Here is a 114,722-nt window from a genome sequence, read left to right as displayed (position 1 = left end):
GAGGGGCGCAGCTCCTCATAGATGACAACCGGCTGTGCCAGAGCCAGCGCGTTTCTTATGACCGCTTGCAGCTTGAGCTTCGAGTCAATCCCATCCTGATCCTTGAAACCGGAGACATTGTGGCAGCGATGGAATACGTACGTTCCAAGGGAATAAAGGTGGATGATCTCGAGATGCGGGCGGGGACACTTTATTTTACTTTCTACGATCCGGATGGCAACGGGCTGATGGTGTGCGAGAAACCCGCCATGTGAGGTTCTCCTGTAAGTCTGACCGACACAGAAAAAGAACGACTCCGAGGGAGTCGTTCTTTTCGGTGATGGAACAGACGGCTTAGCGGTTGAAACCAGCTTGTCCAGCCAGTTGCTGCTCAGCGATTTGTACCAGACGGCGAGTGATGTGACCACCGATCGCGCCAGTATCGCGAGTAGCCATGTAGCCGTAGTAACCGTCTTGCGGGATTTGAATCCCCAGCTCTTGAGCAACTTCATATTTCAGTTGGTCGAGAGCTTGATTAGCTTGAGGTACTACGAGCACGTTTCTGCTGCGGCTTTGTCCTTGACCCATGTTTATCACCTCCAGTGATAGGTAGTATGGGCCAAAACGAGAATAATACACGCGATTCTTTTGGAAATTGAAACCAGTCGTTCGGGCTGCCTCTCCCCGGCCGGACGGCACTCTGGTAAACTCAAATCAGGCAGGAGGAGAAGGAGAAGCATTCCTTGCGGACAAGAGGTGGTTGGAAGGCTGCCGGCCGACCAAGAACAGGATGAAGGAGGACAATACATGGCAAGCGACAACAAAACAAGATTCTCAAGCCGGGTGGACCATTACGTGAAATACCGCCCGAGCTACCCCGAGGCGGCAATCGACTACCTGTATGGCGAAGTGGGCTTCCGGTCCGGAGAGACGGTTGCGGACGTCGGGGCGGGGACGGGGATTTTTACGAGCCTGCTGCTCGAACGGGGAAGCGTGGTTTACGCCGTGGAGCCGAACCAGGACATGCGAGAGGCTGCCGTAGCGGAGCTCGGCGCAAGCGACCGGTTCCGCCCGATCGACGGCTCGGCCGAGGAAACCGGTCTCCCCGATGGTTCGGTGAGCGGGGTCGTCTGCGCCCAGGCGTTCCACTGGTTCGACCGCGAAGGAACGAAGCGGGAGTTCCAACGCATCTTGAAGCCGGAGGGGGTGGTCGCTCTCGTCTGGAACGAACGAGTGACGACAGGGACACCCTTTCTGGAGGAATACGAAGAGCTTCTCCACCGGTACGGCATCGACTATGCGAAAGTGAATCACCGGAATGTTACGCCTGACGTGCTGCGGGATTTTTTCCGGGATGGCGCAGTAACAGTCGGAGAATTCCCGAACCGCTATCAGCTTAGCTACGAGGGACTCGAAGGCCGGCTGCGGTCGTCCTCGTATTCCCCGCAAGCGGGGCATCCGAATCACGAGCCGATGCTGGAAGCGTTGCGGCAGCTGTTTGCGAGGCACGAGCGGGACGGGCGGGTTCCGTTCGATTACGAGACCCGGATCTATTGGGGGCGCGTGTAAGGTTGGTCTGCTACCCGGCCCGGTACTTTGTAAGACTGGGGTAAAAAGCCCTACGGGGATGTTAATAATAAAAAAGCCCCACGGAGCTTTTTGCTGAGTTAACTAGCAAAGAGGCTCCAAAGAGGCTTTTTTGGTTGATTCGATTAGCTTAGACCGATCGTGGCAGAACGGACACCGAACGAACGGAGGAAGCCGTTCTCCGACCCCCTGAGGCAGGCTCAAGAGAGCTAGGAGCGGCGAATGTCCAGCTCCAGATCGAACGAGAGCGACTGGCCGGGCGCAATGGTGCGGAAGCCGGTGACCTCGGACGGAAGCTCGACGTTCGGTGCGTTGGTAACCCAAGTATATGGCTCCAGGCAGATGAACTCGCTAGCCGTACCCATCGTGTAAATGACCCACTGCTTGTACAGGTCCGAGCCCTTGTAGACGATCTCATACCCGTCCTTGGCGAGAACAGCGAGTGCCGGATTGGCGCCGTTCTGGAAGACGTTGTCGAGGTTGACGCCCTCAAGCGGGAGGCCTTCCTTCAGCCCGGCCAGGTCGCCCAGCGGAAGCAGCCGGCCGGTCGGCATCAGATCTTCGCCGAGCTCCCAGATATCGTCCACCGGGAGCTTCAGCGTCCACTTCCCGGGCTCGCCGTCCAGCCGGAACCACGTGTGCACGCCATACCCGAACGGGGCGGGTGCTTTGCTTTCGTTCGTTACGGTTACCTTCTGCAGCAGCCGGGAGCCTTGAAGCACGTACGTCATCTCAATGATCATCTCGTGCGGCAGCTGCTTGAATACATCCGGGTGGTCCGTCGTCTTGAAGACCGACGTTATGTACTGGGTGCCCTCGGTCTCGCCATGGTCGATCACGGTCCAGGGGCGGCCGACAACGAGGCCGTGGATATGGTTACCGGTGTTGTTCTTTTCGTTGCGGTCAAACTGGTACTCCCGCTCGCCGACCATGAAGTAGCCGCTGCGAATCCGGTTCGGCGGGATGAGGACCGGCGTGCCGTAGTGGACGGGGCTTTTGCGCAGCACGTCGGGGCTGTCCGGGACGCGCAGCACTTCCCGCTCCGCCTCCTTGTCCCATATGCGGTAGACGTTGTTGCCGATCGAAGGGCATAGCGTGACGGCAAGCGATTCGTTCTCCAGCGTATAGACGGGAACGTCCTGCCAGGTATCCTGCTTGATCATCTTGTTCATCCGCTCCTTTGCTCGCTACAGAATCTCTCCGTGGAGGAGAGCGTATCCATCATTCGCCTCTATTGTAGCAGAGCCGGGAGAAACCGCCAATGGCGGGGGATTTTGGTGCCTGAGCCGTACACGTGCAAGTTTTCCATTGCAATTGCGCCAAAGAGCGGTATAATGAATGACAAACTTTCCAACCTTGGATTCCGACCACGGTCCGAATCCCGTCACACGCGATGACAGGAGCAAGTAAGCACAGGAATGCCTCTCCCAGAGAGCCGGCGGCCGCTGAGAGCCGGCGGGGCGTCCTGCAGCCGAATGGGTCCTGTAGCGGAACGCCGAACCGGCTTCCCCCTTCCGTACCGGAAGGAGGCGCCCCAGTAGGCCGAACGGAGCTCCCCGTTACCGGAGACGAAGGCTTGTTTGTGCCTGGACCTATGCGTCCCGGCCGAACGGCGAATCAGGGTGGCACCACGGTCTCTCGTCCCTAGCGGCGGGAGGCTTTTTTGCGTTGGTGGAGGATGACGGGTCTGGCGAGGGGGAAACACTATGTCTGGAGGGGTTATCATGAAACGGGTATTATCGGGCATTCAGCCGAGCGGGACGCTCACGCTGGGTAACTACATCGGGGCGATCAAAAACTTCGTCGAGCTGCAGGAGACGCATCAATGCTTCTTCATGGTCGTCGACCTGCACGCCATCACGGTACCGCAGGAGCCGGCCGCGCTGCGTGAAAATTCCGAGGCAGTCGCCGCTCTCTATCTGGCGGCGGGCATCGATCCGGCGAAGGCGAGTATCTTCCTGCAGTCGCACGTGCCAGCGCACGCAGAGCTCGGCTGGCTGATGACGACGCTCGCGTACATGGGCGAGCTGGAACGGATGACGCAGTTCAAGGACAAAGCGGAGGGCAAGGATTCGGTAGGTGCGGGTCTGTTCGTCTATCCGACGCTGATGGCCGCGGATATTCTACTGTACAACGCCGATCTCGTGCCGGTCGGAGATGACCAGAAGCAGCATCTGGAGCTGACGCGCGATCTGGCACACCGGTTCAACCAGCGGTACGGCGAGATGTTCCGGGTGCCGGAGGTTTACCTGCCGGAGGTGGGCGCGCGGATCATGTCGCTTGACGATGCGTCCAAGAAGATGAGCAAGAGCAGCCCGACGCCGGGCAGCTATATCGCGCTGCTCGACGAGCCGGACGTCATCCGCAAGAAAATCAGCCGCGCGGTCACCGACTCAGGCCGGGAAGTCAAATACGACGAGGCGAACAAGCGCGAGGTCAGCAACCTGATGAGCATCTATTCCCAATGCTCGGGCCTCAGCCTCCAGGAAATCGAGGCGAAGTACGAGGGCCAGGGCTACGGACCGTTCAAGAAGGATCTGGCGGAGCAGGTGGTGGCCACACTCGAGCCGCTGCAAGCCCGCTACCGTGAGATTCGGGCGTCCGGCGAAGTGGCCGACGTGCTGCGCAAAGGCGCCTCGGAAGCCGAGGAGGTCGCGTCGGGTATCGTCCGTCAGGCGAAGGAAAAGATGGGCTTCCTGCTGCCGAAGCTGGGCCGCTAGAGGGAATCAGGCCGTTCGGTCTGCGCCGCAACAGTGACTACGGTGTCAAGTCCGGGCCGCACGCTCTAGATCCGCTGCACGCCGAAAAAAGAAAAAGGATCCCTGCGCCCGCAGGGATCCTTTCTTGCATGCCGACCTCCGCCACGTCAAAGAGACGGGAAAGGAAGTCTATATCTTTTGCAGCCGCCTGCTCACATGCCGTTCTTGCGCCGAAGCCGGGCCTTCACGATGAAGCCGGCTCCAATGAAGAACAGCGACACGATGGTGAACAACAGCGCAAGCCACGGCTGATGAAAGCTGATCGAGGCGCTGATGGCCAGCAGGAGCAGCACGCCGACGACGGCGAACAGCAGAGCCAAGCTTTTGGGCATGGAAGACACACTCCTTGCATCGTTGGTGCGAAGTATCCGCTCGGTGCTGGACCGGCGGAGAAGTCTACTTATGCCAGCATACCGAAAACGGGCGGACTTGGCAAAAGAAAATCGCTCCAATCCGAGCTGGTGCCCGGCATGGACGGAAGCGGAACGAATCGGCCGGGAACCGTAAAAGCGGCCCGTCTTCCGCGACGGACCGCTCAAGGCGATGCTAATAGTCGACCCGCAGCTTCTTCTCGATAGCGGATTCGCTCTTCCAGCCGACGTAGGAATCGATGGGAGCGAAGTTCAGGTTCATCCGCAAGACGGCGACGAACGGGTACTGCTTCCGGTGCCGGTAGCGGACATCCGCCCAGCGTACCTCGTAGCCCCAGTCGAACTCCCGCACCTCGGCGCATGCGAAGGAGGAAAAGTAGAGGAACGAGGCGATGCTTGTATGGCTCCGCGAGGCGTCGACGGCCGGATGGGAGGAGCAGGAGACCTCATCCAGCCACCGCAGCTGCCGGTTCTTCAGTTCACCCAGCCGGTAAGACCCGTCCTGCTTGCGCTTGACGACGTTCCATTGGGTGAGCTGGACGGTCGGGATCAGATAATACCGGTCTCCCTCAGCATGCTCGGCGTCCTGGCCGGCGAGCCCCTGCTCCAGACGGTGATGCGTCACCGTTCTCCATATATAATAGAAGGCAATGAGCGTATAGAGGATCGGGAAGATGATCTGCGGGCTGCCCAGCCGGACGACCCATAGGAAGATTGCGATCAGATGCGTCACAAATATAAACGGGTCGAAAATATGGATAATGTTCCACGAGACCCACTTCTCCGACAAAGGACGGAGCGCTTGCGTTCCATACGTATTAAACAGATCGGTGAAGACGTGGAAGCAGACCGCTCCAAACACCCATAGGCCGGCGTGCAGCAGAGCTGTGCCTGACAGGAAAAGCGAGAGCAGGCCGGTGATCAGGAGCGTCCAGATGACAAGAGCGGGGAGCGAATGGGACAGTCCCCGGTGATTTTTGATATAGACGGCGTTGCCGCGCAGTCTGAGCAAAGTGTCGGTATCCGGGGCTTGCGAGCCGAGCACGGTGCCGACCATGACGGCGGTCGCCACGCCGGTATCCGCGGCTACGACCGGATCCACATGTGCGAGACCGGCGAGGCCAAGCCCGATGACGAGATGTGTGCCAGTATCCAACAGACGGTCCCCCCTGTTAAGTTGCGAATGTACGTATTGTATACTTAAGACAATTTTTTATTATTGTATCACTCTCCGGCTGAAATTACCGAAATAGGGGTTGAAGAGATGAAGACGGTGCTTGTGGAATACCAGATTGAAGAGAATGCGAAGGAGGAGTATATGCGCTGGATCCGGGAGCGCGCGGAGGCGGACGGGTTCGCCGTATTCGAGGGAGACGGCCAGCCGGGCCTCTTCCTGGAAAGCTGGACGATGGCGGCGGAGAAGTGCCTCCCGTTTCGCGAGGAGCGCACCGGGACGGCGCCATCCCCATGGCGAAAGCTCGATGCCTACCTGGCCAAGGACCGCCCGCGGGTCCATGTGTGGATCTTTTCGCCGATAAAGTAAGATAGTCCATATTTTTCGGTCATATTTGACATGGCTTCCCCTTCTCCCAAGGTGTACCCTAACCATTAGAGAAAGATTGGGGGGGAAGGGACGGTTTGGAACGGAAATCAATATTTCGCGAATATATTGCAGCTAATCGTTGGTATTACCTGTTCGGGTTCGTACTCGTTGCCGTATCCAGTGTCCTGCAGCTCTTCATTCCTATGCTGCTCGGCTGGTTTACCGACAAATTGGAGTCGTTCACTCTGACAGGCGGGCAAGCGATCCGGTATGGCCTGTGGATGATAGCCGCGGGAATCGGTATCGCTTTTTTTCGTTCGGTGGGCCGCATCTACCTGTTCCGGATGGGACGGCAGCTCGAGATGAAGGTACGGGGAGAGCTGTTCGCCCATTGGGAGCGGCTGTCGGCCCATTATTTTAACAACACGCGGGTCGGCGATCTAATGTCGCACGCCATCAGCGATGTCGGCGTCATCCGTGAGGTGACGATGGGTGGCCTGTTCAACACGATGGAGGCGCTCGTCCTGATTACGATTACCGTGGTGGCGATGGTATCCTCGGTGAACGCGTGGCTCACGCTGCTTACGATGATCCCGCTGCCGCTGCTTAGTTTCCTGGCCTACAAGTTCAACAAGCGGATCCTCAAGCAGTCGGCGGACGTGCAGGATGCCGTCGGCCAGCTGACGAGCCGGGTGCAGGAATTCACGTCGGGCATCCGCGTCGTCAAGGCGTTCGTGCAGGAGAAGCAAGAGCAGAAGCGCTTCACCGGTGACAACCAGCATGCGGTCGAGATGAACCGCCGGTTCGTCCGCTCGAACTCCCTGTTCAATTCGCTCAGCGCCGGCGTGGTGGGGCTGAGCTTCCTGATCGCCGTCGTGCTGGGAGGACTGCTCGTCATGCGCGGCACGATCACGCTGGGCGAATTCGTAGCCTTCAACAGCTACCTGGCGCTTCTCATGGGCCCGATCGAGAACTTGGGCAAGGTCGTCAATCAGCTTCAGCGCGGTATCGCGTCGGAGCGCCGGCTGCTGGCTATCCTGAACACGAAGCCGGAGGTTGCCGACGATAACGAGGCGGATCTCTCGATCACAGAGCTCGAAGGAAGCATCGAGATCCGAAATTTATCGTTCCGCTATCCGGGAGCGAAGGAGCCGTCGCTGAGAGACATCAGCCTGAGCGTACCCAAAGGGACCAGTCTGGCCATCGTAGGCCGGGTCGGCAGCGGCAAGAGTACGCTGGTCAATCTGCTGGTGCGGCTACACAACCCGCCCCGGGACACGATCTTCCTGGGCGGAAGGGAGATTCACCGCATCCCGCTCAAGGTGCTGAGAGGGCAGGTAGGCATCGTGCCGCAGGACCAATTCCTCTTTTCCTCGACGATCAAGGAGAACATCGGCTTCGATCCGTATCCGTATTCCGACCTGGAGATCGAGGACGCGGCCAAGGTCGCGCAGGTGTACGACAACATCGTCGAATTCCCGAACCGGTTCGAGACTGCGCTCGGCGAGAGGGGCATCTCCCTCTCGGGCGGCCAGCGGCAGCGCGTCAGCATCGCCCGTGCGATCATCAAGAGGCCGGCGATCCTCATCTTTGACGATAGCCTGTCGGCAGTCGATACGATTACCGAGGACCGGATTTTGGAAGGCCTCCAGGAGGTCATGGAAGGACGGACGACGATCATCATCGGCCACCGGATCTCCTCCGTGCAGGCGGCAGATCAAATTGTCGTGCTGGAGGAAGGCCGCATCGTCGAGCGGGGCAACCACGAACAGCTGCTTGCCCGCGGAGGACAGTACGCCGATCTGTATCACAAGCAGCTGCTGGACCGTGAAGCGGAGGAGGCGGCGGAAGACTGGGACGATGAAGAAGGCTGGACCGCCAAGAGCGGTCCGTCCGGACAGGCGGCCGGCGCAGCGATCGAACGATGGGGAGGGACCGGACGATGAACATCCACCAGGAACGCATGCGCGTCCCGATCAAGGATTCCCAGCTGCTGTCCCGGCTGCTGGCCTATGCCAAGCCTTACTGGAAGATGGTGCTGCTCGGGATCGTGCTCGCTTTTCTGATCGTGCTGACCGATCTGGCGCGCCCCTACCTGCTTAAAGTCGCCATCGACGACCATATCGGCGCCTTGCATAAGCCGATGCTTGCGGTCGATGCAGGCCGGGAGGACCTGCTTGCCGGCCGCGGCTCCATCCTCGAAGTGGACGGCAAGGCTTATGTCCGCCTGCCGGCTGACGCGGCGCCGCCTCCTGAGAAGGAGGGCGTGGCGCAGAGGCAGATCGTCGAGATCGGAGACGACGCGTATCTGATCGAAGGCTGGCTCAAGGGGAAGGAGACGCCGGCTGTCACCGAGAATCCCGCCGGCGGCGTAACACTGGCCTCGGGCGGGCAGTCCTACGCCGGCACGTTGCTCAGCCCCGAACAGACGGAAGCGTTCCGCAAGGAGGACCGCGGCAGCTTCGTCACGATCGGCCTTGCGTTCCTCGCCGTCGTTGCGGCCGGCTCGCTTCTGACCTACGTGCAGGGCAACCTGCTGCAATATACGGGACAGTCGATCATCTTCAATATCCGGCAGCAGCTGTTCAACCATCTGACGAAGCTGTCGATGTCGTATTACGACCGTAATCCGGCCGGCCGGATCGTTGTGCGGGTAACGCAGGACACCGAGGCGCTCAACCAGCTCTATTCGCAGGTCGTCGTCAATCTCGTGAAGGACGTGATCGTGCTAATCGGCATTCTCGTTATCATGCTGCAGATGAGCGTGAAGCTGTCGCTGCTCGCCTTCGCGGTGCTGCCGGTGCTGGCGTTCATGACCTTCTGGTACCGCTCGATCATACGGGAGGGCCAGCGCAAGGCGCGGCTAATCCTCTCGCGGCTGAATTCATTCCTCGCCGAGAACCTGTCCGGCATCCGCATCACCCAGCTGTTTATCCGGGAGCAGCGGCAGGTGGAGCAGTTCGACGAGCTGAACCATTCCTACTACCGGGCCGGCATGTTCACATCGACGGTCAATTCGATCTTCCAACCGGCAATCGGCTTTCTGGGGAACCTGGCGATCGCCCTCTTGATCTGGTACGGAGGCATTCACGTCATCGACGGCACGATCACCTTCGGGATCGTGTTCGCGTTCACTCAATATATTCGGCAGTTCTTCCAGCCGCTCCTGAGTCTCGCCGAAAAATACAACCAGATTCAGACGGCGATGGTCGGGGCCGAGCGGATCTTCGAGATGCTGGACGAGAAGCCGGGAATCGTCGATTCCCCGATGGCTCGTCCGCTGCAGGGGGAGACGAGGGGCGAGATCGAGTTCGACCACGTCTGGTTCGCTTATAATGAAGGAGAATGGGTGCTGAAGGATGTCAGCTTCAAGATCGAGCCGGGCCAAACGATCGCCTTCGTCGGGGCGACAGGGGCGGGCAAGAGCTCGATCATTCAGCTCATCAACCGGTTCTACGACATCCAGCAGGGTAGCATCCGGCTCGACGGCGTCGACATCCGCGAAATCCCGCTCGACGATTTGCGCAGGCGAATCAGCGTCGTGCAGCAGGACGTCTTCTTGTTCACGGGCGATATCGCCTCGAATATCCGGCTGAACAATGAGGACATTTCGGACCGGGAGCTTCAGGAAGCGGCGCGCATGGTTCATCTTGACGAATTCATCCGCAGCCAGCCGGACGGCTTCGCCACCCGGCTCGGGGAGAGGGGCATTACGCTGTCTCTCGGGCAGCGGCAGCTGCTCTCGTTCGCCCGGGCGATCGCGTTCAAGCCGCAGATCCTCATACTCGACGAAGCGACCTCGAACATCGACACGGAGACGGAGCTCGTCGTGCAGGATGCGCTTCAATCGATTTCCAAGGGCCGGACGACGGTCATCGTCGCGCATCGGCTGTCGACCATTCAGCATGCCGACCAGATTATCGTCATGCACAAGGGCAAGGTGCGGGAGATGGGCAACCATTACCAGCTGCTGGCCCGCAAAGGCTATTACCACCGGCTGTTTGAGCTGCAGTACAAGGAGCAGGCCCGCGCACAGTCGACCGCTCCTCACGCACAGTCGACCGCCCGCTGACGGAGGATTCTCCTCGCCATACCCGGATCGCCCGGGCGGTGCAGCTCGTCCCGCAAGCGAAGAGGCGTCCTGCTCTGTCAGTGAGTTGACTGGCGGGAGAACAACGGTAGGCCGGAAGAGCGCGCAGGCGGCTCTTCCGGCCTTCTTTGCTGCAGGGCTGCGCCCCGCCATCCATTCAACGGCCGGGCGTTCCGACAGCACCGCCGAACGGCAGGGTATAGGTGAGCGGCTCCTCGAAGGTAATGTAATCGAGGTTGATCATCAGCAGCAGATAGCGGAGACCTGTTGACGGGTCGATCAGGATTATATGGTCGCGCCCAGCTGCCTCGATCCGCCCTTTGAAGATTTTGGCGTTCCACTGGGAGTTGTTCTCGAAGGTCATGTAGACGGTGGCGACCTTGCCGAGATTCATCCGAAGAATATTCTCGACGTATGACTCCTCCACGGGAGGCAGCGGAATACCGCCCGGGGTAATGGCGGTGCCGGACGGAACCTGAGGCGGCATCATGCCTGCCGACGTTCCGCCCATGGACGGCATCATGCCTGCCGGCGTTCCGCCCATGGACGGCATCGTCCCCATCGGAAAGCCCTGCGTTCCGGCTGTCCCCGGGTAGACGGGAACCGCCGGTCTTGCCTGGTAGTAAGTGTTGTACATAGAAAAACCCTCCTTAATATGTGGTATGCGCTTCAAAAGACGCGCGGACAATTCGCGCTGGTCGGGGAGAAAAAGCAGTGGTTCTTGTATCGGCCCGAATTCGGCTGGTTGTACCATTCAGCGGGGCAGGCGCCGGTCGGCCGGAAAAACCAGAGAGAGTTGGTAGCCGGATGCTGGCGCTCTCCGCCAATGGTCCGCTTGGCAAGGCGGATGTCCTTCTCGCGGGCCCTCTGATAGAAGTAGCCCTTTATGGTCGCCTCAAATCCGCCCGGCCGCTGAAAGACCATCTGCTGCAGATTGCGGATGCCCTTGAAATCCAGGCAGTTGGCCAGCACACGATTGACGCCTACATTGCCGACCATCAGCATGCCGAGCTGGCCCTCGCCCTCGGCCTCGGCTCTCATCAGCCGCGCCAGAAGCTTCGTATGCTCGGAGTTCGTCTTTATGACCGCCAAGTTCTCACTTCCTTCGTTTCGCGTATGGGCAATCGTCTCATATGCAGTCTATTGCGGAGCTTCCGGTTTGGTGCATCCGCCCGCCCGTTTTTTTGCATGCAGCGACAATTCGGCCGGCGAAAACGACAACTTTTTGACAACCAGGAGAGTTTGTTGTCAAACAGGGGGCGGGTTGCTATGATTAGGTTAGTTTGTAAAGGAGGGAACATGGCTTGGATAATCAGATGTCGTATGCCCGCTCCGTGGAATCCGCAGAAGCCGCGGCCGAGCAGACGAAGCCTCGTCCCGCGACCATAAAGGACTTTATTCATATAGCAAAACCAGGAATTCTATTTTCCAATTCGATAACGACCTTCGCCGGCTTCTGGCTGGCCTCTCAAGGAACGATCGATTGGATGCTGATGCTGTTCACGCTGCTCGGCACCGTGCTGGTCATGGCGTCCGGCTGCGTCCTCAACAATTATCTCGACCGTGACATGGACATCAAGATGTCGCGCACCCGCGAACGCGCCCTGCCGACCGGCGTGCTGTCGCCGTCTACGGTTCTTATCTACGGCATCCTGCTAGGTGTAGCGGGACTGGCTCTGCTCGGGCTTGGCGTCCACACGCTCGCCGCACTGCTCGGCTTGCTCGGCCTGTTCTTCTACGTCTGGGTTTACACCGCCTGGCTGAAGCGGACCTCCGTCTGGAGCACCGCGATCGGCGGCGTATCGGGAGCTATTCCTCCGGTGATCGGTTACTGTGCCGTTCACGGCTCGATTGACGTGAACGCCTGGATTCTGTTCGCCATTATGTACCTTTGGCAGCCGCCCCACTTCTGGGCGCTCGGCATTCGCCGCCTCGACGATTACCGCAACGCGGGCTATCCGCTGCTTCCGGTCGTGCAGGGCGTTCCGACGACCAAGATCAGCATGATGCGGTACGTCGTTCCGCTCGTGCCCGTCTCGATGCTGCTGTACTTTACGGGCAGCGTCGGTCCGGTCTATCTGTTCGTCTCAGCCGTCCTTGGCCTGTACTGGATCTATTTGACGATTCAGGGCTTCCGCGTAGAGACCGGATCCGAAGCGGAGGAGAGGTGGGCGAAGAAGAACTTTCTCTTCTCCGTCAACTATCTGACGATTCTGTTCCTCGTCATGGTGCTGACGACCATCACCAAGTAAGGAGAGCAGCCGGTGATCGGCCGGCTTTTCCATAGAACGGATCCCATGGCAACATGGGATCTTTTTGCAGAATGGATTCAGGGAAGCCTTCCGAGGAAGGCGGAGAGGGGAGCTCATCGAAGTGGACACATTTGTTTCGAAGCATTGGTTTAAGCTGGTGACCGTGGTGGTCCTGCTGGCAATTGTCGGGGGAATCGCGTACCAGACGCTCGGCAAGGAAAAGTCGCCTTACAAGGTCGAGAATTCTGATCCGGCGCCCGACTTTACACTGCAAGACGCCGACGGCAAGCAGGTTTCGTTCTCCGAATCGGACGGCAAGGTCCGCCTGGTATACTTCTATTTCTCTTATTGCCCGGACGTCTGCCCGCCGACTACTCATTTCTTGTCGACCGTCCAGGACGCGCTTAAGGAGAAAGGGGTCTTCGGAAGCAAGACGATGCTGTATTCGCTCACGTTCGACCCGGTACGTGACACGCGGGAGCGGATCGAGCAGTTCGCCGATCAATTCCATGCCGACCCGTCCGGGTGGAAGTTTCTGAGGGACGATTCCGAGCAGGCGATGAAGCAGCTGGCCGAGAAGTACGGCCTGCTGGTCGAGAAGGACAACAAGGGGAATTTCATCCATACGAATGCGATCTTCCTCGTGGACAAGGAGAACCGCATCCGCAACTATTACAGCGTCGATACGGACCTGACCACCCAGAAGGTCGTGAACGACATGCTCGTGCTGAGCAAAGAGTAATGGAGCGGGGAGCGGACAACCATGACCTACTTTCTGCATATTCTTCTTCATAATATTATTCCGCTCAGCGTCCTGATTGCGATCGGGGCGCTGCTCTACGGCTTTTTCAAGCTGGACTTGAGGACGCTTTCCAAGCTGAACTTTTATCTGTTCTCGCCGGCGATCATCTTCAAGATGCTTTACGAATCCGAAATTTCCCTGGCCGTCCTCGGCCAGGCTCTGTTGTTTTTCGCCCTCTTCATGGCGCTGCTTTACCTGCTGGTGGAGGTCGTGCTGCGGATTCGGCGGTATTCCCGCGGCATGAAGGGCGCGATGCGCAACAGCGTGCTCTTCTACAACAGCGCCAATTACGCGATCCCGCTCAACCAGCTCGTCTTCGTCGGCGATCCGTTCACCATGTCGGTACAGATCGTCATCATGATGATGCAGAGCCTGCTGCCCAATACGTACGGCATCTACAGCGTGAACGCGCACAAAGCCGACCGGAAGGACACGATGAAGCGCATTCTGTCGCTTCCCGTCATCTATGTCATTCCGCTCGGCTTCCTTCTGAGGGGCTTTCACGTGCCGATTCCCGAGCCGATCTACCAGCCGATCAGCTACGTGGCCGATGCGTTCATCGCTACCGCGCTGCTGACGCTCGGCGTGCAGCTGGGCAGCATGAAGTGGCAACTGAAGCTGTCGGACGTCGCCATCTCGAACGTGCTCCGGCTGCTCGCCGGTCCGGCGCTCGGGTTCGCGGTCGTCTGGATGCTCGGGTTCCACGGGCCGCTCGCGCAGGCGCTCGTGCTCTCCTGTTCGGTGCCGACCTCGCTCAGCAGCGTGCTGCTAGCGGTGGAGTTCGACAGCGAGCCGGAGTTCGCCTCGCAGGCCGTCTTTTCGTCGACCGTGTTCAGCACATTCACGGTGACGCTGGTCATCTATTTGCTTCAATATCTTCCTTAAACGTTCGTCAAGGCAGTGCCGGAGGCGGGTACACGATGTACTCCTCAAGGCCTGCCTTTTCCAATTGCTGGATCAGATATTCCTCGGGCGTTCCCTCCACACCCGCATAGCCTCTGCGGGTATAGATCTGCTCGGCGTCGGGAAAGGTGTCGGACAGCAGCGCCCGGATTTTTTTGCCCGAAGCGTCGTTGTCGGTGAAGATGAAGACAGGCAGATCGCCGACGGTCTTGGCGAGCCGGAAGAGGGAGGCTGTTCCCGGCGTTCCATAGGTGCAGAACACGAAGACATCGTCGGTCAGCACCCGGCGCAGCCGGCTGCGGTCGTTTTTGCCTTCGACGATAATGGCCACGGACATGGGGCGCACACCTCCGAACCGCTAAGCGGCTGTTTCGACCCGTTGTATCATATTTTGAGCCGGCCTGCAACTTTGGCCCCGGCTCGTTCGCTTGCGGCTGCGGATCGGCTGGGGAGGGGCGCACCGCATGCTCCCGCCGATTCAGAAGAAGGGCGGAGCGGTCCGGTTCCGGTATAGGCCGGAAGAAGGAGCCAAAGCGGCAAGGCGCTCGCTGTCGACCGGTTAATGGGATTTAGAGGTATTCCCCGGGAAATGTCGAGGAAGACCAGAAACGAAAAAAAAGGCCTGCTGAGGCAGGCCGAAACCGGGAGAAAGCATAGAAAGCGACGTTGCTTAAAAAAAGGTTGCCAGAATGACGACGAGCAAAACATACAAAACCAGAACGGCGGTGGTGAACCCGTAGCCGAACCCTGCCGTAGCACTCATCGGGGAGCCCCCTTTCCTGGACGATTCTTCGTCGCAGCTCCCTACATTGTATGGGGGAAGGCGTCTGCGGATTGTGCATTCACCTATCGCGCACGGGCAAATCTCCGGGGTCAGAGGACCGAGCCGCCCGGTTCGGACGCTGCAACAGGGGTTCGGAAGCGGACGCGGTCAAGCGGCCGGAACGGCACGGAAGCGGCCGAGCGGCAGCAGGGTGAGGCCGGCCATCAGAATGAGGAAGGCGAGAAAATAAGGCGACACGACCAGCCGATAATGTCCGGCGAGGATGGGACCCGCGAAGGAGCCGATCGAGAAGGCAATCGACAGGATCGAGAACGCCCGCCCGTAGCGGCGGCTGCTCGTCATGTCGGCGAGCAGGGTGGCGATGGCGGGGAAGATGACGCCCTTGGCCATACCGATCAGGAAGAGTGAGGCCTCGAGCGGGACCGGCCAATGGATGGCCATGCCGAAAAACACGAAGGCGAGCCCGAGACTGCCGAAGAAGGTCCGGTAGTAGGCCGGGACCCGGTTCAGAAAGAGGAGGCTGAGCGTCGTCAGGGCACCGAGACTCACCAGCGAGAACAGGATGCCGGACGAGAGAATGGAGCTTTGTGCCGAATGCAGCAGCGGAAGCTCAAAGAACAGGATCCCCTGGGAGCAGGACACGCCTGCCGGGACAAGAAAAAAAAGCCAGGGGAGTCCGCCTCCGTCCGCTTCCTGGCCGGTCCCGCCCCGAAGCCCGGCTTCAGAAACGGCGGGCGGCGCGCCTTCCGGCAGCGAAGCGGATGCGGTGCCGGAGGGCTGTCGATGCTCGCGCAGGCCGACGAGCGCCAGGACGGAGGTGGCGATCAGTCCCCAGCCGAGGATGGTGAACGAGAACGCAAAGCCAAGCTTCGCGACCAGGTAGGCGCCCGCCGCCGGAGAGACGACGGAAGCCAGCGTGTGGACAAGGCCGTTGCCGGCCATCAGCTTGCTGCGCTGGACTTGATCCTTGGCGAGCTTGGCAAGCATAGCAAGGCAGGCCGGAGACAGGAAGGCAAGGACGAACCCGCTGATGGAACGGATGGCGAGCAGCTGCCACGGATCCTTCACATGGGCCTGGAAGAGCAGGAGGACGCCGGCGCCCAGCAGGCTGCCGACCATAAACAGCTTGCTGCCGATCCGGTCGACTCCGTAGCCGGCCATCAGATTGCCCGGGAGATGGGTAATCGAGTAGACGCCGAGGATGAGACCGATGAACGATGGCGTCGCCCCGAGCGAGATGGCGAAAGGTGACAGAATGGGAAACTGGGCGTGAAGATCGAACAATGCGACGAACATGAACAGATACAGCCAGATAGCTGTTTTCATTCCGGCACCTCCGATTTCGTTGTAAACTAAAGCCATGGGAAAAGCCGGCCGGCGGCCGGATGGAATTAGCGGACGAGAGCCCCGCTTCGCCGATAGGCGCCCGCCGGCTTGTATTACTAATACGCGGCCTGTCTGCCGCATATGACTGGCAGGGAAAGGGGGAGAACCGTTTGACCATCTGGCTTGCCGCCATCCTCGGCATTTTGCTGGTCCGTCTGGTCTGGCATGCCAAGAAGACGTACGACCGGTCCGGCACCGACCGGGAGGAGCAAATCCGTTCAAAGCTGGAGGAGCTGCGCAAAAAAAGGGATGAATGAGCCCAAACGGATATAGTATGATAGGGAAAACTTAGTGGCAGCACAGGGTGGGGGGAAAGAAAATGGACCAATGGTCCGTATTTTTGCAGGAACGCTGGTTTATTCTCGCGATTGGCGTCGTCGTGTTGTTATTGATTGTCAAATTGGTCAAAACTGTCATCAAGTGGGTGCTTGTACTGGCCTTGCTGGCGGGCTTATTCTTTTATGGGGCGAGCTACAAGGACAAGCTGGCCGAGATGACGGGCACGCTGGGCGAGGCCGTGGCGAGCGGCGTCAAGGACCAGGCGATGAGTGCGATCGCCTCGGAGGCGAAGGAGGCCAAGTACAAGGCCAATGCGGACGGCACCTTCACCGTGACGACCAAGAACATTCAAGTGGACGCCGCGCCGGGCGCGAACGAAGCGAAGATCACCTTCCTCGGCCAATCGTTCACGATGAAGATGGACGACGCCCTTCGCGCTTTCATCGAACAAGCCAAATCGAAATAAGCCGCCGGCGGGGCTCCCCGCGATCCGGCCGCCGGCGCGCTCGCAACGGGGGGATACTTAGGTGAATGAATTCAATATGCTGAGGTCGGTCAACTGGATGTCCGTCCTCTTGCTGGCGGTAGTGGCGCTGTCCGTCGTGCAGGGCGCAGGCAGAGGGGCAGGGGGATCGGCCCGTTCTCTGTTCTCCCTGCTGCTGGACGGGGTGTTTACGATCGTCAGCCTCCTGACCGCCTGGAGACTGCAGCAGTGGCTGTCCCCGCTCGTCCGGGACAAGCTGCTCGCGGCCGATATTCGCATTCCGGGCGGCCAGCTGGGCTGGGGCCAGCAGATGTACTATACCTTTCTGACGGGGCTGCGGGACTTCCCGCTGATGCGGTCCGGGCTGCTCCTCTTGGCCGGGTACCTCGCGGTCAAGCTGCTGCTGCGCGCGGCCGCTGCCGCGGTGGCCGGCATTCTGGCCGTCGGAGGAGCCCCGCGCGCGGAGCTCCGCCAGCCGACCTGGCTCAGCAGCCTGGCCGGCGGCGGCATCGGGGTCCTGACGGGAAGCGCCCGGGCGCTTCTCCTGATCGCCGTCCTGTTCGTCTATTCCGTCCTCTACCCGGATACCGCGTTCACTGCATACGTGCAGCAGTCGTCTCTCTACCAGAAGGGAGCGACCGGGATCATCCAGCCGGTAACCGGGGATTATCTGAAGGACAAGCTGCCTGTGTTCACGCGGGCAGTGGAGTCGGAATTCCACAGCATTCTTCAGCGCAAATACGAGGTACTGGACGCGAACGTGCCGGACGATATTGCTCTCGCGGCGAAGGAAGTAACGGCCGGAGCCAAGACGGACGAAGAGAAGGCGAAGGCGCTGTACCAATGGGTAGGGACCCGCGTCCGCTACGACTGGGACAAGGTGAACCTGTACGAGCAGCAGCGCATCTGGAAGGAACAGACGCCGGACGATACGTTCCGGACGAAAGAGGGCGTCTGTATCGATTATTCGCGGCTGTACGCGGTCATGGCGCGCTCGGTCGGCCTCGACGTCAAGGTCGTAACCGGTCTCGGCTACGACGGCAAGGGCAGCTATGGGCCGCATGCATGGAACGAAGTCTACCTGTCCGAAGCCGGCAAGTGGGTGCCGCTTGATTCTACGTGGGTGTCGAGCGGCGGCAATTGGTTCAATCCGCCCGGCTTCGACGATACGCATATCCGGGATGCCTGACGGCTCGAATGCCGGGCGGCCTCTCGCTTTAGCGGATACCGAGCCGTCTCCTGCACGGGAAAAACCCGAGATTAGCGCGAAGCCTGTCGACCATAGGTCGACGGGCTTCGTTTTTTGTCGGCAACTATGCTAAACTGGTAAGGACGAAGGTCTGTCCTTCCGAGCCGGACTCTCCGCCGGGGAGCCGCCGGGGATTCCCTCCGCCCTTTGCAGGGGCAGATTATGCGAAGAAAGGAACTGGGCATGGAGCATTCCCATCTGGAGGATCCGCAAAAGAAAGAGACGCAGAAGCGGCGTCAATTTTCGATTCGGATCAACGTGTTTTTCTTTTGTATCTTTTCGCTCTTCTCTATCTTAATTATCCGATTGGCGTTCCTGCAGTTCGTAGAAGGAAAAGAACTCGCCGCGCTCGAGAAGCAGTATTCGAAACGCGACATTACCATATCCCCGATCCGGGGCAATATCTTCGACCGGAACAGCTCGCCGATCGCCTCGACGACCTCGACGATGTCGGTGTCCTACCGCATCGAGCCGGGGCAGACAAAGGACCAGAAGATCGCGCTTGCGAGGAAGCTGGCTGATATCTTCGCGCAGTACGGGGATAACGCGAAGGCGCCGATAACGGCCGAGGAAATCATCAAGAAGATGGACGTCGGCTTCGATCTCGAGGGCAAAGAGACCAAGTCGCCGACCTACACGTTTTGGCCGCGCCGGATCAAATCGGGGCTGTCGAAGAAGGAAATTGCGTACATGTCGGAACACCGCGACGAGCTGCTTGGGCTCGAGGTGTCCGAGGAGAGCACACGAGTGTACGACAGCCGCAACATTGCCGTGCATCTGGTGGGCTACCTGAGGCCCTATTCGACGGCGAGCAACCAGAAGGCGACCTGGCTGCAGCGCTACAAAACGGACGAGACGTCGTATTTGAACGACGAATATGTCGGCTTCGACGGGCTGGAGCTGATGTACCAGGACGAGCTGAGGGGCAAGAACGGCAGCCGCACCTACCCGATCAACAACAAGGAGCAGATTGTCGGCCAGGTGGAGGTGACGCCTCCGGTGAAGGGGAATAACCTGTTCCTGACGATCCAGAAGGACGTGCAGCTGGCCGCCCAGCAGGCCATTACCGACCACCTGTCGATGCTGCGCAACAACCCGCCGAACAACTTCTACGCGCTCGGCGGCCGGGCGGTCGCCGGCTACGCGGTCGCAATGGAGGTCGACACCGGCAAGGTCGTCGCGATGGCGAGCATGCCGGATTACGATCCGAACGTCTGGACAGGAGGCATCCAGCCGGACGAGTACGCCAAGATCGAGAACCGGTACACGAACGGGACGATCCGGGAGCGGGTGCCGGACCTGCCCAAGGACCAGATTCCGAAGCACCCGTCCTCGCTCGTGCCTCCGGGCTCGACGCTCAAGCCGCTGACCGTCATGGTCGGGATGGCCGAAGGCATTCTCGGGCCGTATGAGCCATACCAGGACAACGGGATCTATTATTACGGCAAGGACAACAGCGGGCGTGTCCGCAACTCGGACAACAAGGCGTACGGCCGGCTGACCGTCTCTTCGGCGCTAGAGCATTCGTCGAACACCTTCATGGCGGCGATGGTCGGCAACCGGCTGTTCTCGATGGTCAAGAACCCGGTCGACGTCTGGGACAGCTACATGAAAAAGTTCGGGCTCGGCGTCACGACGGGCAGCGGCTTGCCGGGCGAGAGCGCGGGCGTCTCGTACTACTACGAGAACACGCAGAAGTATAAGGCCCAGTTCCCGCTTATCAACGCCTCGTTCGGCCAGGAAGCGCGGTACACCGTTCTTCAGCTCGCCCAGTACACAACGATGCTGGCCAACAAGGGCAAGCGGTACAAGCCTCAGTTCGTGAACGAAATCCGTACGTACGAGGGTGAGCTCGTCAAGACCTTCGAGCCGGAGATTCTGAGTGAGGAGAAGTTCTCGGATACGTACTGGAACGTCATCAAGGAAGGGATGAAAAGCCGGGTCGACGGCTTCGACGGCGTCCCTTACAGCTTCGTCCGCAAAACCGGTACGTCCGAGCAGGACGTCGGTGGCAAGCGGATCGACAACGCCGTCTTCGTCGGCTATGCGCCGGCGGAGAATCCGAAGCTTGCCATCGCCGTCGTCGTGCCGGAGGGGGGCTTCGGCGCTTACGGAGCGGCGCCGATCGCCCGCAAGATCTTCGACGCGTACGATCAGTACATTGGCTTTAACGGCGTGCCCAAGGGCACGCCGGAGATGACGCCGTAATCGCGGCGAACCTGTGAGAGACGCCTTTCGGTACCGGCATGGCCGGGCTCCGAAAGGCGTCTGTTTTTTGTGCCCGCGCGGGCCCGGATCGGTGCGTCCCGGGGGCCGAAATGCGGCCCGGAAGTTTTTTGGCGGCGATTTCCGCTCCGGCGATCAGGTATGCTATACTTAATAATCGTAAACTGGAGAACTATGAGCGGTGTGCAGCAAAAGGCACCGGATATGGAGAGGAAACAAACTTATGTGCGGAATAGCAGGATTGATGTATTTTTCGGATAGAGAACCTACTGTCGAATCGCTCAAGCGGATGACGGACGTCATCGTGCACCGAGGCCCCGACGACTCGGGCTTCTGGACCGATCGTGGCGTCGGTCTCGGCTTCCGCCGGCTTTCCATTATCGATCTGGCGGAGGGGCATCAGCCGCTCTGCAACGAGGATGAGCAGGTCTGGATCGTCTTTAACGGCGAGATCTATAACTATAAAGAGCTGCGCAAGCTGCTCGTGGACCGGGGCCACCAGTTCCGGACGAACAGCGACACCGAGGTCATCGTTCACCTCTATGAGGAATACGGCGAGGACTGTGTCAAGATGCTGCGCGGCATGTTCGGCTTCGTCATTTGGGACCGCAGGACGCGGACGCTGTTCGGCGCGCGCGACCATTTTGGCATTAAGCCTTTTTACTATGTGCATAACCAGCAGCAATTCGTGTTCGCCTCGGAGATCAAGAGCATTCTCGAGGCGGAGGGCGTCAAGCGGAGCGTGCAGACCGACTCGCTCTTGAACTACTTGACCTTCCAGTACGTACCGGAGCCGGCGACGATGTTCGAGGGCATCCGCAAGCTGCCGCCCGGCCATACCGTTACTGTCAAGCCGGACGGCTCGATGGCGATTCAGCGGTATTGGGACCCGATGCTCGAGCCGGTCAACCGGCCGTTCGAGGATTATGTCGAGGAAATCCGCGAGAAGCTCAAGGATTCCGTCATCCACCATATGGTGAGCGACGTCGAGCGGGGCTGCTTCCTGTCGAGCGGCATCGATTCGACGGCGATCGCCACCCATATGCGCATGTTCGAGCCGATCCGCACGTTCTCGGTCGGCTTCGAGGGAGCGAACAACGAGACGGTCATCGCCAAGGAGACGGCGGCCGCGCTCGGTACCGAGCATTATGCGAAGATCATCACGCAGAAGGACTTCTTCGACTCGGTGCCCAAAGCGATCTGGCATCAGGACGAGCCGGTCGCCGATCCGTCGGCGATCGCGCTGTACCATGTAGCGCAGCTGGCGCGCGAGCACGTCACCGTCGTCCTCTCCGGCGAAGGGGCGGACGAGCTGTTCGGCGGCTACCGCATCTACCGCGAGCCGCAGTCGCTCCGACCGCTGTCTTGGCTGCCGCTGCCGCTCATGCGGGCGCTCAACGGTTTTGCCAAGGGGCTGCCGGCGGGGCTGCCGGGGCGCAACTACCTGCTCCGCGGCACGACGCCGCTTGAGGAGCGGTTCCTCGGCAACGCCAAGATATTCACGGAGGACATGAAGGCGGAAGTCGTGCGCATGACCCGGAGCCAGCTGCAGGCGTACAAAAACCCGGTACGCATTGCGGCGGAATACTACGACAAGACGAAGCATCTGGATCCGGTCTCGCGCATGCAATATATAGATATGAATCTGTGGATGCCCGGCGACATTCTGATGAAGGCAGACAAAATGACGATGGCCCACTCGCTGGAGCTGCGCGTGCCGTTCCTCGACAAGGAGCTGTACGAGCTGACGCGCCGCATTCCGGTGCAGTACCGGCTCGCGGAAGGCACGACCAAGTATATCTTCCGCAAAGCGATGGAGGGCATCATCCCCGACTTCATTCTGAACCGGCCGAAGCTCGGCTTCCCGGTCCCGATGCGGGATTGGCTGCGCGGCGATCAGGGTGAGCTGATGGTCGAGCAGATCAAGGCGAGCGGCATCGACAGCTTCATCAACCTGGCGACCGTCGAGCAGATGGCCGCCAGACACCGCAAAGGAGAAGGCGATTATGCCCGCAGGCTGTGGGTCATCTACGTCTTCGCCCTGTGGCACGCGACGTATGTACAGGATCAGCCCGGCCGGCAGTTCGCCGCGGTCTGAGCCGGACACAGCACCCGGCCGAAAGACAGAGAGCCTCGGGCCGAAACCGGCCATCGAGGAGACAAAGGGAACAGAGGGAGAGGAAGAGCATCATTATGGGACCTTACAAAGTCATTGCACTTGACATGGATGGCACCGTGCTGAACAGCAGCCACGCCATCTCCCCCGAAAACCGCAAATGGATCGACAAGGCGATCGAAGCCGGCATCACGGTCATGTTCTCGACGGGACGGGGCGTTCAATCCGTCCAGAAGTATGTGGAGGAGCTGAATCTGCAGTCGCCCATGGTATCGGTCAACGGCAGCGAGGTATGGAAGGCTCCGGGAGTCCTCTTCAAGCGGCATCTTATGGAGACCGAATGGATCAAATGGCTGCACGGCATTGCGGCGACCCACGGCACCTGGTTCTGGGGCTATGCGGTGGAAGGACTGTTCAACAAAGACCACTGGACCGATAATCTGGACGACAAGCAGTGGCTCAAGTTCGGCTTCATGACCGACGATGCGGAGAAGCTGGCTCTCATCCGGGGTGTCCTAGAGGAGCGCGAGCTGTTCGAAATCACGAACTCCAACGTGAACAACCTGGAGATTAATCCGAGAGGGATCAGCAAGGCGAGCGGCATCATGGACGTCTGCAACCTGCTCGGCGTCAAGATGGAGGAGGTCATGGCGATGGGCGACAGCCTGAACGACCTGACCATGATCAAAGAATCCGGGCTCGGCATCGCGATGGGCAACGCCCAGGAAGAGCTCAAGCTGGCGGCGAACGCCGTGACGGCTACCAACAACGAGGACGGCGTCGCTCTTGCAATCCGCAAGTACGCCTTCGGCCTCGAGGAGTAGGAGAGGATAGAGATGGTCTGGATAGGCTGGATTCTCGTCATCGCATTGTTTGTGATCGGGATGCTGGGCGCCGTCCTGCCGGTGCTTCCGGGCGTCCTGGCCATCTTCGCCGCTTTCTTCGTATACGGGCTGTTCATCAGCTTTGAGCCGTTCGGCTTGTGGTTCTGGCTGATCCAGTCCGCGATCGTCCTGACCGTCCTCATTGCCGATTACCTGATCGGCGCGATGGGCGTCAAGCGGTTCGGCGGCACGCGCGCGTCGGTGATCGGCAGCACGATCGGCATCATCGCCGGTCCGTTCGTCATTCCGGCGTTCGGGCTCATCATCGGCCCCTTCCTTGGGGCCGTAATCGGCGAGCTGTTGACCGGCGCTTCGCCCGAGCGGGCCTTCAAGGCGGGGATCGGCGCCGTTGTGGGCTTTTTCTCCAGCTCCGCGGCCAAATTGCTATTGCAGGCTGTCATGATTGTTCTATTTTTCATATGGGTATGGTGAGGGGGAGCGTTGGACATGAAACCAGCGATTCGGGTAACGGTGTGGAACGAGTTTTTGCATGAAAAGGAAAATGAGGCGGTCCGGCGCGTCTATCCGCTGGGCCTGCATCAGGCGATCGCGGAAGGTATCCGGCAGGAGGGCGTTGAGGTGCGGACGGCTACGCTCGAGGAGCCGGAGCACGGCTTGACCGAGGAAGTGCTGAACGAAACCGACGTGCTGATCTGGTGGGGGCACAAGGCCCACGGCCGGGTGGAGGACGCCATCGTCGATCGCGTGCAGGAGCGGGTGCTGCAGGGGATGGGCTTGATCGTGCTGCACTCGGGGCATTACTCCAAAATCTTCAAGAAGCTGATGGGCACCTCCTGCAGCCTCAAGTGGCGCGAGGTAGGAGAGAAGGAGCGCATCTGGGTCGTCGATCCGGCGCATCCGATTGCTGAAGGAATCGGGCAGTATGTGGAGATTCCGCACGAGGAGATGTACGGCGAGCACTTCGACATCCCGAAGCCGGACGAGCTCGTCTTCGTCAGCTGGTTCGAGGGCGGAGAAGTGTTCCGCAGCGGCTGCACCTACCACCGCGGACTCGGCAAGGTGTTCTACTTCCGTCCGGGCCACGAGACGTATCCGACTTATTACAATCCCGACGTGCTCCGCGTCATCTCGAACGGCGTTCAGTGGGCGGCTCCCCGCCACGGCGCGACACCGGTCTATCACCATACGCTTCCGCTCGAAGAAATCCGGTCCACTAAGTAGGGAGTCGAGACACTTGGCAAAAGATTCGTTAGTCAAAGGCACGGTCATACTAGCCGCCGCCGCTCTCGTCGCCCGGGTACTCGGGGTCGTGCAGCGGATTCCGCTCGTCTACCTGATCGGACAGGGCGGGATGGCGACGTTCGGCATTGCCTTCAATATCTATACGCTGCTCCTGACGATCGCCACCGCAGGCATTCCGAGCGCGCTCAGCAAGCTCGTCTCCGAGCGGACGGAGCTCGGCCGCCATGCGGAGGCCGACCGCATCTTCCGCGCGTCGGTCCAGTTCGCGCTCGGCGCGGGCGTCGTCATGACGGTCTTTCTGCTTCTCTATGCACCGACGTATGCCAACGCATCCGGCGACGCCTCGGCGACGCTCGCGATCCGGGCGCTCGCGCCGGCGCTTCTCTTGTTTCCGCTGATCGCCATCGTGCGCGGCTACTTCCAGGGCCGCCGGATGATGATGCCGAACGGCCTGTCCCAGATCATCGAGCAGATTCTCCGGCTCGTCACCTCCATCGGCCTCGCGGCGCTGTTTCTCGCGGTCGGCTGGGGCCATGACTGGGCCGTCGCCGGCGCTTCGTTCGGCGGCGTGATGGGCAGCGTGGGCGCCGTCGCCGTGCTGGCCTGGTACTGGCGGTCGCTGCGCCGGCAGGACCGCAGGGAACGGGGCGAGACGGCCCCGGCCTCCCGCGGCGGCATCCCGGTCCGCATCCGCCAGACCCAGACGGCCGCGGCGTCCGCCCCGCAGGCGGATAACCCGCTCGCGCCCAAGGTTCTCGGCACATACGGGTCGATCTTCAAAGCGATGTTCACGATCTCGATTCCGATCGTTCTGTTCTCGCTCGCGGTCCCGCTCATCTACTTCATCGACTCGTCGATGGCGATTCCGCTGCTGCGCGGAACGATCGGCGAGACGGAGGCCAAGGTGGCGCTCGGCATTCTCACCGGACAAGCCCAGTCGCTGGCGGGCATTCCGATCATTCTGGCGATCGCGCTCAGCCAGTCGATCGTCCCGATCGTCTCCTCGGCCTACGCCCGCGGCGATTTGGTTGAGGTGAAGCGGCAGGCGGCCAAGGCGCTGCAGATCTCGGTGCTGACCGGCCTGCCGGTCGTGCTTGCGATCGTCACGGCGGCCCGTCCGATCAACGGCTTCCTGTTCCCGAACGAAGCCGGCTACGGCATCGTCGCGCTGCTGACGGCGAGCGCGCTGTTCCAGATCGTCATGCAGACGTCCGGCTCGATACTGATGGGCATCGGAGAGATGCGCCCGCTGATCGTGAACGTCTGCCTCGGCATCGTCGCGAAGCTGGTCGTCAGCCTGCTGCTGGCGCCGGTACTCGGCATGTACGGCATCGTGCTCGGCACCGCCGGCTGCTTCGTCGTCATGATGGCGTTCAACGCCCGCGTCATCCGCAAGAAGGTGCCGTTCCGCGTCATGAGCGGCCGGCGCTGGGGCGGCCTCGCCGGGGCGAGCGCGATTCTGCTCGCCGTCGGCTTCGCCGTCGAGCGGCTGTGCTACTCGCTGCTGAGCGGGCTGCCGGCCAAGCTGCTCTACCTGGTGGACGGCGCCATTACCGGCATCGTCGTGCTCTCGCTCTATCCCGTTCTCATGATGGCGCTCAAGGTCGTCACCAAGGACGACGTCGCCGGCTTCCCGGCTCCGCTCAAGAAGCTGATCGCCCGCGTCGGCCGTCTCGTCAAACGGTAAGCCGGCCCGCCTGTACGGCGAGCTCGAGCTTGCGGAGCCCGAGCGAAGCTTCGGTCGCCAGGTCCGCCTGCTCCGGTACCGCGATGGAGTCGAGGTGCCGGATCGCCTCCGGTCCGCGGCACCAGTCGTACACCGCCGGCTGCTCCAGCGGGCGATCCGGCCACGCCTCGGTCAGCGCCGGGCTGTAAAAGCGCGGGGCGCCCGCCCGCAGGGAGCCCGACCGGTCCAGCCTCTCCGTCCAGCCTTTGGACGGAGAGGCTTTTTGTGCTGGCGCGGGGGCCGCCGCGGTATACAGCTGCGGCCAGTAGTCCGCCCGCGAGCCGGTATGCGGCACCGTCCCGGCGAAGCGCTCGGCGCCCGTGAGCACGCCGGGCGCCGCGAACAGCAGCGCGTACAGCTGTCGGCCGAAGGCGATGCGCTCCTCGAGGTCGGTGAAATCCTCGAGGATGCGGCCGTAGAGCCGCAGGGCGCTGCGGGAGGACGGGGCGGGGGCTGCCGGCGGCTCCTCGGGCAGCCAGGGCAGCACGACCTGGTTCAGCTGCAGCAGCCGCTGGGCGGCCGCCGTGGGCGTCTCGAGCACCTGGCGGCGGAAGACCGGATCGTCCACGACGCGTCCCTGGATGTAGCTCTGCTCGTTGACGATGAGGGAGACGGTCAGGAGCGCGGAGGTTCCGTGCTGCCAGAAGTCCTCCCAGACCGGGCGCATGAACCGGGAGACGCCGAGCGCGGGGAGCAGGTGGAACAGAGGGCGGCCGCGTCTGCGGCTCTCCTCGTACAGCAGCAGCTGCGGATACGCGTCGCCGAAGATGAAGGCGTTGCTCCGCTCGAGCATCCGGAACGTCGTTTCGAGCCGCCCGGCATCGAGCAGGAGGGGAAGAAGCTCCCCCCGCAGATCCGTCATGCTGTAGCCGCCGCTGCGGGAGACGAGATGCGCGAGCAGCGCCCAATGGACCTCGGGGAACCGCCGGTAGAACGCCCCGTAGGCCGCCGTGCGCTCGACGTTGTTGCGGTTCGCCTGCCGGGTCTCCTCCCGCAGCCGGACGAGGAGCGCCGTCTCGTCGGGAGATGGCTGCGGCTCCACTTGCGCTTGTACCGGCCCCGCCCCCGTGTCGAGCGCTTGGCGGATCCGTTCCCGGACCCGGTCACGGTCTTCCCGGGCGATGGCGAGCCGGCGTCCGCTGCCTGAGCCGCCGCTTCCGGGCGGCCAGAGCGAAGCGGCCTTGATCCAGACGACCGATGCGGCGCCCTTGACCAGCCGCCAGAGTCCGGCCGCCTTGGACGCCGGGCCGGAGGAGGGGGAGTAGCCGCTCATGGCAGGCCTCCTTTTCAAGTGGATGGCTTTATTATTCCTAGAAACGACTTCCATAATGTACGGAAACCGTCAAAACTCTTGCTTTCTTTTCCTTTCAGCCAGTAACCTAGCATGGTATGATAGAGTTATGCCTAATATTGGCAATATGGATGAGAGAGAGAGGAGAAGGTAGATGAAACGCAAGTACATAATGTGGATCGGGGCGATGCTCGCGTCGCTCATGCTCCTGCTGACCGGCTGTCAGCCAGTGTCGGGCGTCGATCTGAACAAGGCTCTCGAGAACAACATGAACGTCGCTTCGTACGAAGGCAAGCAGGAGCTCAATCTCGAGATCGCCGGTGGGGAAGCCAACAAGGAAAAGGCTCTTGAGCTGCTGAGAAACGTATCCCTCAGCCTGACGGACATCAAGATGCAGTCTCCGGAAACAATGTCGGCAAGCGGCAGGCTGAACCTGAAATCCGCTTCCATTCCGTTCACCATGTATACGACGGACAAGGAAATGGCGTTCTTGGTGGATGGGGCCAGCAAGCCGGTTGTCATGAACCTGGAGGAGCTGGAGAAGCAGTCTGGAGAACCGATGCCGGGCATGGGCTCCGTGGTGGCCCAGCAGGAGTTGGTGCGCGCAGTCGCTCCGCTGATCATTCAGCAGCTGCCGAACCCGAATGTCGTACAGGTAGGGCAGGCGAACGAAATCATTAACGGCAAGAGACTCGCTCTCACCAAGGTTCATATCGAGATCAAGGGCAGCGAAGTGCCCGGTCTGATCGAGAAAGCGCTCGAGGCGCTGACCAAGGACGACGCTCTCTTGACCGAGATCATTACACTGGTGATGAGCCAGCAGACTGGCGTGGAGCCGGGCAAGGTCGATCCGGCCATGGTCAGCCTGATGACCCAGGCCGCCAAGTCGCAGCTGGACGAAGTGAAGGATCAGGTGATCAAGGAGCTGTACTCCGAGGACGCCAAGGAAATTCTGAACGACCGCAACTACATGAAGATGGACCTGTACGTGGACAGCAACCTGGCGGTCCACAAGTCCACCTTTGAGCTCGCAATCTTCAATCCGAATATCGACGCTGCAGCTGACGAGATCCAGAGTATCAAAGTATCGGGCGTATCCGAAATGTGGAATGCGAACCAGCCGGTTACCGCGTCCAAGGTTGACCGTTCCAAAGGCGTGCTCGAGGTAAACGAGAACTTGAAGCTGGCACATTTCCTCAAGACGCTGAACCCGAACTCCGACGCCTACAAGCTGCTGGTCAACGACCTGAAGGTGCTGAACAAGACCCTGCATATCTCCGTCGGCGAGTACACCGAGCAGCCGGACGATCTGTTCCCGGATGCGTACATCGATCCGGCCAGCGAGAAGGCAATGGTGCCGGTCCGCTTCGTAGTGGAAGGACTCGACGCGGATATCACCTGGAACCAGGAGAAGCAGCAAGTGACGATTACCGAAATTCTAACCGGCAAGACGGTCGTCCTGACAATCGGCAGCAACAAAGCTTCCGTCGACGGCCAGTCGGCTGAGCTGGAAGCGGCACCGCAATTGATCGCCGGCATCACGTTCGTACCGGTTCGCTTCCTCGCCGAGACTTTCGGCTACGAAGTCGATTGGGACAACGAGGCAAGAAGCGTGCTGATCGAGCGCAAGTAATAGCTGATGAGAGCAAGCAAAAAAGCATGAACAAGCAAGAAGCATGAACAAATGGAAGAACCCCTCGAGTGTCCCGCAAGGACGCCGAGGGGTTCTTTCTTGTGCCCACCAGAGGGCCGAGCAAGCAGCCAGCCCGGCGTCCCATAGGACGACCGGGCTGGGCGAGATCGGCATGCGATTGATTAGGATTCCGCTTCTCCGGCGGTGCCGCCGGGCTCGTCCGGAGCCGAAGGCTTCGGCTTGCCCGGAAGGCGGCCCGCCTTGCGGACCGCTTCGCGGAGGAGAAATTCGAGATGGCCGTTGACGCTGCGGAATTCATCGGCGGCCCATTGCTCCAGCGCTTGATACAGGAGCGGATCGATTCGCAGCGGGAAATTCTTCTTCGGTGCCATAGGCGAGACCGGCTCAATACAGGCTGCCCGTATTGATGACCGGGCTGGCCGCCCGATCGGATACGATGGCTACCATCAAGTTATTGATCATGGCCGCCTTGCGCTCCTCGTCGAGTTGGACGACGCCTTCCGCCTCGAGCTGGGCGATGGCAAGCTGCACCATCCCGACGGCGCCCTCGACGATCTTCTGGCGCGCGGAGACGATGGCAGCCGCCTGCTGGCGCTGAAGCATTGCGCTGGCGATCTCGGTCGAGTAGGCGAGGTGGGTCAGCCGGGCCTCCATGACTTCGACCCCCGCGACGGCCAGGCGGTGCTGGAGCTCGACGCTCAGCTCGCCGGCTACCTCCTCCGCATTGCCGCGCAGCGAGAGGCCATCGGAGAGGAAGTTGTCGTACGGATATTTGCTGGCGACATGGCGGAGCGCCGTCTCGCTCTGGATCTCGACGAACTGCATGTAATTCTCGACGTCGAAGACGGCCTTGGACGAATCGACGACGCGAAAGACGATAACGGCCGCGATTTCGACCGGGTTGCCATCCACATCGTTCACCTTAAGCTTGGCGCTGTTAAAGTTGCGGACGCGCAGCGACACCTTCTTGCGGATCGTCAGCGGTACCGTCATCCACAGGCCGCTGTCCCGGATCGTACCGAGGTAGCTGCCGAAGAAGGTCAGCACGAGCGCCTGGTTCGGCTGCACGACGGTAAAGGTGGTGAGAAGCAAGCTCGCAAGCACAAGCGAGGCCACACCGCCGACGATCGATTCCTGGATCAGCAGCACGATGCCGAGCACCGTGAGGGCAAGCGTCAAGATCACCCCCATATAGCCATTCACTTTCCATGCTTTTCTTTCTGTCATGTTCGCTCACTGCCTTTCGGAAACAAGATGGTGGAAGAAGCGGATAGCCACTTCCCGAATTCGGAAGAATCTATCCGGAAGAACAATATTGGTTTGATACCGATATGATATCACTTTTTTCTGAAGCTGTAAATAGGCGGCAAGCGACATTGACATACGGTGTGGGGCATGCTATAACAAGGAAAACTTTCTTATAGGAGGAACCGCCATGAACAAGCTGTCTACCGAAGAAGCCTTCCGCGAGCAGATCGCCGGCTCGAAACCTACCGTTGCCGTCTTCAAGGCCGACTGGTGCAAAGACTGCCATTATATCGAGCCGTTCATGCCGGCCCTTGAGCAGGCTTATGCGGACCGGCTCACCTTTGTCGTCATCGACCGAGACGAGCTGCCGGATCTGTGCGACGCCTACCATATTCTTGGTATTCCGAGCTTTATCGTCTTCAAGAACGGCCAGGAGCTGACCCGATTCGTCAGCAAGCTCCGCAAGACGCGCGAGGAGATCGAGGAATATCTCGACAAATCTTTGCAGGTAGCGGAGACTATCTCCCAGTAACGAGCCTAGAGCGCGAACCATCACACTCCCAGCCCCCTTCCGCAGCAGTCGAAGCGGCGCCCTTCCCGGCGCGGTTCTCCTGCAGCGGCGGGGGTTCTTTTGTTCTTTTGTCACAATTGGTCGTGCATTCGTCTCCCGTTTGCGGATATAATGGGAGTTGTACAGGGTCTTCTTGCAAGGCCCTTCGCTATGTCTTGTCCAAGAGAAAGTGAGGGCTACAGATGAAGGGCAAATGGCTAAGAGCACTTTCGACTGCATCCGCCATCGGCATGTTTATCGTCCTCCTGATGGGTGCGCTCGTCACGAAGACGGAATCGGGCCGGGGCTGCGGAGACGATTGGCCGCTCTGCAACGGCAAATTCATTCCCAGCTATACTATTGAATCGATGATTGAATACAGCCACCGGTTTGTGACCGCGCTGGAAGGCATTCTCGTCCTAGCGGCATTCATCGGGGTTTTAATCTTTGTAAAGCGCAAGGATGCCTTCTGGTATGCAACGACCGCGCTGGCGTTTACCGTCATTCAAGCGCTGATGGGCGCGGCAGCGGTCATCTGGCCGCAGTCGTCCGCCGTCCTGGCGCTCCACTTCGGCATCTCGCTCGTCGCGGTGGCGAGTTCTCTACTGCTCGCCATCGTGCTGTGGAATCCCGAGAAGGTTCCTCAGACCTTCGACGAGGCGGCGGCCGCCGAATCGCGCGGCAGCGCAGCCAAGCTCGCGTCGTTCCACGGACCGACTGTCGGCCTGCGGGCCGCGGTCTGGCTGACGACGATCTACAGCGTCGTCGTTGTCTATATCGGCGCCTACATCAAGCATACCGACTCCGGGGGCGCCTGCAGCGGATTCCCGCTCTGCAACGGCGAGCTGATCCCCGCGCTGTCGGGCGGCACCGGCGCCGTCTTTTCGCACCGAGTCGCTGCCATGCTGCTCGTCGCGATGGTCATCCTGCTCGTCGTGATGACCAGACGCACTGGCGTGCTGCCGGAATTCGCCAAGTGGGCGAATTGGTCGCTTGCCTTCGTCCTGCTGCAGGGCATGAGCGGCGTGCTCGTCACGTTCGCGATGGGCACGGAATGGTATCTGTTCATGGCGCTTCTGCACACCGTCTGGATCGCCGGCCTGTTCAGCGTCCTCTGCTTCCTGAGCGTGCGCATGATTCAGCTGAATCCGGACCGGCGGCAAGGGTCCGCCTACCGGCGGATCGCGGAGTAAGCGGGCAGTGGGAGGCGGGCACTTGCGAACAGGCCATCCTCGTACGATTTCATTGTCCCGTGTCCGGCCTGCGAACTAGGCGGAGCCCGTGAGCGGGACTAACCGCCGATCCGAGAATCCGGTAACCCAAGGGGCTCCTTTCTCAACCTCCGGCTTACGGAGAGGGGAGGGAGCCTCTTTTTCCAAGTTAGGCCCTATTCATGAGGAGGAATGTCGAGTGTTCGATAATTTGCGGCAGTACCTGGATTGCCTGCGCCGGGAGAACGACCTGGTAGAGATATCGGCTCCGGTCGACCCGAACCTGGAGCTGGCGGAGATTCACCGGAGAGTGATCGAGGAGAACGGTCCCGCGCTTCTGTTCACCAATGTAAAAGGAAGCGCCTTCCCGGTGGCGACGAACCTGTTCGGCACGAGCCGCCGCGTCGACCTGGCCTTTGGCCCGAAGCCGGAGCAGCTGATGAAGCAGGTGGTCGGCTCGCTGAACACGCTGCTGCCGCCTACGTTCAAAGGGCTGTGGGGACAAAAGGACATGCTGTTCGACCTGCTCAAGGTCGGCATGAAGTCCGTCTCCTCCGAGCAGGCTCCGATTCTGAAGCATTGCGACCGGGACAACCCGATGACCAAGCTCCCGGTTCTGACCAGCTGGCAGGAGGACGGGGGCCCGTTCGTCACGCTTCCGCTCGTCTACACGGAGAAGCCGGGCGGGGGAGACCATAACCTCGGCATGTACCGCATGCAGGTTTACGACGGCCATACGACCGGCATGCACTGGCAGATCCATAAGGGCGGCGGCTTCCACCATTACGAAGCGGAGCAGCGCAATGAGGCGCTTCCCGTTACCGTCTTCCTCGGCGGTCCGCCTGCGCTGATCGCATCGGCGATCGCGCCGGTACCGGAGCACCTGCCGGAGCTGCTCCTGACGTCTCTTATTCTCGGCAAGAAGCTCGGCATGACCGCCAATCCGAACGGGGGGCACCGGCTCGTTGCCGAGGCCGAATTTGCCATCAGCGGCAAGGTGCCGCCGCATGTGCGCCGGCTGGAGGGGCCGTTCGGCGACCACTTCGGCTACTATTCGCTCGCCCACGACTTCCCCGTGTTCGAAGTCGATCACGTTTGGCGGCGCGACAATGCCATCTACCCGGCGACGATCGTCGGCAAGCCGCGCCAAGAGGACTATTACCTCGGCGAATTCCTGCAGCGTCTGCTGTCGCCGGCGTTCCCCATCGCCATGCCAGGTGTCAAAAGCCTGTGGACGTATGCGGAATCCGGATTTCATTCGCTTGCCGCGGCAGTCGTACGGGAGAGCTATTCGCGGGAAGCGCTTGGCACTGCGTTCCGTATCCTCGGGGAAGGCCAGCTGACGCTGACCAAGTTCCTGCTGCTCACCGACCAGATGACCGATCTGGCGGACTTCCGTACGCTGCTTGGCATCATACTGGAGCGGTTTCAACCGGAGCGCGACCTGTTTATTTTTAATCATACTTCCCACGATACGCTCGATTACACGGGCCACGCCTTGAACAAAGGCAGCAAGGCCGTGCTCATGGGCCTCGGGGAGCCGGTGCGGGAGCTGCCCGCCGCCTATACGGCCGGCCAGCTCGACGGCATAGCCAAAGCGGCTGTCTTCATTCCGGGCTGTCTGGTCGTCTCGGGAGCTTCGTATACGGAGGATCCGGAGCTTGCGCCGCGCATCGTGGACAAGCATGCGGACCAACTTGAGAATTGGCCGCTTGTCATTCTCGCGGACGACACCGACATTGCCGCGAGCGAGAGCCTGTTCCTGTGGACCGTCTTCACCCGGTTCAGTCCGGCCATGGATCTGTACGCCCGCTCCGATATGAGACGCCATCATATCGGCTACAAGCTGCCGATCGTCATCGACGCCCGCATGAAGCCGGGCTATCCCGATGAGCTTATCCCTCTGGACAGCGTGGTGCAGCAAGTCGACTCCCGTTGGAAAGACTATTTCCCAAACGGGCTATAACCCGCCCCTGACAGCAGGAATGCCGGGCGGGCAACAATTGGTTAAGGGGGTGCCTCATGCTTCGATTCCTGTTCGACGAACCGCGGCGCAAGGAGGAAGGCCTGCTGGGCGAAGCGATGGAGGCCATCGCCTATTATTTCAATAGTCTCGATCCGATGGAGAACCATGCTCCTAAGCAGGGGAACCATCGGCATGTCCGCTACCTGCAAATTTGGATCAACGGCTTCATCCGGGCGCTCGACGAGCTCGAGCAGAGCGCTTACTGCGCCAAGCGGTATGCGGAGAGGCTGAGCAGCCGGTATCTGGAGAAAATGGACCTGCCGGAACGGGACGATTATCACCGGCACCTGTATTTTTACAAGAACGGCTTCCTGAGAGTATTCTCCATTCTGGACAAGCTGGGCTTCTTCTTCAACGAGCTGCTGCAGCTCGAGACCGAACGCTTCAAGGCCAAGTTCTCCTACTTCACGGTACTGCGCCAAATGCACGAGAAAAAGATCGAGGCGAAGCTCGAGGAGCAGCTGTTCCAGATCAAGAACGACTTCCAGGATTCGCTAACCGTGCTGCGGAACCAGCGCAATATGGAGACGCATTCGATGAATACCGAGATTATGGACGATCTTGAATACGCGAAGCGGATCGCCGATGCGTGCACGCCGATCGAGGATGTGCAGGACAACATCCGTCACCTGGACAGGGGCTTCGAGATGGTGTGTCGGACGCTCATTACGACGTTCCGCTATTTGCACGAGGAGCAGCCGGCATCGGTGGAGGAGCAGGCGGTCGAGCGGACGGCGGAAGCGGCGGAGGAGGACGCGGCGTCCGTGTCCGCCGGCAAGCCGGGGAACGGAGGCAAGCGTCAGAACGGGAACCATGCCGGACCCGGCGGTCAGTCCGGCGAGAAGCCGGGAGGCCGGCTCCGTTCGGGCACCAAGACCAAGGCGGACCCTCGAAAGCCGCGCCAAACGTCCCAGGACAAGCAGGGCGGGAACGGAGCCGACGGCCGCCGCAGAAGCCCGCAGGGCGGCTCCTCGTCCGCCTTCAAGAGCGGCAAACCCGGACGCAAGCAGCCGAAGCAGGCGGGCCGCTGACGCCCTCTGTGCCCCTCTGCTGGCGCGGCCCGCCAAGTTCGACTATACTGAGAGAACCGGCGTCCTGCTTCCGTCTCATACGGCCGGCAGGGCGCTTTTGGTTTGCTCTGTTGCGGTTCTCTGAAGGCATGTCGGTTAGAGGTTCGCGAGGAGAGACGATGGACCAATGTGGAGGAGGTACCCATGCGGCTGGATCATAAGGTAGCCTTAATTACGGGCAGTGCCAAAGGGCTGGGGAAACGGACGGCGTTTACGCTGGCCGAACTTGGCTGCGACATAGCTCTGAATTATGTACATAGCAAGGAAGAGGCCGAGGCGCTCAAGCGGGAGCTGGAGGCGCTCGGCGTCCGCGCGGAAGCCTTCCAGGCGGATATCGCGAAGCCCGGCGACGTGGAGCGGCTGGCGGACGAAGCGGCCGGCAAGCTGGGCGGCATCGATATTCTCGTCAACAACGCCGGCCCGTTCATCCGGGAGCGCCGCCGGTTCGCGGATTACGCGCGGGAGGAGATCGACTATCTCGTTAGGGGCAATCTGCTCGGTGTCATGGAGCTGGACCATCTGGTGTTGCCGGGCATGCGCCGGGCCGGATGGGGGAGGATCGTGCATTTCGGCTTCGGACACGCGGCCGAGGCACCAGGCTGGCCGCACCGCGCCGCCTACGCGGCGGCCAAGGTCGGCCTCGTCTCGTTCACGAAGACGCTGGCGGTCGAGGAAGCTCCCTATGGCATCACCGTCAACATGGTCTGCCCCGGTGATATCCGAGGCGCCCATAAGGAAGCGGGCATCGACGACGTGCGGCAGGAGACCGATCCCGAGTCGCCGCGCGGACGCCCGGGTACCGGGGAGGATGTTGCGAGGGTGATCGCCTTTCTGTGCGAGCGCCAGTCCGACTTCCTGACCGGCAACATCATCGACGTCTCCGGAGGGCTCGATCCGATCCGTTCGGTCAAAGGCTTCGCAGCCGATACGGCACCCCAACGCAAAGAAGAGTCCCTGTAGCCAGGGACTCTTCTTGCTGGATTCCGCATATGAGGCGCGGAAGAGAATTAGAAGACTTGGACAACCTCTTGAACGCCTTCGACTTCTTCCACAAGCGCGCGCTCAATGCCGGCTTTCAGCGTGATGGTGGAGCTGGGGCAGCTGCCGCAGGCACCCATCAGCTTCAGCTTGACGATTCCGTCCTCCACGTCGACCAGCTCGACATCGCCGCCGTCGCGCTGCAGGAACGGGCGCAGCTTATCTAAAACTTCAAGCACTTCATCATACATGGTGCTCTGTGCATTTTCACTCATTGATCGTCCAACTCCTTTCCTATACACTTCTTATTATAATACAGGAACGGCAAAATGGAAATGGGGCGCCGGTCGGAAGGCGCCTCCGCCCGCGAGAGGAGGAACGCGCCATGCGTCCGGTCATCGAATACTGCACCAACAATGGGCATCAGGATCCCGGCTGCCCGATGAAGCAGCTGGAGAGTAACCCGGCCTACGACGTCGTCGAATACGGCTGTCTCGGCAATTGCGGCGAATGTTATGCCAGCCCGTACGCGCTCGTCAACGGGGAACCGCTGGCGGCACCGACCGAGGAGGAGCTGTATGAGCTCATCCGCAAGGCCATTCAAGAAATCGAGGCGATCGACAGCCCGCCGGGGGAATAAGTAGCCCGGCGGGCTGTTTGCTTGAGCCGGACAGGAAGATGCTGGTCGCGAGAACCGATTCCCAGCCTCGGATTCCCGTTGCCCGCCGCCCTGCCAAGTTGGCTATCGAGTTATCGGCATGTGCCAGGACGGGAAGGATTTGGCCGACGGTCAATGAACGGCCGGCGAAAGCGGCGGTGACTCGCAGCGCGGGGGTTTTCGCCATGCAGGTCCTGCTCGTCTCTTAATAGGGCAGCGGTCGGAGCTTGCACAGCGCTGTTCACCTGCTCGGCGGGGCTAGCGGCCCCGCAGCCGGCGGCTAGCTTTAGCCGAAATGGCGCCGCGACTTCCAGAGCACGCCGCTCTTGAGCGCGCGCGGCACCATGCCGAGCATGACGGTCTTTTTGCCCATGAGGCCGAAGCCCGATTTCTTGCCGAGCGAGCCGAGGACGCCTCTCAGCTTGATCTGGCCGAGCTTGGGCGTTTCGCCCTTCCATACCGCCTCGATCACCTCGGCGACCTGCTTGCCCTGCGCACCGGCCGCTTGGGCGCTCGGCGAGAAGGCGAGGCTCGCGCAGTCTCCGACAACATAGACGTCCGGGTGCTGCGGAATTTGATGGAATTCGTTCAGCAGCACGCGTCCCTGCGGATCCTTGGGCACGTCCATCTGCTGCACGACCGGACTCGGCTGGATGCCGGCGGTCCAGACGGTAGCGTCAGTCAGTATCATCTCGCCTTGGTTGTAGATGACGCCCTCCTCGAGCCGGCTCACCGAGACGCCGTTCACCATGTCGATGTCGTGCTTCTCGAACCAGACGCGCACGAACTGCTGCAGCTTGTCCGGGAATGGAGAGAGAATGCTCTTGCCCCGGTCGAGAATACGCACGTTCAAATCGGGACGGCTCTCCCGCAGCTCCGCAGCCATCTCCACGCCGCTCAGGCCGCCTCCGATGATGCTGACGGTGCCGTACGGCTTGACGTCGTTCACCCGCTGATTCGTCTTCCGGGTCGCCGACAGCGACTGGATGCTGCACGAGAACATCTCGGCTCCGGGAATGTTATGGAACTTGTCCACGCAGCCCAAGGCAATCACCAGCACGTCATAGGAGAGGGGATCTCCTTCCAAAAAGCAGACCTGCTTCTTCTCCAAATCGACGGAGGTTACTTCCCCGTATGCTTTGGTCAGGCGCGGGTCGGTCGGAAATTGATTGCGGATTTCGATATCCGAGGCCGTGCCGGAGGCAAGCGCATAGTATTCGGTTTTGAGTCCCTGGAACGGCATCCGGTCCACAAGGGTGATCTCGATGTGATTGGCGATATCCTTGTCGAGCAGATCGTCGACGACCGCCAGGCCGCCGTAGCCGCCGCCCAATACAACTACATGTTTTATCATGGCAAAAAAACCTTCCTATTCGTGGTTTGGAGGAGAAGCAGAAAGGAGGTCTTGATAGTCTTTCTGTTCTGCTGAGAAAGTATCCCGGACCTGTCGCGAGACCCGCGAGTTTGTTCGGGTTTGATACATATTTACCCAGGCGGGTCGGATTGAACCCGCGCAGAAGCCGCTTCTCTCGCGGCGCGCAAGGAGAAGAGGAACGGGACGAAGCCCATTCCTCTCTCCTCGGGCCGCGGCGGGAAGCCCGGCTCTTATTCGTACACGTGAAGCTCGTTGTAGAACGTATCCCGTTCGACGGGAATACGGTTCGCTCCTTTGATGAGGAAGACAAGCTCGTCGCGCGTCAGCCCCTCGGGAGTCAGCGCGCCTGCCGCGTGGCTGATGCGTTCCTGGACGATCGTTCCGTGCACGTCGGAGGCGCCCATCTGCAGCGAGATCTGGGTCAGCTGGGTGCCCATGTTGATGAAATACGCCTTGATGTGCTGGATATTGTCACACATGAGCCGGCTGATCGCCGTCGTCTTGAGGATATCCATTGCCGAAACGCGTCGCTTGATGCCCGCATTGACGCTGGCCGGCTGCACCGAGTTGGGGATGAAGACGAGGAAGCCGTTCGTTTCGTCCTGCAGCTCCCGCAGGTAGAGCATATGCTGGATGCGCTCCTCCATCGTTTCGATGCCCCCGTACAGCATGGTGGCGTGGGTCTTCATGCCGAGGCCGTGCGCGACCCGCTGAACCTCGAGCCATTGATCGGTCGTCGCTTTGCCGACACCCATTTTTTTGCGGTAGCGCTCGGACAGAATCTCCGCACCGCCGCCCGTCAGCGAGCTGAGTCCGGCGTCCAGCAGCGTCTTCAGGACGTCTTCATAAGAGAGACCGCTGATGCGGGAGAAGAACTCGATCTCCGCTGCGGTGTGCGCCTTGATCAACACGTCCGGATACCGGGCCTTGAGCGCCTTGACGTAGTTGACATAGTAGTCGAAAGGCACGGTGTTGTTATGGCCGCCGGTAATATGGAACTCCCGCATGCCCGGGTGGTAATGCTGGTCTATGTAGGCGAACATCTCCTCCGGGGACAGGGTGTAGGCACCTTCCTCGCCAGGATCCCGGCGGAAGTGACAGAACCGGCAGTGGGCTTCGCATACATTGGTGAAATATAGGCTCATCGTCTCGATGAAGTATACCTTGCGGCCGTTCATTCGCAGATTGACCTCGTTGGCCATCTGGCCGATGGCCATCAGGTCGTCCGACTCGTACAGGAACAGGCCGTCTTCCTTGGACAGCCGCTCACCGGCCGTTACTTTCTCCCTGATCGCCGCCATCCGCGTCTCCGGTGTGGGGATTACAATGCTCATCCGCTCAGCTCCTTTTGTTTGCCATTTGGAGGGGAAGACAGACTCCAGCCCCGGTATCCTTGTCGGGAATGGCGGGGCGGGTCGCGCTCTCCTCATCCGTGTGTTGCGCGTAAACCGTCGATAAGAAAGGGATTCATACGAAAAAGCCCGGTCAGACAGGCGTTCTTCCTATTATAAACCTACCTGTCAGGACCCGGCAAGACACAGTTCGCCAGCGGTCTGCATGGGAAACGGTGGAAAGTTTATCGAATTGTCACTATTTTTGCTTCCATTATTTTGAAAAATGTGTATACTTAAAAACAATGTGCGTGAACAAATATTTCACCATTTCCAAAAAATGGCGAAGATTGGTGCCGCCGCGAAATTTAGAGCAAAGGTGATAAGAAGTGAAAAGCGTTTTGCTGGAAGCAGATCTTAGTCAGGAAATCGAAGACGCCAGAAGAACCATGATCCAACTTGGCAGCCAACTCGGTTTTTTGCACCCGCGCGTGGTAGAGAGCAGCGAGAATTTGGACAAGCTGCTACTCCGTTACTACTTCGAGGAGAAGTCTGAACAAGTGCACAACGTTCGCCGTCCTTCTTGAGGCGGCAGGTAAATAGGGGTATACTATATATATGGGAATGGATCTTGCAGCATTCTTGTTGAGACGAACCGCTGATAACGGTTAGCCGTTCCATATAGAAGGAGGGACTCCTATGATTACCATTACCGAATCTGCCAAGGAAAAGATTCAAGAATTGATGGATTCGCAAGACACGCCGGGCCTGTTCCTTCGACTCGCCGTCAAGGAAGGCGGATGCAGCGGATTCTCGTACGGAATGGGTCTCGACGACGAGAACCAGGAAGGCGACGAAGCGCTGGACGTTAACGGCCTGAAGGTCGTCATCGCCGGCGACAGCCGCAAGTACCTGAACGGAGTCGAAATCGACTACAAGGATATGGGGATGGGCGGAGGCTTCACCATCGACAATCCGAATGCGGTCGCTACATGCGGCTGCGGCAACAGCTTCCGTCACAGGGAAGAAGAAGGCCAAGTGGAGAAGTGCGACGATTAACGGACAGGGCGGGGGCTGGCCTCCGCTCGCCGAACAGCCCTTTGCAGACCGGGATGGCCCGGGACGGCAAAGGGCTTTTTGTTGTCCAGGGCAATCCCGGCCAGAACCAACGGGTAGGAACCGGACCCGTCAGGCGAGCGGCCCGAGGTCGATCCAGTATCGCTTGATAACCGTCCCGTCTTCCTCCGTATGATCGGCATCCGATACGCCGCCATTGCGGAGGATAGTCTTCTCGGAGGGGATGTTGCCGGCATCGCAGACGACGAGCGCCCGCTTGATGCCGAGTTGGCCAGCCTCCCCCAGGGCGAGCGCCAGCAGCCGCGTCGCGAGGCCTTGTCCGCGCGCCGAGGGCCGGATGCCGTATCCGATATGTCCTCCGCTGCTGAGCAGCTTGTCCGTCAGCCGATGCCGGATATTGACCGCCCCCAGAACCGATCCCTGCTCGTCAACTAGCCAGAACGTCGAATCGGGCACCCATCCTTCCGGTAGGTTCTCGGCGTATTCACGGCTTCCCAGCCAGGCGATCATCGCTTCGAATTCCGACGGATCCTTGCCGATCACCCAAGGGACCATCGGCTCCCCGCTTCTTTTCCATTCCTCATAAAACGCTTGATAGGCGTCGCGGTAGCGAATATCCGGCTTTTGCAGCCATACCTTCGGCTCCATGCGTATCCATCTCCCTTCTTGGACTCCCGTGCCGCCCTGTGTCCCCATTATACTGGGTACGGGAGGAAGGAGGAGGAAAACATTACCGCCAAAGGTCCGTTGGCCCCGGTATATCATTCGTGATATACTATAGGAGCAGAGCAGAGTCTAGCTGCCTGCTTCATAACCTTTTTTTCTTCTCTTCAACTTTTGGCGCTCGTCCGGGTTTCCCGTGACGCGGCGTCCTTTTTTGGGTTCAGGGGGCGGTTCGGGACGCTGCCGTCCTGGTCTAAGGTTCTAAGGAAGGGCGGGGCGGCATAGGCTGAGGCAAGAACCCAAAGGGCGGAGGCGAGCGGCCGTATGGAAGAAAAGCTGGCCAGATATTTCGAGCTGAAAGAGGCGCAAAGGGCGCTGGAGGCTGAGCTGGACGAGCTGAGGAAGGAGCTGATCCGGGTGTTTCCGGGGCCGGTCGTGTGCGAGATCGGCGGCTATCGTCTCAAGGTGGCGGTCCAGGAAAGACGCGACTACCGCGATGAGGCGCTCTATGCGAAGCTCCCCGATCCGGGCTTGTGGCGGCATGTCTCCAAGGCCGATGCGGGCAAGGTGACGGCCATGGTCAAGATGAATCTGCTCAGCGAGGATATGCTGGAGGGAGCTTACAGTGTCAAGCAGGTGCCCGTTCTTCAGGTAAGCCGTCTTTAAAGCGGCTTACTTTTCTTTCTTTTCATCTTGTAAGCGCATACATTATAATGGAAGAAACTGCAAAAAAGGGTCCCGAAGGACCCTTCTCGCAAAGCGGCCGGCTTGGCGGAATATGCTCCTAGCCGAGAGCGCTTAGCGTGTCGATCTCGTCCTCCGACAGGCGGAGCAAGGCGGCCGCCGAGCTGTCGGCGATGCTCTCCGACTTGCTCGCGCCGGGGATCGGGAGCATGTTGGGCGACAGGCTGAGCAGCCAAGCGAGCGCGACACGCTGCGGAGACACGCCGTGCCTCGAGGCAATGTCCGCCACCTCGTCCCGGCGTCCGAGCTCTCGCGCCTTGCTCATCCCATTCAGCGGGCTGTACGGGAGGAAGGCAATCCCGAGCTCGTCGCAGCGCTTCAGCACATCGGCGGAGGAGCGATCGAACAGATTCATCCGGTTCTGAACGCTCACGATAGAGCAGATCGTGCGCGCCAGATCCAGCTGGGCGACCGATACGTTGGATAACCCGACATGCACGATCTTGCCTTCCCGCTGCAGCTCGGCGAGTGCTCCGACCGATTCCTCGAACGGAACGTCGGGATCGGGCGCATGGAGCTGGTAGAGCTCGATCACATCGCGGTTCAGCGCCTTCAGGCTCGCCTCGCAGGCGGCTTTCAGATGAGAAGGGCGGCCGTTCCGTTTCCACTCGCCGCCCGGCCGGGTCGTGCCTCCCTTGGTTGCTATCGTGACGTCCTGCCGGCCGGCCAGCGCTTTGGCGAGGAGCCGCTCGTTGTGGCCGACGTCATGCTCGTCCAAGCAGTAGGCGTCCGCCGTATCAAAGAAAGTAACGCCGTGCTCAATCGCGGCATGAATCGTCCGGATCGCGTCGTCCTCGGGCGGCCGGCCCTGGATCGAGAGGGGCATGCAGCCCATCCCGATGGCCGAGACCTGGAGGGAAGTAGGGCCGAGCTTGCGGACGGGCAGCTGTTGCTTCGCATTCATGGATAGACAGCCTCCTTCATGGTATTTGCTTCCATGCTGTCATCCTTTACCCGTCTCGTCAAGGGGTCAATTCGCAGTGGAGGAATCAAATGTCTGTCAAGCGAAAGTGGGCGGAGGCGATCCGCCGCGATCTGCAGCTGTATATGAGAGCCCACCAAAATTGCTGGAACCAGCGGCTTCATTACGTCGCGTTCCTGGCGGCGCTGGTCGCCTGGATCTGCTTGTTCCTCGATATGCGCTGGACGGTCGCGCTGGCGTTCGTCCACTATGTATGCGCCTGGGTCGGCCACTTCGGCTTCGAGAACAACCATCCCGCCGCGTTCCGCTATCCCTGGGTCGGATTCTACGCCGGCTTCCTCTGGTTTTTCCTCCGCACCTACGAGCTGGTCACGCGGCGGCGGGTACTGCCTGTCTGCGGGAAGAACCAGGAAGACAACGGACACGGAATCGGCGGCTAGATCGGCCTCAGGACGCCGTCCGCCGGTACTTCCACGAGCGCGATCGCCTGCTGGAATTCCCAGCCGCAGGCGGGACAAGAGAACGTGTGCGTGCAGACGCCCTGGGCGGCCCCCGGGAAGCCGTCGGTCATCGCGATGTCGTCCTGCTCCCGGTAAGGGGCGTACGGGCCGAGCCAATCAGAGAAGCGGCCGCAGTCCTCGGCGAGGGTGCCGCAGGCCAGGCAGCAGGCGGCTTCGCGCTCCAGGCCGTTACAGACGGGGCAAATAGCAGACAAGGGTATCCCTCCTAACCATCCGGTCATCCGGAGAATAGGAGTAGGATACCCTTGCAGAGAATCGGCATACCGATCTAGAATTTGAGGTTGCTGCTGTGGCCCGGGGCCAGCTTGGCCGTCGGGTCGATATAGACCTTGGCGTTATTGATCGCGGTAGGAGCTTCACCGAAGCCGACGGCGATCAGTTTGACCTTGCCCGGATAGGTAGTCACATCGCCTGCCGCGAAAATGCCGGGAATCGTGGTCTCCATCCGGGAGTCGACAACGATCGAGCCTCCGTCGATCTCAAAGCCCCACTCGGCGATCGGCCCGAGGCTCGAGATGAATCCGAAGTTGACGATAACGGCGTCCACGTCCAGCTCGGACGTTTCGCCGGTTTTGACGTGCTTTAGCGTCACGCTCTCGATGCGGTCTTCGCCGTTCAGTGCGGCGATCTCCGTCGGCGTGACGACTCGTACGGACGAATTCTGCAGCTGCTCCACGCTGTGCTCGTGCGCCCGGAACTTGTCGCGGCGGTGAATCAGCGTCACCTGCTCGGCGATCGGCTCGAGCATCAACGCCCAGTCGACGGCCGAATCGCCGCCTCCGGAGATGAGAACCTTCTGGCCGCGAAAGGCGTTCAGGTCGCTGACGAAATAATGAAGGTTCTTCTTCTCGAACCGCTCCGCTTCCGCCAGCTCCAGCCGTCTCGGCTCGAAGGCGCCGACGCCGGCCGTCAGTAGTACCGCACGGCCGTAGTGAACCCCCTTGTCCGTCGTCACCTCGAAATGCCGCTCTTCCTTCTTCTCGACCTTCAGCACCTTCTCCTCAAGGCAAGTCTCGATGGGAAACCGGCTCATCTGCTTCGTTAGATTATCGACGAGCTCCTGGGCGCGGACCTGCGCGAACCCGGCTACGTCGTAGATGAATTTTTCCGGATAGAGAGCAGCCAGCTGTCCGCCCAGCTGGGGCATGCTTTCAATGACCTTCACGCTCGCATGCCGCATGCCTCCGTAGAAGGCGGCAAACATGCCGGTAGGTCCTCCCCCAATAATAATAATATCTGTCATCGCCTGCTGCTCTGAAGACACTTGCGACACCTCCGTCAAAGAATGATCTTAATTATAATCAACCAGCTTGCCGATGGAAACCCTAATCTATCAGAAAGTTCGAAAAAACCTAACAATTAATGATAGAATTTCCTCCTCTCTATAGCAGCTACCATGTCATGTCTCTCAAATTGCTGCTAGGCATTGCGTCTTGCCTTTTGCTAGGGCCGGTTGTATCCTTGCTATAACTCGTGTACATTTTCACAAAATCAAGCAGATCGGAAGCCCGCCGGCCTGGACTTGAGGCAGGGAACTGGTCGAGAGGAGAGCGGAATGAGACATTGCAGCGTGCAAGTAAGAGGCCTGCTGACGCGGGAGGAACTGGACCGGTACAATGCCCTGATGGACGTCGGCCATTTCCTCGAAGAACAGAAGCGTTATGATCTAGTGTATACCGTTCAGAAGGAGATAGACATTCTGATTCTACCCGCGATCGAGCGCCTGAAGGAAAAAAGCCGGCAGCGCGACCGCGAGACGGCCGAGTATCTCGCAAGCCGCGGGCAGGACAAGCAGGCAGGCGACGAAGGCTAAGCGGTTCACTAGGAAGCTAGGGCAGGATTGAAGCGGCGAAGAGGGCACTCCGCTCGACAAACGGGCGGCATAGCCGGGCTGAGTCAGCCCTATGAGCGAAGCGCCGGCCGCATGACCGAACCTGTGCCGGCAGCAGGGTGTGAACACAGCCGGCCGACAACGCAAACCAGCATGGCCGAACCTTGCCGGAGGCAAGGCCGCACATAACCGGCCTCACAACGAAAAAAGAACCCGCACCGATAGCGTGCGGGTTCTTTTGCGAATAGCAGCCTGCTGCGCCTAAGGCGCTATCGCCAGCATCCGGGCTCTACAGCTTCAACAGGCTGTTCACCTTGTCCGCGTCGAGCAGATTGCCGACGAAAAATTCGCCGAACTCGCCGAACCGGGCGCTTACTTCGTCGAAGCGCATCTCATAGACCAGCTTCTTGAACTGAAGCGGATCTTCGGCGAACAGCGTGACGCCCCATTCCCAATCGTCGAAGCCGACCGAGCCGGAGATGATCTGCTTGACCTTGCCGGCATAGCTGCGGCCGATCATGCCGTGGCTGCGCATGAAGGAGCGGCGGTCTTCCATGGAGAGCATGTACCAGTTGTCTCCGCCCTCGCGGCGTTTGTTCATCGGGTAGAAGCAGATGTGCTTCCACTTCGGGAGAATCGGCTTGAGGCGGGCGACCACCTCGGGGCTCTCCATCGGGTCGCTGCCCGGCTTGGCCATGTAGCTGCTGAGCTCGACGACCGAGACGTACGAATACGTCGGGATGAGATGCTCCCCAATGCGGGACTTGTTGAGAGCCGTCTCCAGCTCGTTCAGCTCCTCCAGCGTCTCTCTCAGGTGCATGATGACGAAATCCGCCTTTTGCCCTACGACCGAATAGAAGGCGGTGCTGCCCTCCTTGCGGTCCTCGGTGGCCTGCCAGTCCGCCATCATGCCGTGCAGCTCGTCAATGGCCTGCTGCCGTTCTTCCTCGCTCAAATATTTCCAGGTCGCCCAGTTGATGCTGCGAAAATCATGCAGGGCGTACCAGCCTTCCAGCGTTTCTACCGCTTCGCTCATCGTGTCAGCTCCTTCTTATCCTATGCCCGTCCTGGCCGATAAGGGAGGACGAGCCGTGCTTTCATCTATTGTAGCCAATTCGCCGAGCCTTTGGCAAATACCGCGCGAATGTCTTGAAACCGTCAAAACTCGGGCGGTCTCTGTCTTTACTTTTGTCGAAACGGTAGGCTAAAATATAGGCAGTACGGCCGTCCGACGGCCATGCCGGAGACTATCCGGCACGTTGCTTAGCTATTCCGAAATGGAGTGAACGCGTTCATGAGCGCCTTGATTATTGAGCTGCTGCAGTGGTTCGTGCTGACCCTGCTTTCGTTTGTCATGTTTTTCGGGCTGGGCTTCATCATCAACATGCTGATGAAGACGACCTGGTTTCCGATTTACGCTTATTTCATCTTCGTCGCCGGCCTGATCTGGTGGACCTGGGGGTCCGAATCGCTTGTGGAGAATATCAAGAGCTACACGCTGGCCGATTACATCCCGCTGATCGGCGGAATGGCGGGCGCGATCGTGAGCGGCTATACGATCAAGACGCTGCGGCTCAAGGGCTTCAAGATGTTCTAACAGCGTCTCCTTCGGCATGGAGCCTCCCGGGCGGGAGGCTTTTTTTGGTGCCGAGACTTGGCGACATGGCTCACCTTTTGTCCGCGACGTATGGTAGAATGAGAGCATTATAGATTCGCTCGGGAAGGGTTAGACGACATTATGAAGGTTTCCAACTTGCTGCATTTCACCGAGAATCACCGGTTCTGCGTAAGCCGGGAGTTTGCGCTGGGTCCTCTGGAGTACAGGCTGCTGTACGCCCTGTATCAGCCGATGATCGGAGCGGCGGCGGTCTCCGTCTACCAGACGCTCTATCAGCAGCTGCCGGTGGACAAAGTAGGCTGCTCGGGGCTCGAGCAGCAGCGCAAGCTGTTCCTGTCGCTCGGCATCGACCCGGGAGAACGGGGGCGCAAGCAGGTTCAGGACTTGACCTCGCTGCTCGAGGCGGTCGGTCTGCTGCAGACGTTCCGGCGGCTGCTCGTGGCCGAGGAGGAGTATATTTACGAATACCAGCTGGCGAAGCCTCTTGCGCCGGCTGAATTTTTCCGCAATCAGCATCTGACGCTGCTGCTCCGGGACAAGGTCGGCAAGTACACGGTATTGGCGCTCAAGGACGAGCTGACGGCCGAAGAGCCCGAAGAGCTAGCCGAGTCGCAGCCGGAGAACCTGTCGGTTCCGTTCTACGATCTGTTCCAGCTGAACACCCGCGTCATCGACTACGAGCTCGAGCAGGCGCTCTATCAGGCCGCACCGGCCAAGGCGGCGAGCGGGCAGCCGGACGTCGTTACCAAGGGCTTCGATTATGCCGATATCATTCAGCGGTTTCCCCGGGGCTCGGTGAACCGGCCGCACGTTGAAGCGTTCAAGTACCGGCCGGACCAGCTCGCGGTTCTCAACCTGACAGCCAAAAAGTACCGGCTCTCCCTGCAGGAGACGTGCCGCCTGCTCGACGAGGACGATCTGTTCGACGAGGAAGGCCGTCTGCGGGAAGAGGTGCTGAAGGCCAAGGCGAACGAGCTGTACCGCCAGATGAGGAGCCGGGAGGAGCAGGTGGTCCGCCAGCTCGCCCGCAAGGCGGCGGCCGAAGGCGAGGAGGCGACTCCCGCTGAGGAAAAGCCGGTGGAGATGGCCTACTATCTGGAGGTCCCCACCATTTTTCAGGGGCAATGCAACATTCACCAGTACAATATGATTTTGCGCAACGAGCCCTATACGCTCGTGCTCGAACGGTTCTTCCCGCAGGGAAGCGTGCCGGACGGCGTGCTCAACATATTCGAGAAGATCGATCTGAACTACCGCCTGAACGAAGAGGTCATCAACGTACTGATCCACTTCCTGCACACGGATCGGCGTTCGTGGGCCAAGTCGTCCATCGAGGCGGTCGCCTCGGACATGCTCGGCAAGCAGGTGCTCACGTACGAGCAGGCGGTCGACTACATCCGGGAGAAAGCCCGCTACAAGGAACAGGCGGCCAAGGGCGGGTATGCGCGCGGCGGCGGCTCCCGCTCCACCGCCCGGACCGCCAAGCCGAAGCCCAAGCTTCCGGTCGTCACCGAGGCGGCGGCAGCCCGGAAGCTGTCCGAGGAAGAGCTGGAGCGGATCCGGCGCAAGGCGCTGAAGCTCGACGGCAAGCTGTAGGCGGAAGGATATGGATGCCGCATGAGGACGGCGCATAGCAGGAACAACGGCCGCGAGGCCGGCTTAAAAGGAGGAACAGCGGATGGAATCGCTCGGCGATCTGCTGAAGCAGCTGTCGGACAATCCGCTGCTGCGCAACCGCGAGGAGAGGCTGCGCGAGCTGGCGGTTCACCCGCTTGCCGTGCAGTGGCGCAGGCAGTACCCGTTCATACGGGAGGAAGATCTGAAGCTGAACGCGAACAAGCTGTATCAATTCGTCACGGAGCAGTCCCGCTGCGCGGCCTGCCCGGGACTCGACAACTGCCCGAACGACCTGCAGGGGCATTATACGGAGCTGTCCGCCGAGCAGGTGAACGACCGGACGCATATCTACGACCGCAAGACCGCTTGCGGCAAATATACCGCGTACGAGAGCCAGCGGCAGGTGAGCGCGCGCATCCGCAGCTTCTATGTGGACGAGCGGTCGCTGAACGAGGGCTACTCCGCCGACGATATTTTTTCAATCGATCTGGAGCGCGCGGAGGCGGTCGACAAGCTGCTCGATTACATCGTGCTGACCAAGGAGCAGGGGCTCCAAAAGCGGGGGCTCTACCTGATGGGGGACTTCGGGACGGGCAAAACGTTCCTGATGGGCTATCTGCTCCACGAGCTGGCCAAGGCCGGCCATACCGGCGTCATCGTCTACATGCCGGACTTCGCCGAGGATCTCAAGGCGATGTTCCAGGAGCCGCACAAGCTCAAAGAGACGATCGACCTGCTCAAGGAGACCGATCTGCTCGTGTTCGACGATATCGGGGCGGAGAACATGAACCCCTGGCTGCGCGATCATGTCATGGGCTCCATCCTCAACTATCGGATGAACCGCAAGCCGACCTTCTTCACGTCGAACCACGATCTGAACGACCTGGAGAAGCACTTCAGCTTCACCAACCGGGACGGCGATGACGAGTTCAAGGGGCAGCGGATCATGGACCGCATCCGGCCGTTCGTGGATGTCATCCTCGTGACCGGGCGAAACAAGCGGGGCGACGCGCGGTAGAATCCACGGTAGTGGCAGCTGCAGAGGCTAAGTATGGAGGAGACGGGAGCGGGAGCGCTACGGCAGGCGCGGCGATGGAGCGGCGCCTGCCACAAGCATAGCGGTGCGGGAGCTCCCGCCCAAGTCCAGCCGCAGCCGCGCGCATAGGCGCGCACAGAAAAAAGGTCTGAAGCCTTCGCTTCAGACCTTTTTTGGCTGTAAACCGACGGAGCTTATATGATCTGCGCAATAACCGCCGCGACGATGGCGATCAAGAAACAAGCGCCGAACATGCCGACGAAGCCTTTGACGGTATCCCCGAAATCGTCAACTTCGCCTTCCAGCGGATGATGGCCGGGATGCTTGGGATCGAGCATGAGCTTACCTCCTAGTCGTGGTACACGTCTTCCCCTAGTATACCCAACCGCCGCGAATGTTGTAAACCCTGGAACCAGGGCGCGCGTATGCAAGAGGAAATTTCACAGAATAGCCATATTTGCCAGGCGGCCGGCTTCTTTCGCCCGCTGCAGGGAATTATGAAAACGACATGGTTTGTGGTATACTGTATCTACCTGCCGGAATGGCGGATTAGCAGCAATTCCATGAAGCAAACCAACGCTAGAGAAAGAAACAAGGAGGTATTTTCATGGCTATCGTGAATGTATCCGATCAATCGTTTAAAGAAGAAGTAGAAGGACAAGGTACTGTTCTTGTCGATTTTTGGGCTCCGTGGTGCGGACCCTGCAAGATGATCGCTCCGGTACTCGAGGATCTGGATCAGGAGATCGGCTCCGAGGTGAAGATCGCCAAGCTGAACGTCGATGACAACCCGGAGACGGCATCCCGGTTCGGCGTTATGAGCATTCCGACTCTGATCGTCTTCAAGGACGGCCAGCCGGTCGACAAGGTGGTCGGCTTCCAATCCAAGGAAGCGCTGAAGAGCGTCGTCGGCCGTCACCAGTAATCGTCCCGCATATAGAGAAGCAGTGAAAAGCTCTTTTTCCGCTTTGCCGAAAAAGGAGCTTTTTGCTATGAAAAAGGCGGGTTCATCTAGGGGAAAGGAGGCACCCGCCCATGAAGGAGTTCATCCGCGAAGAGATCCGCCGGAAGCTGGCACTGCTACCAGACCAGCCGGGCTGCTATCTGATGAAGAACAAGGAAGGCACCGTCATCTATGTCGGCAAAGCCAAAATTCTGAAGAACCGGGTCCGGTCGTACTTCACCGGAAGCCACGGCGCCAAAACCCAGCGGCTTGTCTCGGAAATAGCGGATTTTGAATATATCGTCACCGCGAACAACGTGGAAGCGCTCATTCTGGAGTGCAACCTGATCAAGCAGTATTACCCGCGCTACAACGTGCTCCTGAAGGACGATAAGTCCTTCCCGTACATCAAGATCACGCATGAAGCGCATCCCCGGCTCGAGGTGACGCGCAAGGTCGTGCGGGACAAGGGCAAGTATTTTGGCCCTTATCCGAACGCCTATTCGGCGCAGGAGACCAAGAAGCTCCTCGACCGCCTGTACCCGATGCGCAAGTGCCGGACGCTGCCGGACAAAGTTTGTCTGTATTACCACATCGGCCAGTGTCTAGCACCGTGCGAATTCGAGGTGCCGCAGGAGGAGTATGACCGTATGGTCCAGGAAATCAGCCGGTTCCTGAACGGCGGCCACCAGCAGATCAAGAAGGAGCTCGGGCAAAAGATGCTGGAGGCGGCCGAGGAGCTGCAATTCGAGCGGGCGAAGGAGCTGCGCGACCAGATCGCCCATATCGACGCCGTCATGGAGAAGCAGACGATCACGATGACCGATCTCGTCGACCGGGACGTGTTCGGCTACGCCTCGGACAAAGGCTGGATGTGCGTGCAGATTCTCTACATCCGCCAGGGCAAGCTGATCCAGCGGCATGTCTCGCTGTTCCCGTTTTACGGGGAAGAGTACGAGGATTTTCTCTCGTTCGTGACCCAGTATTACAGCGAGAATCCGGCGCTGCCGAAGGAGATTCATCTGCCCGCGCCGCCGAAGGCCGGGGAGGAAGAAGCGGCGGAGCCGGGGAAGGCGGCCGGCGCTGCGTCGGTACCGGCTAACGCATCGGTGCTGGAATCCACGGGCGAAGCCGCCGCCGCGGGAGCGGGGCAGGACTCGCTAGCGGCGGCGGACGAAGGAGATGAGCACGAGGAGACGGAGGAGCGCCAGCCCGCAGAGGGCGCCCACGGACGCTCGGATTTGCGTCAGGCGCTCGAGTCATGGCTCAAGGTGAAGGTGTTCACGCCCCGCCGCGGCTCCAAGAAGCAGATGGTCGAGATGGCGTGCGACAACGCCCGCGTGGCGCTCGACGAGAAATTCCGCATGATCGAGCGGGACGAGAAGCGCACGGTCAAAGCCGTCGAGAACCTCGGCGAATGGCTTGGCACACCGCCGATCCGGCGGATCGAGGCGTTCGACAACTCGAACATCCAGGGCGTGGAGCCGGTGTCGGCGATGGTCGTCTTCGTCGACGGCAAGCCGGACCGTAAGGAATACCGCAAGTACAAGATTCGGACCGTGCAGGGGCCGGACGACTATGAGACGATGCGGGAAGTCATCCGCCGCCGGTACGAGCGCGTGCTGAAGGAGAACTTGACGCTGCCCGATCTCATCGTCGTCGACGGCGGGCGCGGACAGATCTCCGCGGCGGTCGACGTGCTGGAGAACGAGCTAGGCCTGTTCGTCCCAGTATGCGGCCTCGTCAAGGACGCCAAGCACAAGACGGCGCAGCTCATGTCCGGCGACCCGCCGGAGGTCGTGCCGCTGCCGCGCGACAGCCAGGAGTTCTACCTGCTGCAGCGCATCCAGGACGAGGTGCACCGGTTCGCGATCACATTCCATAGGGAGCGCCGGGGCAAGTCGATGGTCGAGTCGCAGCTGGATGCGATCCCCGGCATCGGCGAGAAGCGGCGCAAACAGCTGCTCAAGCATTTCGGTTCCGTCAAGCGGATCCGTGAAGCGGCCGTGGAGGACTTCCGCGCGATCGGCATCGGCGAGAAGCTGGCGCGGACGATTCTTGCGGGCCTCGGCGGGATGCCGGCCGAGGAGGAGGCGTCCGCGGGCGCGGAGCCCGCTGCGGACGGAGGCGATTGGACGGCCGAAGCGCCGGAGCACGCTGCCGGGAAGGCCGGTCCGCAGGACTAAGGCGGTGCAGCATGAAGCATGCCTTCTCCTAAACGCAAAAGAACACCCCCGGGTGACCTAACGGTCGCCCGGGGGTGTTTTTGCGTGCAGAGGCATGCGAGCCGGTGGACGCGCTTGGCGCCGCGGCTGCAACGGCGGGAGCCGCTCGGGCTACGCCGGCCAGCGCACTTGGCGCGTCCGGCTGAAGTAAGCGCGGGCCGCATAGCCGATCAACGCCGGCATGGCGATATAGAGCAGGCCGAGCACGATATAGCCCGGCGTCGGCTCGGTCACCATGAGCGAGAGCGACATCAGGATGATGTCCATCGTGGCGTGCGCATAGATGGCCGTGATGAGCCCATATTTCAGGAACACATAGCCGAAGATGAGGCCGAGGATCGTGACCTCGAACAGTCGCGTATAGCTCGGGTAGATCGTATAGCCGGTATGGCCGAGCGCCCAGATGATGCTCGGGACGAGCACGGCCAGGAAGCGGAAGCGGACGATTTTGCGGAAGAAGGCAATGCCGAACAGCCGGTAGGTAACCTCCTCCGAGATGCCCGCCATCCAGGCCAGCAGCGGGAACAGCCAGGGGCGGTACAGGTTGAGCGTCGACTGCGTCGGATCGGTGATGGCGAACGAATCGAACGCTTCGCCGGCTATGTAGAAGAGCACCTGCTGCACGCCGAGAATGAACAGGCAGATGAGATAGCCGCGGCCCATGCCGTAGAACATCTCCTCGCCGAAGGACGGCTCGCGCATCGACGGCCAGGCGTTCCAGCCGCGCGCCCGCCACATTTGATCCCCGGTGACGAGCGACAGATACATGGCGATTGCCATAATGGCGATCAGCACGTAAGTGAGCGTCAAGTAGATGCCGGGGTCTAGCGTGCCGCTCAGCTGGTCGGGCTCGAGATCGGTCAGCGCGCCGGGCAGGCTGTTCGCTGCGTGAAGCGCATAGAGTCCGGCAAAAATAAGCGTAAGCAGCAGACCGCGGGAGAAGGTGATCTCCCGCCGGTGGATGATGGCGAGGATGAGCGCGGCGAGTCCCATCAGGAGCGTCAACCCGGGACTGATGAGCGACATCCTCTGCGCCGCCTTCTCTTCCTGCGCCAGCCAGACACGGAACGATTCGGGTTCCTGGAAAACAGGCGAGAGGCCAGTGATCTGGGTGCCGGATAATCCGATCTTCACCTGCAGGACAGCGTCGCCGATCCGGTCCTTGCGGCTCTCGTAGACGTAGCGCAGGCCCGTTCCCTCGGCCGGCTTCAGGACGAAGTCGGCCGGCTCATAGCCGGCGCTCCGGAGCGCTCCCTCCGCGAGCTCTTTGCGCTTCGCCTCCGTCGTTTGTCCGGACGCAGCCGCTCCGTATCGCATCCAGCCGATTGCCTCGGGGTTATCCATCCGGACGCTCACGACGTACTTGGGTGCGGCCCCGCCGCCGCCGATCGCGACCTGCCAATAGTCGATCGGATAGCGGGCACCGTATGTTTCCTGATAGGAGGCATTCAGCTTATACTTTTGCAGATAGCCGCTCAGCTCCTTGTCGGACTGGTGCAGGACGGCCGCATCCTGGTTGACGGCGAAGGAGGGGTCCCGCTCGGCGATTAGGGCGCGTGCCACGGCCGCCGCCTGCTCCTTTGAGACCTTGGGGCGGGTGGTCTCCTCCTCCATGGACGTATCCGTCGCCGTCTGCACGAGCAGGACCGCGGCATACAGAACGACTCCGATGAGAGCGAGAATCAGCAAGCTCCGATTCATACGGTGAGGCATCAAGGGCATTCTCCTTCAAATACGTCTTTTTTATCAAAGGTACCATAACCGGGAGAGCGGTTCCAGTTTTCGTGCGGCCGAATCGGCGGAAGACCAGCCCGATTCAGACAGCCTTCGGGTCCTTCTAAGTGGAAGCGCTGCCGCTTTTTGACTCGTTCCCGAAACCAAAGAAAAACGGGGAGAACGGAAGAAAAAAGGCCGTAAAGGAAGGACGCGGCCCGTTCCGATTTCCGTGCCGGTCCTATTCCGGGTGAAACGGACGATTTTCCTGTCAGAATCGCCTTTGTCCGGCGAAGCAAACGGCGCTATAATCGGAATCAATTGAACAAAGCCGAATTTCGCTAGAAAACGGGGGAACCACTAAAGATATAGGGGTGAATTTTGTCCTTGAAGGACAAATAGGGTGCCTGTGACCCGAATCCGTCAGCTAACCTCGTAGGCTTACTTTCAGGAACCATTCCGTCAGGCATTGGGTTTCCAGTGCTTTTTTTGTTGCCATCAAACCAGGGAGGAAGGATTTCATGCTAAGAAAACTGCTGATCAAAATGACACCTCCCCAAATTCTGGTGACCGGCTTCGCGCTGATTATCCTGCTCGGAGGGCTGGTGCTGGCGACGCCCGCCGCCTCCGCGGACGGCGAGCCGCTGGATCTGCTTGACGCGATGTTCACCGCCACATCCGCGACCTGCGTGACGGGCCTGGTCGTCGTCGATACGGGCACTCACTTCTCGGTGTTCGGACAGTTCGTCATCATGGTGCTTATTCAGCTGGGCGGCTTGGGCTTCATGACGATGGCGACGCTGATCGCGCTTGTACTGCGCAAGCGGATATCGCTGCGAGAGCGTCTCATTCTACAGGAAGCACTCAATCAATCGAGCATGGAGGGGATCATCCGGCTGATTCGGAAAGTTCTCCTGTACGCCATTACGATAGAGTTCGTCGCCTTCGTCCTGTTCACCCTGCGGTGGGCGTTCGATCTGCCCTTCGGCAAGGCCGCCTATTTCGGTTTGTTCCACGCCGTGTCCTTCTTCAACAACGCCGGCTTCGATCTGTTCGGCGGCGAGACCGGCAAATTCAGCAGCTTGACCGCCTATGTAGACGATCCGCTCGTCAACCTCGTCTCGATGGGGTTAATTATATTGGGAGGCATCGGCTTCATCGTCCTGTCCGACGTGGCGGAATACAGGCAGACGAGAAGGCTGACGCTGCACACGAAGATTGTGCTGACGACGACCACTCTCTTGATTGCGCTCGGTGCGCTCGTCATTTTCATCTTCGAGTTCACCAACCCGGCGACGCTCGGTCCGCTTCATCCGCTTGGCAAAGTGCTGGCGTCGCTGTTCCAATCGGTAACGCCGCGGACGGCCGGAGCGAACACGATCGATATCGGCGCGATGCGGCAGGCGACTCAGTTCTTCATGGTCATCCTCATGTTCATCGGTGCGTCCCCCGGCTCGACCGGGGGCGGGATCAAGACGACGACGTTCACCATCCTCGTCGGGGCGATGATCGCCATGATCCGGGGCAAGGAGGACATCGTCTTCTTCCGGAACCGGCTGGCCCGGGACCGCATCTACAAGGCGATCACGCTGACGCTGTTCGCGCTCATCCTGGTCGTTGTGGTCACGATGCTGCTGACGACAACGGAGGGCCGTCCCTTCCTGATGATTTTGTTCGAGGTGACGTCGGCGTTCGGCACGGTCGGCCTGACGATGGGGCTGACTGCGCACCTGACAATATTCGGCAAGCTGATGATCATGCTGATGATGTTTCTGGGGCGGCTCGGTCCGCTGACGCTAGCTTACGCGCTTGGACCGAAAGTAGAGAAAGAATTGTACCGCTACCCGGAAGGCAAAATAACGATAGGATAAAAGGAGCTTGGGAGAGAAATGAAAGGAAACCAATACGCGGTGATCGGACTCGGCCGGTTCGGCTCCAGTCTCGCCAAGGAATTGATCGCGCTCGGGTACGAGGTACTCGGCATAGACAAAAACGAAGAGGTCGTCAGCGAGATGAGCAACAAGCTCACCTACACGGTCGAGGCCGACTCGACAGACGAGGAGATGCTGCGCTCTCTCGGAATCCGGAATTTTGACTGCGCCGTCGTCTCGATCGGCGACGACATCCAGGCAAGCATTCTGACGGCCATTCTGCTGAAGGACCTCGGTGTGAAGAAAGTCGTTGCCAAAGCGCTGTCCGAGCTTCACGGGAAGGTGCTGCACAAAATCGGAGTCGACCGGGTTATCTATCCGGAGCGGGACATGGGCGTGCGGGTGGCGCACCAGCTCGTCTCTCCCAATCTGCTCGACTACATTGAGCTGTCCGATGATTATACGATCGCCGAGCTGTCGGTTACGCGTAAAATCTCGGGCCATACACTCAAGGAGCTCGACACGCGCGCCCGCTACGGCTGCAGCGTGGTGGCCATCAACAAGCGGTCCGGCGTCATCATCGCGCCTACAGCGGAGGATGTTGTCGAGGAGAAGGATGTCATCATCGTTATCGGCACGAACGACCAGATCGACGATTTTGAGAAGGCCGTCCACGCCTAAGCGTCTCATTCAGCAGCCGGAAAGAAGGATCGCAAGTGAATGCGGACAATGGGGTACTGATTCATCATGTGCTGGGCCTGGTCATTCTCATTCTGGGACTCGGGATGTTCTCGGGGCGGCTCGCCGGCGCGCTCAAGCTGCCGGACGTCGCCTTGTTCTTGTTTGCCGGCATGATCGTCGGCAAAGGCTTGCATCTGATCAACGAGCCGAGCTCGACGTTCGTCAACCAATTCATTCTGCTGACGGGATCGGCGCTCATTCTGTTCGACGGCGGCAAGAATATCGCCCTGGGAGGACTGAAAAAGGTCTGGCTCACGCTGACGCTCCTCAGCGTGCCGGGCGTCCTGCTGACATGCGGCGTGACGGCGGTCGCCGCTCGTTTCCTGCTTGATCTGCCCTGGCTGTACGCCGTCCTGCTGGGAGCGGTCATCGCCTCGACCGATCCGGCCACCCTCATCCCGGTGTTCCGCCAGGTGAAGGTGAGGACCAAGGTGCGGGAAACGGTGGAGAGCGAGTCGGCGTTCAACGACGCGACAGGCTCGATCCTGACGTTCACCGTGCTCGCGATGGTCACCGGCGGAGGGGGCTTCTCCCTCACAGGGGCGGTCAAGGAATTCGCGGTGACCGCCTTCGGCGGCATTGCGGTCGGCCTCGCGGTCGGATACGTGCTGCTCTATCTTGTCGCCCACTCCCGTCTCGGCCTGCTGCGCGATTACACGACGATCGCCATGATGGTGACGGCCATCAGCGCCTACCTGGCGGGAGACCTGCTGCACGTCAGCGGGTTCATGGCGACGTTCGTCGCGGGCCTCGTCTGGGGCAATGCAGGTAGCTTCGGGCTGAACGTGGAAAGCAAGGAGAGGGAGATGGCCCACTTCTCCGACAACGTAACGGTCATTATGCGGATGCTGATCTTCATCCTGCTCGGCAGCCAGGTCAATTTCACCGTCATCCTGGCGAATATGGTTCCGAGCCTCGCCGTCCTTCTCGTCTTCATGCTCGTCGCCCGTCCGCTGACGGTGCTTGCCTGCGCGCTCCCCGACCGGAAGGCCAAATGGGAGAGGAACGAGATCTTGTTTATGTTCTGGGTGCGCGAGACGGGCGTCATTCCGGCGGCGCTGTCCGGCATGATCGCGGCGCAGGGAGTCGCGCATGCCGACGTCATCTCGTCGGTGACGTTCCTCGCCGTGCTGCTGACGATACTCGTCCAAGCCAGCACGACCGGCTGGCTCGCCCGCCGGCTCGGACTCGCGCTGCCGGACGGCCGCTGACGCGAGCCGAACAGCGGCGCTCGTCCAGCATGAGCAAGGCCGCCGCCGTTAAACGATCGCCAAGCGCTGCGCACCGAAACACGCTCGATGCGGAAACAAGCCCTCTTGCCCGAACGCCGGATTCTCCGGCGGCGGACAAGAGGGCTTGCTGCGTTTGGGGCGGCGCGGGCTTTCGTATCCGCCGCCTATTCCTTGAGCGAGCCGAGCATGGCCCCTTTGACGAAGTATTTTTGCAGGAACGGGTAGACGATCAGGATGGGCAGCGTCGCGAAGAGCAGGATGCCGGCCTTCATCATCTCCGGCGTGGAGGTGCGGGACAGGTCCACGGTCTGAATCTGCGACATCGACCCAAGCCCGTCCTCGACGACCAGATTGCGCAGCAGCACCTGGATCGGCAGGAGCGTCTTCGTCTTGATGTAGATGAGGGCGCTGAAGTAGGAATTCCACTGGCCCACGGCATGGAACAGGCCGATCGTTGCGATGACGGGAGAAGAGAGCGGGATGGCGATGCGCGCGTAGATGCCGAGCTCGCTGCAGCCGTCCATCTTGGCGGCGTCGAACAGCTCCGCCGACAGCCCCTGGAAGAATGTCTTCATGATGAAGACGTTGAAGGCGGAGAGCGCACCGGGCACCATCAGCGCCCACAGCGTGTTGTCCATCTGGAGCGTCCGGACGAGCAGATAGCTCGGAATAAGCGGCACCGAAAAGACGAACGTCAGCACGATCCCTTTGAGAATCCAGCCGCGCAGCGGCATCTGCGGGCGAGAGAGGGAATAAGCGATCGTCGAGGTGAACAGCAGGGCGAGCAGCGTCCCGACGACGGTGATGTAGACGCTCACTCCCATTGCCCGCCAGAGTGAGGAGGTGCCGAAGATCGTGCGGTACACCTCCAGACTGAAGCCTCTCGGCCAAAAGGTGACGAGCTTGGCGCCTACGTATTCCGGGGCGCTGAGAGAGACAGCCGCGAGATGGAGGAGGGGGGCAAACATGGTCAGGCTGACCAGCACGAGAAACAAGTCGTTCGCCAGCTGGAACCGGCGGTCGCTGCGATAGGCAGGCATGGAACCCCTCCTTGGCTTAATAGATGCTTTCGCCGGTCGTCCGCTTGCTGAAAGCGTTCAGACCGACGATCAGAACGAGACCGATCCCCGACTTGAACATGCCGATGGCGGTCGTCAGGCTGAACTGCGCGCCGAGCAGGCCGATCCGGTAGACGTAGGTGTCGATCACCTCGCCGACCTCCCGGACGAGCGGATTCTGGAAGACGAGCACCTGCTCGACATTGGCGTCCAGCACGTTGCCGACGCGCAGCAGGAACAGCACGACGATCGCCGGCAGGAGAGAAGGCAGCGTGATCGACCACATTTGCCGCCACCGGCCGGCCCCGTCGACCATAGCGGCTTCGTATAAGTTCGGGTTGATGCCGGCGAGCGCCGCCAGATACAGAATCGTTCCCCAGCCAACCTCCTTCCAGATGCCGGTACTGACCAGAATGGTCCGGAAGTAGGCGGGATCGGTCATGTAATCTTTGCGGTCGATTCCGAACCAGCCGAAGACGGTGTTGAGGAAGCCTTCGGTCGTCAGCATGTTAACGAAGATGCCCCCCACGATGACCCAGGAGAGAAAGTGGGGGAGGTACAAGAGCGTCTGGACCGAGCGCTTGAGCCACATCCGCCTCATCTCATTCAGCATCAGCGCCAGCACGAGCGGCGCCGGGAAGCCGAACAGGATGGAATAGAGGCTGAGCAGCAGCGTATTGCGAAGAATTTGATAGAATTCCCGGTAGGCGAACATCTGCCGAAAGTTATCCAGTCCAACCCAGGGGCTTTCCAGGAAACCCTTGAACAGGTTGTATTTTTGAAACGCGATCACATTGCCCCCGAGCGGAATGTACCGGAAGACGAGAAAATGCAGGATGCCCGGCAGCGCCAGAAGCAGCAGCAGGGCGGCGTCGCGCTGGGACAGCTTCTTAAGCATAGAAACGCTCCTTCCCGTATCCCGTTATTTGCTGGGATGCGTCGCTTTGTACCAGCTGGTCGCCTCCTGGATAGCCGCCTCGCCTCCGCGCGCCTTCCACTCCTTGACGAAGTCGTCGAAGGCTTTGTCGATATCGGCTTTGCCGGTGACGACCTTGGCGAACATGTCGAGGAAGAGGGTGCCCGCCCCGGCGCCGAGCTGCGGATTCGTGTTCATCGCCTCCAGCGACGGCATGTACAGCGCCTCGTTCTTGTAGATCGACCGTTTGGCCGCCTCCAGTCCCTGGCGCAGCAGGTCGGCGTTCGGGTCGACGTCGAGGACGAGCGGATCGAGACTGCCGATCTTCCGTGGATTGGCGGTGATGCGGAAGAATTCGGTCGGATCGTTCTCCGTATTGTCCTTGGACGCCGCGTCGAAGTTTACTTTGCCGTTGTCGACCGTATAGTTGACGCCCTCGATGCCGTAAGCGAAGAAGCGGTCCGCCTCCTCCGAGCTCCAGGCCCAGTTCAAATACTGGATGGCGGTCTCGGGATGCTTGTTCGACGAGGGAATAACCCAGACGTAATTGATCTGGTCGTTCTCGGCCGTAATGCCTTTGCCCTTGGGACCATCGGGCGCCTCGAGCATGGAGATTTTGACGTTCTTTTCGTTCACGAACAGGCTCGGCTGCCAGTCGACGTTGTAATTGGGCACGTCATGCAGCCACATGCCGCCCTTGCCCTGCTTGATGCCCGCCCGCCAATCCGAGCTTTTGTTTGTGAACATGTTGGGGTTGACGTAGCCTTTGTCGTAGAGCATCTTCCAGAATCTCAGGCTCTCCTTGATCTCCGGCTGGATGAGCCCGGGCTGCAGCTTGCCGTCCCGGTACAGCCATTCCTTCGGATGTGCGCCGAATTCCTTGAAGAATAGATCGCTGTAATCGAGATTCTCGCGGACGTAGAACCCGTATTCGTCGTTTGGGTCTCCGTTGCCGTTCATGTCGTTTGCCTTGACCGCCTCGAAGAACTTCAGATAATCGTCCACCGTCTTGGGCTGCTGCATGTTCAGCTTGTCGAGCCAATCCTGGCGGATGTAAACGACCCGGTATGCCGGGACGGGATTGAGGACGGGAATGCCGTAGATTTTGCCGTCCTTGCTGACGCGGGGGCTGTCCCAGGCAGCCTGCGGGATCTTCTTCTTGATGTCCGGACCGTACTTGTCGAGGAGCGGGCCGAGCTCCTGGAAGACTCCCTGCTCCAACGCACCGGGATGGATGCTGGAGGTGATGGTGTCCGTGCGGACGAGGTCCCCGAGGTCGTTGGAGGCGAACCGGAGCGTCAGCTGCTGGATGAAGTCCTGGCCGTGGCCGAGAAAATCGTAATGCAGGTTAAAGCCGGACAGGCGGGATAGCTCCTTGGTGTAGCGGTCGTTGTCATCCTTATACTGCATCGCGTATTTGGCGTTCGTGTGGGAAAGCAGGATGCGCAGATCCTTCGTTCCGGAGGCCGCCTCGGATTCTCCCGGGGCTGAACCGGAGCAGGCGGCCAGCAGCAGCGTCCCGGAGAGCGTGCCGAGGAGTCCGGCGGACCGGATGGGCGAGCGGGTTGGCTTCATGGCGAATTCCCCTTTCAATAAATTGTGAACGCTTACAAAATAACGCGCCCGCTCCTGCCAAACAATCATCATTTGGCGTTATTGCCCGGAAAATAAAGATCATTCGGATGCGCTCTGCGGATGATAGGGCCGGCCTGGGTGGCGGTGCGGCATTTGCCCGGCGTCGTACCGTGCACCTGCTTGAAAGCCCGGGCAAAGTTCGTCACATTCGCGTAGCGAAGGCGGACGGCTATCTCCTTGATCGGCACGGCGGTATGCTCAAGCAGCTCCTTCGCCCGGCTCATCCGGCGGGCGAGCACATAGTCGCTGAACGGCATCCCGGTCTCTTCCTTGAACATCCGGCTCAGGTGGGAGACCGACACCCCGCAGCTGTCCGCGAACCGCTGCAGCGACAGCTCCTCCTCGCAGTGCTCGTCGATGCGGGTCCGGATGCTGTGAACGACAAGGGTCCGGCGCTTCACTTCCTCGGCGTGGATCTGCGATTGGACGGCGGGGAAGACGACCGAGACGAGCCATCGCTCCAGCGCGGGGAGGGACGCATGCCGGAGGACGGCCTGATGCGGGTCCTCTCCCACCGCCTCCTGCAGCCGGACGCCGAGCCTGGCCGTCTGGCAGTCCAGCTCGGTAAGTAGGTAGCCGAGCGAAGCGAAGATCGCGTCGGAGCTGGCGCCGGTCGCCTGCCAATGCCGGAACAAGGCGCCAAGCTCCTCGCCAGCCGCAGTCTGATTGCCATCCAGAAGCAGGCCGACGATGCGCTTCTGGCGCTCGGCTGCCGGCGCCGCTTCCGGCTGTGCGTCCCGGACGGCCTCGCCGGTAATCGGCTCCTCCGGGCTTGCCGTCAGCCGGTAGCGGAGCAGCCGGACCGCCTCCGCGTAGCCTTCGCTTAGCTGGTCGAAGCCGTGCAGCGGACCGCTGAGCGACAGACTGGCGGAGAAGCCGTACAAGCCGGGGAGCCGCCGCTTTGCTTCGGCGAACGCCTCGGTGATCCGGAGGAGAGCGTCATTGCCGTCCTCCGGAAGCCTGCAGACGGCTGCCAGCCGGCCGGGTCTCATGGGGACAGCCAGGCAGGCGGCAATGCCGTCCGCGCTGTCCTCCAATGTCCGCGCCCAGGCGGCCTGGAGGGCGGGACGCTCCTCCTCCCGGAACCGGCGGAGGAACGCCTCCTCGTCGTTCGCCGAAGCGACGGCGACGACGAAATACCCCTCCTCCAGCGGGAACTGCCAGCCTTTCGTCAGGAGAGGGAGGTCCTTGGCGGTCACCTCGCCAAACAGCAGCTGGCGCAGCAGCGTCTGCGCGAGCCGGGGCTCCTGCTCCCGGACGGTCCGCTCGAGCTCCCGGTTCGAGACGACGAGGCGGGCGATGCAGGCATCCAGCTCCTTGAGCCCGTCGGCGAACGGCAGCCGGCTGCCGGGTTCGGGATGCAGCCTGCGGAGCATCCGCTCGATCGGATAGTAGAGTCGGTACGAGCCGAGGAAGGAGAAGAGCAGCCAGAACAGCGCAAGCCCGGTGGACACCGCCACCGTCAGGCGCATCACCTCTTTGGCGCGCTCGGTTAGCTCACTGACAGGCGTCATGACGGCATAGCGCCAGTGCGTATAGGCGGAGGGCTGGACCGAGAGGCGGTAGGCGGTCCCATCCCATTCGTAGGGGACGGTAGTCTCCTCTCTGGTGCGGGAGGCGAGGGAAGGGATGCGCTGCCCGATGTCCTCCCGATTCCGGCTCAGGACGACCGTGTCGTGTTCATCCAGGACGAAGAGGCGGCTGCCTGTACTGAGATGGAGACTGTCCAGGAAGCGGACCAGCTCGTCGACGGAGACGTGCAGCACAAGGATGCCGTCCGTATAGGCAGTGGACAGCGGAACGGGACGGAACAGCATCAGCTCGGGAGGGGACGTGCCTGCGGCGGGTGTGACGAGAAAGGAGGAGTTGGCGATAGGCCGGTAGTGGGAGACGAGGTCGAGGTAGGAGGCGGCCGACGACCTGCTCGTCTCGGTGTTGCTATAGACCGAGCCGGATCGGACATAGACGAGCGAAGCCTTCCAGCGGAGCGGGGAGAAGTTGCTCTCCCGGCGGATCGCCTCCGTCATGGCAAGCGTTTCGGTCAGCCGGTCGATGCCGGGGCCAGCCTGGACGGAGGCGCTCAGGGCGGGATGCGAGGCGAGGGAGATGGAGTCCATGTGAAGCGTCTTGAGCAGACGGTCCAGCTCGCGGCCGGTCTGCTCCAGCACCGCCGCGTGGCTCCGGTCGGTCTCCTGCTGCATATGAGCGGAGGCCATGTAGGCAGAGGTGAGACCGACCCCGGCGACGGGGACGATGCTGAGGAGGAGAGAGAAGAGCGTCAGCTTGCGTTTGAACGTCATGCGGGCGATCCAAGGGATGCGCATGAGGCTCCCATCCTTTCCCATAGCGATTTCGGCTGCATACGGAGGGTACGGCAGCTGCCCCCATCATAGCCCAGTGCCTATAACCTGTCTATTAAACGTCCTATTTTTCTCAGCTGTCCCCCTTCTCGCCGCAAGCCGCAAAAAACCCGCATTCCTCAAGATCCGTTGGGACCAAAGGAAGCGGGTTAGTCGGCTTTCTTCTATTATAAATAGTAGAAAGAAATAGGAGACAATAGAAGGCGGGGGCCCGTTCGTCAGGGGACGAGCTTGGGACGAACCCGCTCTCCCGAAAAATACTCGCGCCCCTTGTCGAGGAAAGCGCGGACTGCCGGATCGGCGGCCGCCCGCTCCGTGTAGATGAGCGAGGTGGTTCGCTTGGCCGCCGTCAGCTCCGGCAGCATTCGGACGCACAGTTCGTTGTGCTCGAGCAGCGGGCTGCGCAAATACGACTTGGGCAGAAGCGTTGCCGCCATGTTGCCGCTCGAGACGAGCCGGATGATCGCCTCGAACGAATCGATCTCCATCTTGACGTTCGGGAACACCGCATGGTTCTGGAACAAGTCGTCCATCATGACCCGGTACCAGGTTCCCTTGGAGAACAGAATCATCGGCAGGTCGTGCAGATCCTTCATCTGAAGCGACTTCAGCTCCGCATACGGGTGCTCGGCCGAGAGGACGAGGCAGAGATGGTCGTCGAATAGGGGGACGCACTGCAGCCCGGGCGTCTGGATCAGCGACGCGACCAGTCCCACGTCAACCTTTCCCTCCTTGACGAAGGTGACGACCTCGTGCGTCTTGCCGGTGAGCGCATGAATATCGGTGTGCGGAAATTCTCTCGTATAATGGGCGATGAGATCGGGCAGCGTCGACTGCAGCGTCGTCAGGCTGGCGCCGATCGTCATGCTCACCGTGTTCTCGCCGTTCTTGAACTGATTGATCGCCAGCGTCATGTCGCGGTGCAGCTTCCGCATATCGACGGCGAATTCGTAGCAGACCTGGCCGGCTCTCGTCAGCTCCAGCCGCTTGCCCTTGCGCTCGAACAGCGCCACGCCGAGACTGTCCTCGAGATGCTTGATCTTGCGGGACAGCGCGGGCTGCGACAGATTGAGGACAACCGATGCCTTGTTCAGACTGCGCTGCTCGACGACGACCGCGAACGCGAATAGATCCTCCATCTGGCTCTCTCCTTTGGTTAATTGGGTACCGTTTCCCGTCATTCGCTTCCCTTATGCAGAAAGCTGATAAAAGCATATACATAATAAGCACTTCCATTATAAGCAGACCGGGGCTAAAATAAAAGCTGTCACGTAACGTTCACATCATAGCCAAACGCCTGAATAAATCCAACCTCTACCAAGGAAACTAAGCAGAGACGGATGGTCAGGCCGTTTTTTCTGTCAGGCGCCGGGAGGGCACAGTTTGCAAGTCGAAAGATGTTACAAATTGTTGACGCTCATGGAAGCCAGGGGTACAATGATAGGTGGTTTGGCTGAACAAGCTTCATAATTTGAAAGGGGTACTTTTTCAAATGACAGGAAACTCGTACTATTACCGCAAGCTGCATTCCTTGCTTGGCGTCATCCCGATCGGGGCCTTCCTTGTGGAGCACCTGATCACCAACTATGCGGCCTTCAATCAAGGCCACGGGGGATTCATTGAAGGCGTCGAATGGCTGAACAGCCTTCCGCTCGTATTCGCTCTTGAGCTGTTCGGCATCTGGCTCCCCCTGCTGTATCACGGCGTGTACGGGTTGTATGTCGCTTACACAGCCAGGAACAACGTGACCAACTACGGGTACTTCCGCAACCAGATGTTCATGCTGCAGCGTGTAACCGGCGTGCTGACGCTTCTGTTCATCGCCTGGCACGTGTTCGAGACGCGCGTACAGGTAGCGCTCGGCAATGTGACGCATGAGGAGCTCGGCGTTCGGATGCACGAGATCGCGACCCAGCCTTGGGCGTTCGCGCTGTACTGCATCGGCATCATCGCCGCTACGTTCCACTTCTGCAACGGCATGTGGTCGTTCCTGGTCAGCTGGGGCATCACCATCGGACCTCGCGCCCAGCGCGTATCGTCCTATGTATGGATGGTGGCCTTCGTTGTCATGGCCGTCATGTTCATTCTTTCCCTGTCCGCATTCCTGGATCCGCAATTCCAAGACACGTCCGTCTTGACAAAATCGTAAGAGGTGAACCGCAATGGCTAATACAAAGATTATCGTAGTAGGCGGAGGTCTGGCAGGGCTGATGTCTACCATCAAGGCAGCCGAGGCTGGAGTTCACGTAGACCTGTTCTCTTTGGTACCGGTCAAGCGTTCACACTCGGTCTGCGCCCAGGGCGGCATCAACGGCGCCGTCAACACCAAGGGCGAGGGCGACTCTACTTGGCTTCACTTTGACGACACCGTATACGGCGGGGACTTCCTCGCAAACCAGCCGCCGGTTAAGGCGATGTGCGACGCCGCTCCCGGCATTATCCACCTGATGGACCGGATGGGCGTTATGTTCAGCCGGACGCCGGAGGGTCTGCTTGACTTCCGCCGCTTCGGCGGAACTAAGTTTCACCGGACCGCTTTCGCAGGCGCAACGACTGGCCAGCAGCTGCTGTACGCGCTGGATGAGCAAGTCCGCCGCTGGGAAGTAGCCGGTCTCGTTAAGAAATACGAGCATTGGGAATTCACCGGCGCCGTAATCGACGACGACGGCGTCTGCCGCGGTGTTTCCGCGCAAGACCTGCGCAGCATGGAGATCCATACGTTCAAAGCCGACGCGGTCATTATGGCGACGGGAGGCCCCGGTATCATCTTCGGCAAGACGACGAACTCCGTCATCAATACCGGTACGGCAGCTTCCGCTCTGTATCAGCAAGGCGTTTACTATGCGAACGGCGAATTCATCCAGATTCACCCGACGGCGATTCCGGGCGACGACAAGCTGCGTCTTATGTCCGAATCCGCGCGGGGCGAAGGCGGCCGCGTCTGGACGTACAAAGACGGCAAGCCTTGGTACTTCCTCGAGGAGAAATACCCGGCATACGGCAACCTCGTGCCGCGTGACATCGCGACGCGCGAGATCTTCGACGTGTGCGTGAACCAGAAGCTCGGCATCGGCGGCGAGAACGTCGTATACCTTGATCTGTCCCACAAGGATCCGAAGGAGCTCGACGTCAAGCTGGGCGGCATCATCGAGATCTATGAGAAATTCGTCGGCGACGATCCGCGGAAGCTGCCGATGAAGATTTTCCCGGCCGTTCACTATTCGATGGGCGGCATGTGGGTCGACTACAACCAGATGACGAACATTCCCGGTCTGTTCGCAGCCGGCGAGTGCGACTATACGATTCACGGTGCGAACCGTCTCGGCGCCAACTCGCTCGTCTCCGCGATCTTCGGCGGCATGGTGGCCGGTCCGAAGGCAGTCGAGTACATCAAGGGCCTCAAGAAGCACACCGAGGACATCTCCTCGAACGTCTTCGAGACCGAGAAGAAAAGACAGGTGGACAAGTACGAGAACCTGCTCAAGATGGAAGGCAACGAGAACGCGTACGTCCTTCACAAAGAGCTCGGCGACCTGATGAACAACACGATGACCGTCGTCCGCTACAACAAGACGCTCGAAGGCACGCTTGAGACCATCAAGACGATGAAGCAGCGTTACAGGAATATTAGCATTACCGACACGTCCCGCTGGAACAACCAAGGCGTCGCCTTCACCCGTCAGCTGTGGAACATGCTGGAGCTGGCCGAAGCGATGACGCTGGGCGCCCTGATGCGGAACGAAAGCCGCGGCGCGCACTACAAGCCGGAGTTCCCGGAACGCGACGACGAAAACTTCCTGAAGACCACGAAGGCGAAATGGACGCCGGAAGGTCCGAAGATCGAATATGAAGACGTGGATGTATCGCTGATCGAACCACGCAAACGCGACTACACCACGGATCACTAAGGAGGAGCAAGAGCATGGCTGAAGCAGTGGCTGACAAAAAAAATGTCCGGTTTATCATTACACGCCAAGACAGCGCTGACTCCCCATCCTATACGGAAGAGTTTGAAGTTCCTTACCGTCCGAACATGAACGTCATCAGCGCTCTGATGGAAATTCAGAGGACGCCGGTGAACGCGAACGGCAAGAAGACGACTCCGGTATGCTGGGAGTCGAACTGTCTGGAGGAAGTCTGCGGCGCTTGCTCGATGGTCATCAACGGCAAACCGCGCCAGGCTTGCTCGGCGCTCGTCGATCATCTCGAGCAGCCGATCCGGGTAGCGCCTATGAAGACCTTCCCGGTCGTACGCGACCTCGTCATCAACCGCGAGCGGATGTTCTCCGCACTGAAGCGGGTCAAAGCCTGGATTCCGATCGACGGCACCTATGACCTAGGTCCGGGTCCGCGGATGGCCGAGACCAAGCGCCAGTGGGCGTATGAGCTGTCCAAGTGCATGACCTGCGGCGTCTGCCTCGAGTCCTGCCCGAACGTCAACGACAAGACGAGCTTCATCGGGCCGGCGGCAATCTCCCAGGTTCGCCTGTTCAACACGCACCCGACAGGCGAGATGAACAAGGACGAGCGTCTCGAGACGTTGATGGAGGACGGCGGCATCGAGGGCTGCGGCAACTCGCAGAACTGCGTCCGCTCCTGTCCGAAGGGCATTCCGCTGACGACGTCGATCGCGGCGATCAATGCCGACACAACCAAGCACCTGTTCAAGAAATGGCTGTCCTTCTAATAAGGTTATCTTCAATTAGATAGACCTCCCTGTTCAGGGACCAAAAAAGCAAGCATATTGACATCATTCGAACGTTCGGTGGTGCCCAATATGCTTGTTTTTGTAGTATGATGATAGTAATTGACGGCTGACCCGAGGCGTTTGCCGCCGGGACGACCGCGCGAAGTCTTGTGAAACTTTTTTCATTCGTTTGGGGAGGGAAATGGAGCAATGGCAAAGGGAAAATCCGCTGAGATGGATTCTTTCGATGAAGCAATTGACGCCAAAGAACTACTCAAGGTGTTAAGCGCTTTCAAAAACGGGGATTTCTCTGTACGGCTTCCGATCGACCGGACAGGCTTGCCCGGCAAAATCGCCGATACATTCAACGAGATTATGAACATGCAGGAGTCGCTTGCCAGGGAAGTCGAGAATGTAGCGACGGTCGTCGGCAAGGAAGGCAAATTAAGCAAACGGTTCTCTCATAAAAATACGGGCGGTTCGTGGGAAGTTATGTGCGATTCCGTCAACGGACTTATTACCGACATGATTCAACCGACGAGCGAGATGGTGCGCGTCATCGACGCAGTTGCCAAGGGCGACCTGACCCAGCGGGTGGCGATGGAAATCGACGGCCGCGACATCACCGGGGAGTTTGCCCGTGCGGCGAACAACATCAATACGATGGTCGGCCAGCTCAGCACGTTCGCCTCCGAGGTCATCCGGGTGGCGCACGAAGTCGGCACCGAGGGCAAGCTCGGCGGCCAGGCGGAAGTGAAGGATGTCTCCGGCACTTGGCGCATCCTGACCGACAGCGTCAACAGCATGGCGAGCAACCTGACGAACCAGGTGCGCAACATCGCCGAGGTGACGACCGCCGTAGCGGAGGGCGATTTGACCAAGCAGATCACGGTCGACGCCAAGGGCGAGATTCTGCGGCTCAAGAACACAATCAACACGATGGTGGATCAGCTGAGCACGTTCGCCTCCGAGGTGACGCGTGTGGCCAAGGAAGTCGGCACCGAGGGCAAGCTGGGCGGACAAGCCCAGGTCAAGGGCGTAGCCGGCACCTGGAAGGATCTGACCGAGAGCGTTAACTATATGGCGAGCAATTTGACGGACCAGGTGCGTAACATCGCGGTCGTCACGACGGCGGTAGCCAAAGGCGACCTGACCAAGAAGATTACCGCAGATGTTCAGGGCGAGATTCTTGAACTGAAGAACACGATCAACACGATGGTGGATCAGCTGAGCACGTTCGCCTCCGAAGTGACGCGCGTGGCGCGGGAGGTGGCGGCCGAAGGCAAGCTGGGCGGCCAGGCGGAAGTGAAGGACGTCTCCGGTACGTGGAAGGAGCTGACCGACAGCGTAAACTTCATGGCGAGCAACCTGACCGACCAGGTTCGGAACATCGCGGAGGTCACGACCTCCGTCGCCAAGGGAGACCTGTCGCGCAAAATTACGGTCGACGCCAAGGGCGAGATTCTGCAGCTGAAGAGCACGATCAATACGATGGTCGACCAGCTGAATTCGTTCGCCTCCGAGGTCACCCGCGTCGCCCGCGAGGTCGGCACGGAAGGGCGGCTCGGCGGACAGGCTCAGGTGCGCGGCGTAGACGGCATCTGGAAGGAGCTGACCGAGAGCGTCAACATCATGGCGGGCAATTTGACGAACCAGGTGCGGAACATCGCCGAGGTGACGACCGCCGTCGCGAACGGCGACCTGACCAAGAAAATCAATGCGGACTTCCGCGGCGAGATTCTGGAGCTGAAGAACACGATCAACACGATGGTGGACCAGCTGAGCACGTTCGCCTCCGAGGTGACGCGCGTCGCCCGCGAGGTCGGCACCGAAGGCAAGCTGGGCGGCCAGGCGCAGGTGAAGGGCGTCGGCGGCACCTGGCGCGATTTGACCGAGAGCGTCAACAACATGGGCACCAACCTGACCAACCAGGTGCGGAACATCGCGGAAGTGACAACCGCCGTCGCCAAGGGCGACATGACCAAGAAGATCACGGTCGACGCCAAAGGCGAGATTCTCGAGCTGAAGAATACGATCAACACGATGGTGGATCAGCTGAGCACGTTCGCCTCCGAGGTCACCCGCGTGGCAAGCGAAGTCGGCACCGAGGGCAAGCTGGGAGGCCAGGCGGAGGTAACCGGGGTCTCCGGCACGTGGAAAGTACTGACCGACAGTGTCAACCGGATGGCGAGCAACCTGACCGATCAGGTGCGGAACATCGCCGAGGTGACAACCGCCGTCGCGAAGGGCGACCTGTCCAAGGAAATTACCGTTAACGCGCGCGGCGAAATTCTCGAGCTGAAGAACACGGTCAACACGATGGTGGATCAGCTGAGCACGTTCGCCTCCGAGGTGACGCGCGTCGCCCGCGAGGTCGGCACCGAGGGCAAGCTGGGCGGCCAGGCGCAGGTGAAGGGCGTCGGCGGGACATGGAAGGACTTGACCGACAGCGTCAATATCATGGCGAACAACCTGACCGATCAAGTACGCAACATCGCGGACGTGACGACCGCCGTTGCCAAGGGCGACCTGACCAAGAAGATCAAAGGCGACTTCCGCGGCGAAATTCTCGAGCTCAGCAACACGATCAACACGATGGTGGACCAGCTGAGCACGTTCGCCTCCGAGGTGACGCGCGTTGCGCGCGAGGTTGGCACCGAGGGCAAGCTGGGCGGACAAGCCCAGGTAAAGGGCGTCGGCGGCACGTGGAAGGATTTGACCGACAGCGTTAACGACATGGCGAACAACCTGACCGATCAGGTGCGGAACATCGCCGATGTGACGACGTCCGTTGCGAAGGGCGACCTGTCCAAAAAAATTACGGTAAACGTCAAGGGCGAGCTGCTGGAGCTGAAGAACACGATCAACACGATGGTGGACCAGCTGAGCAACTTCTCCTCCGAGGTGACGCGCGTGGCGCGGGAGGTCGGCACCGAAGGCCGTCTCGGCGGCCAGGCGGACGTCAAGGACGTCTCGGGCACGTGGAAGGATTTGACCGATGTCGTCAACAACATGGCGGGCAACCTGACGAGCCAGGTACGGAACATCGCGGCCGTCACGACGGCCGTCGCGAACGGCGACCTGTCCAAGAAGATCACGGTCGACGTCAAGGGCGAGCTGCTGGAGCTGAAGGATACGATCAACACGATGGTGGATCAGCTCAATTCGTTCGCCTCCGAGGTGACGCGCGTCGCCCGCGAGGTAGGCACCGAGGGCAAGCTGGGCGGCAAGGCCCAGGTACGCGGCGTCGGCGGCGTCTGGAAGGACTTGACCGACAACGTCAACAGCATGGCGGGCAACCTGACCAACCAGGTGCGTGGCATCGCCAAGGTCGTAACAGCGGTCGCGAACGGCGTCCTCAACCAGAAGCTGACGGTCGAGGCCCAAGGCGAGATCGCGGAGCTGTCGGATACGATCAACAATATGATCGATACGCTGGCGACGTTCGCGGATCAGGTCACCACCGTCGCCCGCGAGGTCGGCGCAGAGGGCAAGCTGGGCGGCCAGGCGAACGTGCCGGGCGCAGCGGGCACTTGGCGCGATCTGACGGATAACGTCAACATGCTGGCTGAGACGCTCACCACCCAGATCCGCGCCATTACCAATGTCGCCACTGCCGTAACCAAGGGCGATCTGTCCCGGACGATCGACGTCGAAGCGGCCGGCGAAGTGGCGATGCTGAAGGATAACCTGAACGAGATGATCCGCAACCTGAAGGAAACGACGCGGATCAACACCGAGCAGGACTGGCTCAAGACCAACCTGGCCAAGTTCAACCGGATGCTTCAGGGCCAGCGGGATCTGTTCGCGGTCTGCCGGCTCATCCTGTCGGAGCTGGCTCCGCTCGTCTCGATGCAGCACGGCGTGTTCTTCATGAACGACAACAGCGGCAGCGGCGACAATCTGCTCAAGCTGTTCGCCAGCTATGGCTACCAGGAGCGCAAGAACCTGTCGAACCAGTTCCGCTCCGGAGAAGGGCTCGTCGGCCAGTGCCTGATCGAGAAGCAGCGCATTCTGCTGACGAACGTGCCGAACGACTACGTCACCATCAACTCCGCGCTTGGCGAAGCGAAGCCGCTCAACATCGTGCTGCTGCCGATCCTGTTCGAGGATCAGGTGCTCGCGGTGCTGGAGCTTGCCTCGTTCCGTCCGTTCACGTCCGTCGACCTGTCGTTCCTCGACCAGCTGACGGAGAGCATCGGCATCGTGCTCAATACGATTCAGACGAACATGAGAACGGAAGAGCTGCTCATGCAGTCGCAATCGCTCGCCGAGGAGCTGCAGCAGCAGCAGGAAGAGCTGCAGCATACGAACGAGGAGCTGGAGGACAAGGCCAAGCTGCTCGTTATGCAGAAGGCCGAGGTCGAAAGCAAGAACAAGGAAGTCGAGCTTGCCCGGACCTATCTCGAGGAGAAAGCCGAGCAGCTCGCCCAAACGTCGAAGTACAAATCCGAGTTCCTCGCGAACATGTCGCATGAGCTGCGGACGCCGCTGAACAGCCTGCTGCTGCTCTCCGAGCAGCTGGCCGACAATATGGACCGCAACCTGACCGACGAGCAAGTGCGGTTCTCCAAGACGATTCACGAGTCGGGGCTCGACCTGCTTAACCTGATCAACGACATTCTCGACCTGTCCAAAATCGAATCGGGCACCGTCTATCCGGAATACGGCGAGCTTAAGCTGACCGATCTGGCGGCGAGCCTGGAGCGGACGTTCCGCCATATGGCGAAGGACAAAGGGCTCGAGTTCCTGATCAAGATGGAGCCGAACATCCCGCCGGTTATCCAGACGGATGCCAAGCGTCTGCAGCAGGTGATGACCAATCTGCTGTCCAACGCCTTCAAGTTTACCGACAAGGGCCAAGTGATGATGCTCATCCGGCAGGCGCAGGAAGGGTGGAGCAGCGATCACACGAAGCTGAACCAGGCCCGGTCGGTGCTGGCCTTCTCCGTCAGCGATACGGGAATCGGCATTCCGCAGGAGAAGCAGGATATTATCTTCGAGGCGTTCCAGCAGGCCGACGGCAGCACGAGCCGCCAATACGGCGGTACCGGGCTCGGTCTCGCCATCAGCCGCGAGATCAGCGTCATGCTGAACGGGGAAATCAAAGTATTCAGCGTTCCGGGCAAAGGCAGCATCTTCACGCTGTACCTGCCGGTCGACGAGGATCTCCCCCTTCCGCTGCTTCCCGCGCGCGACGAGCTGACGCTGCTCTCCAAGGAACCGGCCCGCAAGGAAGCCGCCGTGGCCTCGACGGATGCGGCTCCGGCCCAGGAGACGGCTCCTGCCGAGAAGGCACAGCAGGCCCGCCCGGTGGACGAGACGCCGCAATCGGACATCCAGGGCGTCAAGCGGCCCAAGGTAGATACGTGCACGGTGCTGTCCACGAGCGGCGAGGACATCTTGGACGACCGGGCGTCGCTCAAGCCCGGCGACCGGAGCATCCTGATCGTCGAGGACGACATCCGCTTCGCGGAAATCCTGCTCGATACGCTGCATAAGAAGAAGATGAAAGGCATCGTGACGACGAACGGCCGCAGCGTACTGGAGCTGGCCCGCCATTTCAAGCCGACGGCCATTACGCTCGACATGCGGATGCAGGATTTTGACGGCTGGCAGGTACTGAATCAGCTGAAGAACGATCTGGACGTGCGGCACATTCCGGTGTGCGTCATCACCGTGGACGACGACCGGGTGCAGCTTCTGCAGAGTGGAGTTCACTCTTACCTGTGCAAGCCGGTGACGAACGACGAGCTGGAGCAGGCCATCGACCGGATGGTCGCCTACACCGAGCGCGAGAGCGCGTCGCTGCTCTGCCTGTTCGCGCAGCCGGAGGCGCTCAAAGGGGCTGTCGAGCTCGTGGAAGGAGCCGACGTGAAGGTGGCGACGGCGGAGAAAGCGCGCCAGGCGATCTCGCTCCTGCGCAGCCAGTCGTTCGACGCGGTTCTGTTTGACAACGATCTGCCGGATGCGGGCGGCATCCAGTTCATCAAGGATGCGCTCAAGGCGACGAAGAACAAGGACATCGCGTTCATTATGAACACGAGCAAGAAGCTGACGAAGGAAGAGGAAGCGGAATACGAAGAGTTGACCAAGACGGTCGTCGTGAAGGAAGTCAAATCGCCGGTACGTATGCTCGACGAGACGGCGCTGTTCCTTCACCGCCGCATGGAAAGGCTGAGCGAGGCGCAGCGCGAAATGCTCGTCAAGATCCACCAGACCGACGACCTGATCGCCTACAAGAAGGTGCTGGTCGTGGACGACGACATCCGCAATATCTTCGCGCTGACCACCATTCTCGAGCGGCACAACATGCGGGTCATCTCGGCGGAAAACGGACGCGACGCGATCGATCTGCTCGAGCAGATGCCGGACATCGACATCGTGCTCATGGACATCATGATGCCGGTTATGGACGGCTACGAGACGATTCGCGCGATCCGGCAGATCAACAAGTTCCAGCAGCTGCCGATCATTGCGCTCACCGCCAAGGCGATGAAGGGCGACCGGGAGCAGTGCATCGAGGCCGGCGCTTCGGATTACATCACGAAGCCGGTCAACAGCTCCCAGCTGCTCTCGCTGATGCGCGTATGGCTGTACGGATAAGCGACAGACAAGATGACAAGAGGTGGGGCGGCAGGGATGCTGCCCCCTCTTTTTTTTGTTTGCCGTCCCGGCAGCGTGGAGTTTTCCTTTGGTTGGAAGAAAAGGGGGTTGCCGCCATGAGCGGATCTGTGGTAGGGTTGAGGTAACGAATGGATAGGAGGGTTACGTGTGATAAATTTTTCCCGGCTCAGAAAGCATGGCTGCTAATTGCATGCGTCTTTCTGCTCTGTCTTGTGCAGAGGAATCGGGATTGATCTGTCCATCACACTTGAACCCTGCTCTTTGCCTATCCTAATCACTCTTCGTTAGAGTGTTTATTCCGCATTGCGCTGGCATTTCAAGTGGCGTTCGGCCACTCTCTTCCCGATGACGGCTGCACAGACAGACTCTGTCTGTGTTTTTTTGTTTGCCGAAAAAGGGTATAAGGAGAGTGTTTGCGTGATGACAGGACAGCATAGTAACCGTGAAGAAGAAGGAAAGCTCGTATTTTTGAGGATGGCAGAGAAGCATGGCTTGGCGTTAATCCCTGGTTCGCTCGACATAAACGAATCGGGCATGGATTTTCAGGTTGCCTTTGCCGAGGATGAGGAAGGGCAGCGATGGGTGCTTCGCAAGCCCAGACGTTCCGATGTGTGGGAGAGGGCGGAGAACGAGAGCAAGGTGCTGCAGGTGGTCCGCAAGCATCTGCCCGCAGCGGTTCCGGAGTGGCGCATCGTCACCCCTGAGCTGATTGCCTATCCGCTGCTCAGCGGAGAGCCTATTGCGTCGGTGGACCCGGCTGCGGGCGGGTATGCGTGGCAGGTTCCGCCGGACCGGCTGCCGGAGGGGTTCTTTGATTCGCTTGCCGCCGCGATGGTCGCACTGCACGGCATCGACCACGGCGAAGCCGTGAAGGCAGGCGTCCGTTTCCGCTCCCCGGCAGAAGCACGGGCTGCGTTCGCCGCGAATATCGAAGAAGCCAAAGCCCATTTCTCCGTGCCTGCCAAGCTGGATGCCCGTTGGAACGCCTGGCTCGGGACCGATTCCTATTGGCCGGAGCATTCGGTGCTCCATCACGGGGACTTGCATCCTCCCCATATTCTCGTGGATCGCGATCAGCGGGTGACGGGTCTGATTGACTGGACCGAAGCCGAAATTGCCGATCCGGGCAAGGATTTTGTTATCCTCTACGCTCTGTTCGGCCGGGAAGGCCTGCAGGATTTGCTGAGACGCTACGAGCAGGCAGGGGGGAGAACGTGGCCTCGCATGAGCGATCATATCGCCGAGCAATGGGCGGCTTATCCGGCGCTGGTTGCCAAGTTTGCCCTGACCACGGGAAAAGAAGCGGATCTAGACATGGCTAGAGGCATGATAGCGAACTGGAACGTGGACTTAGTGGACTGGAACGCGGATTAGTAGCGGACTGGAACGTAGAACAAGATCACGGAGTGAGAGGCGGTTCGCCTCTCGCCCGCCTATACATATACAGATGAACGCCCGTTAAGGAGGACCCATCCGGTCCCTTCCTTGGCGGGCGTTTGCTGTAGGCCGCTTTAGCGCAGCGGGAGGCCGTGCTCGCGGGCATGCCGGCCCCAATGGGGCCTGCGGCCGTCGATGTCGACGATCCCATACTCGTCCGACAGGTCCCAGCTCGTCAGCGCCCGGCCGGATTTGTCCGCGACTCGCGGATCCGCCGCCAGCGCTGCGATGCCCCGCGCGACCAGGTAAGGCGTCTCCGATGCGGCAAAATGCGGGTCTTGGGCGATCGCGTCGCGCCAATTGGCCTCGGTGACGCCGAAGTGGTCGAGCATCTGCTCGGACCGCAAAAAGCCGGGCGTGACGGCGAGCGCCGTGATTCCATACGGCCGGAGCTCCTCGGCCATCGCTTCGGCCAAGTGGATCGCGGAAATTTTGGCGAGGCTGTAGTAGAGGCTGCCCCGGTAAGCGTAGGTCGAGCCGTCTGTGATCTCGAGGAGCAGTCCCCGCCTGCGGGCAACTAGAAGCGGGGCTCCGTAATAGCTCGTGATCATATGGGTGCGGACCGCCCGCTCCTGCATGAGCAGGCCTTTGGCCAGTGAATGCTCCCAGAACGGCTTGCCCCATTCGGTCAGCTGCTCCCCGCCCCAGATATCGTTTACGAGGATGTCCAGCCGGCCGTCCTGCTCCCGCCCAATTCGGGCGAACAGGCCGCGGACCTCCTCCTCTACCGTATGGTCGACGCGTATGGGGATGCCGACGCCTCCCCGCTCGGTTACGAGCTCCGCCGTTTCCTCGATCGTTTCCGTCCGGTCGAGGTCGGACCGGCTGCCGCGCACGCTTCGGCCGGTGCAGTATACGGTGGCGCCCGCGGCTCCGAGCTCGACGGCGATGGCGCGACCGGCTCCGCGGGTCGCTCCGGCGACGACGGCGATTTGGCCTGTCAATGGGTTCATGGGAGTCCCTCCTTTGTCTGGATACGGGAATAGCTTACCATCCGATATAAGACATCCGCTGTCATCATTGCCGTGCTACAATCAAAGCATACGAGTCGAGAAGAGAAAGGGGAGGGGACCCATGAGAGCGGATAGGCTGCTGGCGCTGCTGCTCCTGCTGCAAAACCACGGAAGATGGTCCGCCCGCGAGCTGGCGGAGCGTCTCGAAGTATCGGTCCGGACGATCAGCCGGGACATGGACGCACTAAGCGCCGCCGGCATCCCGGTCTACGCGGAGCGGGGGGCAAACGGAGGCTGGGTGCTCGCCGAATCCTACCGGACGAAGCTGACCGGGCTGAAGCCCGAGGAGCTCGTCACGCTCCTTGCGCCGTCGTTCGGGCAGCTCGGCGATCTCGGCTGGGCTCGGCACGCGGACGCCGCGCGGCAGAAGCTGCTGGCCGAGGCGCCTGCGCGCGTCCGGCAGCAGGCGGAGGACGTCCGCCGCAAGCTGCACATCGACGGGGCGGGCTGGCGGCAGGCGGACGAGGAAGTGCCGTGGCTGCCTGCCGTTCAGGAGGCGGTGTGGGGCGAGCGGGTGCTGCGCATCCGGTACCAGCGGGGCGACGAGCAGGTGGAGCGGGCCGTGCATCCGCTCGGCCTGGTCGCGAAGCGGAGCACTTGGTACCTGATCGCGGCATGCGAGGGCGAGCTGCGCACGTACCGCATCTCCCGGCTGCGGCACGCCGAGGTGCTCCCGGACGGCTTCGAGCGGCCTGCGGGCTTCGAGCTGGCGGCCCATTGGGAGCAGTCGATGACACAGTTCCGCGAGCAGCTGCCGAGTTACCCGGTACGGCTGCGGCTGCCCGAAGCCGGTCTCGCCCGGCTGCTGCGGGAGCGCTATGGCCGGCTGCTCGGGACGAGCCCCGGCCGGGAGAGCGAGGGGACGATCGAGGCCGAGATCGACCTCCAGACGGCCGACTGGGCGTATGGCGCCGTCCTATCGCTTGGCCGGCAGGCGGTCGTGCTAGGCCCGCCCGAGCTGCGGGAGCGCGTGCGCGCGGAAGCCGCCGCGATTGCGTCTCTATATGGCGAGGGGAACGAAGCGGAGACATAGAGAGCGGGACAGGAGGGAGGCTAGGAGGACGCCGGCAGGCGTGAGCGGAAGGCGGAGGGAGCGAAGCCGAGGCTTATGTAGAAGCGCAAGGTGGACTCCGGGCTGGAGCCGACAAGCTCAGGCGGCGTACTTGCCCTGCTATGCCGCAGCCGCTCCGGCTAGGGTATATAGTTGAGTACCGCAGCCTCCCAGCTCATCCAGCCGACGAGAGAGCACAGTTGAAAGCTTTGTTTTGCCCGTCCTGCGCGCACGGACGATACGTTCCCCCCACCGCCGGACGCTTGTACGCTAACAGAAAACGAAACCGAACCGCCGGCAACAGCCGGAAGCTGCGCCTCCCCCGAGGAAGGCCGCTTCCGGCTGTTGCTGTTTGCTGGGACGGCAAGGAAGGGACGAAGGATATTTGGGCGGCATTGGATAGCGGCATTGGGATTGGAAACGCTAATGCAAGGAATTGTCAGGAGTCGGTTATGTTCTACCTATCACGGGTAATATATGGTACATTTTCGCGACGAAAGGTGGCTTCTAATGAAAAAGCGAATAATCGGCTTGCTGGCAGCCTGTTCCCTCTGCGTCCTCGGTTCGCTGTCCTCGGCTGCTCCGCAAGCGAGCCTGCTGTCCGCATCCGCCGCCCTCTCCAAAGTGTACGCGGCGGCCGTCAACCCGACTTCGCCCGAAGCCGGACCGGAGCTGGCGTTTCCTGTCTTGAGCGATGTCCATGTCCAGGAATGGGACAAAGGGTCGATCCGGAAGTTCAAAAACGCGCTGAACGACCTGCACGCCATCAACCCGAATGCGGATGCCTTGGTGATTAACGGAGACTTGACCGGAGGCATGCCGCGCGACTACAAGCGATATGCGGACATCCTGGAGAATACCCCGCACCCTCCCGTCTACCATGCGATCGGCAACCATGAATTTTACAAGGCTTGGCTGAATGCGGATGGCGGCTGGGCGGGCGAAAGCTTCCCTAACGGAGAGACCGAGCAGGCTTCGATCAACCGGTTCCTGGCGCTGAACAACCAGTCCAAGGTGTATTACGACCAGTGGATCAAGGATTACCATTTCCTCTTCCTCGGCTCCGAGCAATACCGGCAATCGGATCCGAACAACGCGGAGGATGCTTATCTGTCGGACGAGCAGCTCCGCTGGCTGGAGGCCAAGCTGCAGGAAAAGCAGGATCCGTCGAAGCCGATCTTCGTCTTCCTGCACCAGCCGCTGCCGAACACGGTCGCCGGCAGCATTGACCGGGGCATCGTGCAGCATGAGCAGCTCAAAGCGATTCTGAAGAAATACCCGCAGGTCGTCTTTTTCAGCGGCCACTCTCATTGGCAGCTGGAGATCCCGGGCAGCTTCGTGAAGGACGGATTCTCGATGGTCAATACGTCCTCCGTCAACGAGCCGTTCAACGAGAACAACGAGCCGGTGGAGGTCGACATCAGCCAAGGCTTGTATGTCGAAGTGTTCGAGGACCGGGTCGTCATCCGCGGGCGAAGCTTCGATCAGCGGAACTGGATTCCCTATTCGGAGTATGTGATCCCCCGAGTGGTCCAGCATGGACAGGCAAGCCAATAGCGCCGCGCTAGCGGATCAAAGAGAGAGCATCGCTCCCGCGAGCGAGTAGCGAAGTGCGAAGAGAGTGCCTGCCTCTGCCGCCTGCGGGCTGCTCCGGAGGCTCGCGCGGCAGCAGCGCCGAGACGAGTCGGTTCGACAGCTATCTTGCCGGCAAGGTCGATAGAAAGATTCAAAAAAATATTTATCCCGACAAAAACAGACTTGTGGATAAGCTTGTACACACAATACACATAGAAAGTTAGCGGGGAACTGCCCCTTATACACACGTTGTCTACAGGTTACCCACATCCTCCTGTGGATAAGGGAACGCTTGTTCTACCAAATATTAGGTGGTAGGATAGAAGAAACGAAGGAAAGGTGTGTACGCGATGCCGTTTTTATCCGACGACATGCTGCTGGAGACGTATGACAAAGCGATCGAGCTAAGACTGGACAGCGATTTCCTTGATCTGCTGTTGGAAGAGATCCATAGGCGGAACCTCGTCTTGGCTGGAGAGAACGACCGTGTACCCAACGACACGATTTGTAATACAAATGAAACATTTCTGTTATCGTAGGTTAATACAAGTAGTTTATTCTATATCCATGACCCCCTTTTAAACATATAACTTATGTTAGGACCTACCCCGTTGGTAGGTCCTCCTTTTTTTGTCCGGAGAAGAGCTAAGGCGCAAGGAGGCAAACCAATCCCCAAACAAAAAAAGAGCCGGTTCCCCGGCTCTTCTCTTAGCGATCCATCGGTTCGTGCCGCCGCTCAAGCGGATGCTCCTGCAGCCAGTCCAGCAGCAGATCGTTGACCAGCACCGGCTGCTCCCGGCCCATATGCGGCCTGTGACCGGCTCCCGGCACGACGACAGACCGCGACCCCGCCACCAGCGCGCTTAACCGCTTCACTCTGGCTTCGCCGCCGAACGGATCGTGCTCTCCGGTGAGGAACAGGGCGGGGCATCGGATGCCGCGCAGCTCGTCCTCCGTGAGCCGGGGGTACTGCCGCCAATCCTCGGCGCTCTGCCGCATGAACTCCCTCCAGTTCCCCCGGTGCGCCTCCTCGTGCCGTTCCTTCATCTGCTCGATGACGTCGTGCTTCCCGTTCCGCTCGAGCCACTCCGGCTCGAACTCCTCTACGCCGGTCGGAACGCTGAATCCGCCGGTACCGATCGTCGCGAGGCTCGCCACGAGGCTGGGGTGCTTGACCGCCAGATAGAGCCCGACATTGGCGCCCAGGCTGTAGCCGATGAGATGTGCCCGCGGAATGTCAAGCGCGTGGAGGAAGGCGGCCATATCCTCGGCCAGCCGGTCAGTGTTCCACTCGAGAGACTCGCACCGGGTCCGCCCATGCCCACGAAAATCGGGCAGATAGCACGTATACGACCGCTGAAAGTCGAGCAGCTGGCTGGCGAACGCCAGAATGCCGCGCGAGTAACCGCTGTGGAGGAACAGGAGGGGCTCTCCCGTTCCCATCTTCTCGTAAAACAAGTTTAAGTCGTTCATCTGCAAGTAGGGCAAGCGCGCCGCCTCCTCAGAGAAAGGGGATCCCTTTATCTTCCAATACCTCTAACTTAGCAAACATATGTTTGTCTGTAAAGCGTCTATTGGAGGAGAACAGAATAACCGCCCTGTCGGGCGGTTTTCAGAAAGCGGAGGGCAGCCAAGCCGCGGCTTAGTCGAAGACGGTTCCCGCGGAACCATGCTAATTCCGTCCGCGCGAGCGCTTCCTCTCCTTCGGCAGACGAGGCCAGCGGACCGGGTCCACATGCTGAAGCATGGCAAGGAAGAGCCGTTCCCATTGCTCTTCCTTCAGCAGGCCTACGGGCCGGCTCTTCGCAAGCTGCAGCAGCCTGGCCAGCTTGGCGAGCTGAGGCGGCGTGAAGATCGGCGCAAGCGCGGCGTCCAACGGCAGCTGCGGCTGCCGAAGCGCATATGCAGCGAACGCCCGAAACCGGGTCTGCTGGTTAGGAGAGAGGAGCGCGTCCTGCCTCTGGCTGATGAGGAGAATCGCCGACTCCACCTGGGGCGGCGGCGAAAAATCCCCCGGCGGCACGGTCCGCACCAGGCGCAACGAGAACCGCATCCGCCAGGCCAGGATACTCGGGTCCGCCGTTGGAGAGGCGGTGAACCGTTTGGCGGCCCCTTTCTCCACCAGCAGAACGGCTCTCTTCAGCGAAACGGATGGGGAGTCGAGCAGCTCTCGGAGGATGGAAGTCGTGATTGCGTACGGAATGTTGGCCACGACGCAGAACGGCTTGCGGGGCCAGGCGGTTTCCAGTATATTGGCCAGCCGGACGACCACGTTGGTGCGGCCGGCGAGCTTGTTCGTTAGCTTGCGGACGAACGCCGGATCGTTCTCTATCGCGACGACGTGACCGGCTCGATCGGCGAGAGGAACGGTGAGGGCACCTGTCCCTGCTCCGAGATCGAGCACATGATCCGCCTGGGTAAGGCGGGCCAGGTCGATCATCTCGGTAACCATGCGACGGTTGACTAACAAGTGCTGAGCAGAAAAATTGGCACGAGTCCGGGCTGCACCCGGGCGGGGATGTCTCGGTTTGGACATAGCAAAATACACCTCGTTCATTCGTTGTTCGGGCAGGAATGAAAAAGGCACAGCCAAACAAACCCCCGGCCACCCGGCGAAAAAAATGGGGTTACTTGGTCTGTGCCCGATCTACCTTAAACGAATGAATGCGATGCCGATGCAAACCATTTGAACAGTCCCTTCCATCCCCTACTCAGGGGGGAATGGATTCCAGTATAGTCGACCTCCAGCGCAGGAGCTACCCATGTTGGCGGGAAAGAATGCTTCTAACCAAAGTCGGCATGCCGGTTCGCGCCTCACAATGGCGGGCCAGGAGGCAAACAAATAAGGCAGAAGCCGCCGCACCCCTCGGGGCGCTGGTGACTTCTGCCTTTTGCTGCTTTTTTTGCCTAGTGTCCTCCTGGGAAGGGGAAGGCGGCTTGACTGCCGCGACGCTCCGCTAAAGCGGAACGGCAACCGGCTGCTTCTGACGGTAGAAAACCCATTCCTTGAAGCCGATCATCCGCAGCTTTTGCTGCACCTGCTCCCATTCGTCGCCGACACGGGACGGCTTGTGGGCGTCGGAGCCAAAGGTGACCGGCACGCCGTGGAAAAGCGCCCGCTCTAGAATGTCGTCCGACGGATACCAGCCCCCGCAGTCCTTTGTTTTGCCCGATGTATTGATCTCGATAGCGGTGCCGGTGCCGGAGATCGCCTGGAGCGTCTCCTCGACCGCCTTGGTCGGGATGGAGGAGAAGGCGGGATAGTAGCCCTTCATCGCATCGATATGCCCGAGAATCTGGAACATGCCGGATGCCGCAGATTCCCGGATGAGCCGGTAGTATTCGTCCTTGTGCTGGATTTGCTGGACCTGGCTGAGCCCGTTCCACCGCTTTTTGTTGAAGATGCTGACGCCTCCGGACAGGTGTACGCTGCCGATAATATAATCGAACGGATACGGCTCATACATCTGCTGGTAGAGCGCCGCATGCTCGGGGAAAAAATCCGATTCGACACCGAGCAGCACCTCTATCCGGTCCTTGTACTCCTCTTTGAGGCGGAGCACCTCCGAGATATAGGCCGAGAACTCGCTCTTGGCCATAGCGATATGCGGCTGGGCGTGGTCCTCCTCGCGGCCGAAGTATGGCGAATGGTCGGAGATCCCGATGACTTGCATGCCCGCCTGCAGTGCCGCTTCGATATAGTCCCGGATGGTGCCCTCTGCGTGCCCGCAGCGGTCATGATGTGTGTGCAAATCGAATTTCATCTTCCTGTCTCCTTCCTATTCGCTGCCGATGAAATTGGTTTCCGGCATTCCCTTCAAATCGCTCAAAAACTGCTTGATGGCCGAGCTCAGATAGCGCCCGGACTTGTAAATGACGCCGACAGGATGGCTGATCTCCAGCTCGTTCACATGGATCATCTTGAGCGTGCCGAGCCGGACTTCGTTGGCGATCGACAGCTTGGAGATGATCGCCACGCCCAGGTTCAGCTCGACCATCCGCTTCACTTCCTCGCTGCTGGACAGCTCCATGACGATCTGCGGCTGAATGTTCAGCTTCTTGAACAGCTGGTCGACGAAGCGGCGGCCGGCCGTCTCGGGCGACAGCATAATGAACGGCAGATCGTGGAGTGACTCTACGGTGGCATGCGTCCGGGCCGCCAGCGGGTGCTTCGGCGAAACGACGAGCTCGAACGCATCGTAATACAGAATCGACGTCTCGAGCGACGGGTTCCGGTCAAACAGATAGCCGATGCCGATGTCGATCGTCCCGTTCTCCACGTTGGAGAGAATCTGGGAGGTTGGCATCGAATGGATCGTCGTCTTGATCAGCGGATACTGGTTCTGAAAGTACGACAGCACCCGCGGCAGGATCTGGACGGCAATCGAGGTGGTGGTCCCGAGATTAATATTCCCCTGCGGCTTGTGATCGAGATCGGCGAGCTTCTGCTTCAGCTCCTCGACCGTTCGCAGGATAAGATGCGCATGCTCAAGAAATACACGGCCGCTGTCCGTCAAAGTGACGGGCTGGTTGCGGTCGATCAGCACGGTTTTGAATTCGTCCTCCAGACTTTTAATCTGGGCGGAGACGGCGGGCTGGGTCAGATTGAGCAGCTCTCCCGCTTTGCGAAAGCTCATCGTCTGCGAGATGGTGATGAGCGTCTCCAGCTGGTTCATGTTCATTGTCCGCGACCCCCTTGTTCCATTGTTGGCTTGCCGGAAGGAGCGATGGCTTCTCTATAATCGGAAATTATCGTGCGCAAATCACGTATAAATAATTCTTTTCAACTTACCTTCATTATATCGGGTAAGGAATGGCCATTCAATAGCAACGTAGGGGGACGGCAGGGAATGAGCAGGGAGACCTATCGTCTTCTGGTATAATAAGCACAGGACCGGCCGGACTGCTCGGACCGGAAGCGAACGAAGACAGAAGGAGAGATGGATGTGAAGCTAGGATTAGGAATTCTCTTGGCCCCTCCGGAAGGGACGGCGGGAGAGAAGGAGTCGTTCCGCGGGTGGCTCGAACGGCTGGAGGCCAAGCTGGAGGCCGCGAAAGAGGCAGGCGCGGCGTTTGCCGAGCTGCCGCTCTACGTGCTGGCCGGACTGACGGACGAACAATTCGGGGAAGCGGCCGCCCTCATCCGTAAAGCGGGCCTGCCGATCGATAGTGTCGTAGCGCTGTTCCCCGGTGATCTGCGGGTTGTCGGGCCCGAGGTGGACGAGGAACGGGTAGCGGGCTACCTGGAGCGGGCATTCGAGCGGGCAGCGGAGCTGGGCACCGAAACGGTCGTATTCGGAAGCGGACGGGCCCGCTCCTTCCCGGACGGCTGGTCGAAGGAGCAGGCCATGGGGCAGCTGGAGGCACTTCTGCAGCGGTGCGACGCCCTTGCGCAGCGGCACGGCCTGCTGGTGGCGCTGGAGCCGCTGAACCGGAGGGAGACGAATCTCATCCGGTTCCTCGAGGATGCGGTGGAGCTGGCCGCCCGGCTCTATCTCCCGAATCTCCGGGTGCTGGCGGATGCCTACCATATGGATGTGATGCGGGAAGACTTCGAGATGGTGGAGGAGGCCTGCGAGATGGGGCTGCTCGCGCATGCCCATGTCGCCACTGCGACGAGAGGCTACCCGCTGCCGGAGGAAGAGCGGCAGGAGGAGAGCGGGCGGAAGTTCGTTCCGGCGTTCGTCTCCTCCCTTGTTAGGGCGGGCTACGAGGGGCGGCTCTCCATAGAAGCGCTGGAGGAAGGGGCCGATCACAGCCCGGACGTCCAGCGCCGGTCGCTGGCTTACTTGCGGTCGCTGGCGGCAGGGGAGTAACGGGGTGATTGCAGGAAGGCGCCAAAAACTCCAGCATAAGGAGAACGAAACGGAACAGGCCCCGCGTGGGTATCTGTTCCGTTTCGTTGCTAAAGAGGGCCCCTTTCTGGACGACATTGAGGGTGATGCGAGTATGGCACAAGGGACAGAATGAACGTAAAAGGGTGAAGGAATTGAACCGCTTTGTTAGAGTTATGACTATCTGTTCCATATTTCCAATAGTATTCGGGTGCAGCAACATCCCCGTTCTCCCAAGCGAGAAGACGAACCTAAATGTACCGGTAAGCCAGCAGCCCAGCCCGACGGGTGGGGAAAAGAATAAGGAGCCTGACCAACCAATCCGTGCACTGGTTCCAAAAGGATGGCGCATGCTTGAGAAAAGCCCAGGTAATCCCATGCTGGCTGCGGGTGATCTGAATAAAGATGGGGTAGAGGATGCCGCAGTCATCCTGGAGCAAGAAACCGGGAAAGACGGAGAAGTGCCTAACCGTGCTTTATTCATTGCGTTCGGAGATGGAAATGGCGGCTATCAACAATCCATTCTTGCGGTCAAGGCAATCTTACGAGCAGATCAAGGAGGAGCATGGGGGGACCCGCTGGAGGGAATCTCTGTGGATAACGGCTCCCTCGTAATCAGCTTCTACGGGGGAAGTAATGATAGATGGTATGCGAACTATCGATTCCGCTTCCAGGACAACGATTGGTATTTAATCGGAGCGACCATGGGTTCGTATTTTACTGGCACCATGACACGCGAAAATGCCAACGAGGAGGATTACAACTTGCTCACAGGCGATTACATAATAAGAGCAACGGACGAACAGAACCCCAGCAAGTCAAAAACTACCAAAGGAAATAGAGGGAAAGCTCCTCTTTTAAAGCTCAAAGACTTTCATGCAGATGCGGAGAAAGAGCAGTTTTTGAACTAAACCGACGGCGCCATCCTGAGAAGGGTGGCTTTCTTGCATAACGAATCATTTTATCATTTGTTCTGTAAAATCCCTTAATAAGCCATTACATTGTTTTATGAAATCAAGAATTTTTTGTAGGTCCTCGTCATCATAACTCGATAACATTTGACTCATTTCTTTACCAAATAGATGAAAGAGAGGGGAAATATCTTTTTCTGCCTTTTCTTGATCGATATGAATGATAACGCGTCTTTGGTCTTGTGGATCTTTCATCCGATAGACGTATCCCGCTTTCTCCAGCCTGTCTAATACACCTGTAATAGCCCCCGTAGTTAATCCAGTTAAATCGGAAAGTCGACCAGCAGTAAGGGGCTGATTCCTCAATATGACATCCAGACATTTGTGATCCGTAGGATTTAAGCCTAACTTCGTGCCAATTGCTTGGTGAAACATGATGGTTGCGGTACTGTTATTCCGTAGTTCTTCCGTTAGATTGTTTAGGATGTTGCTCCTTGACATTAGGGTAACCTCCGCTTATTATTATCTTATCTCGTGAGATAAATTAAATTTAGGTTAAGTATTATTTTATCAATATTTGATTGAAAATCAAAGCTTAACAAGGGGATGTGTGAAAATGCATAAGATTTCGGTGGCCATCGCGGGCGCTGGGTTAAGCGGCTTATGCTTGGCCCATGCATTAATTCGTGCCGGGTTTGCTGTGCAAGTTTATGAACGGGATTCAGCGCCGCATATCCGTCGACAGGGATATCGGATCACGGTTGACGAGTACGGAATTGCTGCACTTCAGCGATGCCTGCCCCCTCATTTATTTAAGCTGTTTCTTGCCACCACTTCGCCTACTGACGAGACCGGGTACTTTCGGGTAACGAACCAGAAGCTTGGCGAGATATTCAGACTTACTTTTCGGAGCGATCCGAGCGGTATTGACTTGCGTACACCACGACAAGTAGATCGCCAAACCCTTCGTACCATAATGCTTGAAGGGCTTCAGGATAGCGTTCATTTTGGTAAAGAGGCGGTACGTGCAGAGTCAGCATCTGATGGAGCAACCCTTCATTTTTCAGACGGAAGTTATGTCCATGCTTCCATCATTATAGGTGCTGACGGTGTGAACTCAGCCTTACGCAAGCAGCTGTTACCTGACTGTGAGCCGGAGGTTACCGACAGTTGGGGAATTTTTGGCCGCACGCTTCTCATTCACAATGGACACTCTCTGGTTCCTAATTCACTAAGTACTAGTGGTGTATTCGCAATGGGACCTTCGAGTCGTGGATTTTTCTTTACTACGATGAAATTCCGCGAGGCTCCTCAATCCGCTTTTGCCCGTTTTAAAGTGGATCAAATACCTCCGGTCACTGAGGATTATGTGATGTGGGGAATTGTCTTGCCAAAGGAGCAATCTCCAGAACATCAAGGAAACCTTAGCAAAGAAATGTTACTACGCTTTGCGAAGGAGATTACCCGGGACTTTCACCCGATGCTGCAACGTTTTGTGGAACGAGCCGACATTGATTCCACCATGGCCGTAAAGGTAAGAGCAGCAAGGAAACCGTCTAACTGGCCAGTCTCCCGAATAACATTTATGGGAGATGCGGTACATGTCATGCCCCCCACAGGAGCTCATGGAGGGAACACAGCTTTGCGTGATGCGGCTCTACTTGCGGAAAAGCTTGAAGCGGCGGTGACCCAAGGGGAAGATCTTGAGAAAGCGGTTGGCTCCTATCAAGAAGAGATGAGCATTTATGCATTTCGCGAGGTGGAAGCATCAAAGAAAATGTTGAAGCGATTCTCCAGTAAGAATCCTCTGATGAATTGGGTCATGCTGCGTGCAATACCGTGGATGCGTTCCATTACAAACAAACCAATACCAACAGAATGACATAGAAGTAAAGCCCGAAGCCGGTAAGGGCGTCCTGTAGGACGCTCTTAATTCTCGTCTTAGCGATGATACGGAGAACTGAATCGCAAATTGTGGTAATGAGGAGAAGCACACCAGGAAGCGGGACAAACCTTCAAAGAGTCTAGGAAATCAGTTATCCCAAATCCTGCACGCACATCCTTACAATCTCTTTATTCCTTTTTAGTTTGGCGCGGTAAGCATAATAAATGCAAAGCAAAAAGGCGGTCGGAATGTTATAAAGAAACACGATATAAAGTGCCTCGAGCAGAGCAGCAAGCTTAGGGAGTTGTACCGCATTCAAGATTGTTTTAAAGCTTTGCTCAGTTAATACTTCCATCGGCAGATAAAGGAAGAGGCCTAATGCAGCCATGATAGATAACAACGATGTGATTGCCGGAAGCAGCAGACCTGGCCAGGGAGTATCCTTCTTCGAAAGAAAAATCTGCAGAAAAACGGCCCCAATTATAAATCCTACAAACAAGAAAGCTTTTGTCATGACTATGGTTTCTCCCTTATTTTTTTGTATTCCGAAATCAGAATCTTAGCAGCATCAAGATCAAGCTTTTCGTTTACGACCATTCGTTTGATCAGGCTGATATACGGTTCATTCGCATGGTCCTCATTAATTTGAATCTTTTGAATTAACCGATCCAATCGAAGCCGAACAGTCGGGTAAGTGACGCTGTACTGTTTCGCTACTTCCTTGAGTGAACCGGAAGCCAGCAGAAACTTCTTTATGAACACGATCTCCTCCTCTTCCAGATTGGCCATCCATTCCGGCACGGTTTCCATAGGCATACACTCACTTCCTTTAATAAAATTAATCATATTATTGAATATTGTTAAAGTCAAATCTAAATTTAACGTAAAGAAGAGGATTCAACGAGCCTGCTGTTGGTTAACCGGAAAACGGCAAGCTTTTCAACACAGTCTAATCCGAAGCAAAAAGGGGATGATAACAGAAGGTTTTGTTAACACGTGCGATGTAAACCAACAAAGAGAAGGGTTGCAAATGCTAAACAAGCTGTCCAATCGAGTGTACTACATGCCCCATTATGCGGAGACGGACCGTCCTGCTCTCGGATTGATCTGTGGAGACAACATGAGCGTCATCGTGGATTCGGGCAATTCGCCTGCACATGCACAGGATTTGCTCCATCTCGTTGAACAGTTGGAGATAGCCCCGGTAAAGTTTGTTGTCATCACACACTGGCATTGGGATCATATCTTTGGGATGAGCACAATGGGGTTCTTATCGATCAGTCACGACTTGACGAAGGAGAAAATAAGATATCTGCAAACGTTAAAATGGGATGACGCTTCGTTAGATTTAAGGGTCTCCACCGGAGAGGAAATTGAGTTTTGCAGAGACATGATTAGACGGGAGATGCCGACAAGGGAGCATCTGAAATTGAAGACGCCGGAGCTCTCGTTTCCTAGCAAAATCGAGCTGGATTTGGGCGGGGTCACCTGCATCGTTGAGCATGTGGGAGGCGTTCACGCAAGGGACTCGTCCATTGTGTATATTCCGGAGGAAAAGATCCTGTTTCTAGGGGATTGCATCTATCAGGACTTTTATAGCGGGGAATGGAGCTATCATCTGGACGAGCTTACCGTCTTATTAGAGAAGCTAAAAAAGTATGATGCAGCGTACTATGTGACGGGACATCAAAATCCGAAAACGCATGATGACATGTGGAGCTTCCTGGATGAACTCACGCGGATCGGGGAAATCGTGGGGAAAGAAGCATCTCTGGAGCAAGCGATTGCCCGATTTCGTGAAGTACAGGGGACAATGCCAGATGAGGAGCAATTGGAATACATCCAAAACTTCGTATCTGGAAACCAAAAGACGTTGTTTAGGGATGAGTCCAGCTAAAACCATCCCCCATGGTCTCCCCGTTAAGTAGACAGAAAAGATATCTTTATGCTGCCTGCGGCCGTTTCCCCGTACTCCACGGGGGGACGGTCGTTTAGCTTTTTTCCAAAAGGAAAAGGTGTACAAAAAAATCTTGTACAGATAAAAAGGATGATCGATTTGTTGAAAGCATATGCCTGGCTAACCTTTTGTGTAATGAGTGGGGAAGCAATTTTGTATTTGGAAAGATGTTAGTTCAAGATTTTTCCCCAGCTCTGTTAACCATGCTTAGACTTTTGTTTATTGTTCTCTTTTTAATGGGGCTATCCTCCTATAAAAAACACTTGAAACGAGTTTTCTCATTGGAACGGCCATTGTTGTACACGGGATAGCGACATTGATATGGAATAACAACATTAGCCAGGTCGATGCTTCAAAGGCTTCCATCCTGTCTAATTTAGAACCGTTTGTAGCGATGATCATGGGACTGATTTTGCTAGCCAAACCGGTAACTGGAGCGGAAATTTTGGGGTCCTGCTTTATTGTGGGGGGAGTCCTGCTGTCTACGTATCAACGAAAGCTAAACAGCCGAACGAATTAAGAAGACCCCAATATGGGGTAGAATTGACACTGGAAAGCGCATTTCCCGCTGAATTTGGTCATTTCACTTTCATGAGAAGGGATTGGTCCACGTCTTGAATGGAGCTTCGTCCGGATATAGCTAGCTGCAGTTCGGTTTCTGCAACAAGGTGCTTGATCACCTCTTCGACCCCAAGTTCTCCCGCCACAGCCATGGCGTAGGCATACGGGCGGCCGACGAGGACGGCAGTAGCGCCAAGAGCAATGGCTTTTAATATATCCGCTCCTCTGCGAATCCCGCTATCCATGATGATTGGAATCTTCCCCTGGATCGATTCCCTAATGGAAGGCAAGACATCCAGAGTCGCCACGGCTCCGTCAAGCTGTCTTCCTCCGTGGTTCGAAACAATGATCCCGTCAACGCCATGTTCCATAGCCAAAATGGCATCGTCCGGATGGGTTATTCCTTTCATAAGGAGAGGCAGCCGGGTATGCTCACGAATAAAGTCAAGCTCCCTCCAAGTAAAACAGGTATTGTTTCCTTCCTCTAATGCTTTCAAAGCCGCTGCTTTGACGTTTTTATCAGGGGCTTCCTCAAGCTTGGAACAAAAGATTGGATCGGAGAAATAATTTCCCATTCCATGCCCTGTCAGGAAGGGTAAGTATGCATGGCGTAAGTCCGTCTCGCGCCAGCCAAGAAGTGTCGAATCCACGGTGACAACAATGGCCTTGAATCCGGACGCCTCCGCTCGTTTGAGGAAACTCTTTGTCAGCTCGTGATCTTTCGGGGGATAAAGCTGGAACCATCTAACGCTATCTCCCATCACTTCCGCCACTTGTTCCATGGAAACACTGGAAACGTTGCTGAGTATATAAGGAACTCCTAATTTCGCCGCTGCTTTAGCGGGGGCAAGTTCGCCATCGGGATGGAGAATGGTATTGACTCCGATCGGTGCTAGTAAGAAAGGAACCGGGAGCTTAGTTCCGAACATCGATATAGAGAGGTCACGTTTTGTAATATCACAACATACCCTTGGTCTTATTCGATAGTTCTGAAAAGCATCTACATTGGCACGATGTGTATCGCCAGCCCCTGCTGCACCATAAACGTAGCCAAATGGCGCTGCAGCGAGAATTTCCTTTGCCTGGTTTTCCCATTCGTCGAACGATACCGGCAATAGCTTTGCAGGCTTATCCCCGCGTTGATAAATGTCCATTTGTATCGTTTCGCTATGAATAGCCATCCAAAGTACCCCCTTTTTGTGTAACATTCCCCATCCGCTAAGATCGATTTAAGCAGTATCGCCAAAATCTTCTGATGGAATGCCAGCTCAAGAAGACTGCTTGCCCAAGTATTAGCTTGGACAAATCGTCGGAAAGTTAGTCACTAATGAGTGGAGCTGGGCAACACTTCCCTGATCTCATAACGTTCCTCGCGGATCGGGGTTATACCATGTTTGGGGTCCTAGCAGACAATGGCAAATAAACGGTAAACACCGAACCCTTCCCCACCATGCTTTGCACCTCGATGCGCCCCCCATGAGCAAGGATGGTTTGCCGTGCGATCGCAAGCCCGAGACCGGTCCCGCCGCTCGGACGAGCCCGGGAATGATCCGCTCTATAAAAGCGGTCGAAGATATAGGGCAAATCCTCTTCGGATATTCCGGCGCCGCTGTCTTCAATCCGGATTTGAGCATAGGGCTGCTGCTGGTCCGGCAGGTGTGTTGTTTCCGCTAGGAGTCGGATTTGTCCGCCGGGCTTCGTATAGTAGACGGCATTCGTCAGGAGGTTATACAGCGCCTGAAGAATGCGGGCTTTTTCCACCGAAACGGAGATAACCTCCTCCTTGGCGTGCATGGACAGATGGATTTGCTTATCCTCCACTAGAAATTGGGTCTTCGCCGTTAGATCCCCCAGTAGCGCAACCAAGTTCTCCGTTCGCGGATGCAGCTCCGTCATGCCGGCTTCCAGCCTGGATAAGTCCAGCACCTCATGAACCAAACGCGACAACCGAAGCACTTCATCGAGAATCGAGGCCTGTTTCTCGGCAGTGAGAGGGGACCCCGTCTCATGAGCCAGCTCCAATTCCCCTTGGATGATCATAAGCGGAGTTTTCAATTCATGAGCGACATCGGACATCAACTGCTTTCGGGTTCGTTCCGCTTCGGCGAGCGAATCGTTCATCTCCCTTAGAGCCCTGGAAATCGCGCCGAATTCGTCTTTCTTTTGTTCGGGAAAGACGGCTGCGGCGTCGCCTTTTCGGATGGCCTCGATCCCTTTGATGATTCGACGGATCGGAATGGTCAACCGCCACGACAGGAAGAAGATGGTCAGCATCGCCGCGATCAAGGTGAACAGCAGGGAAGCGATGCCGATATTGGGCAGCATGCCGTACCACATCGTTTTAAACTCATAGGTCTTGAACTGCCTGTCATTCATCACGTACAGTCTGCCGATCTTACGATCACCCGCGTGAAGCGCGAGCATATACCCGTCTTCGAGAAGTTCCTCTTTGCTTAGGCTTCCTTGCTGATACAAGGTTTTCCCCTCCGCAGATAATAAGATTTCGGCAAAGGAGCCGGAAGCTTCAAACCTTGCGCTGCCGACATGTTCCCAAGAATCGCCGTGACTGCTGTAAAATTGCTCGAACTCCTGTTTCAGCGATTCAAAGGGGGCCTTATCCTCGAGATAGGCAAGATCGCGGGAAATATAAAACTGAATATGCGTAACGGCAAGCAGAAACAGCAGGATAAACAAGATTAGAATGCTCATCGACAGGATCAGCTTGGTTCTAATTTTCATGTTCCGCTCCGAATCGATAGCCGAATCCGTACACCGTTTGAATATAGTCGGAGCTGCGGCCATCGCTCTCTATCTTCTTGCGAAGCTTGCTGATATGGGAATCCACCGTCCGTTCGTCAACGACAAACTCCTCCTCGAATGCATGCTGCAGAAGCTGCATTCGGGTGTACACCCGCCCGGGCTTTGCCGCCAGCAGATGCAGAAGCTTGAATTCAGTCGGCGTGAGATGTAGCTCCTTAGTCCCTTTAAACACCTGCAGACTTTCCTCGTGAATCGTAAGCTCGCCTCTTCGCAATACGCTGCCGGCTCCGTCGTTGTCGCTTTTGTTCATTCGTCTCAATAAAGAGCGGATGCGTGCGGAAAGCTCCCTCAAGCTGAAGGGCTTGGTCAGGTAATCGTCCGCTCCCATCTCGAGGCCGACGATTTTGTCCGTTTCCTCGGATTTGGCCGTCACCATGATGATGCCGGGAGACCCTAATTGTCTAAGCTGCCTGCATGTGTCCAGTCCGCTCATTTGCGGAAGCATCCAATCCAATATAACGATATCCGGTTTCTGTTTTGTATAGAGCTGCAGCGCGGTTTTGCCGTCCATCGCAGTTAGACAATCGTACCCTTCGGTTTGAAGAAACGACTCCATGAGCGATGCGATTTTGATTTCATCCTCTACGATCAGAATCCTGATTCCCATTTCCCCACTCCCAGATATATCCACTTCCATTCCTACCTTAAGGATAGCCGCAGCCTCCACAACCTGCAAATGGTTTCACCACAAGTTCGCAACATTTCGCTGTTAGTATTGCTACCAAAGAAGCCACTTGGGGGGATTTGAAATGAGCTACAAATTGTCTATCAAGAAAAAGCAATGGATCGTCGTCATCCATGTGCTTTCGGTGGTCTGCTGGCTTGGCGGAGCGATGGTCATGCTGCTGCTCGGCCTGTATATGCAGAAGGCGGAGAACGGCGAGCAGTTGTATTACACCTTGGAAAATATGCATTTGATCGATGTCGTCTTCGTCCGATACACCGCTCTTCTTGCGCTGTTTACCGGCATTGTATTGTCCGTTTGGACGAATTGGGGGCTCTTCAAGCATTATTGGATCTTGATCAAGCTGATCCTGACCGTAGCGCTGATTGCTTTCGGCATCAAGTACATGGGAGCCTGGTTATCCCAAATCGTTCGCATCGCGCAGCAGGAACGATCCCTTGCGCTGAGCGACACTGCCTTTCTGAACGCAAGCTATTCGTTGATTGGAGGAGCCGCGGCCAATATCGTCTCGTTGATCTTCATGACGGCGATCTCGTATATCAAGCCGTTCGGCAAAATAAACAAAAGGGCTTCCAAATCGAAGCCGGGGGCGGCAGCTTGACGAAAGCATCCGATCATGAGGAGTGGAAACCATGCTCGATACGATAGCCAGTATCCTATTGACGGCCAGTATGGCCCTATTGTGGGGAATCGCAAGTATGGCAGCGGGAAGCTTGCCCTACTCCACGACCAACCAAAGCTTGAGAAAGAAGAGAACCTTTTTGCTCCGGATAGCTTACGCTGCGTTAGTTTTGAGCGTCCTGTGGTACGCGGTAGTCATCGGCAAATTCCTATCGAGCGGATGGCTGTTCGTAGAGGGCATTGTCAAAACTCTCGTACCGCTAACGTTGATCCCTCAATTGTATGTGGCGGTAACAATCCTGCCTCGGTTAAGAAGCTTGAGGGATTCCGGCGGGGAACCGCCGAGGCAGGAAGCGCTGCGCACGGCGGCTCATCCTTCCGTGACGTTGTCCTTTTTGGCGGCGGGGCTTGCTTCCGGCATGTCTGCCTTCAGCACCGTCTTTGCTCAACCGGTCCTGCCCAGCCTGGTTGAGATTGCTCAGCAAGTCATTCTGGTGGCGCTGCTATTACTTGTACCGGCGGTTTTTATAAGATGGAAGTACTTGAAGGTTGCGAGGGGGGAACGGTTTCAGCACGGGCTTGTTATCCGGCTGTTAATCCTCTTGGCTGCGAGTATGCTCACTGCCTTCGTGGCAATAACCATCCTCGTATCCAATGTACTCGTAGGGGTCCATGCCTCCAAGCTGCCGGAAGCATCCGACATGATGAATCATGACCGGATGGACGAAGGGGGCGGTGCGGCAACTCGGATGTCCATAGGCTCCGATCATCATAGTCATCAGCAGCACGGTAATTCTCAAACCGGCACAGTGGAAGTAGCTGCACTTACAGGAGATATTTCGGCTCCCGCCGATGTGAAATTTGAGATGGTGGCACAGCAGAAAACGATAACGCTTGCTTCGGGAGCCACCATCGATGCCTGGACTTACAACGGGGAAATCGCTCCTGAGCTTAGGGTGAAGCATGGCGATATGGTCGAAGTGAAGCTAATCAATCAAGATATCACCAGCGGCGTTACCATCCATTGGCATGGCTATAACGTACCGAATGCGATGGATGGCGTGCCGGGGATGACCCAAAATGTCGTGAAGCCGGGACAATCGTTCACCTACAAGTTTCGGGCCGACCAGGAAGGCACCTACTGGTTTCACTCTCATCAGCAAGCGTCGGAGCAAGTGAGGAAAGGGCTTTTTGGCACGCTGATTGTTGAACCGAAACAGGATGCCGAACCTTTCGATGAACAGATTACCGTTATCCATCATCGCTGGAAGATCGATCAAGGGGATAAATATGCGTTCGGACAACAAGACACTCTACAGTGGAAGCAGATGCAACCGGGGAAGAAAGTAAAGCTGAGAATCATCAATGCGCATAACCTTTCTCAAAACTATTCTCTGCAAGGGACCGATTTCCAAATCACAAGCATCGATGGGGTGCGGATCCAAGACCCGCGGCTTTTATCCGACCAAACTGCGTTTCGGCTTGGTTCGGGCGGGAGATACGATGTAACCTTCACGATGCCCGACCACCCGGTCTTTTTTACACAAGGCAATTCCAAAAACGACAACGATCCAGGAATTGTTTTTTACATCGACAATCCTTCGGAGAAGCCGATCTTCAAAGCGGAATCGGCTATATTTGACCCGTCCGATTATGGCAAGCCTGTTGTAAACGAGGTAACGACTGTGAATAATTTCGATCGGGAGTTCCAGATGATTCTCGGGAACAAGATGGGATTTTACAACGGCGGGTTTCATTTTCTATGGACCATCAATGGAGACGTTTACCCCCGGGTACCGACTTTGGTCGTCAAAGAAGGCGATAAAGTCAAAATGACGTTTGTGAATAAAAGCTTGGCCGAGCATCCGATGCACCTGCATGGGCATCATATGACCGTTTTGAAGAAAAACGGCGAGAAGGTGAAGACGCCGTGGCTTACCGATACGTTGAATGTCCTTCCCGGCGAATCGTATGAGGTCGCGTTCGTCGCTAATAATCCGGGCATGTGGATGGACCACTGCCATAACCTGGATCATGCGGCAACCGGAATGATTCTGCATCTTATGTACGATCATGTTGTTTCTTCCTATGAAGTAGGGACTAGATCCGGAAACTTGCCTGATTAAACCATGTAGGATCGGATTTTTCTAAATTGTTTTGTGCTGCCCCCGTTTCTTTTCGCCGTCCGCTTTCGTTATAAGTGGGGAAGAACATTGTTAAGGAGCTGAAATCAAATGTTGACTACACAGATTGGCAGCATCTTTATTCCTGTGAACCATTTGGAACGGTCGATATCCTTCTACACGGAGATGTTGGGGCTTGTATGCCGAGGCATCGAGGACTGGGGGGGAGGCAGCCGCGGGGCAACCTTGTTCTTTCAACCGCATCCGAAGGATGCTGCTTTGCTCAGCTTAGCGGAGAGGAAAGAACCGATTCCCGTTACGCCCTTCCCAAGCTTCAACATAAGGTGCAAGGATGTCCGAACTCTCCATACAGAACTGCAAGCGCGGGGTTGTCAGGTTAGCGGCATCGAAACATGGGATTCGGAATGGAACCATCATGTCATGTTCGATGTCTTTGATCCGGATGGTCATAGGATCAATATAATCGAGTTAAGTCCTATTGCAGCTGAAGTTCATAAGAGTTAACCTAAAGCAACTGAACTTGCTTTAATTACTATCCTCTGTCGCTTGAACGAGCAAACAGGCTGGAAGCATGAATCTGGTAGGGGGGCAAGCTAAGGGGTACGAAAGATCAAAGGCCGCCTTTTTTTCAAAGGGCGGCTTTCCTGTTGTTAGGGCACTATAAGCAGCGGCAAGTATTTTCGAAATTCCATAGGGTTGGGGCATTGACAAATGAATGAACGGTTCATATACTGTAAATAAATGAATGAATCATTCAATTATCGGGAGGAATTCCAAATGAGCGGAATAAAGAAGACGAACGATCAAACCTTAAGAGGAAAATATGCGGTGATTACCGGGGCCACAAGTGGGATCGGATTGGCGGCCGCCCAAGAGCTGGCAGCCAGAGGGGCGAATTTGGGTATCGTTGCGCGCAATGCGGCCAAAGCGCGAGAGGTCGCGGTTAAGCTCCAGTCGTCCTCCGGCAATTCGATCACGGTGGACGTTTTCATCGCTGACATGTCGTCCCAGCGTTCGATCCGCCGCGCAGCAAACGAAATTTTAGCGAAATGCCCAAGGATTGATATTCTGATCAATAATGCGGGTGCCATGTTCCTCGATCATAAGCTGACTGAGGACGGACTGGAGATGACCTGGGCGGTCAACCATATCGCGCCATTCTTGTTAACGAACCTGCTGCTTGATAGACTGATGATGAGTGAACATGCCCGTGTCATTACTACGTCGTCCCATGGCCATAAGATGGCCGCGCAAGGCATCCATTTTGATGATTTGAGCGGCCGGCGTTATTTTGGATTGCTGGGGAAGATGAAGGGCGGCCCTAATTTCCGATATGGCGAGACGAAGCTGGCGAATGTTTTGTTTACCGCCGAACTGGCGCAACGATTGAAAGGCACGAATGTCAGCGCGTATTGCTTTGATCCGGGACTCGTCGCTACGAATTTCAATCAAGACAATGGAGGTTGGCCCGCATGACGATGGCCGTCATGAAGAGATTTTCTCGAACGCCCGAGAAGGGGGCGGAGACGCTTGTATGGCTGGCGGAAACCGACGATTCAAACCTAGAAAGTGGGCGTTACTACGCAGATAAGCAAGTTAGGAAGCCGTCCACGCAAGCGAGCGATAGGGAAGCGGCGCACAAGCTATGGGAAGTGAGTACGGCGCAAATTTGCGCATCGGAGGCTTAAGTCGACGCACAAAAGGGGAGAAGGATAACCTATGCCAAGAATAGCAAGAGCGCAAACCGAACAAGCGCTTGACGAACGCAAAGATCAGATCAAAAAGGCGGCTCTAAAAGTTTTCGCGGAGAAAGGGATCGCTGGCACGAAGATGAGCATGATCGCAGAGGAAGCCGGCATCAGCCAAGGTTTATCGTACCGTTACTTCGAATCAAAGGACGAGATTTTCACGCTTCTCGTGGAAGAGGCAATCGAGGAATCCCAGAACGCTGTCCGGACTATTCAACAATTACCGGGTTCGCCTTTGGAGCAGCTAAGGACATTCACACTTCGACTGCTCGACGATAATCATAAGCAATTCTTCCTGCTCATTCAACAAGCGCAAAAGTCGGAAGGCGTACCGCGCAAAGCAAAGGAAGTGATTGAGCGGTATTCTCCTCAGAATACGATTGAGCATATCATTCCGATCGTCGTCCGAGGGCAGCAGGAAGGACAATTCGCGGAAGGCGATCCCTACAAGCGATTAATTGTGTTTCTTTCGGTCGTGACCGGTCTTATGCTTCAGGATGCAAAGGCGATGGGGATCGACTGGACACAAGAGGTCGACCTTCTGCTGAACATCATGACGAAGTGAAGAGCAAGCGAAATGCCCGTTCCAAGCCACCTCTGTGACTTGAAACGGGCATTTTGATTTGTTACACGGACAACCTTGGACTAGAGCGTCAACCCGCCGTCGACCAGTACGATGGAACCCGTCATGTAGCTGGCGCGATCGGAAGCGAGGAATGCGACGACTTCCGCCAGCTCTTCCGGCTGCGCATAGCGGCCCATGCGCATATTGGCGACTTCCTCCGGTACGTAGCCGCCCGACACGAAAGCCTGCTCTACCCCTTTCGTAAGAGCCGTCTCTACGCCGCCCGGGCAAATGCCGTTGACGCGGATGCCTTTCTTCACATACTCTAGCGCCGCGCCTTTCGTTAGACCGACAACCGCATGCTTGCTAGCGGAATAAGCGGAAGCGCTGTGCTCGCTCTTCACCCCCGCCGTCGAAGCGGTGTTAATGATCGTGCCGCTTTCTTGCTTCTCCATCACCTTTAAAACATATTTCATACCGAGGAAGACGCCCCGGACATTTACGCTCATAATCCGGTCGAACTCGTTCTCGTCAATGTCAGCGAACATCGAGAACTTCTGTACAATCCCGGCGTTATTGAAGAAAATATCGATGCGGCCGTAGGTATCAATCGCGGCGTTCACATAACGTTGAACATCCTCGCTTTTCGATACGTCGGCCTGTACGAAGATGGCTTCTCCGCCCTGCTCCTGAATAAGCCGGACCGTCTCCTGGCCGGTTGCCTCGTTAAAGTCAACGGCGACGATCTTCGCGCCATAGCCTGCCATTTTGATGCTGCTTGCACGGCCGATGCCGCTTCCTGCCCCAGTAATGATAGCGATTTTGTTGTCCAACATATTCGTTCATCCCTTTCCATAATGGTAGCAGACTTTTTTTCTGCAGCTTTAGTGTAATAGGCTTGCCCGGCCGTTAATTGTATTTATCAACGATTTTTAGTACTTTTTTAACACATCCTAATGTTAACCATGAATGTAGCCTATGGAGGTCGGTCCTCATGAATAAGCTGCCGGAGCTGGCTGTCTTTGGCCGGCTTCTCCACGATGCCCTTGAACTCCCTGTCTTTGTTGTCCATCCAGGGCGGAAGATGGAATCGGAATACACCGAGCGTTCGCTTCGCGCCAATCCGTACTTTGCCTCGATTCGCGATCAACTCGCGGGCTACGCTTATGCGCTGTATGCAGCGGAGCAGCCGGTCCATTTTACCCGTTCCAATCTTCAGTATTTCTTTGTGAATGCCCTTGACGAGGACCGGCTTGCCGGCACGCTCGTCGTCGGCCCGTACCTGCATGAGGCGCCGGGGGACAGCCAATGGAACGAGACGTTGGATACCCTCCACGCGGGTAACCGGGAGCAGGTTCTCGACTTGTACGAGAGGGTTCCGCTGCTGCCGCCAGAGCGCGCTCGGGCGCTAAGCCTGATGATCCACTATGCGATTCACCGGCAGCTCGTCGATCCGTCAGCGAATCTTCTGGCTGAAGGCACGTCGATGCTGGAACCGGCTGTGAGGAAGCAAGAGCCGGATGCCGAGCTATCCCGAAGCCGTAGAAGCGGCATGCTTCACGCTAACTTGTCCCATGAGCGCGTTTTGTTGCACTACGTGCGCACGGGTGAGAGGGAACGAATCCGGACATTCGTCCTGGAATCCATCATCGGCGAAGACGAGCTCGGCGTGTTAGCCAAGCGGAGCCGGCTCCGCAGCGAGAAGAACCTGATGATTACGGGAATCGCGCTGATCTGTCGTGCGGCGATTGAAGGAGGTATGCACGAGGAGGATGCGTTTACGCTGAGTGATTTCTATATTCAGCTGTTGGAGGAGAAGGATACGCTGCAGGCGGTCGCCGCCGTCATGACGGATGCGCTGTTCGACTTTGTCGACCGGGTGGCGGAGGTGCGCCGCGGCCATTACTCGCCTGCCGTGCAGGATTGTCTTCACGAGATCGCCAACCATCTGTACGGCGACATTACGCTCGATCGGCTTGCCGAGCGCACCAATCTAAGTCCCAACTACTTGTCGAGTCTGTTCAAGAAGGAGGTTGGGATGACGATTTCCGAGTATGTCCAGCGCGAACGGATCGAGGAAGCGAGGAGACTGCTCACGCTGACCGACTATCCGATCACTGACATCGCCGCATGGCTGAACTTTAGCGACCAGAGCTATTTCAACAAGGTGTTCAAGAAATGGAAAGGGATGACGCCAAAGGCATACCGGCAGTCCGAGCGGCGCCCGGCGCAACATGCTGAACCAAGTACCTAAAGAATGTTCTCTTATTTCTGGAACATAAAAAGTCCGGCAAGGGATTAAACCTTTACCGGACCTTTGTTGTCAGTATGCTGTAGCGGAACCTTGCAGCTTGCGTTTTCCCACTCTTAGGGATAATCCGAAACTGATGAGCAGAACAATACATGCGAGTGTATACGGGTAGTTGATATCTACATCGAACAAAAATCCGGCTATGGCAGGTCCGGCAATATTGCCGAGGCTGGTAAAAGCCGAATTAAGGCCGGCAACGTAGCCTTGCTGGTCCTTGGCCAGCATCGACATTTGGGTACTGATGGCCGGACGCAAAATATCGATTGCCAGGAAGACAATAAAGGTAACGGCAAAAATGAGCCAGTATTTGTGAACGAACAGCGTCAGAAGAATAAAAACGCCAGCAAATAGAAGGCAGATTGAGATGACGCGTTTTTCGCCAAGACGGTTCAGAATCCAGCTAAAAGCGGTCACTTGGACAACGGCACCGGCAATGGAGCCGAACGTTATGATAAAGGCTATGTCTCTCGGCTCGAACCCAAATTTATGGTCGACAAATAGTCCAAAGACCGTTTCAAAATTGGCCAGTCCGAAAGACATGACAAAGACGATAATCAGGCTTAAAAAGTAGGGCTCGCGATAGGAGCGCATCAATTGAGAAAGAAGACTGCTCCGTTGTTTCGCGGGGGATGGCAGCCCGGATGGCGCTTCTTTTGCCGGCAGTGACTCCTGCAGAATAAACAAAGTGATACAGGCTGCGAAAATCCCCGCTACAGCAGCGGTATAAAAGGGGACGCGAATGCCGAATTCGGCGATATAACCGCCAATGCCAGGCCCGATAATAAAGCCTGTTGTAATGGCTGCGTTAATATAGCCCATCCCGGCAGCGCGTTCTTCCTTGGTCGTGACGTCCGCCGCGTAAGCCATGACGGCCGGCATGATGAGCGCGGCACTAATGCCGCCGAGCAGTCTTGAGACGAATAACAGGACCGCGTCGTTCGCGACCCCGAACAACCCTTCCGACAAGGCAAATACGATCATGCCGGTCACAATCATCCGTTTTCTTCCTAATGAATCAGCCAAGCGGCCGGCCAGCGGCGAAAAAAGAAGCTGGGTCAACGAAAAGGCTGCAACCAGCAAGCCGACGGTGCCCCCGGAAATGCCCAGATCCTCCATGTACTTAGGCATAATCGGAATGACTAGGCCGATCCCCGTAAAGACAAGAAAAAGATTTAACATGAGGAGCAGCAGGGCTCCTCGCTTTTTTAATAATAACGCCATTCCTTATTCCTCCACTACATAAGCAAACATACTTATACTGAATATTCATTCTAGATAATAGGGTAAAAAAAGCGGCTAGCGGGCAGGATGGATAATACCGTGTAAAAACACATCCATAGCCAACTTGTAAGCCGCCAACGCTTCTTCTCGTTTCATTCCTCGAGTGTGTTGACCCAACCCATACAGCAAACTGTCTAAGATCATGGCTAGTCCGGAAACATTCATGTTTTCAAACTCACCGTTGTCGATCCCTTTCTGCAGCAGTTGTTGGTTAAACTTAAGATAACCCTGGATCATCTCATTGATACGTTCTTCCACATCCGAAGCTTTCTCCGAATTGTTAAAAAACTCGTCAGCGGCCTTGGTTAACGGGTGATTGAATTGATCAAGGGCCAAATGCTCAGCCATACCGTACAATTTATCTATGGTGGTCGGATAGAGCTGCTCCTGGGCCAGCCATGTATCTTCCCATTCCCGATTCCATTCATCCACTAAATATAAAAAAAGCCCTTCCTTGCTCTTAAAATGATAATAAATATTGCCGCCGCTGCAGCCGGTTGCCTTCACGATATCTTCAATCGACGTGGCCTTGTAGCCTTTTTGTACGAACAAAGCTCTGGATGCATCGGCTATTTTCTTTTTCGTCTGCTCGGTTTGCTGCTGCTTTTTATTCATCCATGTTTCACCTCTTTTCTGGCTTGGTGGACAGGATGGTTTATCTCGCAAGCCCAAGCTCTTAGTAAAGGATACTGAACGTTTATTCAGTATCTTAGTCGATAAAGCGGATTTGCGCAAGTTTTATCTTAAAAACGGTGAGCGGCTATTGTTGGGAGGCGGAGCGTCGCATAATGGCGGGGCGGCTGACTAATGGGGACGGATGGAACGAAGGCCATTGGAGGAAATTCTCTGATGGTCTTCTACTCTTATATAAAAAGTACAAGTAAAGTGATAGAATAATAGTTCATGCCTGTTCTTAGTAGCCAACGAAGTGAGGAATTGACGGTGAAAAAGTTTAAGAAATTTTATCTAGAGATTACAAGTGTGTGTAATCTTGCATGCAGCTTTTGTCCGCCAACAGAACGACAGAAGCAATTCCTTTCTGTGGAGGACTTTTCCAATAGATTAGACCAAATTAAACCGCACACAGACTACATTTATTTACATGTAAAAGGTGAGCCGCTGCTTCATCCCAAACTAGGCCAATTGTTAGACTTAAGTCATGAAAAAGGGTTTAAAGTGAATATCACAACCAATGGAACATTAATCAATAAAAAGAGAGAAGAATTAGTAAATAAGCCGGCTCTAAGACAAATGAATTTCTCACTCCATAGCTTTGATGGCCATATCGGTTCTAAAGATAAGGAAGGGTATGTGAGAAGTATCCTTTCTTTTATTAGGGAAGCGACGAGTCAATCGGAACTGATTGTTTCCCTGAGATTATGGAACCTTACACAAGACAATGCGACGAATATCGAAAGTAAACGGAACAGAGAATTACTAGAAATTATTGAGCAAGAATTTGATTTGGACTACAAAATCGAAGAAAAGGTCGAACCAGGAGGCGGCGTGAAAATTGCGGACCGCATCTTCATTAATCAAGATTATGAGTTTAAGTGGCCTGCGTTACATGAAGAAGAAGATGATGGGAAGGGCTTTTGCTATGGGATGCGCAATCAAGCAGGTATTTTAGCAAACGGAACGGTTATCCCTTGTTGTCTAGATGGTGAGGGAGTTATCAACCTTGGCAATATTAAGGATCATTCCTTTTCTGATATTATCGAGATGGATCGCGCAAAAAACCTTGTAGAAGGGTTTTCGCGAAGAGTGGCAGTGGAGGAACTATGTAGAAAATGCGGATATCGTAAACGGTTTGGAGCTGGATGAGCAAACTGCCATTTGTGGTTGAGGTTGAGTCATTGAGCAAATGGATCCGATAGCGCAACAACGCAGGCTGCCGAACAAAAGATCGGCAGCCTGTTCAACTAACGGGCAGCATAGTTCAGTTACAACAAGAACTACATCTCTTCTTTCTCAGAAAATCAGGTTATATTCACCGACAAAGGCAAACTGGCGGCTGCAATTCGAAATACTCTATTACGTGGAAGGCAGGCGCGGGCTTGGCCTGCTCGGTCTTTCGCAATTGCCCTTGTACATCAGGCGATCAGTGGAAATCAACACGAAATTTTATTTTTTTAGGCTTCGCGGGGAACCCTGTTATTTGTGGAATTCAATGTAAAAGGGAAGGGACCGGGAAGCATGCATCATTTATACACGCATAACGATTTGGACGGCGTCGGCTGCGGGATTATTGCGCGCTGCGCGTTTGAAGATAAGGTGGACATCCGCTACAACTCCGTGCAAAGCCTTAATCCGTATGTGGAGCGGTATTTGGAGACATACCGTGTCAAGCCGAAGAAGAGTGGCATGCTGTTTATTACGGACTTGTCCGTGAATGAAGAAAATGAACACCGGATCGAACGGCATCTCCGGGACGGAGGGAAGGTGCGGCTGCTGGATCATCACAAGACGGCACTGCACTTAAACCGCCATTCATGGGCCAAGGTCCAGGACGCGTATGATGACGGAAGCTTATGCTCCGCCACATCCCTGTTCTATGAATATTTGGTGCAACACCGGATGCTGAAGCCGAGCCCTGCGCTGGGCGAGTTCGTCGAGCTCGTTCGGCAGTACGATACTTGGGAGTGGGAACGGTACGAGAATGAGAAGGCCAAGCAGCTTAACGACTTGTTTTTTCTGATGTCGGTGGATGATTTCGAAGACCGGATGGTGGAGCGACTGCAGCAGAACCCAACGGAATTTGCTTTTACCGAATTTGAGGAACGGCTGCTTGAGGTGGAGGAAGGCAAGATTGAGCGGTACGTTCGACGAAAACGGAGAGAGCTTGTACAGACGTTCATTGAAGAGCGGTGCGTCGGCATTGTTTACGCGGAGTCCTACCATTCTGAGCTTTCGCATGAGCTGGGTCGAAATTATCCGCATTTGGATTATATCGCGATTTTGAACGTCGGCGGGAAAAAGCTCAGCCTGCGCACGATCCATGACGACGTGGACGTGTCGGAGATCGCGGCACGGTTCGGAGGCGGCGGCCATGCGAAGGCAGCGGGCTGCCCGCTCACGGAGGGGATCTTTCAGCTGTATGCAGCGGAGCCGTTCTTCATCGAGCCGATGCGGGCGGACGCTGCCAACAATGAGTACAATACGAAAGGCTCCCGCTACGGCGTGCTTTACGAAAATCGTCGGGACGACCAGTTGTTTTTGTTTCCGGCAGAGGATCAATGGCATATCGATATGAACGGGGAAACGCTGGAGCCGTCATTCGATTCGTTCGAGGAGGCCGAGCGCCATGTGAAGCGGCATTATGCGGCTTGGCTCGTGCGAGACGACGCTTTCGTGCAATATCTGATGCGCCACGCGGCGAAGCGTTAGCAGTGCACTTAGATATCCCAAACCCGTGTTCACATACGGTGCCGTTTCGGCCGATGTAGGGCAAGGGTGTACTTAGCCGACCAGATTGGATGGGCTGCCTTATCCTCTCGAATTGATCAGCTAATCGTACTTATCCTCGTCGATTCGAAACTTATTCTGTACAATAAGCTCAGCTTCAGTTTCGAAATTTAGATAGAGTGGCGCCGGAAGCAGGTCAATCATTTGTTGCACCATAGGCAGTTCCAGGAAGGCCTCAATTGTATCAGGCTGCGGCTCTAAACAGGAAGTCCATTCCCGGACGGCATCGATGAATCGATAAAAGGAAGCTTCAAATAAGTTCGCGGCGGCTTCCGAATCTTCCTGATCGGCTCGAGCCATGGAATTCCAGTTATCTATAGCGGCTTGCAATGATTGTTCAACTTCGCGATTCACGCCTAATCCTCCCTAGATTCAGAATGTTTATATGCGTAAAGTATATAGCTTCTCATGATGTCTGTACATCTGTGGCCCGGCCGCCTCTTTCACGTTCGGTGTAGGTGGTGTATTATTGATATTTTTTTATTTGAAAGAAGCGGCACAAACAAAAAATGATGATAGTCGTTCAACTAACGAGGAACGATAGTTCGATATTCAACCAGATCCAGGCTGCCGATATGAATCGGCAGTCTTATTGCGTTACGGGCAGAATTATTGATTCATTTACCATCCTCCGTTTTACTAAAGTTGTATTCGGTCTGGTCCGGACTGTGCACATTAGCAATCCATGAGAAACCAGGCCTGCTTTTGGATAATAAAATGTAGACATAAGGAGGCTGCATATGGGACGTGTAATCCTGATGATGAATGTGACACTGGATGGTTGCTGTGACCACACGCAGGTGATTGCGGACGAGGAGAAGCTGACCGACACCAAACCCTTCGGCTCCGGCGTCGTGGTGCTCCGCTACACGCCCGTTCGTTAACTGCTTGACGATCACCGCGGCTCGGCACTGCCAGACAAATACATACGACCACAAGATGTAGCCGGCGAATATTTGTCGGCTGCTTCGCTTATCTCACGAGGAGCCTCTCTGTTCCAACCTGGCAGGATATAGGTGACGACAAACAGTTCTTTTCTCCGCAGAGCCGCCTATTGTGACAAATTTATATTGTTAGTTTGGTTCGAGTACTAAATTCCTTTGAAAGCGCACGATGGGAAGATTCGTTATACACGTAGCCGTAGGTGGAATTGTGGAAGATGGTCAAGGAAAATTCCATTTAGTAAAACTCGTGAACTTCATCACCCTAGGAATCGGCAGAACAAGCAGGCAAGGCATTGGTCTCGTTGGAAACTGATAATGGGAGGGAGTTATTGAAATGGCTAAACTGATCTACCCTGTTAACGTATCTTTGGACGGGTACATGGAGGACGAGCGCGGCAATATCGATTGGGGGATCTCCGATGACGAGACGTATGCGTTCTGGACTGGCTTCCAGCGGACGATTGGCACCTACCTATACGGGCGTCGCATGTACGAGTCAATGGTGTATTGGGAGACGGCGAATGCCAGCGGCGACCAGCCGGAGGTAACGCGGGAATTCGCGCAGATCTGGCAAGCGGCTGAGAAGATCGTGTATTCCCGGACGCTTCAAGCGGTGTCAAGCGCCAAGACTAGAGTCGAGCGCGAATTCGATCCTGATGCGATCCGGAGGCTGAAGGAGTCTTCAGGAGCCGATATTACGATTGGCGGCCCCGAGCTTGCTGGGCGGGCGATGAGCGCGGGTCTGATCGACGAGTGTCATCTGCTTCTTAATCCTATCGTCTTGGGCGGAGGTAAGCGAGCATTGCCGGACAACCTCCGCATGCGGCTCGAGTTGCTCGGTGAGCGCCGCTTCCGAAGCGGCGTCGTTCATCTCCACTACCGCGTGATCGTCTGACCGCGACGTTTTAACTAATGGGTACGTTAGTTAGAACAAAGCGAGTTCAAAGAAAAACGTCCGACAAAGGATGGCCTCTAGTTTTTTTGCGGAATTCCTTACAGGGCATGGATATATATATGGATAAGATATAGCCGTTCTCGCCTAAGCGAAATAGGTAATCTGTCGAAGTGGAGGTTTTGAAATGGCATTCCCGACACATATCTTATCTGCAGGCGGCATTGTAGAGGATGGGAACGGAAATATCCTTTTGGTAAAGGCTCATGATGATGGCTGGGTCTATCCTGGTGGCATTACGGAAGTTGGTGAAAATTTAATTGACGGTGTGATTCGGGAGATCAAAGAAGAAAGTGGAATCGATGCGTCAGTAAGCCATTTGATTAACATTGTTTCTAGTACAGGCGTACATAAGTGGTATGACGGGGTAACAGATGTCCCGACGAAGGTCATGTTTGATTTCGTATGTAAAGCGGAGGGAGGAGAGTTAGCGACCTCTGAGGAAACAAGCGACTGTCGTTGGGTTCCAAAGGGCAAGGTTTTGGATTACATTACCCTGCCAGCCATCCGAATCCGCTATGAAGCTTATTTGAACTATAACGGCTCGGTGAATTATATCGAGTATGTTACTCCGTCAACGAAAGAATGTACGCTCAAAGTTCAAAGGCATGTTTAATTCCCCTGATGGGACAGCAGCATAAGCAAGATCAAGGAAAGGGCCATCCTGCAGAGGGTGGCCTTAAACTTGCCGTTAGGGCTCTTGAAGTTTACGAAAGGGAAATAAGGAATGAGCGGAAATACGGGACTTCGCGGCATGGCTATCAGGTATTGGAGGTATTCATAAATCCTGCCTATTTATTCGGATTGAGGCTGTCCGCTTCATTGCATATAATGAAGGTACCACCCTTCGGGGAGATCGTTAAGGGAGGCCGCGATGAACGAGACCGCATTTGAAGAACCATTATTTGCAAGCTTGAAGCCGGGCTTAACCTCGTTCTGTTACCGAATGCTGGGCTCCATGGACGATGCGGACGATGCCGTTCAGGAGACGTGTATTCGGGTCTGGCAGAGCTGGAGCACGTTCAGACAGGATTCCTCGTTCAAAACTTGGGTCTATCGGATTGCCTCCAAACTGTGCTTGGACAAGCTGAGACAATCCAAACGCCGCGCGCTTCCCGTTGACCTGTTCGACCCGGCCGTCTCCATCGTCGAGCCGCGCGATACGCTGCCGGACTCTGCCTGGATCTGGCCGTCTCCCGACTTTGGGGGCAATCCGGAGGATCGGCTCGTCCGCAGAGATACCCTTCAACTGTGCTTCATTGCTCTCCTGCAGACCTTGCCTCCGCGGCAGCGCGCGGTACTCATTTTGAAGGATGTATTTGAATGGTCCTCCAAGCAGATCGCGGAAACGTTGGCGATGTCGCCGGCAGCGGTGAACAGCGCCTTGCAAAGAGCCCGAGGGACGATGGACCGGGCGCAGCTTCGCTCGGATGAGCTCAGCAGCATGGACGTTCAACCGGAGCAGCAGCTGCTGTCCCGGTATGTGGAGGCCTTCGAGCAATTCGATATTGCTGCGCTCGTCGCGTTGTTCCACGAGGAAGGCTGCATGTCGATGCCGCCCTTCGAGATGTGGATCCGCGGCAAGGAAGATTTGTCCGCCTTCTATTCGCTTACTCGCTGGCATTGCGAAGGTTCGCGATTTGTGCCCATTACGGTGAATGGCGGTTATCCGGCGTTGGCCCAGTATATGCCGGGCAAAGAGGGCTCTGGCCTGGTACCCTGGGGCATCCACGTCATCGAAACCAAAGAAAATCAAATCCTGCACGTTCAAAACTTCATTCATACGCCATTATTTTCGCGATTTGGGCTGCCTGAGCGAATGGACCAATGAATTTCGTCATTGGCTTACGTCTATATCATTGAGAATAACCAAACGACGAATATCGTGAGAGAGGTGTCTATTTAAAATGGAAGCGAGTCAACCGACGAAAGTAACCGTGCAAGCCGTCATTCAAGCCCCTGTCGAGAAGGTATGGCGCTATTGGACCGAGCCGGATCACATCACGAAGTGGAATCAAGCGTCCGAGGACTGGCATGCGCCGAGAGCCGAAAACGATCTGCGGGTCGGCGGCAAGTTTCTGACACGGATGGAAGCGAAGGATGGCAGCATGGGTTTTGATTTTGGCGGCGTCTACGATGTCGTGAATCGGCATGAGGCGATCGGCTACACCATGGAAGACGGAAGAAGAGTGGATATTGCTTTCGTCGATCAAGGGAATGAGACGAAGGTGATTGAAACGTTCGACGCGGAAAGCTCCAATCCCGTCGAGTTCCAGCAAGCAGGCTGGCAAGCGATCATGGACAATTTCAAAGCCTATACCGAACAAAACTAATCATCGCGAAAAAGACGCCGGGGAAGATGCCCGGCGTCTTTCATTTTGAACCCTAGTACGAGCGTGCTCTCCGTTAGCCTTAACCTTGTGCCGCATCCATGTTCATGTAGTTAATGGCCCACAGATGGCCGTCCAAGTCTACGAAGCCCCAATGATACATGAACTCATGATCTTCAGGTTCAGCGTGCAATTTCCCGCCCAAGGAGACCGCGGTATTCACGATCTCATCGACCTTTTCCCGGCTCTCGAAGGCCAATGCGATCGTCATCTGCGCATACTTGCTCGTATCGACGGATTCCTTCTCCGTGAGCGTATTAAAGAATGCTTGATTGATCAGCATGACCTGCAAGTTGTCGCCGATCACGATGGCTACCGAATTCTCGTTTTCGGGGAATTGCGGGTTGAGCTCGAATCCGAGTCCGGTGAAGAACGCTTTCGATTGTTCTACGTTTTTTACAGGCAGGTTGAAGCTCGTGAATGCGGACGTTAATGCCATCTTCAAAACACCTCTTCGTCAAATTAGTTTGTGTTCATTTATGTCTTCGTTTATATAGACGACAGCCGATCCGGGAATTCATCGGTCTCATGGATTCGGAAGCGTAAATTTTGAAAAATAACTTAGTATTGAGTTCGGATACCCGCCATGTTGCTTCCTAAACTTCCTCGACAAATTCGTTTCTCTGAGTATCCTTCTTTGGCTGCAACGTTTGCATATCTGATCCACGCTTTGCAGCCTTGGCAATGACAACAACGGTTGAGAGAATCAGAGCAAAGCCCAATAAATCAATCATTTGAAACCTATCGTTCAACCATACAACAGACAGCACCGAGGCTACTACTGGTTCAATCGAAGCCAAAAGACTTCCTTTCGTAGCACCAATTCGCCTGATACCCTCTAAAAATAAGATATAGGACAGAATGGTTCCAAATAAAATAACGACACCTAGAGCGGCATATACGCTAAGAGTACTCGTGACTTTTATTTCCCACGGTCTAAATACAATTAATAAGAGCCCTCCACCCAGAAGCATCCCCCAGGCTGTAATGAGCAAGGTATCGAATGTCTCCATTAACCGCTGTGATTGAATGCTGTAAACAGCAAAGGTGAGGGCAGATAGCATCGCCCAACATAAGGATCCTCCTGAAATGTGTAGGGAGGAGATATTGCCATGAGTAGCCACAATAAAGAGTCCAACGATCACGAGCATGACCGACACCATTTCATAACGCGCTGGCATTCTTCTCGTTTTAAGTGAAGTAAGTAGAATAATGAAAAAGGGACTCGAGTAGCTAATAAATGTCGCAGTAGCCGCATTAGAGGCAGCCACTGCTGCAAAGTAGGAATACTGGCATAAGGCTGCTCCCACGACTGCAAATATAATAAGATCCCGGACATCTCTTCTTTTCTTAAATATACGCAGGACTTGCTGTCCCCTCGTTTTACATACAATCATTAAAAGGGTACCAGCACAAAACAGCCTGACAGAGACTAGCCATTCTGGCGTTAATGAATGAACTTGAAAAAGATATTGTCCAAATACCCCAGCAAGCGCCCAACATACTCCTCCCAATAGTGCTAAGACATATCCTACTTCTCTCCTGAATAACATCTGTACGACTCTCCTCACTTAGATATCTATTTAAAAGTAGCTGAAGATCTATCCGCCGAAATGTAATCTATGCTACAATGCATTAAATTTTAGTTGAGGGATGATTGAAACGATGGTGACTATAAAAGTTCCGGAAACGTTATATTCGTATTTTGAACAAGCTGGGAATCTTGTTCGTATGCACGCGGGAGCCCAAATATACATGCAAGGCGATCAGGCCAACCGTCTGTATTTAATCAAAAAAGGTAGGGTGAGGGTATACTATATTTCTTCAAAGGGGGAGGAATTAACGCTGGAAATTGTGGAGAAGGGGCGCATTTTCGGGGAATCCTCATTTCTATCTCAATCAACAAGGCAAACAACTGTAGATGCCGTCAATGAGGTCGAATTGGTGTCCTGCACCTTGGAAGAACTGTATCCTTACTTAAATCAATCCAAAGAGCTGACGTTCATTCTTTTTCAGCTTCTCTCAAATACGTGCTGGCATCTGGCCCATCAACTAAAACGATCCACGTTCTATAACCGGCATGAAAAGGTAGCTAGTTTTCTTCTGGACGAGACAGCTCATTCTAACATCGACAAAGCCATTTCCGAAAATTGCCTCCCTTATTCTCATGAAGAATTATCTGTTTGTCTGGGACTAAACCGCGTGACGGTCACAAAAGTGCTGAATGACTTTAAACAAAAGGGATGGATCCAATTGCAATATAAGAGAATCCTCATCATAAATAGGAAGGCTTTAACTACGTTCCTTCATACCTTGGCTCAAGAATTTTAGGATTGGATGAATCGAGAGCACAACAACGCAGGCTGTCGACAAAGGATCGGCTGCCTGTTCAACTAAACCAGCTAATAGCTTGTCAAGATTTTTCAATAAATGTTTTAGAAGATGATGTTATACTTAGATCTGTGCATGCCAAATAACCCTCCAATCTGTGACTGGAAGGTTTTTCATATCGCTGGTCTT

At 57.6% G+C, this 114,722-nt stretch carries 108 protein-coding genes, 1 pseudogene and 1 riboswitch (1 of these 110 running past the window's edge); of the genes and pseudogenes, 66 read left to right on the top strand and 43 right to left on the bottom strand.

Going from position 1 to position 114,722, the window contains the following annotated elements; genetic code table 11:
• Positions 1-254, top strand: the 3' end of a protein-coding gene (locus KJS47_RS19700; protein WP_213526928.1) for a VOC family protein. It extends 511 nt beyond the left edge of the window; the window shows 254 of its 765 coding nt (coding positions 512-765); its start codon lies beyond the left edge, outside the window; its stop codon occupies positions 252-254.
• 79 nt (positions 255-333) lie between these two features.
• Here the strand turns inward: KJS47_RS19700 and KJS47_RS19695 are convergent, their stop codons facing one another.
• Positions 334-567, bottom strand: coding sequence for an alpha/beta-type small acid-soluble spore protein (locus tag KJS47_RS19695; protein ID WP_213526926.1), 234 nt, complete (start codon positions 565-567; stop codon positions 334-336).
• Between the two features lie 219 nt (positions 568-786).
• Between KJS47_RS19695 and KJS47_RS19690 the strand changes: the two genes are divergently transcribed.
• Positions 787-1,548 carry a class I SAM-dependent methyltransferase gene (locus KJS47_RS19690; RefSeq protein WP_213526924.1) on the top strand — a complete coding sequence of 254 codons (762 nt, stop codon included), beginning with the start codon at positions 787-789 and terminating at the stop codon, positions 1,546-1,548.
• A gap of 227 nt (positions 1,549-1,775) precedes the next feature.
• Here the strand turns inward: KJS47_RS19690 and KJS47_RS19685 are convergent, their stop codons facing one another.
• Positions 1,776-2,729, bottom strand: coding sequence for an aldose 1-epimerase (locus KJS47_RS19685; RefSeq protein ID WP_213526922.1), 954 nt, complete (start codon positions 2,727-2,729; stop codon positions 1,776-1,778).
• A 561-nt stretch (positions 2,730-3,290) separates the two neighbouring features.
• Here KJS47_RS19685 and trpS point away from each other — a divergent pair.
• Positions 3,291-4,286 carry a tryptophan--tRNA ligase gene (trpS, locus tag KJS47_RS19680; RefSeq protein WP_213526920.1) on the top strand — a complete coding sequence of 332 codons (996 nt, stop codon included), beginning with the start codon at positions 3,291-3,293 and terminating at the stop codon, positions 4,284-4,286.
• Positions 4,287-4,477: 191 nt separating this feature from the next.
• Here trpS and KJS47_RS19675 read toward each other — a convergent pair whose 3' ends face one another.
• Both KJS47_RS19675 and KJS47_RS19670 read right to left on the bottom strand, forming a co-directional pair.
• Positions 4,478-4,657 carry a DUF5325 family protein gene (locus KJS47_RS19675; RefSeq protein WP_213526918.1) on the bottom strand — a complete coding sequence of 60 codons (180 nt, stop codon included), beginning with the start codon at positions 4,655-4,657 and terminating at the stop codon, positions 4,478-4,480.
• Positions 4,658-4,871: 214 nt separating this feature from the next.
• The gene (locus KJS47_RS19670) at positions 4,872-5,852 is read right to left on the bottom strand and encodes a metal-dependent hydrolase (RefSeq protein WP_213526916.1); all 981 of its coding nucleotides are present in this window, start codon (positions 5,850-5,852) and stop codon (positions 4,872-4,874) included.
• A 108-nt stretch (positions 5,853-5,960) separates the two neighbouring features.
• Here KJS47_RS19670 and KJS47_RS19665 point away from each other — a divergent pair, with 108 nt between their 5' ends.
• From KJS47_RS19665 to KJS47_RS19655, 3 genes are all read left to right on the top strand, one after another.
• Positions 5,961-6,239 (top strand): hypothetical protein, encoded by a 279-nt coding sequence (locus tag KJS47_RS19665; protein WP_213526914.1) that lies wholly within the window; start codon positions 5,961-5,963, stop codon positions 6,237-6,239.
• Between the two features lie 95 nt (positions 6,240-6,334).
• Positions 6,335-8,185, top strand: coding sequence for an ABC transporter ATP-binding protein (locus KJS47_RS19660; protein ID WP_213526912.1), 1,851 nt, complete (start codon positions 6,335-6,337; stop codon positions 8,183-8,185).
• The gene (locus KJS47_RS19655) at positions 8,182-10,311 is read left to right on the top strand and encodes an ABC transporter ATP-binding protein (RefSeq protein WP_213526910.1); all 2,130 of its coding nucleotides are present in this window, start codon (positions 8,182-8,184) and stop codon (positions 10,309-10,311) included. The genes KJS47_RS19660 and KJS47_RS19655 overlap by 4 nt, the downstream gene beginning before the upstream one ends.
• 175 nt (positions 10,312-10,486) lie before the next feature.
• Here KJS47_RS19655 and gerQ read toward each other — a convergent pair whose 3' ends face one another.
• Both gerQ and KJS47_RS19645 read right to left on the bottom strand, forming a co-directional pair.
• Positions 10,487-10,966 carry a spore coat protein GerQ gene (gerQ, locus tag KJS47_RS19650; RefSeq protein ID WP_374707050.1) on the bottom strand — a complete coding sequence of 160 codons (480 nt, stop codon included), beginning with the start codon at positions 10,964-10,966 and terminating at the stop codon, positions 10,487-10,489.
• A 32-nt stretch (positions 10,967-10,998) separates the two neighbouring features.
• A complete protein-coding gene (locus KJS47_RS19645; RefSeq protein WP_249716562.1) occupies positions 10,999-11,421 on the bottom strand; it encodes a cell wall hydrolase in 423 nt (140 codons plus the stop codon).
• Between the two features lie 212 nt (positions 11,422-11,633).
• On the opposite strand from KJS47_RS19645, the gene cyoE reads away from it, so the two are divergent.
• From cyoE to KJS47_RS19630, 3 genes are all read left to right on the top strand, one after another.
• A complete protein-coding gene (cyoE, locus tag KJS47_RS19640) occupies positions 11,634-12,581 on the top strand; it encodes a heme o synthase (RefSeq protein WP_213526908.1) in 948 nt (315 codons plus the stop codon).
• Positions 12,582-12,702: 121 nt separating this feature from the next.
• Positions 12,703-13,323: an SCO family protein gene (locus tag KJS47_RS19635; RefSeq protein WP_213526906.1), complete on the top strand. Its 621-nt coding sequence runs from the start codon at positions 12,703-12,705 to the stop codon at positions 13,321-13,323.
• 21 nt (positions 13,324-13,344) lie between these two features.
• A complete protein-coding gene (locus KJS47_RS19630) occupies positions 13,345-14,268 on the top strand; it encodes an AEC family transporter (protein WP_213526904.1) in 924 nt (307 codons plus the stop codon).
• A gap of 7 nt (positions 14,269-14,275) precedes the next feature.
• On the opposite strand, the gene KJS47_RS19625 is transcribed toward KJS47_RS19630, so the two are convergent.
• On the bottom strand, positions 14,276-14,623 hold the full coding sequence (locus KJS47_RS19625; RefSeq protein ID WP_213526903.1) for a toprim domain-containing protein: 348 nt from the start codon (positions 14,621-14,623) through the stop codon (positions 14,276-14,278).
• A gap of 594 nt (positions 14,624-15,217) precedes the next feature.
• A complete protein-coding gene (locus KJS47_RS19620; RefSeq protein WP_213526901.1) occupies positions 15,218-16,396 on the bottom strand; it encodes an MFS transporter in 1,179 nt (392 codons plus the stop codon).
• A gap of 170 nt (positions 16,397-16,566) precedes the next feature.
• On the opposite strand from KJS47_RS19620, the gene KJS47_RS19615 reads away from it, so the two are divergent.
• From KJS47_RS19615 to KJS47_RS19575, 9 genes are all read left to right on the top strand, one after another.
• On the top strand, positions 16,567-16,713 hold the full coding sequence (locus KJS47_RS19615) for a hypothetical protein (RefSeq protein WP_213526899.1): 147 nt from the start codon (positions 16,567-16,569) through the stop codon (positions 16,711-16,713).
• Positions 16,714-16,775: 62 nt separating this feature from the next.
• Entirely contained in the window at positions 16,776-17,201 is a 426-nt protein-coding gene (locus KJS47_RS19610) for a hypothetical protein (protein WP_213526897.1), read from the top strand.
• A gap of 76 nt (positions 17,202-17,277) precedes the next feature.
• The gene (locus tag KJS47_RS19605) at positions 17,278-18,408 is read left to right on the top strand and encodes a transglutaminase domain-containing protein (protein WP_213527165.1); all 1,131 of its coding nucleotides are present in this window, start codon (positions 17,278-17,280) and stop codon (positions 18,406-18,408) included.
• 222 nt (positions 18,409-18,630) lie between these two features.
• Complete coding sequence (locus KJS47_RS19600) at positions 18,631-20,676, top strand: peptidoglycan D,D-transpeptidase FtsI family protein (protein WP_249716560.1); 2,046 nt, start codon at positions 18,631-18,633, stop codon at positions 20,674-20,676.
• 241 nt (positions 20,677-20,917) lie between these two features.
• Positions 20,918-22,792, top strand: coding sequence for an asparagine synthase (glutamine-hydrolyzing) (gene asnB, locus KJS47_RS19595; protein WP_213526895.1), 1,875 nt, complete (start codon positions 20,918-20,920; stop codon positions 22,790-22,792).
• Positions 22,793-22,887: 95 nt separating this feature from the next.
• A complete protein-coding gene (locus KJS47_RS19590; protein WP_213526893.1) occupies positions 22,888-23,634 on the top strand; it encodes a Cof-type HAD-IIB family hydrolase in 747 nt (248 codons plus the stop codon).
• Between the two features lie 12 nt (positions 23,635-23,646).
• Positions 23,647-24,126 (top strand): DUF456 domain-containing protein, encoded by a 480-nt coding sequence (locus tag KJS47_RS19585; RefSeq protein WP_213526891.1) that lies wholly within the window; start codon positions 23,647-23,649, stop codon positions 24,124-24,126.
• 15 nt (positions 24,127-24,141) lie between these two features.
• Positions 24,142-24,876 carry a ThuA domain-containing protein gene (locus tag KJS47_RS19580; protein ID WP_213526889.1) on the top strand — a complete coding sequence of 245 codons (735 nt, stop codon included), beginning with the start codon at positions 24,142-24,144 and terminating at the stop codon, positions 24,874-24,876.
• A 13-nt stretch (positions 24,877-24,889) separates the two neighbouring features.
• Positions 24,890-26,584 carry a putative polysaccharide biosynthesis protein gene (locus KJS47_RS19575; RefSeq protein ID WP_213526882.1) on the top strand — a complete coding sequence of 565 codons (1,695 nt, stop codon included), beginning with the start codon at positions 24,890-24,892 and terminating at the stop codon, positions 26,582-26,584.
• Here the strand turns inward: KJS47_RS19575 and KJS47_RS19570 are convergent.
• The gene (locus KJS47_RS19570; RefSeq protein ID WP_213526880.1) at positions 26,574-27,896 is read right to left on the bottom strand and encodes a DUF2515 family protein; all 1,323 of its coding nucleotides are present in this window, start codon (positions 27,894-27,896) and stop codon (positions 26,574-26,576) included. The two genes, KJS47_RS19575 and KJS47_RS19570, sit on opposite strands and share 11 nt — an antisense overlap.
• Before the next feature lie 172 nt (positions 27,897-28,068).
• Here KJS47_RS19570 and KJS47_RS19565 point away from each other — a divergent pair, with 172 nt between their 5' ends.
• On the top strand, positions 28,069-29,547 hold the full coding sequence (locus tag KJS47_RS19565; protein WP_213526878.1) for a copper amine oxidase N-terminal domain-containing protein: 1,479 nt from the start codon (positions 28,069-28,071) through the stop codon (positions 29,545-29,547).
• A gap of 182 nt (positions 29,548-29,729) precedes the next feature.
• On the opposite strand, the gene KJS47_RS19560 is transcribed toward KJS47_RS19565, so the two are convergent.
• Entirely contained in the window at positions 29,730-29,939 is a 210-nt protein-coding gene (locus KJS47_RS19560; RefSeq protein ID WP_213526876.1) for a type II toxin-antitoxin system antitoxin, read from the bottom strand.
• Between the two features lie 13 nt (positions 29,940-29,952).
• Entirely contained in the window at positions 29,953-30,795 is an 843-nt protein-coding gene (locus KJS47_RS19555) for an SPFH domain-containing protein (RefSeq protein ID WP_213526874.1), read from the bottom strand.
• A gap of 208 nt (positions 30,796-31,003) precedes the next feature.
• Here KJS47_RS19555 and KJS47_RS19550 point away from each other — a divergent pair, with 208 nt between their 5' ends.
• The 5 genes from KJS47_RS19550 to KJS47_RS19530 all read left to right on the top strand — a co-directional run bounded on the left by KJS47_RS19550 (position 31,004) and on the right by KJS47_RS19530 (position 36,633).
• The gene (locus tag KJS47_RS19550; RefSeq protein WP_213526872.1) at positions 31,004-31,348 is read left to right on the top strand and encodes a thioredoxin family protein; all 345 of its coding nucleotides are present in this window, start codon (positions 31,004-31,006) and stop codon (positions 31,346-31,348) included.
• 221 nt (positions 31,349-31,569) lie between these two features.
• Entirely contained in the window at positions 31,570-32,559 is a 990-nt protein-coding gene (locus KJS47_RS19545) for a COX15/CtaA family protein (RefSeq protein WP_213526870.1), read from the top strand.
• Positions 32,560-32,776: 217 nt separating this feature from the next.
• On the top strand, positions 32,777-34,543 hold the full coding sequence (locus KJS47_RS19540; protein ID WP_213526868.1) for a UbiD family decarboxylase: 1,767 nt from the start codon (positions 32,777-32,779) through the stop codon (positions 34,541-34,543).
• Positions 34,544-34,599: 56 nt separating this feature from the next.
• On the top strand, positions 34,600-35,634 hold the full coding sequence (locus tag KJS47_RS19535) for a Cthe_2314 family HEPN domain-containing protein (RefSeq protein WP_213526866.1): 1,035 nt from the start codon (positions 34,600-34,602) through the stop codon (positions 35,632-35,634).
• 183 nt (positions 35,635-35,817) lie between these two features.
• Positions 35,818-36,633: an SDR family oxidoreductase gene (locus KJS47_RS19530; RefSeq protein WP_374707049.1), complete on the top strand. Its 816-nt coding sequence runs from the start codon at positions 35,818-35,820 to the stop codon at positions 36,631-36,633.
• A 47-nt stretch (positions 36,634-36,680) separates the two neighbouring features.
• On the opposite strand, the gene KJS47_RS19525 is transcribed toward KJS47_RS19530, so the two are convergent.
• The gene (locus tag KJS47_RS19525) at positions 36,681-36,926 is read right to left on the bottom strand and encodes a NifU family protein (protein ID WP_213526864.1); all 246 of its coding nucleotides are present in this window, start codon (positions 36,924-36,926) and stop codon (positions 36,681-36,683) included.
• Positions 36,927-37,036: 110 nt separating this feature from the next.
• Between KJS47_RS19525 and KJS47_RS19520 the strand changes: the two genes are divergently transcribed.
• A complete protein-coding gene (locus KJS47_RS19520) occupies positions 37,037-37,291 on the top strand; it encodes a YuzB family protein (protein WP_213526863.1) in 255 nt (84 codons plus the stop codon).
• 304 nt (positions 37,292-37,595) lie between these two features.
• Here the strand turns inward: KJS47_RS19520 and KJS47_RS19515 are convergent, their stop codons facing one another.
• Complete coding sequence (locus KJS47_RS19515; RefSeq protein WP_213527159.1) at positions 37,596-38,660, bottom strand: NAD(P)/FAD-dependent oxidoreductase; 1,065 nt, start codon at positions 38,658-38,660, stop codon at positions 37,596-37,598.
• Between the two features lie 254 nt (positions 38,661-38,914).
• Entirely contained in the window at positions 38,915-40,018 is a 1,104-nt protein-coding gene (mqnE, locus tag KJS47_RS19510) for an aminofutalosine synthase MqnE (RefSeq protein ID WP_213526861.1), read from the bottom strand.
• A 386-nt stretch (positions 40,019-40,404) separates the two neighbouring features.
• On the opposite strand from mqnE, the gene KJS47_RS19505 reads away from it, so the two are divergent.
• A complete protein-coding gene (locus tag KJS47_RS19505) occupies positions 40,405-40,602 on the top strand; it encodes an aspartyl-phosphate phosphatase Spo0E family protein (RefSeq protein ID WP_249716558.1) in 198 nt (65 codons plus the stop codon).
• A 112-nt stretch (positions 40,603-40,714) separates the two neighbouring features.
• Entirely contained in the window at positions 40,715-41,074 is a 360-nt protein-coding gene (locus tag KJS47_RS19500) for a HesB/IscA family protein (RefSeq protein WP_213526859.1), read from the top strand.
• A 129-nt stretch (positions 41,075-41,203) separates the two neighbouring features.
• Here the strand turns inward: KJS47_RS19500 and KJS47_RS19495 are convergent, their stop codons facing one another.
• Positions 41,204-41,740, bottom strand: coding sequence for a GNAT family N-acetyltransferase (locus tag KJS47_RS19495; protein ID WP_213526857.1), 537 nt, complete (start codon positions 41,738-41,740; stop codon positions 41,204-41,206).
• A gap of 339 nt (positions 41,741-42,079) precedes the next feature.
• Between KJS47_RS19495 and KJS47_RS19490 the strand changes: the two genes are divergently transcribed.
• Complete coding sequence (locus tag KJS47_RS19490; RefSeq protein WP_213526856.1) at positions 42,080-42,421, top strand: hypothetical protein; 342 nt, start codon at positions 42,080-42,082, stop codon at positions 42,419-42,421.
• A gap of 118 nt (positions 42,422-42,539) precedes the next feature.
• Here KJS47_RS19490 and KJS47_RS19485 read toward each other — a convergent pair whose 3' ends face one another.
• Entirely contained in the window at positions 42,540-43,403 is an 864-nt protein-coding gene (locus tag KJS47_RS19485) for an aldo/keto reductase (protein WP_213526854.1), read from the bottom strand.
• Positions 43,404-43,492: 89 nt separating this feature from the next.
• Here KJS47_RS19485 and KJS47_RS19480 point away from each other — a divergent pair, with 89 nt between their 5' ends.
• Positions 43,493-43,861, top strand: coding sequence for a DUF962 domain-containing protein (locus KJS47_RS19480; RefSeq protein ID WP_213526852.1), 369 nt, complete (start codon positions 43,493-43,495; stop codon positions 43,859-43,861).
• Here the strand turns inward: KJS47_RS19480 and KJS47_RS19475 are convergent.
• Both KJS47_RS19475 and KJS47_RS19470 read right to left on the bottom strand, forming a co-directional pair.
• Positions 43,858-44,136 carry a hypothetical protein gene (locus tag KJS47_RS19475; protein ID WP_213526850.1) on the bottom strand — a complete coding sequence of 93 codons (279 nt, stop codon included), beginning with the start codon at positions 44,134-44,136 and terminating at the stop codon, positions 43,858-43,860. The genes KJS47_RS19480 and KJS47_RS19475 overlap by 4 nt on opposite strands.
• Positions 44,137-44,210: 74 nt before the next feature.
• Entirely contained in the window at positions 44,211-45,185 is a 975-nt protein-coding gene (locus tag KJS47_RS19470) for an NAD(P)/FAD-dependent oxidoreductase (protein ID WP_213527155.1), read from the bottom strand.
• A gap of 312 nt (positions 45,186-45,497) precedes the next feature.
• Here KJS47_RS19470 and KJS47_RS19465 point away from each other — a divergent pair, with 312 nt between their 5' ends.
• On the top strand, positions 45,498-45,755 hold the full coding sequence (locus KJS47_RS19465; RefSeq protein WP_213526848.1) for a hypothetical protein: 258 nt from the start codon (positions 45,498-45,500) through the stop codon (positions 45,753-45,755).
• Positions 45,756-46,062: 307 nt separating this feature from the next.
• Here the strand turns inward: KJS47_RS19465 and hemQ are convergent, their stop codons facing one another.
• Complete coding sequence (hemQ, locus tag KJS47_RS19460; RefSeq protein WP_213526846.1) at positions 46,063-46,809, bottom strand: hydrogen peroxide-dependent heme synthase; 747 nt, start codon at positions 46,807-46,809, stop codon at positions 46,063-46,065.
• A 258-nt stretch (positions 46,810-47,067) separates the two neighbouring features.
• Here hemQ and KJS47_RS19455 point away from each other — a divergent pair, with 258 nt between their 5' ends.
• The 3 genes from KJS47_RS19455 to dnaI all read left to right on the top strand — a co-directional run bounded on the left by KJS47_RS19455 (position 47,068) and on the right by dnaI (position 50,026).
• Entirely contained in the window at positions 47,068-47,370 is a 303-nt protein-coding gene (locus KJS47_RS19455; RefSeq protein ID WP_249716556.1) for a YuiB family protein, read from the top strand.
• Positions 47,371-47,511: 141 nt separating this feature from the next.
• Entirely contained in the window at positions 47,512-48,987 is a 1,476-nt protein-coding gene (locus tag KJS47_RS19450) for a replication initiation and membrane attachment family protein (protein WP_213526844.1), read from the top strand.
• Between the two features lie 82 nt (positions 48,988-49,069).
• On the top strand, positions 49,070-50,026 hold the full coding sequence (dnaI, locus tag KJS47_RS19445; protein WP_213526842.1) for a primosomal protein DnaI: 957 nt from the start codon (positions 49,070-49,072) through the stop codon (positions 50,024-50,026).
• A gap of 212 nt (positions 50,027-50,238) precedes the next feature.
• Here the strand turns inward: dnaI and KJS47_RS19440 are convergent, their stop codons facing one another.
• A complete protein-coding gene (locus KJS47_RS19440) occupies positions 50,239-50,382 on the bottom strand; it encodes a YqzM family protein (protein ID WP_213526840.1) in 144 nt (47 codons plus the stop codon).
• Between the two features lie 269 nt (positions 50,383-50,651).
• Between KJS47_RS19440 and trxA the strand changes: the two genes are divergently transcribed.
• Together trxA and uvrC are read left to right on the top strand one after the other, a co-directional pair.
• Positions 50,652-50,969 carry a thioredoxin gene (gene trxA / locus KJS47_RS19435; protein ID WP_213526838.1) on the top strand — a complete coding sequence of 106 codons (318 nt, stop codon included), beginning with the start codon at positions 50,652-50,654 and terminating at the stop codon, positions 50,967-50,969.
• 110 nt (positions 50,970-51,079) lie between these two features.
• Positions 51,080-53,173 (top strand): excinuclease ABC subunit UvrC, encoded by a 2,094-nt coding sequence (uvrC, locus tag KJS47_RS19430; RefSeq protein WP_213526836.1) that lies wholly within the window; start codon positions 51,080-51,082, stop codon positions 53,171-53,173.
• A 150-nt stretch (positions 53,174-53,323) separates the two neighbouring features.
• Here uvrC and KJS47_RS19425 read toward each other — a convergent pair whose 3' ends face one another.
• On the bottom strand, positions 53,324-54,925 hold the full coding sequence (locus KJS47_RS19425) for a CPBP family intramembrane glutamic endopeptidase (protein ID WP_213526834.1): 1,602 nt from the start codon (positions 54,923-54,925) through the stop codon (positions 53,324-53,326).
• A gap of 319 nt (positions 54,926-55,244) precedes the next feature.
• Positions 55,245-55,382, top strand: a riboswitch (cyclic di-AMP (ydaO/yuaA leader).
• A 64-nt stretch (positions 55,383-55,446) separates the two neighbouring features.
• On the opposite strand from KJS47_RS19425, the gene KJS47_RS19420 reads away from it, so the two are divergent.
• From KJS47_RS19420 to KJS47_RS19410, 3 genes are read left to right on the top strand one after another with little or no spacing between them, the layout of a single operon-like run.
• Positions 55,447-56,796 carry a TrkH family potassium uptake protein gene (locus KJS47_RS19420; protein ID WP_213526832.1) on the top strand — a complete coding sequence of 450 codons (1,350 nt, stop codon included), beginning with the start codon at positions 55,447-55,449 and terminating at the stop codon, positions 56,794-56,796.
• Positions 56,797-56,814: 18 nt separating this feature from the next.
• Entirely contained in the window at positions 56,815-57,477 is a 663-nt protein-coding gene (locus KJS47_RS19415) for a potassium channel family protein (protein ID WP_213526830.1), read from the top strand.
• 35 nt (positions 57,478-57,512) lie between these two features.
• Positions 57,513-58,748 (top strand): cation:proton antiporter, encoded by a 1,236-nt coding sequence (locus KJS47_RS19410; protein ID WP_213526828.1) that lies wholly within the window; start codon positions 57,513-57,515, stop codon positions 58,746-58,748.
• Positions 58,749-58,933: 185 nt separating this feature from the next.
• On the opposite strand, the gene KJS47_RS19405 is transcribed toward KJS47_RS19410, so the two are convergent.
• The 5 genes from KJS47_RS19405 to KJS47_RS19385 form a co-directional block, all read right to left on the bottom strand.
• On the bottom strand, positions 58,934-59,809 hold the full coding sequence (locus KJS47_RS19405; RefSeq protein WP_213526826.1) for a carbohydrate ABC transporter permease: 876 nt from the start codon (positions 59,807-59,809) through the stop codon (positions 58,934-58,936).
• A gap of 16 nt (positions 59,810-59,825) precedes the next feature.
• Complete coding sequence (locus tag KJS47_RS19400) at positions 59,826-60,725, bottom strand: ABC transporter permease (RefSeq protein ID WP_213526824.1); 900 nt, start codon at positions 60,723-60,725, stop codon at positions 59,826-59,828.
• Between the two features lie 24 nt (positions 60,726-60,749).
• Complete coding sequence (locus KJS47_RS19395) at positions 60,750-62,318, bottom strand: extracellular solute-binding protein (protein WP_213526822.1); 1,569 nt, start codon at positions 62,316-62,318, stop codon at positions 60,750-60,752.
• A 68-nt stretch (positions 62,319-62,386) separates the two neighbouring features.
• On the bottom strand, positions 62,387-64,702 hold the full coding sequence (locus tag KJS47_RS19390; protein WP_213526820.1) for an AraC family transcriptional regulator: 2,316 nt from the start codon (positions 64,700-64,702) through the stop codon (positions 62,387-62,389).
• A 254-nt stretch (positions 64,703-64,956) separates the two neighbouring features.
• Positions 64,957-65,877: a LysR family transcriptional regulator gene (locus KJS47_RS19385; protein WP_213527151.1), complete on the bottom strand. Its 921-nt coding sequence runs from the start codon at positions 65,875-65,877 to the stop codon at positions 64,957-64,959.
• A 353-nt stretch (positions 65,878-66,230) separates the two neighbouring features.
• Here KJS47_RS19385 and KJS47_RS19380 point away from each other — a divergent pair, with 353 nt between their 5' ends.
• From KJS47_RS19380 to KJS47_RS19360, 5 genes are all read left to right on the top strand, one after another.
• Positions 66,231-66,887 carry a succinate dehydrogenase cytochrome b558 subunit gene (locus tag KJS47_RS19380; protein WP_213526818.1) on the top strand — a complete coding sequence of 219 codons (657 nt, stop codon included), beginning with the start codon at positions 66,231-66,233 and terminating at the stop codon, positions 66,885-66,887.
• 13 nt (positions 66,888-66,900) lie between these two features.
• Positions 66,901-68,646: a succinate dehydrogenase flavoprotein subunit gene (sdhA, locus tag KJS47_RS19375; protein ID WP_213526816.1), complete on the top strand. Its 1,746-nt coding sequence runs from the start codon at positions 66,901-66,903 to the stop codon at positions 68,644-68,646.
• Between the two features lie 14 nt (positions 68,647-68,660).
• Positions 68,661-69,425, top strand: a complete 765-nt coding sequence (gene sdhB / locus KJS47_RS19370; RefSeq protein WP_213526814.1) for a succinate dehydrogenase iron-sulfur subunit — start codon at positions 68,661-68,663, stop codon at positions 69,423-69,425.
• A gap of 210 nt (positions 69,426-69,635) precedes the next feature.
• Complete coding sequence (locus KJS47_RS19365; RefSeq protein ID WP_213526812.1) at positions 69,636-76,031, top strand: HAMP domain-containing protein; 6,396 nt, start codon at positions 69,636-69,638, stop codon at positions 76,029-76,031.
• Between the two features lie 441 nt (positions 76,032-76,472).
• A complete protein-coding gene (locus KJS47_RS19360) occupies positions 76,473-77,426 on the top strand; it encodes a macrolide 2'-phosphotransferase (protein WP_213527149.1) in 954 nt (317 codons plus the stop codon).
• A gap of 137 nt (positions 77,427-77,563) precedes the next feature.
• On the opposite strand, the gene KJS47_RS19355 is transcribed toward KJS47_RS19360, so the two are convergent.
• Positions 77,564-78,442: an SDR family oxidoreductase gene (locus KJS47_RS19355; protein ID WP_213526810.1), complete on the bottom strand. Its 879-nt coding sequence runs from the start codon at positions 78,440-78,442 to the stop codon at positions 77,564-77,566.
• A gap of 121 nt (positions 78,443-78,563) precedes the next feature.
• Here KJS47_RS19355 and KJS47_RS19350 point away from each other — a divergent pair, with 121 nt between their 5' ends.
• From KJS47_RS19350 to sda, 3 genes are all read left to right on the top strand, one after another.
• A complete protein-coding gene (locus KJS47_RS19350; RefSeq protein WP_213526809.1) occupies positions 78,564-79,535 on the top strand; it encodes a helix-turn-helix transcriptional regulator in 972 nt (323 codons plus the stop codon).
• Positions 79,536-80,063: 528 nt separating this feature from the next.
• A complete protein-coding gene (locus KJS47_RS19345) occupies positions 80,064-81,110 on the top strand; it encodes a metallophosphoesterase family protein (protein WP_213526807.1) in 1,047 nt (348 codons plus the stop codon).
• A 368-nt stretch (positions 81,111-81,478) separates the two neighbouring features.
• Positions 81,479-81,667: a sporulation histidine kinase inhibitor Sda gene (sda, locus tag KJS47_RS19340; RefSeq protein ID WP_213526805.1), complete on the top strand. Its 189-nt coding sequence runs from the start codon at positions 81,479-81,481 to the stop codon at positions 81,665-81,667.
• Positions 81,668-81,836: 169 nt separating this feature from the next.
• Here the strand turns inward: sda and KJS47_RS19335 are convergent, their stop codons facing one another.
• The 4 genes from KJS47_RS19335 to KJS47_RS19320 all read right to left on the bottom strand — a co-directional run bounded on the left by KJS47_RS19335 (position 81,837) and on the right by KJS47_RS19320 (position 85,810).
• On the bottom strand, positions 81,837-82,616 hold the full coding sequence (locus tag KJS47_RS19335; protein ID WP_213526803.1) for an alpha/beta fold hydrolase: 780 nt from the start codon (positions 82,614-82,616) through the stop codon (positions 81,837-81,839).
• A gap of 184 nt (positions 82,617-82,800) precedes the next feature.
• Entirely contained in the window at positions 82,801-83,664 is an 864-nt protein-coding gene (locus tag KJS47_RS19330; RefSeq protein WP_213526801.1) for a ribosomal RNA small subunit methyltransferase A, read from the bottom strand.
• 421 nt (positions 83,665-84,085) lie between these two features.
• Complete coding sequence (locus KJS47_RS19325; RefSeq protein WP_213526799.1) at positions 84,086-84,892, bottom strand: histidinol-phosphatase; 807 nt, start codon at positions 84,890-84,892, stop codon at positions 84,086-84,088.
• Between the two features lie 15 nt (positions 84,893-84,907).
• A complete protein-coding gene (locus tag KJS47_RS19320; protein WP_213526797.1) occupies positions 84,908-85,810 on the bottom strand; it encodes a LysR family transcriptional regulator in 903 nt (300 codons plus the stop codon).
• 264 nt (positions 85,811-86,074) lie between these two features.
• Between KJS47_RS19320 and KJS47_RS19315 the strand changes: the two genes are divergently transcribed.
• Complete coding sequence (locus tag KJS47_RS19315; protein ID WP_213526795.1) at positions 86,075-86,944, top strand: sugar phosphate isomerase/epimerase family protein; 870 nt, start codon at positions 86,075-86,077, stop codon at positions 86,942-86,944.
• 164 nt (positions 86,945-87,108) lie between these two features.
• The gene (locus tag KJS47_RS19310) at positions 87,109-87,873 is read left to right on the top strand and encodes a hypothetical protein (RefSeq protein ID WP_213526793.1); all 765 of its coding nucleotides are present in this window, start codon (positions 87,109-87,111) and stop codon (positions 87,871-87,873) included.
• Between the two features lie 45 nt (positions 87,874-87,918).
• Here the strand turns inward: KJS47_RS19310 and KJS47_RS19305 are convergent, their stop codons facing one another.
• Entirely contained in the window at positions 87,919-88,374 is a 456-nt protein-coding gene (locus KJS47_RS19305) for a MarR family transcriptional regulator (protein ID WP_213526792.1), read from the bottom strand.
• A gap of 115 nt (positions 88,375-88,489) precedes the next feature.
• On the opposite strand from KJS47_RS19305, the gene KJS47_RS19300 reads away from it, so the two are divergent.
• A complete protein-coding gene (locus KJS47_RS19300; protein WP_213526790.1) occupies positions 88,490-89,755 on the top strand; it encodes an FAD-dependent oxidoreductase in 1,266 nt (421 codons plus the stop codon).
• Between the two features lie 154 nt (positions 89,756-89,909).
• Here the strand turns inward: KJS47_RS19300 and KJS47_RS19295 are convergent, their stop codons facing one another.
• On the bottom strand, positions 89,910-90,272 hold the full coding sequence (locus KJS47_RS19295) for a hypothetical protein (protein WP_213526788.1): 363 nt from the start codon (positions 90,270-90,272) through the stop codon (positions 89,910-89,912).
• 2 nt (positions 90,273-90,274) lie between these two features.
• On the bottom strand, positions 90,275-90,574 hold the full coding sequence (locus tag KJS47_RS19290) for a DUF2089 family protein (protein ID WP_213526786.1): 300 nt from the start codon (positions 90,572-90,574) through the stop codon (positions 90,275-90,277).
• A gap of 214 nt (positions 90,575-90,788) precedes the next feature.
• On the opposite strand from KJS47_RS19290, the gene KJS47_RS19285 reads away from it, so the two are divergent.
• From KJS47_RS19285 to KJS47_RS24445, 3 genes are all read left to right on the top strand, one after another.
• A complete protein-coding gene (locus tag KJS47_RS19285; RefSeq protein ID WP_213526784.1) occupies positions 90,789-91,655 on the top strand; it encodes an MBL fold metallo-hydrolase in 867 nt (288 codons plus the stop codon).
• A 227-nt stretch (positions 91,656-91,882) separates the two neighbouring features.
• Positions 91,883-92,026, top strand: a complete 144-nt coding sequence (locus KJS47_RS24450) for a hypothetical protein (protein ID WP_483874601.1) — start codon at positions 91,883-91,885, stop codon at positions 92,024-92,026.
• 5 nt (positions 92,027-92,031) lie between these two features.
• Positions 92,032-92,235 (top strand): EamA family transporter, encoded by a 204-nt coding sequence (locus KJS47_RS24445; RefSeq protein ID WP_483874600.1) that lies wholly within the window; start codon positions 92,032-92,034, stop codon positions 92,233-92,235.
• A 58-nt stretch (positions 92,236-92,293) separates the two neighbouring features.
• Here KJS47_RS24445 and KJS47_RS19275 read toward each other — a convergent pair whose 3' ends face one another.
• The 3 genes from KJS47_RS19275 to KJS47_RS19265 form a co-directional block, all read right to left on the bottom strand.
• Positions 92,294-93,457, bottom strand: coding sequence for an alpha-hydroxy-acid oxidizing protein (locus tag KJS47_RS19275; protein WP_213526781.1), 1,164 nt, complete (start codon positions 93,455-93,457; stop codon positions 92,294-92,296).
• Between the two features lie 202 nt (positions 93,458-93,659).
• Positions 93,660-94,970: a sensor histidine kinase gene (locus KJS47_RS19270; RefSeq protein WP_249716554.1), complete on the bottom strand. Its 1,311-nt coding sequence runs from the start codon at positions 94,968-94,970 to the stop codon at positions 93,660-93,662.
• Positions 94,971-95,004: 34 nt separating this feature from the next.
• Positions 95,005-95,703: a response regulator gene (locus tag KJS47_RS19265; protein WP_213526777.1), complete on the bottom strand. Its 699-nt coding sequence runs from the start codon at positions 95,701-95,703 to the stop codon at positions 95,005-95,007.
• A 142-nt stretch (positions 95,704-95,845) separates the two neighbouring features.
• Here KJS47_RS19265 and KJS47_RS19260 point away from each other — a divergent pair, with 142 nt between their 5' ends.
• The 5 genes and pseudogenes from KJS47_RS19260 to KJS47_RS19240 all read left to right on the top strand — a co-directional run bounded on the left by KJS47_RS19260 (position 95,846) and on the right by KJS47_RS19240 (position 100,859).
• Positions 95,846-96,382: a DUF2269 family protein gene (locus KJS47_RS19260; RefSeq protein WP_213526775.1), complete on the top strand. Its 537-nt coding sequence runs from the start codon at positions 95,846-95,848 to the stop codon at positions 96,380-96,382.
• 31 nt (positions 96,383-96,413) lie between these two features.
• The gene (locus KJS47_RS19255; protein ID WP_213526772.1) at positions 96,414-98,528 is read left to right on the top strand and encodes a multicopper oxidase family protein; all 2,115 of its coding nucleotides are present in this window, start codon (positions 96,414-96,416) and stop codon (positions 98,526-98,528) included.
• Positions 98,529-98,636: 108 nt separating this feature from the next.
• The gene (locus KJS47_RS19250) at positions 98,637-99,050 is read left to right on the top strand and encodes a VOC family protein (RefSeq protein ID WP_213526770.1); all 414 of its coding nucleotides are present in this window, start codon (positions 98,637-98,639) and stop codon (positions 99,048-99,050) included.
• A gap of 273 nt (positions 99,051-99,323) precedes the next feature.
• Positions 99,324-100,234 (top strand): annotated as a pseudogene (locus KJS47_RS19245) (SDR family NAD(P)-dependent oxidoreductase).
• A gap of 31 nt (positions 100,235-100,265) precedes the next feature.
• Positions 100,266-100,859 carry a TetR/AcrR family transcriptional regulator gene (locus tag KJS47_RS19240; protein ID WP_213526768.1) on the top strand — a complete coding sequence of 198 codons (594 nt, stop codon included), beginning with the start codon at positions 100,266-100,268 and terminating at the stop codon, positions 100,857-100,859.
• Between the two features lie 80 nt (positions 100,860-100,939).
• On the opposite strand, the gene KJS47_RS19235 is transcribed toward KJS47_RS19240, so the two are convergent.
• On the bottom strand, positions 100,940-101,695 hold the full coding sequence (locus KJS47_RS19235; RefSeq protein WP_213526766.1) for an SDR family NAD(P)-dependent oxidoreductase: 756 nt from the start codon (positions 101,693-101,695) through the stop codon (positions 100,940-100,942).
• Between the two features lie 158 nt (positions 101,696-101,853).
• Here KJS47_RS19235 and KJS47_RS19230 point away from each other — a divergent pair, with 158 nt between their 5' ends.
• Positions 101,854-103,113 carry a helix-turn-helix domain-containing protein gene (locus KJS47_RS19230; protein ID WP_213526764.1) on the top strand — a complete coding sequence of 420 codons (1,260 nt, stop codon included), beginning with the start codon at positions 101,854-101,856 and terminating at the stop codon, positions 103,111-103,113.
• Between the two features lie 69 nt (positions 103,114-103,182).
• Here the strand turns inward: KJS47_RS19230 and KJS47_RS19225 are convergent, their stop codons facing one another.
• Positions 103,183-104,391, bottom strand: a complete 1,209-nt coding sequence (locus KJS47_RS19225; protein WP_213526762.1) for an MFS transporter — start codon at positions 104,389-104,391, stop codon at positions 103,183-103,185.
• 75 nt (positions 104,392-104,466) lie between these two features.
• A complete protein-coding gene (locus tag KJS47_RS19220) occupies positions 104,467-105,066 on the bottom strand; it encodes a TetR/AcrR family transcriptional regulator (RefSeq protein WP_213526760.1) in 600 nt (199 codons plus the stop codon).
• A 327-nt stretch (positions 105,067-105,393) separates the two neighbouring features.
• Here KJS47_RS19220 and KJS47_RS19215 point away from each other — a divergent pair, with 327 nt between their 5' ends.
• The gene (locus KJS47_RS19215; RefSeq protein WP_213526758.1) at positions 105,394-106,275 is read left to right on the top strand and encodes a radical SAM/SPASM domain-containing protein; all 882 of its coding nucleotides are present in this window, start codon (positions 105,394-105,396) and stop codon (positions 106,273-106,275) included.
• A gap of 372 nt (positions 106,276-106,647) precedes the next feature.
• A complete protein-coding gene (locus tag KJS47_RS19210; protein WP_213526756.1) occupies positions 106,648-107,838 on the top strand; it encodes a DHH family phosphoesterase in 1,191 nt (396 codons plus the stop codon).
• Positions 107,839-107,958: 120 nt separating this feature from the next.
• On the opposite strand, the gene KJS47_RS19205 is transcribed toward KJS47_RS19210, so the two are convergent.
• The gene (locus KJS47_RS19205; RefSeq protein WP_213526755.1) at positions 107,959-108,270 is read right to left on the bottom strand and encodes a hypothetical protein; all 312 of its coding nucleotides are present in this window, start codon (positions 108,268-108,270) and stop codon (positions 107,959-107,961) included.
• Between the two features lie 386 nt (positions 108,271-108,656).
• Between KJS47_RS19205 and KJS47_RS24145 the strand changes: the two genes are divergently transcribed.
• The 5 genes from KJS47_RS24145 (at position 108,657) to KJS47_RS19180 (ending at position 112,145) form a co-directional block, all read left to right on the top strand.
• Positions 108,657-108,800, top strand: a complete 144-nt coding sequence (locus KJS47_RS24145) for a hypothetical protein (protein WP_249716552.1) — start codon at positions 108,657-108,659, stop codon at positions 108,798-108,800.
• Between the two features lie 394 nt (positions 108,801-109,194).
• Positions 109,195-109,755, top strand: coding sequence for a dihydrofolate reductase family protein (locus KJS47_RS19195; protein WP_213526753.1), 561 nt, complete (start codon positions 109,195-109,197; stop codon positions 109,753-109,755).
• A 184-nt stretch (positions 109,756-109,939) separates the two neighbouring features.
• Positions 109,940-110,428, top strand: coding sequence for an NUDIX hydrolase (locus KJS47_RS19190; protein WP_213526751.1), 489 nt, complete (start codon positions 109,940-109,942; stop codon positions 110,426-110,428).
• Between the two features lie 258 nt (positions 110,429-110,686).
• A complete protein-coding gene (locus KJS47_RS19185; protein ID WP_213526749.1) occupies positions 110,687-111,643 on the top strand; it encodes a sigma-70 family RNA polymerase sigma factor in 957 nt (318 codons plus the stop codon).
• A 76-nt stretch (positions 111,644-111,719) separates the two neighbouring features.
• Positions 111,720-112,145 (top strand): SRPBCC family protein, encoded by a 426-nt coding sequence (locus KJS47_RS19180; RefSeq protein WP_213526747.1) that lies wholly within the window; start codon positions 111,720-111,722, stop codon positions 112,143-112,145.
• A gap of 79 nt (positions 112,146-112,224) precedes the next feature.
• On the opposite strand, the gene KJS47_RS19175 is transcribed toward KJS47_RS19180, so the two are convergent.
• Entirely contained in the window at positions 112,225-112,641 is a 417-nt protein-coding gene (locus KJS47_RS19175) for a VOC family protein (RefSeq protein WP_213526745.1), read from the bottom strand.
• 157 nt (positions 112,642-112,798) lie between these two features.
• A complete protein-coding gene (locus tag KJS47_RS19170) occupies positions 112,799-113,755 on the bottom strand; it encodes a DMT family transporter (protein ID WP_213526743.1) in 957 nt (318 codons plus the stop codon).
• Between the two features lie 112 nt (positions 113,756-113,867).
• On the opposite strand from KJS47_RS19170, the gene KJS47_RS19165 reads away from it, so the two are divergent.
• The gene (locus tag KJS47_RS19165) at positions 113,868-114,533 is read left to right on the top strand and encodes a Crp/Fnr family transcriptional regulator (protein ID WP_213526741.1); all 666 of its coding nucleotides are present in this window, start codon (positions 113,868-113,870) and stop codon (positions 114,531-114,533) included.
• The last annotated feature ends 189 nt before the right edge of the window (positions 114,534-114,722 follow it).

Source organism: Paenibacillus sp. J31TS4, assembly GCF_018403265.1.
In the GTDB taxonomy this organism is placed as follows: domain Bacteria; phylum Bacillota; class Bacilli; order Paenibacillales; family NBRC-103111; genus J31TS4.
This window is presented reverse-complemented; position numbering and strand designations above follow the sequence as displayed.

Coding starts and splice junctions, on each gene's coding strand:
- hemQ (WP_213526846.1), bottom strand. CDS start 46,809: ATGAGCGAAGCGGTAGAAACGCTGGAAGGCTGGTACGCCCTGCATGAT.
- KJS47_RS19585 (WP_213526891.1), top strand. CDS start 23,647: ATGGTCTGGATAGGCTGGATTCTCGTCATCGCATTGTTTGTGATCGGG.
- KJS47_RS19520 (WP_213526863.1), top strand. CDS start 37,037: ATGCGTCCGGTCATCGAATACTGCACCAACAATGGGCATCAGGATCCC.
- KJS47_RS19300 (WP_213526790.1), top strand. CDS start 88,490: ATGCATAAGATTTCGGTGGCCATCGCGGGCGCTGGGTTAAGCGGCTTA.
- KJS47_RS19260 (WP_213526775.1), top strand. CDS start 95,846: ATGAGCTACAAATTGTCTATCAAGAAAAAGCAATGGATCGTCGTCATC.
- KJS47_RS19390 (WP_213526820.1), bottom strand. CDS start 64,702: ATGCGCATCCCTTGGATCGCCCGCATGACGTTCAAACGCAAGCTGACG.
- KJS47_RS19655 (WP_213526910.1), top strand. CDS start 8,182: ATGAACATCCACCAGGAACGCATGCGCGTCCCGATCAAGGATTCCCAG.
- KJS47_RS19265 (WP_213526777.1), bottom strand. CDS start 95,703: ATGGGAATCAGGATTCTGATCGTAGAGGATGAAATCAAAATCGCATCG.
- KJS47_RS19305 (WP_213526792.1), bottom strand. CDS start 88,374: ATGTCAAGGAGCAACATCCTAAACAATCTAACGGAAGAACTACGGAAT.
- KJS47_RS19380 (WP_213526818.1), top strand. CDS start 66,231: ATGACAGGAAACTCGTACTATTACCGCAAGCTGCATTCCTTGCTTGGC.
- KJS47_RS19225 (WP_213526762.1), bottom strand. CDS start 104,391: ATGGCGTTATTATTAAAAAAGCGAGGAGCCCTGCTGCTCCTCATGTTA.
- KJS47_RS19220 (WP_213526760.1), bottom strand. CDS start 105,066: ATGAATAAAAAGCAGCAGCAAACCGAGCAGACGAAAAAGAAAATAGCC.
- KJS47_RS19470 (WP_213527155.1), bottom strand. CDS start 45,185: ATGACAGATATTATTATTATTGGGGGAGGACCTACCGGCATGTTTGCC.
- KJS47_RS19175 (WP_213526745.1), bottom strand. CDS start 112,641: ATGGCATTAACGTCCGCATTCACGAGCTTCAACCTGCCTGTAAAAAAC.
- KJS47_RS19530 (WP_374707049.1), top strand. CDS start 35,818: ATGCGGCTGGATCATAAGGTAGCCTTAATTACGGGCAGTGCCAAAGGG.
- KJS47_RS19240 (WP_213526768.1), top strand. CDS start 100,266: ATGCCAAGAATAGCAAGAGCGCAAACCGAACAAGCGCTTGACGAACGC.
- KJS47_RS24145 (WP_249716552.1), top strand. CDS start 108,657: ATGGGACGTGTAATCCTGATGATGAATGTGACACTGGATGGTTGCTGT.
- KJS47_RS19250 (WP_213526770.1), top strand. CDS start 98,637: ATGTTGACTACACAGATTGGCAGCATCTTTATTCCTGTGAACCATTTG.
- asnB (WP_213526895.1), top strand. CDS start 20,918: ATGTGCGGAATAGCAGGATTGATGTATTTTTCGGATAGAGAACCTACT.
- KJS47_RS19330 (WP_213526801.1), bottom strand. CDS start 83,664: ATGTCCAAACCGAGACATCCCCGCCCGGGTGCAGCCCGGACTCGTGCC.
- KJS47_RS19600 (WP_249716560.1), top strand. CDS start 18,631: ATGCGAAGAAAGGAACTGGGCATGGAGCATTCCCATCTGGAGGATCCG.
- KJS47_RS19350 (WP_213526809.1), top strand. CDS start 78,564: ATGAGAGCGGATAGGCTGCTGGCGCTGCTGCTCCTGCTGCAAAACCAC.
- KJS47_RS19400 (WP_213526824.1), bottom strand. CDS start 60,725: ATGCTTAAGAAGCTGTCCCAGCGCGACGCCGCCCTGCTGCTGCTTCTG.
- trxA (WP_213526838.1), top strand. CDS start 50,652: ATGGCTATCGTGAATGTATCCGATCAATCGTTTAAAGAAGAAGTAGAA.
- KJS47_RS19165 (WP_213526741.1), top strand. CDS start 113,868: ATGGTGACTATAAAAGTTCCGGAAACGTTATATTCGTATTTTGAACAA.
- uvrC (WP_213526836.1), top strand. CDS start 51,080: ATGAAGGAGTTCATCCGCGAAGAGATCCGCCGGAAGCTGGCACTGCTA.
- KJS47_RS19610 (WP_213526897.1), top strand. CDS start 16,776: ATGGACCAATGGTCCGTATTTTTGCAGGAACGCTGGTTTATTCTCGCG.
- KJS47_RS19345 (WP_213526807.1), top strand. CDS start 80,064: ATGAAAAAGCGAATAATCGGCTTGCTGGCAGCCTGTTCCCTCTGCGTC.
- KJS47_RS19295 (WP_213526788.1), bottom strand. CDS start 90,272: ATGACAAAAGCTTTCTTGTTTGTAGGATTTATAATTGGGGCCGTTTTT.
- KJS47_RS19235 (WP_213526766.1), bottom strand. CDS start 101,695: ATGTTGGACAACAAAATCGCTATCATTACTGGGGCAGGAAGCGGCATC.
- KJS47_RS19625 (WP_213526903.1), bottom strand. CDS start 14,623: ATGTCCGTGGCCATTATCGTCGAAGGCAAAAACGACCGCAGCCGGCTG.
- KJS47_RS19535 (WP_213526866.1), top strand. CDS start 34,600: ATGCTTCGATTCCTGTTCGACGAACCGCGGCGCAAGGAGGAAGGCCTG.
- KJS47_RS19495 (WP_213526857.1), bottom strand. CDS start 41,740: ATGGAGCCGAAGGTATGGCTGCAAAAGCCGGATATTCGCTACCGCGAC.
- KJS47_RS19580 (WP_213526889.1), top strand. CDS start 24,142: ATGAAACCAGCGATTCGGGTAACGGTGTGGAACGAGTTTTTGCATGAA.
- KJS47_RS19565 (WP_213526878.1), top strand. CDS start 28,069: ATGAAACGCAAGTACATAATGTGGATCGGGGCGATGCTCGCGTCGCTC.
- KJS47_RS19455 (WP_249716556.1), top strand. CDS start 47,068: ATGAGCGCCTTGATTATTGAGCTGCTGCAGTGGTTCGTGCTGACCCTG.
- KJS47_RS19355 (WP_213526810.1), bottom strand. CDS start 78,442: ATGAACCCATTGACAGGCCAAATCGCCGTCGTCGCCGGAGCGACCCGC.
- KJS47_RS19465 (WP_213526848.1), top strand. CDS start 45,498: ATGAGACATTGCAGCGTGCAAGTAAGAGGCCTGCTGACGCGGGAGGAA.
- sdhA (WP_213526816.1), top strand. CDS start 66,901: ATGGCTAATACAAAGATTATCGTAGTAGGCGGAGGTCTGGCAGGGCTG.
- KJS47_RS19570 (WP_213526880.1), bottom strand. CDS start 27,896: ATGAGCGGCTACTCCCCCTCCTCCGGCCCGGCGTCCAAGGCGGCCGGA.
- KJS47_RS19605 (WP_213527165.1), top strand. CDS start 17,278: ATGCTGAGGTCGGTCAACTGGATGTCCGTCCTCTTGCTGGCGGTAGTG.
- KJS47_RS19320 (WP_213526797.1), bottom strand. CDS start 85,810: ATGAACATGAACCAGCTGGAGACGCTCATCACCATCTCGCAGACGATG.
- KJS47_RS19360 (WP_213527149.1), top strand. CDS start 76,473: ATGACAGGACAGCATAGTAACCGTGAAGAAGAAGGAAAGCTCGTATTT.
- KJS47_RS19405 (WP_213526826.1), bottom strand. CDS start 59,809: ATGCCTGCCTATCGCAGCGACCGCCGGTTCCAGCTGGCGAACGACTTG.
- sdhB (WP_213526814.1), top strand. CDS start 68,661: ATGGCTGAAGCAGTGGCTGACAAAAAAAATGTCCGGTTTATCATTACA.
- KJS47_RS19195 (WP_213526753.1), top strand. CDS start 109,195: ATGGCTAAACTGATCTACCCTGTTAACGTATCTTTGGACGGGTACATG.
- KJS47_RS19190 (WP_213526751.1), top strand. CDS start 109,940: ATGGCATTCCCGACACATATCTTATCTGCAGGCGGCATTGTAGAGGAT.
- KJS47_RS19665 (WP_213526914.1), top strand. CDS start 5,961: ATGAAGACGGTGCTTGTGGAATACCAGATTGAAGAGAATGCGAAGGAG.
- KJS47_RS19675 (WP_213526918.1), bottom strand. CDS start 4,657: ATGCCCAAAAGCTTGGCTCTGCTGTTCGCCGTCGTCGGCGTGCTGCTC.
- KJS47_RS19415 (WP_213526830.1), top strand. CDS start 56,815: ATGAAAGGAAACCAATACGCGGTGATCGGACTCGGCCGGTTCGGCTCC.
- KJS47_RS19490 (WP_213526856.1), top strand. CDS start 42,080: ATGGAAGAAAAGCTGGCCAGATATTTCGAGCTGAAAGAGGCGCAAAGG.
- KJS47_RS19440 (WP_213526840.1), bottom strand. CDS start 50,382: ATGCTCGATCCCAAGCATCCCGGCCATCATCCGCTGGAAGGCGAAGTT.
- KJS47_RS19500 (WP_213526859.1), top strand. CDS start 40,715: ATGATTACCATTACCGAATCTGCCAAGGAAAAGATTCAAGAATTGATG.
- sda (WP_213526805.1), top strand. CDS start 81,479: ATGCCGTTTTTATCCGACGACATGCTGCTGGAGACGTATGACAAAGCG.
- KJS47_RS19210 (WP_213526756.1), top strand. CDS start 106,648: ATGCATCATTTATACACGCATAACGATTTGGACGGCGTCGGCTGCGGG.
- KJS47_RS19425 (WP_213526834.1), bottom strand. CDS start 54,925: ATGCCTCACCGTATGAATCGGAGCTTGCTGATTCTCGCTCTCATCGGA.
- gerQ (WP_374707050.1), bottom strand. CDS start 10,966: ATGTACAACACTTACTACCAGGCAAGACCGGCGGTTCCCGTCTACCCG.
- KJS47_RS19180 (WP_213526747.1), top strand. CDS start 111,720: ATGGAAGCGAGTCAACCGACGAAAGTAACCGTGCAAGCCGTCATTCAA.
- KJS47_RS19275 (WP_213526781.1), bottom strand. CDS start 93,457: ATGGCTATTCATAGCGAAACGATACAAATGGACATTTATCAACGCGGG.
- KJS47_RS19485 (WP_213526854.1), bottom strand. CDS start 43,403: ATGAATGCGAAGCAACAGCTGCCCGTCCGCAAGCTCGGCCCTACTTCC.
- KJS47_RS19285 (WP_213526784.1), top strand. CDS start 90,789: ATGCTAAACAAGCTGTCCAATCGAGTGTACTACATGCCCCATTATGCG.
- mqnE (WP_213526861.1), bottom strand. CDS start 40,018: ATGAGCATTGTAATCCCCACACCGGAGACGCGGATGGCGGCGATCAGG.
- KJS47_RS19450 (WP_213526844.1), top strand. CDS start 47,512: ATGAAGGTTTCCAACTTGCTGCATTTCACCGAGAATCACCGGTTCTGC.
- KJS47_RS19545 (WP_213526870.1), top strand. CDS start 31,570: ATGAAGGGCAAATGGCTAAGAGCACTTTCGACTGCATCCGCCATCGGC.
- KJS47_RS19395 (WP_213526822.1), bottom strand. CDS start 62,318: ATGAAGCCAACCCGCTCGCCCATCCGGTCCGCCGGACTCCTCGGCACG.
- KJS47_RS19230 (WP_213526764.1), top strand. CDS start 101,854: ATGAATAAGCTGCCGGAGCTGGCTGTCTTTGGCCGGCTTCTCCACGAT.
- KJS47_RS19255 (WP_213526772.1), top strand. CDS start 96,414: ATGCTCGATACGATAGCCAGTATCCTATTGACGGCCAGTATGGCCCTA.
- trpS (WP_213526920.1), top strand. CDS start 3,291: ATGAAACGGGTATTATCGGGCATTCAGCCGAGCGGGACGCTCACGCTG.
- KJS47_RS19630 (WP_213526904.1), top strand. CDS start 13,345: ATGACCTACTTTCTGCATATTCTTCTTCATAATATTATTCCGCTCAGC.
- KJS47_RS19695 (WP_213526926.1), bottom strand. CDS start 567: ATGGGTCAAGGACAAAGCCGCAGCAGAAACGTGCTCGTAGTACCTCAA.
- KJS47_RS19590 (WP_213526893.1), top strand. CDS start 22,888: ATGGGACCTTACAAAGTCATTGCACTTGACATGGATGGCACCGTGCTG.
- KJS47_RS19620 (WP_213526901.1), bottom strand. CDS start 16,396: ATGAAAACAGCTATCTGGCTGTATCTGTTCATGTTCGTCGCATTGTTC.
- KJS47_RS19365 (WP_213526812.1), top strand. CDS start 69,636: ATGGCAAAGGGAAAATCCGCTGAGATGGATTCTTTCGATGAAGCAATT.
- KJS47_RS19525 (WP_213526864.1), bottom strand. CDS start 36,926: ATGAGTGAAAATGCACAGAGCACCATGTATGATGAAGTGCTTGAAGTT.
- KJS47_RS19170 (WP_213526743.1), bottom strand. CDS start 113,755: ATGTTATTCAGGAGAGAAGTAGGATATGTCTTAGCACTATTGGGAGGA.
- KJS47_RS19690 (WP_213526924.1), top strand. CDS start 787: ATGGCAAGCGACAACAAAACAAGATTCTCAAGCCGGGTGGACCATTAC.
- KJS47_RS19325 (WP_213526799.1), bottom strand. CDS start 84,892: ATGAAATTCGATTTGCACACACATCATGACCGCTGCGGGCACGCAGAG.
- KJS47_RS19290 (WP_213526786.1), bottom strand. CDS start 90,574: ATGCCTATGGAAACCGTGCCGGAATGGATGGCCAATCTGGAAGAGGAG.
- KJS47_RS24450 (WP_483874601.1), top strand. CDS start 91,883: ATGTTAGTTCAAGATTTTTCCCCAGCTCTGTTAACCATGCTTAGACTT.
- dnaI (WP_213526842.1), top strand. CDS start 49,070: ATGGAATCGCTCGGCGATCTGCTGAAGCAGCTGTCGGACAATCCGCTG.
- KJS47_RS19185 (WP_213526749.1), top strand. CDS start 110,687: ATGAACGAGACCGCATTTGAAGAACCATTATTTGCAAGCTTGAAGCCG.
- KJS47_RS19385 (WP_213527151.1), bottom strand. CDS start 65,877: ATGGAGGATCTATTCGCGTTCGCGGTCGTCGTCGAGCAGCGCAGTCTG.
- KJS47_RS19560 (WP_213526876.1), bottom strand. CDS start 29,939: ATGGCACCGAAGAAGAATTTCCCGCTGCGAATCGATCCGCTCCTGTAT.
- KJS47_RS19685 (WP_213526922.1), bottom strand. CDS start 2,729: ATGATCAAGCAGGATACCTGGCAGGACGTTCCCGTCTATACGCTGGAG.
- KJS47_RS19550 (WP_213526872.1), top strand. CDS start 31,004: ATGAACAAGCTGTCTACCGAAGAAGCCTTCCGCGAGCAGATCGCCGGC.
- KJS47_RS19555 (WP_213526874.1), bottom strand. CDS start 30,795: ATGACAGAAAGAAAAGCATGGAAAGTGAATGGCTATATGGGGGTGATC.
- KJS47_RS19480 (WP_213526852.1), top strand. CDS start 43,493: ATGTCTGTCAAGCGAAAGTGGGCGGAGGCGATCCGCCGCGATCTGCAG.
- KJS47_RS19420 (WP_213526832.1), top strand. CDS start 55,447: ATGCTAAGAAAACTGCTGATCAAAATGACACCTCCCCAAATTCTGGTG.